At 65.8% G+C, this 81,027-nt stretch carries 86 protein-coding genes (1 of these 86 cut by a window edge); 57 read left to right on the forward strand and 29 right to left on the reverse strand.

Annotation, left to right across the window (positions count from 1 at the left end):
* Nucleotides 1-991: the 3' end of a DEAD/DEAH box helicase gene (locus RU09_RS05175; protein WP_042538205.1), read on the forward strand. 1,523 nt of this gene lie to the left of the window's left edge; 991 of the gene's 2,514 nt are visible here — the last part of the coding sequence; the start codon falls outside the window, past its left edge; its stop codon occupies nucleotides 989-991.
* Between the two features lie 89 nt (nucleotides 992-1,080).
* Here RU09_RS05175 and RU09_RS05180 read toward each other — a convergent pair whose 3' ends face one another.
* Genes RU09_RS05180 through RU09_RS05195 form a run of 4 tightly spaced genes read right to left on the reverse strand, consistent with a single transcriptional unit; the run spans nucleotide 1,081 to nucleotide 4,806 of the window.
* Nucleotides 1,081-2,115, reverse strand: coding sequence for an acyltransferase family protein (locus RU09_RS05180; RefSeq protein WP_052492862.1), 1,035 nt, complete (start codon nucleotides 2,113-2,115; stop codon nucleotides 1,081-1,083).
* Nucleotides 2,112-3,068, reverse strand: a complete 957-nt coding sequence (locus RU09_RS05185; RefSeq protein ID WP_042538207.1) for a D-alanine--D-alanine ligase family protein — start codon at nucleotides 3,066-3,068, stop codon at nucleotides 2,112-2,114. The genes RU09_RS05180 and RU09_RS05185 overlap by 4 nt, the downstream gene beginning before the upstream one ends.
* Complete coding sequence (alr, locus tag RU09_RS05190; RefSeq protein ID WP_082041039.1) at nucleotides 3,065-4,201, reverse strand: alanine racemase; 1,137 nt, start codon at nucleotides 4,199-4,201, stop codon at nucleotides 3,065-3,067. The genes RU09_RS05185 and alr overlap by 4 nt, the downstream gene beginning before the upstream one ends.
* Nucleotides 4,198-4,806, reverse strand: a complete 609-nt coding sequence (locus RU09_RS05195; protein ID WP_042538209.1) for a M15 family metallopeptidase — start codon at nucleotides 4,804-4,806, stop codon at nucleotides 4,198-4,200. Before RU09_RS05195 ends, alr begins: the two co-directional genes overlap by 4 nt.
* 102 nt (nucleotides 4,807-4,908) lie before the next feature.
* Between RU09_RS05195 and RU09_RS05200 the strand changes: the two genes are divergently transcribed.
* Together RU09_RS05200 and RU09_RS05205 are read left to right on the forward strand one after the other, a co-directional pair.
* Nucleotides 4,909-5,580 (forward strand): response regulator transcription factor, encoded by a 672-nt coding sequence (locus tag RU09_RS05200; protein WP_042538211.1) that lies wholly within the window; start codon nucleotides 4,909-4,911, stop codon nucleotides 5,578-5,580.
* A 28-nt stretch (nucleotides 5,581-5,608) separates the two neighbouring features.
* Nucleotides 5,609-6,691, forward strand: a complete 1,083-nt coding sequence (locus RU09_RS05205) for a sensor histidine kinase (RefSeq protein ID WP_042538354.1) — start codon at nucleotides 5,609-5,611, stop codon at nucleotides 6,689-6,691.
* 244 nt (nucleotides 6,692-6,935) lie between these two features.
* On the opposite strand, the gene RU09_RS05210 is transcribed toward RU09_RS05205, so the two are convergent.
* Complete coding sequence (locus RU09_RS05210) at nucleotides 6,936-7,589, reverse strand: FMN-dependent NADH-azoreductase (protein ID WP_042538213.1); 654 nt, start codon at nucleotides 7,587-7,589, stop codon at nucleotides 6,936-6,938.
* Between the two features lie 78 nt (nucleotides 7,590-7,667).
* Here RU09_RS05210 and RU09_RS05215 point away from each other — a divergent pair, with 78 nt between their 5' ends.
* A complete protein-coding gene (locus RU09_RS05215; RefSeq protein WP_042538215.1) occupies nucleotides 7,668-8,006 on the forward strand; it encodes a winged helix-turn-helix transcriptional regulator in 339 nt (112 codons plus the stop codon).
* Nucleotides 8,007-8,135: 129 nt separating this feature from the next.
* Here the strand turns inward: RU09_RS05215 and RU09_RS05220 are convergent, their stop codons facing one another.
* The 3 genes from RU09_RS05220 to RU09_RS05230 all read right to left on the reverse strand — a co-directional run bounded on the left by RU09_RS05220 (nucleotide 8,136) and on the right by RU09_RS05230 (nucleotide 12,395).
* Nucleotides 8,136-9,656, reverse strand: coding sequence for an SDR family NAD(P)-dependent oxidoreductase (locus RU09_RS05220; RefSeq protein ID WP_042538217.1), 1,521 nt, complete (start codon nucleotides 9,654-9,656; stop codon nucleotides 8,136-8,138).
* A gap of 241 nt (nucleotides 9,657-9,897) precedes the next feature.
* A complete protein-coding gene (locus RU09_RS05225) occupies nucleotides 9,898-11,103 on the reverse strand; it encodes a hypothetical protein (protein WP_042538220.1) in 1,206 nt (401 codons plus the stop codon).
* 74 nt (nucleotides 11,104-11,177) lie between these two features.
* On the reverse strand, nucleotides 11,178-12,395 hold the full coding sequence (locus RU09_RS05230; RefSeq protein WP_156145870.1) for a hypothetical protein: 1,218 nt from the start codon (nucleotides 12,393-12,395) through the stop codon (nucleotides 11,178-11,180).
* Nucleotides 12,396-12,643: 248 nt separating this feature from the next.
* Here RU09_RS05230 and RU09_RS05235 point away from each other — a divergent pair, with 248 nt between their 5' ends.
* From RU09_RS05235 to RU09_RS05250, 4 genes are all read left to right on the forward strand, one after another.
* Nucleotides 12,644-13,708, forward strand: coding sequence for a M4 family metallopeptidase (locus tag RU09_RS05235; protein ID WP_042538223.1), 1,065 nt, complete (start codon nucleotides 12,644-12,646; stop codon nucleotides 13,706-13,708).
* Nucleotides 13,683-13,988 carry a protealysin inhibitor emfourin gene (locus tag RU09_RS05240; RefSeq protein WP_042538225.1) on the forward strand — a complete coding sequence of 102 codons (306 nt, stop codon included), beginning with the start codon at nucleotides 13,683-13,685 and terminating at the stop codon, nucleotides 13,986-13,988. Before RU09_RS05235 ends, RU09_RS05240 begins: the two co-directional genes overlap by 26 nt.
* A 68-nt stretch (nucleotides 13,989-14,056) precedes the next feature.
* Nucleotides 14,057-14,386: a hypothetical protein gene (locus RU09_RS05245; RefSeq protein WP_042538227.1), complete on the forward strand. Its 330-nt coding sequence runs from the start codon at nucleotides 14,057-14,059 to the stop codon at nucleotides 14,384-14,386.
* A gap of 87 nt (nucleotides 14,387-14,473) precedes the next feature.
* Nucleotides 14,474-14,713: a hypothetical protein gene (locus tag RU09_RS05250; RefSeq protein ID WP_042538229.1), complete on the forward strand. Its 240-nt coding sequence runs from the start codon at nucleotides 14,474-14,476 to the stop codon at nucleotides 14,711-14,713.
* Between the two features lie 18 nt (nucleotides 14,714-14,731).
* Here RU09_RS05250 and RU09_RS05255 read toward each other — a convergent pair whose 3' ends face one another.
* Nucleotides 14,732-15,784, reverse strand: a complete 1,053-nt coding sequence (locus RU09_RS05255; RefSeq protein ID WP_042538231.1) for a mechanosensitive ion channel family protein — start codon at nucleotides 15,782-15,784, stop codon at nucleotides 14,732-14,734.
* Nucleotides 15,785-15,868: 84 nt separating this feature from the next.
* Between RU09_RS05255 and RU09_RS05260 the strand changes: the two genes are divergently transcribed.
* Both RU09_RS05260 and RU09_RS05265 read left to right on the forward strand, forming a co-directional pair.
* Nucleotides 15,869-16,615 (forward strand): ribonuclease H family protein, encoded by a 747-nt coding sequence (locus RU09_RS05260; protein ID WP_042538233.1) that lies wholly within the window; start codon nucleotides 15,869-15,871, stop codon nucleotides 16,613-16,615.
* Nucleotides 16,616-16,658: 43 nt separating this feature from the next.
* Nucleotides 16,659-17,075 carry a DoxX family protein gene (locus tag RU09_RS05265; protein ID WP_042538235.1) on the forward strand — a complete coding sequence of 139 codons (417 nt, stop codon included), beginning with the start codon at nucleotides 16,659-16,661 and terminating at the stop codon, nucleotides 17,073-17,075.
* Between the two features lie 103 nt (nucleotides 17,076-17,178).
* On the opposite strand, the gene RU09_RS05270 is transcribed toward RU09_RS05265, so the two are convergent.
* The 3 genes from RU09_RS05270 to RU09_RS05280 form a co-directional block, all read right to left on the reverse strand.
* Nucleotides 17,179-18,156, reverse strand: a complete 978-nt coding sequence (locus tag RU09_RS05270; protein ID WP_042538237.1) for an SRPBCC family protein — start codon at nucleotides 18,154-18,156, stop codon at nucleotides 17,179-17,181.
* 2 nt (nucleotides 18,157-18,158) lie between these two features.
* A complete protein-coding gene (locus tag RU09_RS05275; RefSeq protein WP_042538240.1) occupies nucleotides 18,159-18,563 on the reverse strand; it encodes an ArsR/SmtB family transcription factor in 405 nt (134 codons plus the stop codon).
* A gap of 520 nt (nucleotides 18,564-19,083) precedes the next feature.
* Nucleotides 19,084-19,437: a MerR family transcriptional regulator gene (locus tag RU09_RS05280; protein WP_042538356.1), complete on the reverse strand. Its 354-nt coding sequence runs from the start codon at nucleotides 19,435-19,437 to the stop codon at nucleotides 19,084-19,086.
* Nucleotides 19,438-19,629: 192 nt separating this feature from the next.
* On the opposite strand from RU09_RS05280, the gene RU09_RS05285 reads away from it, so the two are divergent.
* The 3 genes from RU09_RS05285 to RU09_RS18450 all read left to right on the forward strand — a co-directional run bounded on the left by RU09_RS05285 (nucleotide 19,630) and on the right by RU09_RS18450 (nucleotide 22,763).
* Entirely contained in the window at nucleotides 19,630-21,147 is a 1,518-nt protein-coding gene (locus RU09_RS05285) for a SulP family inorganic anion transporter (protein WP_042538242.1), read from the forward strand.
* A 273-nt stretch (nucleotides 21,148-21,420) separates the two neighbouring features.
* Nucleotides 21,421-22,002 (forward strand): hypothetical protein, encoded by a 582-nt coding sequence (locus RU09_RS05290; protein WP_042538244.1) that lies wholly within the window; start codon nucleotides 21,421-21,423, stop codon nucleotides 22,000-22,002.
* Nucleotides 22,003-22,217: 215 nt separating this feature from the next.
* The gene (locus RU09_RS18450) at nucleotides 22,218-22,763 is read left to right on the forward strand and encodes a hypothetical protein (protein WP_136057006.1); all 546 of its coding nucleotides are present in this window, start codon (nucleotides 22,218-22,220) and stop codon (nucleotides 22,761-22,763) included.
* 276 nt (nucleotides 22,764-23,039) lie between these two features.
* Here the strand turns inward: RU09_RS18450 and RU09_RS05295 are convergent, their stop codons facing one another.
* The 5 genes from RU09_RS05295 to RU09_RS05320 all read right to left on the reverse strand — a co-directional run bounded on the left by RU09_RS05295 (nucleotide 23,040) and on the right by RU09_RS05320 (nucleotide 26,700).
* A complete protein-coding gene (locus RU09_RS05295; protein WP_042538246.1) occupies nucleotides 23,040-23,405 on the reverse strand; it encodes a rhodanese-like domain-containing protein in 366 nt (121 codons plus the stop codon).
* A gap of 32 nt (nucleotides 23,406-23,437) precedes the next feature.
* Nucleotides 23,438-23,956 carry a DUF4395 domain-containing protein gene (locus RU09_RS05300; RefSeq protein ID WP_042538248.1) on the reverse strand — a complete coding sequence of 173 codons (519 nt, stop codon included), beginning with the start codon at nucleotides 23,954-23,956 and terminating at the stop codon, nucleotides 23,438-23,440.
* Nucleotides 23,957-23,976: 20 nt separating this feature from the next.
* Complete coding sequence (locus tag RU09_RS05305; protein ID WP_042538250.1) at nucleotides 23,977-24,747, reverse strand: sulfite exporter TauE/SafE family protein; 771 nt, start codon at nucleotides 24,745-24,747, stop codon at nucleotides 23,977-23,979.
* Nucleotides 24,748-24,764: 17 nt separating this feature from the next.
* Nucleotides 24,765-26,174 (reverse strand): MBL fold metallo-hydrolase, encoded by a 1,410-nt coding sequence (locus RU09_RS05310; RefSeq protein WP_042538252.1) that lies wholly within the window; start codon nucleotides 26,172-26,174, stop codon nucleotides 24,765-24,767.
* A 160-nt stretch (nucleotides 26,175-26,334) separates the two neighbouring features.
* Nucleotides 26,335-26,700: a thioredoxin family protein gene (locus RU09_RS05320; RefSeq protein ID WP_042538256.1), complete on the reverse strand. Its 366-nt coding sequence runs from the start codon at nucleotides 26,698-26,700 to the stop codon at nucleotides 26,335-26,337.
* Nucleotides 26,701-26,994: 294 nt separating this feature from the next.
* Here RU09_RS05320 and RU09_RS05325 point away from each other — a divergent pair, with 294 nt between their 5' ends.
* The 4 genes from RU09_RS05325 (at nucleotide 26,995) to RU09_RS05340 (ending at nucleotide 30,268) form a co-directional block, all read left to right on the forward strand.
* Nucleotides 26,995-27,288 carry a metal-sensitive transcriptional regulator gene (locus RU09_RS05325; RefSeq protein WP_042538258.1) on the forward strand — a complete coding sequence of 98 codons (294 nt, stop codon included), beginning with the start codon at nucleotides 26,995-26,997 and terminating at the stop codon, nucleotides 27,286-27,288.
* A 168-nt stretch (nucleotides 27,289-27,456) separates the two neighbouring features.
* Nucleotides 27,457-28,344, forward strand: coding sequence for a prolipoprotein diacylglyceryl transferase (lgt, locus tag RU09_RS05330; protein ID WP_052492873.1), 888 nt, complete (start codon nucleotides 27,457-27,459; stop codon nucleotides 28,342-28,344).
* Nucleotides 28,345-28,580: 236 nt separating this feature from the next.
* The gene (locus tag RU09_RS05335) at nucleotides 28,581-29,294 is read left to right on the forward strand and encodes a response regulator transcription factor (protein WP_228385636.1); all 714 of its coding nucleotides are present in this window, start codon (nucleotides 28,581-28,583) and stop codon (nucleotides 29,292-29,294) included.
* Complete coding sequence (locus RU09_RS05340) at nucleotides 29,291-30,268, forward strand: sensor histidine kinase (RefSeq protein WP_042538261.1); 978 nt, start codon at nucleotides 29,291-29,293, stop codon at nucleotides 30,266-30,268. Before RU09_RS05335 ends, RU09_RS05340 begins: the two co-directional genes overlap by 4 nt.
* On the opposite strand, the gene RU09_RS05345 is transcribed toward RU09_RS05340, so the two are convergent.
* The 4 genes from RU09_RS05345 to RU09_RS05360 form a co-directional block, all read right to left on the reverse strand.
* Nucleotides 30,259-31,098, reverse strand: a complete 840-nt coding sequence (locus RU09_RS05345) for an FAD:protein FMN transferase (protein ID WP_052492863.1) — start codon at nucleotides 31,096-31,098, stop codon at nucleotides 30,259-30,261. The genes RU09_RS05340 and RU09_RS05345 overlap by 10 nt on opposite strands.
* Complete coding sequence (locus tag RU09_RS05350) at nucleotides 31,098-31,577, reverse strand: FMN-binding protein (protein ID WP_042538263.1); 480 nt, start codon at nucleotides 31,575-31,577, stop codon at nucleotides 31,098-31,100. The genes RU09_RS05345 and RU09_RS05350 overlap by 1 nt, the downstream gene beginning before the upstream one ends.
* A gap of 14 nt (nucleotides 31,578-31,591) precedes the next feature.
* The gene (locus RU09_RS05355) at nucleotides 31,592-33,013 is read right to left on the reverse strand and encodes a ferredoxin reductase family protein (RefSeq protein ID WP_042538265.1); all 1,422 of its coding nucleotides are present in this window, start codon (nucleotides 33,011-33,013) and stop codon (nucleotides 31,592-31,594) included.
* A 73-nt stretch (nucleotides 33,014-33,086) separates the two neighbouring features.
* Nucleotides 33,087-33,803 (reverse strand): VIT1/CCC1 transporter family protein, encoded by a 717-nt coding sequence (locus RU09_RS05360; RefSeq protein ID WP_136042897.1) that lies wholly within the window; start codon nucleotides 33,801-33,803, stop codon nucleotides 33,087-33,089.
* 518 nt (nucleotides 33,804-34,321) lie between these two features.
* Between RU09_RS05360 and RU09_RS05365 the strand changes: the two genes are divergently transcribed.
* The 23 genes from RU09_RS05365 (at nucleotide 34,322) to RU09_RS05480 (ending at nucleotide 56,629) form a co-directional block, all read left to right on the forward strand.
* On the forward strand, nucleotides 34,322-35,290 hold the full coding sequence (locus RU09_RS05365) for an alpha/beta fold hydrolase (protein ID WP_231567471.1): 969 nt from the start codon (nucleotides 34,322-34,324) through the stop codon (nucleotides 35,288-35,290).
* 142 nt (nucleotides 35,291-35,432) lie between these two features.
* The gene (locus RU09_RS05370) at nucleotides 35,433-35,798 is read left to right on the forward strand and encodes an ArsR/SmtB family transcription factor (RefSeq protein WP_042538269.1); all 366 of its coding nucleotides are present in this window, start codon (nucleotides 35,433-35,435) and stop codon (nucleotides 35,796-35,798) included.
* Entirely contained in the window at nucleotides 35,795-36,820 is a 1,026-nt protein-coding gene (locus RU09_RS05375; RefSeq protein ID WP_042538271.1) for a cation diffusion facilitator family transporter, read from the forward strand. The genes RU09_RS05370 and RU09_RS05375 overlap by 4 nt, the downstream gene beginning before the upstream one ends.
* 108 nt (nucleotides 36,821-36,928) lie before the next feature.
* Nucleotides 36,929-37,210 (forward strand): metal-sensitive transcriptional regulator, encoded by a 282-nt coding sequence (locus RU09_RS05380; RefSeq protein ID WP_042538273.1) that lies wholly within the window; start codon nucleotides 36,929-36,931, stop codon nucleotides 37,208-37,210.
* Between the two features lie 32 nt (nucleotides 37,211-37,242).
* Nucleotides 37,243-37,569 (forward strand): heavy-metal-associated domain-containing protein, encoded by a 327-nt coding sequence (locus RU09_RS05385; protein ID WP_042538275.1) that lies wholly within the window; start codon nucleotides 37,243-37,245, stop codon nucleotides 37,567-37,569.
* A 55-nt stretch (nucleotides 37,570-37,624) separates the two neighbouring features.
* Nucleotides 37,625-39,745, forward strand: coding sequence for a heavy metal translocating P-type ATPase (locus tag RU09_RS05395; protein ID WP_442922279.1), 2,121 nt, complete (start codon nucleotides 37,625-37,627; stop codon nucleotides 39,743-39,745).
* Between the two features lie 576 nt (nucleotides 39,746-40,321).
* Nucleotides 40,322-40,918, forward strand: coding sequence for a DUF305 domain-containing protein (locus tag RU09_RS05405; protein WP_042538281.1), 597 nt, complete (start codon nucleotides 40,322-40,324; stop codon nucleotides 40,916-40,918).
* A gap of 147 nt (nucleotides 40,919-41,065) precedes the next feature.
* Entirely contained in the window at nucleotides 41,066-41,911 is an 846-nt protein-coding gene (locus RU09_RS05410; RefSeq protein ID WP_042538283.1) for a F510_1955 family glycosylhydrolase, read from the forward strand.
* 271 nt (nucleotides 41,912-42,182) lie between these two features.
* Nucleotides 42,183-42,518, forward strand: coding sequence for a Cd(II)/Pb(II)-sensing metalloregulatory transcriptional regulator CmtR (gene cmtR, locus RU09_RS18225; RefSeq protein ID WP_074731945.1), 336 nt, complete (start codon nucleotides 42,183-42,185; stop codon nucleotides 42,516-42,518).
* 206 nt (nucleotides 42,519-42,724) lie between these two features.
* Nucleotides 42,725-44,605, forward strand: coding sequence for a heavy metal translocating P-type ATPase (locus RU09_RS05415; RefSeq protein ID WP_052492874.1), 1,881 nt, complete (start codon nucleotides 42,725-42,727; stop codon nucleotides 44,603-44,605).
* A 182-nt stretch (nucleotides 44,606-44,787) separates the two neighbouring features.
* The gene (locus RU09_RS18455) at nucleotides 44,788-45,261 is read left to right on the forward strand and encodes a hypothetical protein (RefSeq protein ID WP_139305307.1); all 474 of its coding nucleotides are present in this window, start codon (nucleotides 44,788-44,790) and stop codon (nucleotides 45,259-45,261) included.
* Nucleotides 45,262-45,331: 70 nt separating this feature from the next.
* Nucleotides 45,332-45,997, forward strand: a complete 666-nt coding sequence (locus RU09_RS05420; protein ID WP_136041016.1) for a DsbA family protein — start codon at nucleotides 45,332-45,334, stop codon at nucleotides 45,995-45,997.
* The gene (locus RU09_RS05425; protein WP_042538369.1) at nucleotides 45,997-46,983 is read left to right on the forward strand and encodes a flavin-containing monooxygenase; all 987 of its coding nucleotides are present in this window, start codon (nucleotides 45,997-45,999) and stop codon (nucleotides 46,981-46,983) included. The genes RU09_RS05420 and RU09_RS05425 overlap by 1 nt, the downstream gene beginning before the upstream one ends.
* A gap of 9 nt (nucleotides 46,984-46,992) precedes the next feature.
* Nucleotides 46,993-47,907: a cation diffusion facilitator family transporter gene (locus tag RU09_RS05430; RefSeq protein ID WP_042538288.1), complete on the forward strand. Its 915-nt coding sequence runs from the start codon at nucleotides 46,993-46,995 to the stop codon at nucleotides 47,905-47,907.
* The gene (locus RU09_RS18030; RefSeq protein WP_052492864.1) at nucleotides 47,900-48,577 is read left to right on the forward strand and encodes a copper resistance CopC family protein; all 678 of its coding nucleotides are present in this window, start codon (nucleotides 47,900-47,902) and stop codon (nucleotides 48,575-48,577) included. Before RU09_RS05430 ends, RU09_RS18030 begins: the two co-directional genes overlap by 8 nt.
* Nucleotides 48,570-49,109: a signal peptidase II gene (gene lspA, locus RU09_RS05440; protein ID WP_052492865.1), complete on the forward strand. Its 540-nt coding sequence runs from the start codon at nucleotides 48,570-48,572 to the stop codon at nucleotides 49,107-49,109. Before RU09_RS18030 ends, lspA begins: the two co-directional genes overlap by 8 nt.
* A complete protein-coding gene (locus RU09_RS05445) occupies nucleotides 49,106-49,441 on the forward strand; it encodes a DUF6804 family protein (RefSeq protein WP_042538290.1) in 336 nt (111 codons plus the stop codon). Before lspA ends, RU09_RS05445 begins: the two co-directional genes overlap by 4 nt.
* A gap of 25 nt (nucleotides 49,442-49,466) precedes the next feature.
* Entirely contained in the window at nucleotides 49,467-50,417 is a 951-nt protein-coding gene (locus RU09_RS05450) for a cytochrome c oxidase assembly protein (RefSeq protein ID WP_042538291.1), read from the forward strand.
* Complete coding sequence (gene lnt / locus RU09_RS05455) at nucleotides 50,401-52,005, forward strand: apolipoprotein N-acyltransferase (RefSeq protein WP_079112071.1); 1,605 nt, start codon at nucleotides 50,401-50,403, stop codon at nucleotides 52,003-52,005. Before RU09_RS05450 ends, lnt begins: the two co-directional genes overlap by 17 nt.
* Nucleotides 51,990-52,505 (forward strand): DUF3515 family protein, encoded by a 516-nt coding sequence (locus tag RU09_RS05460; protein WP_042538292.1) that lies wholly within the window; start codon nucleotides 51,990-51,992, stop codon nucleotides 52,503-52,505. Before lnt ends, RU09_RS05460 begins: the two co-directional genes overlap by 16 nt.
* A 125-nt stretch (nucleotides 52,506-52,630) precedes the next feature.
* The gene (locus RU09_RS05465) at nucleotides 52,631-54,400 is read left to right on the forward strand and encodes a cytochrome c oxidase assembly protein (protein WP_052492866.1); all 1,770 of its coding nucleotides are present in this window, start codon (nucleotides 52,631-52,633) and stop codon (nucleotides 54,398-54,400) included.
* Nucleotides 54,397-55,080: a copper resistance CopC family protein gene (locus RU09_RS18035; RefSeq protein WP_052492867.1), complete on the forward strand. Its 684-nt coding sequence runs from the start codon at nucleotides 54,397-54,399 to the stop codon at nucleotides 55,078-55,080. Before RU09_RS05465 ends, RU09_RS18035 begins: the two co-directional genes overlap by 4 nt.
* A 193-nt stretch (nucleotides 55,081-55,273) precedes the next feature.
* On the forward strand, nucleotides 55,274-56,629 hold the full coding sequence (locus RU09_RS05480) for a peptidoglycan DD-metalloendopeptidase family protein (protein ID WP_029264090.1): 1,356 nt from the start codon (nucleotides 55,274-55,276) through the stop codon (nucleotides 56,627-56,629).
* Nucleotides 56,630-56,726: 97 nt separating this feature from the next.
* On the opposite strand, the gene RU09_RS05485 is transcribed toward RU09_RS05480, so the two are convergent.
* Nucleotides 56,727-57,488: a cytochrome c biogenesis CcdA family protein gene (locus RU09_RS05485; RefSeq protein WP_029264089.1), complete on the reverse strand. Its 762-nt coding sequence runs from the start codon at nucleotides 57,486-57,488 to the stop codon at nucleotides 56,727-56,729.
* A complete protein-coding gene (locus tag RU09_RS05490) occupies nucleotides 57,485-58,051 on the reverse strand; it encodes a TlpA family protein disulfide reductase (protein WP_029273828.1) in 567 nt (188 codons plus the stop codon). The genes RU09_RS05485 and RU09_RS05490 overlap by 4 nt, the downstream gene beginning before the upstream one ends.
* A 161-nt stretch (nucleotides 58,052-58,212) precedes the next feature.
* Here RU09_RS05490 and RU09_RS05495 point away from each other — a divergent pair, with 161 nt between their 5' ends.
* The 13 genes from RU09_RS05495 to RU09_RS18235 all read left to right on the forward strand — a co-directional run bounded on the left by RU09_RS05495 (nucleotide 58,213) and on the right by RU09_RS18235 (nucleotide 72,345).
* Complete coding sequence (locus RU09_RS05495) at nucleotides 58,213-58,494, forward strand: metal-sensitive transcriptional regulator (RefSeq protein ID WP_026049679.1); 282 nt, start codon at nucleotides 58,213-58,215, stop codon at nucleotides 58,492-58,494.
* A 32-nt stretch (nucleotides 58,495-58,526) separates the two neighbouring features.
* On the forward strand, nucleotides 58,527-58,850 hold the full coding sequence (locus tag RU09_RS05500) for a heavy-metal-associated domain-containing protein (RefSeq protein WP_017201932.1): 324 nt from the start codon (nucleotides 58,527-58,529) through the stop codon (nucleotides 58,848-58,850).
* Between the two features lie 55 nt (nucleotides 58,851-58,905).
* Nucleotides 58,906-61,026, forward strand: a complete 2,121-nt coding sequence (locus tag RU09_RS05510) for a heavy metal translocating P-type ATPase (protein ID WP_372984532.1) — start codon at nucleotides 58,906-58,908, stop codon at nucleotides 61,024-61,026.
* 50 nt (nucleotides 61,027-61,076) lie between these two features.
* Nucleotides 61,077-61,514 (forward strand): DUF6153 family protein, encoded by a 438-nt coding sequence (locus RU09_RS05515; protein WP_151460103.1) that lies wholly within the window; start codon nucleotides 61,077-61,079, stop codon nucleotides 61,512-61,514.
* An 86-nt stretch (nucleotides 61,515-61,600) separates the two neighbouring features.
* Nucleotides 61,601-62,197 (forward strand): DUF305 domain-containing protein, encoded by a 597-nt coding sequence (locus RU09_RS05520; protein ID WP_026049681.1) that lies wholly within the window; start codon nucleotides 61,601-61,603, stop codon nucleotides 62,195-62,197.
* A gap of 143 nt (nucleotides 62,198-62,340) precedes the next feature.
* The gene (locus tag RU09_RS05525) at nucleotides 62,341-63,186 is read left to right on the forward strand and encodes a F510_1955 family glycosylhydrolase (RefSeq protein ID WP_029264085.1); all 846 of its coding nucleotides are present in this window, start codon (nucleotides 62,341-62,343) and stop codon (nucleotides 63,184-63,186) included.
* A 420-nt stretch (nucleotides 63,187-63,606) separates the two neighbouring features.
* Complete coding sequence (locus tag RU09_RS18230; RefSeq protein WP_081859903.1) at nucleotides 63,607-63,861, forward strand: hypothetical protein; 255 nt, start codon at nucleotides 63,607-63,609, stop codon at nucleotides 63,859-63,861.
* A gap of 324 nt (nucleotides 63,862-64,185) precedes the next feature.
* Complete coding sequence (locus tag RU09_RS05535; RefSeq protein WP_042538300.1) at nucleotides 64,186-64,995, forward strand: RNA polymerase sigma factor; 810 nt, start codon at nucleotides 64,186-64,188, stop codon at nucleotides 64,993-64,995.
* A gap of 350 nt (nucleotides 64,996-65,345) precedes the next feature.
* Nucleotides 65,346-65,552: a hypothetical protein gene (locus RU09_RS05540; RefSeq protein WP_017201940.1), complete on the forward strand. Its 207-nt coding sequence runs from the start codon at nucleotides 65,346-65,348 to the stop codon at nucleotides 65,550-65,552.
* A 575-nt stretch (nucleotides 65,553-66,127) separates the two neighbouring features.
* Entirely contained in the window at nucleotides 66,128-66,955 is an 828-nt protein-coding gene (locus RU09_RS18040; RefSeq protein WP_197065969.1) for a TnsA-like heteromeric transposase endonuclease subunit, read from the forward strand.
* On the forward strand, nucleotides 66,945-68,981 hold the full coding sequence (locus tag RU09_RS05550) for a Mu transposase C-terminal domain-containing protein (RefSeq protein WP_029264081.1): 2,037 nt from the start codon (nucleotides 66,945-66,947) through the stop codon (nucleotides 68,979-68,981). The genes RU09_RS18040 and RU09_RS05550 overlap by 11 nt, the downstream gene beginning before the upstream one ends.
* Nucleotides 68,978-70,021, forward strand: a complete 1,044-nt coding sequence (locus tag RU09_RS05555) for a TniB family NTP-binding protein (protein ID WP_017201943.1) — start codon at nucleotides 68,978-68,980, stop codon at nucleotides 70,019-70,021. The genes RU09_RS05550 and RU09_RS05555 overlap by 4 nt, the downstream gene beginning before the upstream one ends.
* Nucleotides 70,018-72,345: a zinc-ribbon domain-containing protein gene (locus tag RU09_RS18235; protein ID WP_082041043.1), complete on the forward strand. Its 2,328-nt coding sequence runs from the start codon at nucleotides 70,018-70,020 to the stop codon at nucleotides 72,343-72,345. Before RU09_RS05555 ends, RU09_RS18235 begins: the two co-directional genes overlap by 4 nt.
* A 185-nt stretch (nucleotides 72,346-72,530) precedes the next feature.
* Here RU09_RS18235 and RU09_RS05565 read toward each other — a convergent pair whose 3' ends face one another.
* From RU09_RS05565 to trxB, 5 genes are read right to left on the reverse strand one after another with little or no spacing between them, the layout of a single operon-like run.
* Nucleotides 72,531-72,938: an arsenate reductase ArsC gene (locus RU09_RS05565; RefSeq protein WP_029264080.1), complete on the reverse strand. Its 408-nt coding sequence runs from the start codon at nucleotides 72,936-72,938 to the stop codon at nucleotides 72,531-72,533.
* 25 nt (nucleotides 72,939-72,963) lie between these two features.
* Entirely contained in the window at nucleotides 72,964-73,956 is a 993-nt protein-coding gene (locus tag RU09_RS05570; RefSeq protein WP_029264079.1) for a metalloregulator ArsR/SmtB family transcription factor, read from the reverse strand.
* A gap of 2 nt (nucleotides 73,957-73,958) precedes the next feature.
* A complete protein-coding gene (gene arsB, locus RU09_RS05575; protein WP_042538305.1) occupies nucleotides 73,959-75,053 on the reverse strand; it encodes an ACR3 family arsenite efflux transporter in 1,095 nt (364 codons plus the stop codon).
* Nucleotides 75,050-75,376, reverse strand: a complete 327-nt coding sequence (gene trxA / locus RU09_RS05580; protein WP_029264077.1) for a thioredoxin — start codon at nucleotides 75,374-75,376, stop codon at nucleotides 75,050-75,052. Before trxA ends, arsB begins: the two co-directional genes overlap by 4 nt.
* Nucleotides 75,373-76,350, reverse strand: coding sequence for a thioredoxin-disulfide reductase (gene trxB, locus RU09_RS05585; protein WP_042538308.1), 978 nt, complete (start codon nucleotides 76,348-76,350; stop codon nucleotides 75,373-75,375). The genes trxA and trxB overlap by 4 nt, the downstream gene beginning before the upstream one ends.
* Before the next feature lie 126 nt (nucleotides 76,351-76,476).
* Between trxB and RU09_RS05590 the strand changes: the two genes are divergently transcribed.
* Nucleotides 76,477-76,878 carry an arsenate-mycothiol transferase ArsC gene (locus tag RU09_RS05590; RefSeq protein ID WP_029264075.1) on the forward strand — a complete coding sequence of 134 codons (402 nt, stop codon included), beginning with the start codon at nucleotides 76,477-76,479 and terminating at the stop codon, nucleotides 76,876-76,878.
* A 51-nt stretch (nucleotides 76,879-76,929) separates the two neighbouring features.
* Here RU09_RS05590 and RU09_RS05595 read toward each other — a convergent pair whose 3' ends face one another.
* The gene (locus RU09_RS05595; RefSeq protein ID WP_042538309.1) at nucleotides 76,930-78,231 is read right to left on the reverse strand and encodes an NAD(P)-binding domain-containing protein; all 1,302 of its coding nucleotides are present in this window, start codon (nucleotides 78,229-78,231) and stop codon (nucleotides 76,930-76,932) included.
* A gap of 29 nt (nucleotides 78,232-78,260) precedes the next feature.
* Here RU09_RS05595 and RU09_RS05600 point away from each other — a divergent pair, with 29 nt between their 5' ends.
* The 3 genes from RU09_RS05600 to RU09_RS05610 all read left to right on the forward strand — a co-directional run bounded on the left by RU09_RS05600 (nucleotide 78,261) and on the right by RU09_RS05610 (nucleotide 80,951).
* Nucleotides 78,261-78,656 carry an ArsR/SmtB family transcription factor gene (locus RU09_RS05600; protein ID WP_174521422.1) on the forward strand — a complete coding sequence of 132 codons (396 nt, stop codon included), beginning with the start codon at nucleotides 78,261-78,263 and terminating at the stop codon, nucleotides 78,654-78,656.
* A gap of 53 nt (nucleotides 78,657-78,709) precedes the next feature.
* Nucleotides 78,710-79,828, forward strand: a complete 1,119-nt coding sequence (locus RU09_RS05605) for an MFS transporter (RefSeq protein ID WP_052492869.1) — start codon at nucleotides 78,710-78,712, stop codon at nucleotides 79,826-79,828.
* 160 nt (nucleotides 79,829-79,988) lie between these two features.
* The gene (locus tag RU09_RS05610) at nucleotides 79,989-80,951 is read left to right on the forward strand and encodes a PstS family phosphate ABC transporter substrate-binding protein (RefSeq protein WP_231481738.1); all 963 of its coding nucleotides are present in this window, start codon (nucleotides 79,989-79,991) and stop codon (nucleotides 80,949-80,951) included.
* The last annotated feature ends 76 nt before the right edge of the window (nucleotides 80,952-81,027 follow it).

An 81,027-nucleotide genomic window follows, 5' to 3' on the forward strand; every position in this document is an offset into this window, starting at 1 on the left:
GAACCAGCCGCTGTCGCCGTTCGCCCTCGCGGCCTTCGACCTGCTCGACCGCGATCCGGCTGCGGGCACGGGAACCGGCTCCTACGCCCTCGACATGATCTCGATCGTCGAATCGACGCTCGACGACCCTCGGGCGATCCTCGGGCAGCAGGAGTTCCTTGCCCGCGGAGAGGCCGTCGCCGCCATGAAGCGCGAGGGCATCGAATACGACGAGCGCATGGAGCTGCTCGAGGAGATCACCTACCCGAAGCCCCTCGATGAGCTGCTCACGGCCGCGTTCGAGACGTTCGGCGCCGCGCAGCCGTGGATCCGCGACTTCGAACTGCACCCGAAGTCGGTCGTGCGCGACATGTACGAGCGGGCCATGTCGTTCGGGGAATACGTCGCGTACTACAAGATCGCCCGCTCCGAGGGCGTGGTGCTGCGCTATCTGTCCGACGCCTACAGGGCAGCATCCCAGACGATTCCCGAAGAGGGTAAAGACGAGGACCTCCGCGACCTGATCGAGTGGCTCGGCGAGCTAGTCCGTCAGGTCGACTCGAGCCTGCTCGACGAATGGGAAGAGCTCGTCAACGGCGTGCTGCACGGCCCGGATGACGAGCCGATCGTGCCGCCCGCTCCGAAGCGCCTGACGTCGAACACCCGCGCTTTCCGCACCCTCGTGCGCAACGAGCTGTTCCGACGGGTGCAGCTCGCGGCACGTGAAGACGTCTCCGCTCTCGCGGACCTCGACCCGTCGTTCGGTGCGGACGCCTGGTCGGACGCACTCGACGGCTACTTCGCCGACCACAACGAGATCCTCACCGGAGCGAACGCGCGCAGCGCACAGCTGCTGCTCATCACCGAGGGCACGACCGAGTGGACCGTCCGCCAGATCCTCGACGATCCGGCGGGCGATCACGACTGGGGCATCTCCGCGACCGTCGACCTCGCCGCCTCCGACGAGGAGGGCGCTGCGGTGCTCACCGTGACGGGCGTCGACCGGCTCTGAGCGCGGTCGGACGCCTGATCCTTCCCCGGCGGCCTGACCGCACACGCCTCCTCCGTCAGCAGTCCGGGGCTCAGTCAGCCCTCCGAGGCTCAGTCAGCAATCCGTGCCTGAGTCATCCGGTCGATCGGTCGCAGCGGATCGAAGAGCACCCCGAGCCCCACTCGCACGAGGCCGGCACGCACCGCGAGGCAGACGGTGATCACCACCGCGGTGAGGACGATCGGCCAGACGGCCTCGACCGCCGGCGTCGCGACCCATCCCGATCCGCGCAGCGCAACGTCGATCAGGGCGAGCGGAATCATGTGGATCACGTAGATCGGCAGCGTGCGCTGTCCCACCCACCGCAGCGGCCGTGCGATGACGCTCGCACGTCGGTCGATCGTCACGCACGCCATGACCCCGAATGCCACCGCGACGACCGCGAGAAGCGGCCACACTCCCGGCCATCGACGCATGCCGAGCACTCCGACCGCACCGACGGCCGCGACATATGCCCCTCCGAGCATGAGCATCCGCAGCGGCGTCGCACCCGCGGCGAATCGCTCGATCACCCTACGCAGCCGCAGCCCCGCGAGGAAGAAGAACAGGTTCTGCACGAGCTGCCACAGGTTGCCCAGGTCGGGGATCACCCCCGCCGACGCGACCGCAGCGATCACGAACGCGACCGGCAGCACCACGGCGGTCGGCACGTGCCTCACGAGGCGCGCGACGAGCAGGTACACCGCCAGGGCGAGCAGATACCAGAGGTTGGTCGGGCTGATCGTGAGCTGCGCGAGCAGCTGCCATCCGTTCTCCGCCCTGGCCGTGTCGAAGTCCGGAGTGAGGGCGAGCACGAACGTCTGGATCACGACCCAGATGACATAGACCGCCGCGAGGCGGCCGGCGCGACGTCGCCAGGGGGTGCCCGCGGGCGCGTTCACGGCGCGCGCTGCGAACATCCCCGAGATCAGGAAGAACAGCGGCATCCGCAGCGGTAGCAGCTGCGCGTTGAGCGTCGCCCAGGCATCGGTGACGGGCCCGGCACCTGAGACCGCGATCGCGTGCTTGGTGACGACGTGCCAGAGCACCACGAGGATGATGCACACGCCCTTCGCGACATCGGGCCAGCCGACGCGCGCGGTCACCGCCCCGGCACCTCGGCGGCGCGCACGAGGCGCGACACCAGCTCGACGTACGACACGTCGGCCGCCGCGAACATCCGCGGCACCTGGGATGCCGCAGTCAACCCCGGCATCGTGTTGACCTCGTTCAGCACCGGCCCCTCGGCGGTGAGAAAGAAGTCCATGCGGGCGACCCCGGCACACCCGAGGGCGTCGAACATGGTCAGCGCGGCGCGCGTGAGCGAGGTCGCCTCAGCCCCCGAGAGCTGCGCCGGCACCGTGAACCGCGCACTGCCGTCGTACTTCGTGGCGGTGTCGAACAGCCCGGCCGCGTGGATCTCGAGCGACGGCGCCGCCCAGCGGACCCCTCCGGCCTCCTTGATCACGGCGACGTCGATCTCCCTCCCGTGCACGACCTCCTCGACGAGGATGCGTCGATCGAACCGCGCCGCCTCCCGCAGCGCCGCACCGAGTTCGGCCTCCTCACGCACGAGCGAAACGCCGTAGCTCGACCCGGCCGACACGGGCTTCACGACCACAGGGCCATCGAACTCGGAATCTCCGCAGTCGGCTACATCGATCAGTCGACCCCGCGCGGTGCGCAGCCCCGCCGCGTCGGCGACGAGCTTCGTCGCCCACTTGTCCATGCCGATCGCCCCGGCGCGCGGCCCTGAGCCGACCACTCGCACGCCCGCGAGAGCGCACAGAGAAGCGAGCGCTCCGTCTTCACCCAGCGCTCCATGCACCGCAGGGAATACGACATCGGCTGCGGCTATGAGCGGCATCGCGAGAACGAGAGACTCGGCGGCGGTGGCATCCTCCGAGACGCCGGCCACCTCCCAGACACCCTCTCGTGAGATGGTTACCGTGCTGACGTCGTATCCGCCGACACGCAGCGCGTCGGCGACCGCGGCCGCCGACGCGAGCGAGACCTCGTGCTCGGCGTTCTGGCCTCCTCCGATGACCAGCACTCTCACGCGATCGCCCTCTCGACCCGGCGACCGATTCCCGTGACGATCGTGTGCGGGATGCTCCCCGCCCACCGGGCCCACTCCTGCACGGTCGGCACCGCCTCGCCCTCCGGGCCGAACACCACAGCTGTGGTGCCTCTTGGCGGGGTCACATCACCCGTGTCGACGACGATCTGGTCCATCGACACCCGCCCGACGATCGGGCATCGGATGCCGTCGATCGCGACCGCTGCCCCCACGGCGAGCTCCCGCGGGATGCCGTCGGCGTAACCGACGCCGATCACGCTCAACCGGGTCGCCCGCTCGGTCACATATGCGCCGCCGTAGCCAACCGGGGTCCCTGCCGGCACGACGCTGCTGTGCACGACGGATGCCGTCAGCCGCGCCGCACCCTGCAGCGCCACGCTCTCCGACGGGTCTATGCCGACGAGTCCGGCGCCGACGCGCACCATGTCGAAGTGCGTCGCCGGATCCGTCAGCGTGCCGGACGTCGCCGCGAGGTGCACGATCAGCGGACCGAAGCCGGCGCGCAGCACGGCATCCCTCGCCTGCCTCATCCGCAGCACCGCCGGCGCGTTGATCGCGGGGTCAGCGGCGTCGGCGTCGGGAAGATGCCCCATCACCCCCACCACCTCGACGCGACCGCGTCCGGAGCGCGCGACCCGCAGCAGCTCGGCCCAGTCCTCGAGCGGCACCCCACCCCGCGACATCCCCGTGTCCATGTGCAGATGCACGCGCACGCGTCCGTCAGGCAGCGACGACGCATCGGTGATCAACTGGCGCAGCTCGTCGACAGAGCCGACCGCGATGTCGACGCGATCCGCGACGACCTGAGTGACGTCGACCCCCGCCGGATTCAGCCACGCGAGGATCGGCACCTCGATGCCCGCATCACGCAGCTCGGCGGCGTCCCCCGCGTCGGTCACGCCCAGCCATTCGGCTCCGGCGTCGATCGCGGCGCGAGCGACGGCGACGGCGCCGAGACCGTAGCCGTCGGCCTTCACCACCGCCATGATGCGGGACTCGGTGGCCGTCCGCATCCGCCCGACGTTCGCCGCGACCGCGTCGCGAAGGGTGTGCAGGGTCGGTGCGTGCATGCGCGAGAGTGCGAGGTGCGGGGTCGTGAGAGCGGTGGTCATCGCTGGGTCCTCGGGTCGGCAGTCGGGTCGTCGTACATCAGTGGGCAGCCGTTCGCCACGGCTGCCGGACGCAGCTCGAAGTGCCACCGCTCGTTCGCATAGATCTGGCACAGACCGAACTCATCACCGTGCTGCGCCAGCCAGTCCTGCGCGATGAGCGGACCGAGGTCGATCGCATCCCCCGACACGTGCTCCGAGTTCTCGGGCGTCGCGACCCAGCGCGCGGCCTCTTCCTCGGATCCGTATTCGGCGACCGCATCCTGCCGCAGCACCTGCTGGTACTCGGCCGACCTCCATCCGCTGTTCACGTGCATGCGCACGCCGTCCTGCTCCGCCGCCGTGGCCGCAGCGCGCACCGCGGCCAGCAGATCGGAGTCGAGGTTCGTCACGGCGGGAGTCTCGTCGAACACCGACACGGTGCCCTCGTCGCGGATCACCCCGTCGGCCTCGGAGAGAGAGACAGGAGAGACGGTCGGTGCGACGGATGCCGACGCCAGAGACTGCTGGCCGATCAGCACGACCGAGCCCGTGATGGCCGCGGCGAGCAGGGCGACACCGATGATCGCGGTGAGGCGTCGCTGTCTGAGGGAAGAGCGTGTGTTCATGTCCTCAGTAAAGAAGGGGGTCTGTTGCGACGGCGTATGCGCTTTTGCATATGCTCCCGATATGTGGGGGTGCGTAAGCTCTGAGCACATGGGAGCTGTGTCGTGAGGGTGCTGATCGTCGAAGACGAGCCCTACCTCGCAGAGGCCGTGCGCGACGGACTGCGGCTCGAGGCGATCGCCGCCGACATCGCCGGCGACGGAGACACCGCACTCGAGCTGCTCAGCATCAACTCCTACGACCTCGCCGTGCTCGACCGTGACATCCCCGGCCCCTCGGGCGATGACGTCGCCCGCTCGATCGTGGCGTCGGGCAGCGGCATCCCGATCCTCATGCTCACCGCGGCCGACCGCCTCGACGACAAGGAGACGGGTTTCGAGATCGGCGCCGACGACTACCTGACCAAGCCGTTCGAGCTGCGCGAGCTCGTGCTGCGCCTGCGTGCCCTCGATCGCCGACGGCAGCGCGTGCGGCCACCCGTGCTCGAGGTGGCGGGGCTGCGGCTCGACCCGTTCCGCCGCGAGGTCTTCCGTGACGGCAGGTACGTCGCGCTCACGCGCAAGCAGTTCGCCGTGCTCGAGGTGCTGATCGACGCGGGCGGCGGGGTCGTCAGCGCCGAGCAGCTGCTCGAGCGTGCGTGGGATGAGAATGCCGACCCGTTCACGAACGCCGTGCGCATCACGGTCTCGTCGCTGCGCAAGAGACTGGGTGAGCCCTGGCTGATCCTCACGGTGCCGGGCGTCGGCTATCGCATCGGGACGGATGCCGATGGCTGACCAGGTCCGCACACCGAGGCGCCGCGGCATGAGCGCGCGATGGAAGCTCACCCTGAGCTACGCGGGCGTCGTCGTCGTGTCGGGCATCGGGCTGCTCGCGGCGGTCGCCTTCTACCTGCTGCGGTACGTGCCCGACGTGAACATTCCCAACGATCTCGACCTGTTCGTGCCGAATCGCTCCGACCTGATCCGCGCCTTCATCCCTGCGGCCGTCGCGATGATGCTCGTCCTGCTCGCTATCGGGCTGGGCGGCGGCTGGATCATCGCCGGTCGGATGCTGGCTCCCCTCGACCGCATCGGGCGCGCTGCCCGGCTCGCGGCTCAGGGGTCGCTGTCGCATCGGGTGGCCCTCGAAGGGCCGCGCGACGAGTTCCGCGACCTGGCCGACGTCTTCGACTCGATGCTCGAGCAGCTCGAGGCGCACGTCGCCGAGCAGCAGCGGTTCGCCGCCAACGCCTCGCACGAGCTGCGCACCCCGCTCGCGATCTCGCAGACCATGCTCGAAGTCGCCCGAAACGACCCCGATCGAGACGTCGACGCGCTGATCGACCGGCTGCACGAGGTCAACACGCGGGCGATCGAATTGACCGAAGCGCTGCTGATGCTCAGTCGCGCCGAGCGCCGCTCATTCACGCGCGAGCCGATCGACCTCTCACTGCTGGCCGAGGAATCCGCCGAGACGCTGCTTCCGCTCGCCGAACGCCGCGGCGTGACGATCGACGTCGGCGGCGACACCGCGAACGTGCTCGGTTCTCCGGCCCTGCTCCAGCAGCTGATCACCAACCTCGTGCACAACGCGATCGTGCACAATCGCCCCGTCGACGGCACCGTCGTCGTCCGAACGCACACCCTGCCGCATGCCGTCGCGCTCGTGGTCGAGAACACCGGCGACGTGCTGCCTGCCCATCTCGTGGCGACGCTCGCCGAGCCCTTCCAACGCGGTGCCGACCGCACCCGCAGCGACGATCACGGGGGCGTCGGCCTGGGCCTCGCGATCGTGCAGCGCATCGCTCAGGCGCACGAGGGGTCGCTCGTGCTCACGGCTCGCCAGGGGGGCGGGTTGAACGTGACGGTGTGGCTGCCGCATCCGTTCCCGGGGCCCCTCGCCTGACGGTGTCCGTCTGAAACCGGGCATCTCAAGCCGGGGCGCCGCCGGTCCGGGGTTGAAGCCGCGTGCCGGACGTCCAGGACTGATGCCGACCGCCGACGGTCAAGGTCGGATGCCGTCTGCAGGACCGAAGCACGGATGCAGGACCGGAAACGTCGTTCAGCCCCGCATCCGTGCTGTGATCCTGCAGACGGGCCGCTGCGGGGGCGGGGCCGCCCCGATGGGACGGGGCCCTCCGGATGCCGGGTCAGGCGACCTCGCCCCGGAGTGCAGCGAGCTCGCGGCCGTAGGTGCGCGCCGACTGCTCGGCGTTCTCCTTGAGCTCGCGGGCGGTGTCGGCGAAGGCGTCGAGTGCCGGGTTCACACCCACGAGCGTGAAGGGCCGCTCGACGACGCGCAGGTCGAGACCCCAGACGTCCTCGAGCACGCGGCGCAGCCATCCGGTGGAGTGGTCCCAACCCTCCTTGGGGGTTCCCGGTGCGTAGTTGCCGCCGAGCACGGTGACGAGGGTCGCGGGCTTGCCGCGGAGCGCAGTGCCCTGGGGGTCGATGCGCGGATCGGTGTACGCCAGGTCGAACCAGGTCTTGAAGTGCTGCGAGACGCCGTAGTTGTAGAGCGGCACGGCGAACAGCAGCGCGTCGGCGGCGATCAGCTCGTCGGCGAAGGTCGTGGCGAGAGCGCGGGCCGCACGCTGGGCGTCGGTGCGCTGCGCCTCGTCGACGAAGCCGCCGGTCACGGCATCCGCCCATGCCGTCGCGGGCACGGGGTCGGCGGCGAGGTCGCGGCGGGTCACGGTGGAGTCGGGGTGGGATGCCGTCCACTCTGCTTCGACGAGGTCGGCGAGCGAACGGCTGGCGGACGACGCAGGAAGGATGCTGGCGTCGAGGCGGAACAGGGACATGGAGGGTGCCTTTCGTTTGCGTAGTCGCTCTGTTTTTCTTAGCGACTCGCGTTAACGTGGCACAGGTATGATGGGGCCATGGCCGAGATCGACGAAGAGCGTCACGTGTGCGACGCCGCCGTCACACTGGCCTTCAGCGTGCTCGGCAAGCGCTGGAACGGCATGATCGTCTCGTCGCTCGGCGGGGGCTCTTCGACCTTCGTCTCATTGCGCCGCGCGGTCTCGGGAATCAGTGACACCGTGCTCTCCGACCGTCTCGCCGAACTCGCCGAGGCAGGACTCGTCGCCCGCGCGGTCGACGCGGGCCCGCCGGTCACGGTCTCGTACTCGCTGACCGACAGCGGCCGAGGGCTGCTGCCCATCCTCGACCAGCTCGGCACCTGGGCCTCCGCGAACCTCGAGCTCCGCGCTCGATGACGCCGGCCGAGTGGCCGCCTCCTGCACGACACCCAGCTGACCGATTCTCGTCGGGCTGACCGGGGCGATCCGCTCACCCAGCCATCCGCGCACTCATCAGTTAGACGACCGGGTGCGCGGCCGCCCGAGTCACCAGGGGCTGGGCTCGTAGTCCTTCAGGAAGACGCCGTGGATGTCTTCGCCGGCCTCGCCGCGCACGATCGGGTCGTACACTCGGGCGGCTCCGTCGACGAGGTCGAGCGGGGCGTGGAAGCCCTCCTCGGCCAGACGCACCTTCGTGTAGTGCGGGCGCTCGTCGGTGATCCAGCCGGTGTCGACGGCGGTCATCAGGATGCCGTCGGTCTCGAGCATCTCGCCGGCGCTCGTGCGGGTCAGCATGTTCAGCGCGGCCTTCGCCATGTTCGTGTGCGGGTGACCCGGGCCCTTGTAGCGGCGCGAGAACTGCCCCTCCATGGCCGAGACGTTGACCACGTACTTGCGGGTCGACGACGATGCGGCCATCGAAGCACGCAGGCGGCTGATCAGCAGGAACGGCGCGGTGGTGTTGGCGAGCTGCACCTCGAGCATCTCGAGCGGATCGACCTGGTCGATCGACTGCACCCAGCTGTTCGAGGTGTTCACGTCCGGCACGAGACCGCCCGCGTCGATCGCGGTGCCGTCTGCGTGCTTCTCGAGCGACGACGACCCGGGGGCCATCGCGAGACGCGCGAGGTCTTCGGCCGTCAGCGCCTGGCCGCCCTGCTCGGCCACGGTTCCGCCGAGGGCCGCGACCGACAGCAGCGGGTGCGAGTCGACCGAGGCCTGCAGCGCCTGCGGATGCGGGTCGACAGTGTGGCCGAAGGTCTCCATCTCGGGCAGCGGACCGTCGGGAAGCGGCTGCAGCTCGGCATCCGCCAGCAGTGAATACGAGCCCGGCGAGCGGCGCACGGTCTGCGCCGCGTTGTTGATCAGGATGTCGAGCGGACCCTGCGCGGCGACCGAGTCGGCGAGCCCGATCACCTGGGCGGGGTCGCGCAGGTCGATGCCGACCACACGCAGGCGGTGCAGCCAGTCGCCCGAGTCGGGCAGCGCCGAGAAGCGGCGAACCGCATCGCGGGGGAAGCGCGTCGTGATCGTCGTGTGGGCGCCGTCGCGCAGCAGCCGCAGCGCGATGTGCATGCCGATCTTGGCGCGGCCTCCGGTGAGCAGCGCGCGCTTGCCGGTGAGGTCGGTGCGGGCGTTGCGCTTGCCGTGACTGAAGCGCGCGCAGTCGGGGCAGAGCTGGTGATAGAACGCGTCGACCAGCGTGTACGGCTGCTTGCAGATGTAGCAGTTGCGGGGCTTGAGCAGCTCGCCCGCGATGGGGGCGTCGACGACGCTGGTCGCGAGGTCGTGGCCACGGGTCTCGTCGTCGATGCGGTCGGGCGCACCGGTGGCGGTGCGGGCGACGACGGCCCTGTCGGCGTCGGCGATCGCATCGCGGATCTCCTTGCGACGCACGCGCTTGACGGCCTTGAACATCGCGGCGGTCGCGTGGCGCACGGCGACGAAGTCGGGGTGCTCGTTGTCGATCTGGTGCAGTTCGGACAGAACCCGCAGCGTGGTGGCCAGATCTTCGGGGTCGATGCCGGGTCCGAGGTCGGGTGCAGCGTCGGAGGGGGCATCGGTCATTGTGCCGATTTTACGCGAGATCGCGCGGTGCTTTCCTGGGAAGGCTGGACCGCGGACCGCCGGTCGGCGTTCACAACTCAGCAGGAATCGGCGTCGTCGACGAGAGGCGGGCCGAAACAGCGGGAAAAACGGCTTCCCGAGTCGCTGTCTGTGCTGAATTGTGAACGCCTCACTGCTGAGGGGCGGGACCGCGCACGGCCCCGCCCCTCAGCATCCGATGGCTCCGGTGGCTCTGACCGGGTCAGTGTCCGGCGGCGCCGACCACCACGAACTCGCCGGGCACGACGTCGAGCGTCGCCTCGGCCGAGATCTCGCCGGTGTGCAGGTCGACGGCCAGGATGCGGTTCTCCGCGGGCTCCGTCACGTACGCGATGTCTCCGACGACGCGCAGGCCCGGGTGCGGCTGCTGCCACTCTTCGGGGCTCTCCCACGGCTCGATGACATCCCACGAATCGACGACAGCGCCGGCCTCGTCGAGCACGTTGAGCGTGCCGTCGGATGCCAGCACGATGATGTTGTCGTGGCCGTCACGGCCGACCCCGCGCCAGGTGTACTCCACACCCTCGGGCAGGGCGACGACGGACAGGGTCGGCGCATCGGTGTCCACGAGCGCGAGCTGCGAGAGCAGGTAGCCCTCCTGATCGGGGTCCGACTTGTAGTCGAGCGCTGCGATCGCGCTGGTGTCAGTCACGTAGGCATTTCCCGAGCGACCGAACGCGTCGGGCGCGTCGAGCTTCGTGAAGGCGCCGTCTGCGAACACGAGCACGCCGTCTTCGCAGCCGAACACGATGGTCTCACCCTTCAGGGCGCCTTCGCCGTGCACCCCGGGGCACTGCTCGTCGCGGGCGAGCTCCGAGCCGTCGTCGGCGAGCAGACGCACGCCGCTGCGCGACTCCGACGTGCCGATGGTCGACAACAGCGTGCCGTCCGACAGCTCGATGGCGACGCCGTGGTGAGCCGCTTCCGACTCGACGGTCTGCGACTCCGGCAGGGTTCCGGTGCCGACGGCATCGGTGTCGAAGAGGGTCACGTCGCCGGTGCCGTCGTCGAACAGCGCGGTGCGCCCGGCATGCGGGGTGGCGTGGCCGGGGGTGACGGCGTCGAACACCTCGCCCGTGAACTCGACGGTGTCGGATGCGAGACCGGTGTCGAGCACGTGGAAGCCGTCGGCCGCGGTGACGAAGACGTGTCCGTCATGGTCGCCGGCGGGATTGACGCGCAGGAATCCGTCGAGCTCGGCGGAGTCGACGGTCTCGAGGGTCTCGCCGTCGAGCACGACGATGCCGCCGTCGTAGGCGACGGCGACCCTCGTGTCGCCCTCGTGCGCCGATGAGGATTCGGGTTCTCCGGACGCGGACGGCGCTGCGGTCGCGCATCCGGCGAGTGCGACCACGGCGAGCGCGGCGATCGCGCCGGCCGCGAGGCGGCTGCGGGCAGGTCGATGCATGGGGTTCTCCTTCTTCTGGGTGGGTGCGCAGGCTGCGCGTGACGACGGATGCCGTCGATGAGTTCGGGTGCGGCTCAGCCGACGAGCTGGATCTGATGGGGATCGAGGCCGCCGAGGGTGCGGGTCACGGCACCGTCGGCGTGGTCGATCTCGAACACGGCTCCGGTCGCCGGGTCGGAGACATAGGCATGGCGGGCGTCGACCAGGAGCTGCACCCGATCGCGCAGGGAGGGGTCGGAGGCGGATGCCGCGAGAAGCGGCTCTGTCCTGGCGAGCTCGGTGCCGTCCGGAGCGAGCACGCGCACAGTGCCGTCGGTCGCGATCACGACCGTGCGGCTCTCGTCGTCGCCGATCGCCGCGGCTCGGAGCAGCGGGGTGTCTGTGGCGAGCAGCATCCATTCGCGGGCTCTGACGTCGAGCAACCAGGCGCCCTGGTCGGCGGCGATGCCCGCGAGGTCGGGGCGGTCGGCGCGTCCGGCGAGGTCGGAGGCCGGCGCGGATCCCGCCGGATACGGGATCAGCTCAGCGGCGAGCGCTCCCCCGACCTGTCGGGTGACGAGCACCGCTCCGGCGTCGCAGGCGAAGACGGCGCCCACGCGGGTGAGGTCGGCATCGGTCGAGCTCGTGCAGGGCGCGCCGACGCCGGTCGCGGTGCCCTCGGCGTCGACGATGTGGATCATCTCGCCTGCGGCCGCGAGGAGGTGTCCCGAGAACGGGACGACGGGGCCGGTCGGATCGACGGGGAGAGTGACGCGTGGGGCGTCCTCGATGTCGGCGAGCTTCTCGTGATCGACGAGGGCGACCTCTCTGCCGAAGCGGACGGCGGTGGCGGTGTCGCCGACCCGGATGTCCGCGGGGCCGGTTCCGTCGATCGACCCGATGATGCCGGCATCGCCGAGGAAAGAGTGCGTGTGGTCGCCGTGCGGCACCGTCCACCGGCCCGAGTCGATGATGTCGACACGGGTGCCGTCTCCGTCGACATGGATCAGGTGGGCGAAACGGCCGACGCCGAGCACGGCATCCGCATCCGCATCCGCATCCGCGAGCGTCGAGCGTTCTGCGGTCTCGAGGTCGAGCAGGGTGAGCTCGCCGTCCGCGTCGGCGATGACGAGTGCGAGCGCCGGCGATGCGACCTCGGCGGCTCCCCCGCCGTCGACCCCGTCGTTCGGCGCGACCGCCGCGCTCGAGGCGGGTGCAGGAGCATCGGATGCTCCGCACGAGGTCACGGTCAGACCGGCGGCGAGCAGCGAAGCGAGAACGAGTGTGCGGCCGGCGCGGGGAGAGGGGGTCACGAGACTCCACACTATTGAGAACGATTCTCAATCTCAAGTCGAGGTGCTGTGCGTGGGAGTTCGGGCAGGTCGGACGACACGGCGAAGTACGCGTGCATGAGGGGAGTCCGTGGGCGTGTGCGCCGTCTGGATGCGGAGAACGGGGACTTCTGGGGCGCTCTTCACCGTGACGGGCGTACACGCTCCGTCCACGTCCGACGCGCGCCGGCCCTTGCCGGAACGTCGGACCCTCGGCGTAGGGTCTGAACATGAGCAGCCACACCGAAACCCCAGGAGTCGTCCCGTCCTACCTGCTCGCGCGTCTCGCCGAGTCGGGCCGCTACCCTCGCGCCGCCGCGGCCGCGCGGCAGACGCTCACGGCGGGCAGACCGCCGTTCCGCGCACGGCTCGACCTCTCGATCGACGAGAACGGCGACCTCGTCGCTCAGCTTACCGATGCCCCCAACCGCACGATCAGCGACGCGGGCAACACGCAGACCCTCCCCGGTGCGATCGTGCGCAGTGAAGACGACGAGCCGGTCGCCGACACGTCCGTCAACGAGGCGTTCGACGGCCTCGGGGCCACGTTCGAGATGCTGCTCTCCGCCTTCGGCCGCAACTCGCTCAACGACGCCGGCGCGCCGCTCGATGCGACCGTGCACTACGGCATCGACTACGACAACGCCTTCTGGGACGGCGAGCGCATGGTGTTCGGCGACGGCGACGGCGAGGTCTTCGTCGGTTTCACCTCGTCGACCACCGTCATCGGTCACGAGCTGGCACACGGCGTCGTGCAGTACACCGCCAACCTGGAGTACCAGGGGCAGCCTGGTGCGCTCAACGAGTCGATCGCCGACGTGTTCGGCGCTCTCACCGAACAGCACCTCCTCGGCCAGAGCGCAGCAGATGCGACCTGGCTCATCGGTGCCGAGATCTTCACGGATGCCGTGCAGGGCAGCGCACTGCGCTCCATGATCGAGCCGGGCACCGCCTACGACGACGACGAGCTCGGCAAGGATCCGCAGCCGGCGCACATGAGCGGTTTCGTCCGCACGACCGAAGACAACGGCGGCGTGCACATCAACTCCGGCATCCCCAATCGCGCCTTCGCCCTCTTCGCGATCGACCTCGGCGGCAACGCGTGGGAGACCGCAGGAACCGTCTGGTATCGCGCGCTCACCGGCGGGTTGTCGAGCACCGCGAGCTTCACCGAGTTCGCCGACGCGACCGTCGCCGCGGCATCCGCCATCGACGACGCCACGGCCGCAGCCGCTCGACGTGCGTGGGCGACCGTGGGAGTCTATGAAGATGAGCGAGTCTCCCGCACCGACTGACCCGCAGGTCGTCATCGCGGTGGTGCGCACGGGCGGCATCGCCGGCATCCGTCGCAAATGGCAGGTCGAACCCGATCCCGCCGAGACGCACCACTGGATCGCGATGGTCGACAGCTGCCCGTGGGATGCCGACAGCGACACCGATTCGGGCGCAGACCGCTTCGTCTGGCTGATCAGAGTGCGCACGCCGTCAGAGGAGCGCGAGCGGGAGCTTCCCGACTCCGCACTGGACGGCCCGTGGCGAGAACTCGTCGACGCCGTCCGCGAGGCATCCGCCTGACGCCCCGCACCGAGCGAGACGACCGCGACGAACCACCATCGCTGAGGAATGACGACAAGGGGGACATCATGCCGACGAGCGAAGAGGCCACGCGCCTGCTGCAGCTGTCACGCGACGCCTACGACCGCGGCGATGCGCTGCTGCACCTGCAGGCCGAGGTCAGCCGACTGACCGGCCAGCCCTCGTCGTGGGGTTCCGCGGAGAACGACTTCGTGAGCGACGACCACGTCGGCTACTTCCTCAGCGAGGTCGAGCGAATCGGGTGGCGTCTCGAGCACACCGGCTACACGTTCGTGGAATCCGGCGCGACGACCTCGGCGCGCATGCTGAGCACCGGCACCGGCGTCGTCAACCACGGCCATGTCGCGGGGTACTTCACGTTCCGTCGCGTCGGTTGACGGCATCCGTCTGCACCGACCGTCCGAAGCGACCAATCCGGTGTGAATCCGGCCTCCCTGCCGCGGGGCAGGTCGAGAATGGGACCCATGGGACTTTTCCAGCAGCGCACCGACGAAGAAGAGAACCAGTGGACTCTGCCCTCCGAGCCGCTCGAACGCACGGAGTCTGAGGTGCTCGACGAGGTGCCGGCCGTCGACCCGCTGTCGATCGGCCTGGGGCTCGGTCCCGGTGAGTCGGTCAGTTCGGTCGCGTTCCCCGTCGCGCCGCCCGCGCCCGAGTCGTCCTCGACCGAGAACGGCGAACCCGACCCCGAACCCGAGGACTGACGTCGGCCTCGCTGCGCCTCAGTCCGCGAGCTGCGGGGCCAGGTCGACCCGTGTTCGCGGAAGCGCGTCGGGGTGCTCTCGCTGCAGCCAGACGATGATCTTCTCCCGCACCTCGCAGCGCAACGTCCACTGATCGCCCGAGTCCTTGGCCGACATCACCAGGCGCACGGTGACGAAACCACCCTGGGCATCCGTGACGGCCGCGTCCCACGACCGCCCGTCCCACGCCGGCGACGCTTCGACGATGCGCTGGAACTCCTGGCGCAGCTCGTCCATCGGCACCCGCCAGTCGAGATCCAGATAGACCGTGCCGAGGATCTTGTCGGACTTCCTGGTCCAGGTCTCGATCGGCGTGGTCGTGAAGTAACTGCACGGCACGACGAGTCGCCGCTCATCCCAGACGTAGATGACCACGTACGAGAGGTTGATCTCACCGACCCGCCCCCACTCCCCCTGGATGACCACGACATCGCCGACCTTGATCGCATCGGTGAACGCGACCTGCACGCCTGCGATCAGGTTGCCGAGGATCGATTGCGCGGCAAGGCCCGCGATGATGCTGACGATTCCGGCGGAGGCGAGAAGGCTCGTGCCGACTGCACGCATCTCGGGGAACGTGAACAGCACGGTGCCCAATGCGAGCACGGCGATCGTGACCAGCACGAGGCGGTGGATGACGAGCAGCTGCGTGCGCCGACGGCGCGCCTCCGGACCGACGAGCACGGCCTCTTCACGGTCGATGAGCCTCTCGAAGCCGAATGAGACCGATGCGGCGAGAAGCCACGACCCGGTCAGGATGGTGGCGATCAAGAAGATCCTCGACACCGATGGCCACCAGGACTGCTCCGCGGGTTCGGTGACGGACGCGGCGATCCAGATCGCGACCACCGCCGCTGCCACGATCATCGCGTTGCGCACCCGACGGGCGAGATCACGCACCCACGGCACCCGCCGGCTGATCAGGTTGGCGACCAGAGCGAGCAGCGCGAGTGCGGCTGCGGCGACGACGATCGCGGTGCCGATCGCCACCGCGCTGCCGATCCAGGAATTCCATGTGAAGTCGGAAGGCATCACTCCACACTATGCCGCGGGCGGGCAGCACGCGAAAGACGCCGGCCAGCGTGCGGTGTCGCCGCGCGCGGCTACGGTTGAGGGATGACGATCACCGCCGCCGCAGACGGCTCCGCCCTGGGCAACCCCGGCCCCAACGGCTGGGCCTGGTACATCGACGACGACAACTGGGCCGCGGGCGGTTCGCCGCACGGCACGAACAACCAGGGCGAGCTGCGGGCCGTGCTCGAGCTGCTGCAGGCGACAGCAGGCATCTCTGAGAAGCTGATGATCGAGTGCGACAGCCGCTACGTGATCGACTCGGTGACCAAGTGGATGCCGGGCTGGAAGCGCAAGGGCTGGCGCAAGTCAGACGGCGGGCCGGTGCTCAACCGCGATCTGCTCGAAGGCATCGACGAGGCCATCCGCGGGCGCGACGTCGAATTCTCGTGGGTCAAGGGCCACGCCGGTCACCCCTTGAACGAGGCGGCGGACGAGCGTGCGAACGCCGCCGCCAAGGCCTACCAGGCGAAGCAGGAGCCGCGCCGCGGACCCGGCTTCACCATGTCGACGGGTGCCGGGGCCGCCGTCGCCGCATCCGCACCGATCGCCGCGGCCGCTCCGGCATCCGCTTCCCCTCCTGTCTCGACTGCTGCCACCACGAGCGCGCAGACGGCGATCGCCGAGCCGCTGTGGGCCGAGGCATCCGATCTGCTCGACGGCCTCGATGCCCCCGTCGACGACCCGATCGTGGTGCAGTTGGCGCTGTCGTCCGATGAGCACGCCCGCCTGCGAGACAGCGCTGAGGCGCAGGGCATCTCGCTTGAGGAGGCGCTCCGCCGCCTGATCTGAGGCGCGCGGGGCTTCAGCCGCACAGCCCGCGTACACTCGCACCATGCCCAAGAAGAGTGTCGCGCGTACCGTCGGTCGGATCTTCCTCGGCTCCTTCCTCCTCTTCGCCGGCGTCTCGCATCTGACCTTCGCGCGAGACGAGTTCCAGGCGCAGGTGCCGGACTGGGTGCCGCTCGATCCGGACGTGACGGTGCTCGCCTCGGGCGTCGTCGAGGTCGGTCTGGGTGCGGCCCTGCTCGTCGCACGCAAGCGTCGGGGGCTGGTCGGCGTGATCACCGCGCTGTTCTTCGTCGCCGTCTTCCCCGGCAACATCGCGCAGTGGGTCGAGCACCGCGACGCCTTCGGCCTCGACACCGACATGAAGCGCTTCGTGCGGCTGTTCTTCCAGCCCGTGCTCATCGCACTCGCGATCTGGTCGACGCGCACCCCGCGCCGCGCCGATCGCATGGCCGCGCTCTGACCTCGTCGCCGCTGCTCGTTCACCATTCAGCATGAAAGCCGGTAAGCCAGCAGAGAGGAGGCGGTTTTCGTGAGAACCGCCTCCTCCTGCTGAATTGTGAACGTCAGACCGCGAGCAGCTCCCGCTCGAGGCGTGCGTACGAGGTCTCCATGCCGTCGGCCATGCCGGTGGCGAGGATCATGTCGCGCGTCTCCTTGTCGGGGTACTCGATGTAGAGCGTGATCAGCGTCGCACCGTCCTCTTCATAGAGGTTCAGGTCGTTCAGCGTCTCGACCGGCATCCCGACCATCCGTTCGGTCTGCACCGAACGCCGGGGCGCGTCGATGAGCAGCGCCTCGCCCTCGAATCCGAACGCCTGCCCCTCGGTGTCACCCACGGGCGCCCACGAGTTGCGGTAGGTCTGACCCACCTCGGTCGCGACGACGCACTCGGTCATCTCCCACCCGTCGGGGCCCAGCAGCCACTGCTTCATGAGTTCGGGATCGTTGTGCGCACGCCACACCAGCTCGCGCGGCCCCTCGACGAGACGCGTGATGCGCACGTGGGTGTCGTCAAGCAGCTCGACCTGCGTGCCCTTGCCCTGCGCGTAGTCGCGGAGGTCCTGCAGAACCGCGTCGAGCTGGCTCATCGCGAGCTTCGTGCCCTCGACCGCGCCCATCGACACGACCTGCTCGAGTGCATCGGCCGAGCTGAAGTAGCTCGTGGTGACCATCCGCGTGCCGTCTGCCGTGGGCTCGAACGTGAACACCATGCGCATGGAAGGCAGGTCGGGGTCGGGCGTGCCCTCTTCGTCGGCGAACGCGTCGAGCACCTCGAAGCCGTGCGGGGCATCGATGCGCAGGAACTCCCACGTGCCCGAGGCCTTCTCGCCGCGGGGGCCGTTCATGGTGTAGTTGGCCTTGCCGCCCACCGTGTGGTCCCACTTCGTGAACGAGGCCGGCCATCCGGGAGGGCCCCAGAAGCGCTCGAGCTGACGCGGGTCGCTGTAGGCGTCCCAGACCCGCTCGACAGGGGCGGCGAAATCTGCGAGAACCGTCATGGTTAGGTTCTCGGCATCAGTGGTGACATCGGTGACAGGCATTGTCAGTCTCCTTCTTCGGTTCGTGGTTCATCGGTGGTGTCGTCGTCGGACCGATCGGTCCCCGAGCGTGCCGGCGTCTCGGCCAGCAACTCGTCGAGCCGGGCGATGCGCGACCGCCACAGCTCTTCGTATCGGGCGAGGAGCGCCCTGGCGCGGGCGATCATCTCGGGGTTCGCGCGGACGAGCCGCTCGCGTCCCTCGGCGCGCTTGACGATGAGGTCCGCCGCTTCGAGCACGGCCACGTGCTTCTGCACCGCGGCGAACGACATCTCATATTCGGAGGCGAGGGTCGAGACCGACTGCTCCCGCTCGATCGTCCGGCGCAGGATGTCACGCCGGGTCGACGTCGCCAGCGCGTGGAACACACGGTCGACCTCCGCTTCGCTCAGTTCTCTTTGTGCAACCATTTGGTTGTACGTTAGACCCGGGCGGATCGGATGTCAACAGGTTCGATGTGAGTTACGTCTTTAGATCGGACTAACCGCTTTACATCGGATTACCCGCCGCTCGATCGGACTTAGTCCGGGCTAAAGCAAGTGTCGGGAGATTGACAGCGGTGTGCGGCGCTGATCCTGCGGGCAAGCCACAACGCGTGACGAACCTGACGCTCCGCCCTCGGGATGGCAATGCAGCCAGCTGAGGTCACGCAGACGAGTCAGATCTTCAGACTGGCCCATGAGCGACGACGGTTTGACGAGTGAACCTCTAGACCTCGATTACGGGTGCTTTCTTGCTGACAGAGCCTGCGCCGAAACCCACACATCACCTGTTTCGGTGCCCTACGGTTTCGGCAGGGGGTTACGGCGGAGCGAGGCACGGCGTGTCGCGCTTCCCACCAGCACCGAGGATCCCCGGCCGCAAACGATCGTTTTCGGCAGACCGATCGACTATGGGCCGAGGCCTCCAACGCGGTGCATCCGTCTCTCTTTAGAGCTGACCGAGCAGTTGCACGAACTCGTCGGCCATGGCGAGCTGCTCCGTGAGTTTCTGGCGACGCTGGTCGGCGCCGTCGCGGATGTCATCGATCCGGGCGCGCAACGCCACGTCGCTCGGGTCGACGGTGAGGGCGTCGACGACGTCGAGGAGTTCGCGCATCTCGTCGAGGGTGTATCCCAACGGTTTCATTCTGCGGATGATGAGGATGCGATCGACATCTTTCTCGGTGTAAAGCCGGAACCCGCCCTCCGTGCGCGCGGACGGCTGCACGAGCCCCACGTCGTCCCAGTGTCGAAGCGAGCGGAACGAGAGCGCCGTGCGCTCGGCCACTTCGCCGATCCGCATCGTCTCGACGGTCCTGTGTTCGTCTTCCACTGATTTCCCCACAACACTCACGTTACGTTAGAGTCTAGATCGGCGCGGCTCTCGCGCCCGCTCCCCTTATCTTTCCGTGTCGGCCTGACCGACGCCTGCGCACCGCTGCGCTCCCATTCGTTTCCCGCGCTCTCACGAGAGAGCCCAGCACCCGGAGGGCACATGACTGCCGTCACCCCCACCCGCGACTCCGCGTCGCGTTACCGCATCGAACCCACCGTCATGCAGGCGCTGCGCAGCCCGCGCCTTTTGACCCGTGAAGTCCTCGCGGGCCTCGTCGTCGCCCTTGCCCTGATCCCGGAGGCGATCGCGTTCTCGATCATCGCGGGCGTCGACCCCCGAGTCGGCCTGTTCTCGTCCTTCATCATGGCCGTCGCGATCGCGTTCCTCGGCGGACGCCCTGCCATGATCACCGCGGCCACCGGAGCAATCGCGCTCGTCATCGCGCCCGTCGCTCGTGAGTACGGCATGGACTACTTCATCGCCACGGTCCTGCTCGGTGGACTCATCCAGATCGTCCTCGCGTTGCTCGGGGTCGCCAAGCTGATGCGGTTCATCCCGCGCTCGGTGATGGTCGGGTTCGTGAACGCTCTGGCGATCTTGATCTTCACTTCGCAGTTTCCGCAGCTCATCGGCGTTCCCTGGCTGGTCTACCCGCTCGTCGCGGTCGGCCTGCTGGTGATGTATCTCATGCCGCGGATCACGAAGGTGATCCCGGCGCCACTCGTCGCGATCGTGCTGCTCACCGCGGCAGTCGTGGTCTTCGCGTGGAACGTGCCGAACGTGGGCGATCAGGGAGAACTTCCCGAGAGCTTGCCGGCGCTGTTCATTCCGAATGTGCCGCTCACCTTCGAGACGCTGCAGATCATCGCTCCCTACGCGCTGGCTATGGCCGTGGTCGGCCTGCTCGAGTCGCTCATGACCGCGAAGCTCGTTGACGACATCACCGACACCCACTCCCGCAAGACCCGCGAGGCACTTGGACAGGGCGCCGCGAACGTTCTCTCCGGCGCGTTCGGCGGCATGGGTGGCTGCGCGATGATCGGCCAGACCATGATCAACGTCAAAGCCTCCGGCGCACGCACCCGGATCTCGACCTTCCTCGCCGGCGTCTTCCTGCTGGTCCTCGTGCTCGCGCTCGGCGACGTGGTGGCGATCATTCCCATGGCAGCGCTCGTCGCCGTCATGATCCTCGTCTCGATTGCGACTTTCGACTGGCACAGCATCCGCCTGAGCACGCTCAAGCGCATGCCGAAGAGCGAGACCGCCGTCATGCTCATCACCGTCATCGCCACCGTCTGGACCCACAACCTCGCCGTTGGCGTCATCCTCGGAGTCGTGGCCGCGATGATCATGTTCGCCCGACGCGTCGCACACTTCGTCAGCGTCACCCGCACCCTCAGTGACGACGGCGACACAGCGCATTACGCCGTCGATGGAGAACTCTTCTTCGCCTCCAGCAACGACCTCACCACCCAGTTCGAGTACGGCGACGACCCCGACACGGTAGTCATCGACATGAGTCACTCCCACGTCTGGGACGCTTCCACCGTGGCCGCCCTCGACGCCATCGTCACCAAGTACGAAAACCACGGGAAGACCGTCACCATCCAAGGCCTGAACGACACCGCAGCAGCGTTCCACGGCCGCCTCACCGGAAACCTCGGCGCCGGGCACTGAGTCACGATTCACGCAAGAAGAAGGGGCGGCCTCGGGTCGCCCCTTCTTCGTCATCCACCGACGCCGCCGCTCCTCGACCCTCAAGCTCGGCATCGAGCGCGAGGCTCGGCCCTCCAGCGCGCCGAAATAGTCTGCCGAAACCGGCTTCCGGTGCACGTTTGCGGCACCCCTCGCAGAGCAGAATACGAAATCACGCCGTAAACGATCGTTTTCGGCACTCCACAACTACGGAGTATGCCCTTCGTCAGATGAGACCCACCGTAGGCTCAGAGGATGAGCACGGGTCAGGTGTTGCGCATCCCGTTCGAGTCGAAGGGGTTTGCAGGCGTCGTCACTGTAGACACGGTGACGAGCACGAACATTTCGCAGACTGGGCTGAACGCCCTTCTGAACGATGTGCCACACGAACGGCTCATCGGCTACCCGATCATGACGGCAACCGTTGAGCATGCCGGCTCCGGCTACAACGCTGTGTTCGCCTGGGTTCAGTTCGTGGAGATGACCCCCGCAGATGAATCGCCCTCGACAGCGTTCTTGGACAATATGCCGAGCCTGAACCAGCAGGGTCCTTTCAGTTCGCTTGGGTTTCTGCCGACGCTGTTTGACGCCCCCGCGAATCCCAACGCGCCAGACCTTCAATGGCGCGCCCATTCATATCTTGTCCGGTTCTCTGTTTACGAACCGCGAGTGATCACGCCGATTGCAGCGTTCCAATGGGGGTACGACCTATGCGCGGGAAAGCCCAGCGTCGTACATGCGACCCCTCTTCCCTGGCAAGACATGCTGCGCTGGACGAGCTCGCTGCCTGACTCGTTAGGCGGTTGGGACGTTAACGTAGCTCCCGACGCTGACTAGTGGCGAGCTCCTAGCGTCGCTGTCACCCGCACGCTCAGCCGAAAACCTCTGCCGCTTGGTGGTTACGCCGCGCGTTTTCGGCAGGCCTTCCGTTGCACACGCCAGGATCGCGCCGTAAACGATCGATTTCGGCTGCGATCGCGGCTATTCTCCGGGGGATCCCGTTGAACCACATCTCCGACATTTCTCGAGCTTCGGAGTGAGAGAGTGAGAGCGTGGAGATGAGGCGGAAGGGCAGAGCGGGCGCGATGTTCCTCTGCGCAATCGTGGCGACGACAACATTCACAGGATGCGCTGTCGAATACCATGGCTATCCCAGCGGAATAGATGGTGTGCTCTGGCGACAAGTCGCATCCTTCGAAGATCCTCTATCCCAGCGTCTCTACAGTCCCCCAGTTGATGGTCCGACGGCTTACCTCGACACCCTTCCTGGCGCACGGTGGGATGGCGACGCCCTCTCAGCGGCTGAGTTCGAGATCGAGCAGGGTGGCATCGTCCTCTACAACATCTCTTCGACGGATGCCTTCGCTCACGTCTCGGTGTTCATCGCCTCAGGACCACGACCGGCCATCCCGACCGATGATGGCTATGCCTACAACGGGCCAAGCGAGGTTTACACCTGCTACGACGTGAGGGCCGATTTTCGCTCGCAGCCAATGCCGTCAGCAGAACGAGACATCCTCACGAAGTGTCCAACACCCCTCGTGGAACTCTTAGCCGAGGATGCCGCATTTGCTAGTGGTGAGGTGTTCGACGGGTAGGCATCGACTTTTTCCGTCCGCCGGCGATCAACGGGAGCTGCCGAAAGCGCCTGCCGAAACGCGCTTCCGGCGAACGTTAGTGGCACCCTCGAAAGCGCACGACACCTGACCTCACCGTAAACGATCGTTTTCGGTGGGCTAAGGCGAGCAGGTTTGAACAGTCGGGGCGGGCATCTGGCGACCCCGCCCCGACTGTGCATCGCGAGGCAGTGCTCGAGCGATGCGGTGGCGTGCTGTGCACGCAGGTACGTGCTCGTGGGGGCGAGCACGTACGTCTCAGGGCTGCACGACGGGGAGGCCTGTCGTGGCGGCGGCGTCTTCCAGGGAGCCGAGGTTGAGGAGGTCGGTGAAGCCGGCCTGCTTCATCAGGTCGATGGCGACTCCTGCCCGGTTACCTGAACGGCAGTAGACGAGGTAGGTGGCTTCGGGGTCAAGGTCCGGCAGCGCAGCTTGGAGGTCGCCGCCCGTGACGTCGAGCAGGAGGGCGCCGTCGAGGTGGCCGGTGGCGCGCTCGGCGGGGGTGCGCACGTCGATGATGACCGCGTCGGGGCCGAGGTCAGCCTGTGGTGTGGGTGTGCTGGCGCAGGAGGTGAGCGTGAGTGCGGTGATGACGGCGAGGGTGGTGAGGGTTAGGCGGCCCATGTGCGTCCTTTCGTTGTGAGGGAGCGAGAGTGTCAGCGGTCGCAGGCGCCGTTGGCGCAGTGGCGGGTGGGCTGCCTACTGAAGCGTTGGTGCAGGGCACATCCCGCGCACCACCCGAGGGTGGCTTCTAGGAGCAGGACTGTGAAGCAGACTCCGCAGAGCCCGAGAGTCACGGGTAGCGGGACCATTCCAGCGCTCATCGTCACGCACGAGATAGCAGCGAGACCGAGGGCGAGCCACCAGGCGAAGACCTTCTGCGGCGCGCCCACCCAGTGCCGACGGCGGCGGCGTGTCAGAGCACGGCCGAGGGCGAGAGTGAGGGACAGCCGGTCGCTGATGAGTACGCGCGTCGTCATGTCGAGGAGGAAGAACATGCCGAACATCTGCAGCGGCCTGATGCTGTCGGAGGCGAGCGTGATGGTAAGGGCGGTGATGCCTATGGCGAGGAGGATGCCGGCGGCGATGCGGACGGCGTGCTCGTCGAGGACGGGCACCTCGTATCCGTCGACGTGTTCCCCGGTGCGGGGCGCGGTGTCGGTCGCGTGAGGCATGGGCTTCTTTCTGGTGGTGGTCAGGCGGAGAGCGTCTGAATGATGAGGGTGGCGAGCATGGTCAGCCCCACGGCCAGCACCAGAACCCCGAACCCGGTGCGGATGCCGGCAGCCGGGAGGCGATGCGACAGTGCCAGACCGATGAAGGATCCGGCGACGGCGAGCGCGGTGAAGGTGAGGACGATGGGCCAGTGGATGGCCACGGTCGTGATCTGGGTGAGGAAGCCGGCGGACGAGTTCACGGCGATGACTAGTAGCGATGTCCCCACTGCAGCGGCGATGGGCTGGCCGAGGAAGGTGAGGGCGGGGACGATGAGGAACCCGCCGCCTGCTCCCAGTGCCCCTGTGAGGACTCCCACGCCGAGTCCCGTACCTGTCGTTCGGATTCCACGGACGACCGGCCGCGTCGGAGGGCGCGCCGCGCGTTCTCGTCGCGGCCGCATCATGGCGATCGCTGTGACGATCATGATCGCCGCGAACAGAACGGTGAGCACGGTTTCTGGTAGCAGCTGACCAACCATCCCGCCACCGATTCCCCCGATCAAGCCGGTCGCCGCGAAGACGCCGGCGACTTTCCAGCGCACCTCGCGTCGGCGCACACGGAAGGCGGCGGAGACGGCGCTGGTGATAGCGACGACGAAGAGAGAGGAGACGATCGTCTCCCTCGTTCCGATGCCCAGGACGAGGGAGAAGATGGGGAAAGTGAGGATGGAGCCCCCGCCGCCGAGGAGCCCGAGTGCGACACCGACAAGGGCCGCGAGAGTCATCGCGAGGATGATGGAGGTGTCCACTCGAGCTCCTCGGCCGCTCAGGCGGCCGTCGGCCGAGACGGCGTCGCGGCGAGCCAGGCGTTGTAGCTGCCTTCGATCTCGATGACGTCGAGGCCGGCCCGGCGCAGGGCGCTGGCGGCGACGCTGTTGCGGACGCCGCTCTGGCAGTAGGTGAGGATCTTGCCGGCGGGCAGTTCGTCGGTGTGCCAGAGGGCCCGACCACCGGAGAGCTGCGCGGCGCCGGGGATGTGCCCGGCGTTGTACTCGGTACGGTTTCGCACGTCGAGGAGGAGCGCCGCGTCGACCTGGTCCAGGTCGGTGGGGGCGATCGTCTTGGGCTGCACCGTGGGGAGGCCATCGAGTGTGGTGATGAACCCGTCGACCTGATCGATGCCGACCCGCAGCAGATGATCCCGGAACCGGGCCGCGGCGTCCCCCGAGTCGATGATGAGGACGAGCGGCCGCGTCTCGGTGTCGGGGTCGTAGACCCAGGCGCCGTAGCTGGCTGCTTTCGCGACTCCGGGCACGTTCAGCGCGCCCTGAACAGTGCCCTCGTGCACGAGGGAGTGGTGGCGGGTGTCGACCATGATGACCCGGTCGGCGTCGATGTCGGCGTCAAGATCGAAGACGCTGCGCTCGAGGAGCGGAGGAAGTTCGCCCAGCACGGCCGGTCCGACGCGGTTCTGCCGCTTCATTCGTGCGAAGTAGGCGTGTGCGTCGGGCTGATCGTTCAACAGCGTGTCGATGAATCCCTGCTCATCGCCGGCCTCGAGGTAGGGAGCCCACCAGGCGAAACGCCGCTCGTATCCGACTGTCGAGCTTGGGACGGCGCCGAGCGCCTTGCCGCAGGCGGACCCCGACCCGTGCGCGGGGAGCACCTGCACGTAGTCGGGCAGGGTGAGGAAGTGGTCGCGGAGGCTCGCGAATAGATCCCGTGCGCCGTCGAAGCGGGTGTCGATGCCGCCTGCGGCCTCGTCCAGCAGGTCCGGGCGTCCGACGTCCCCGACGAACACGAAGTCACCGGTGAGGACATAGCCCGGCTCGGAGGTCGTGGCGCCGTCGATGACGAGGAAGGACAGGTGCTCGGGGGTGTGCCCGGGAGTGTGGACCGCCTCGACCGTGATGTTGCCGACCGTGATGCGGTGACCGTGCATTATCCGGGTGGCGTCTTGGAACCCGACACCGTACTGCCAGTCCGGGCCGCCCTCGCCGGAGACATACATCGTCGCCCCGGTACGGGCTGCGAGCTCGCGGGTGCCGGAGAGGTAGTCGGCGTGGATGTGGGTCTCGGTGACCGCGGTGATGGTCATGCTGTTCTTCGCGGCGAGGTCGAGGTAGACCTGGATGTCGCGGCGCGGGTCGACGACGATCGCTTCACCGGTGCGCTGGCAGCCGATGATGTAGCTGGCGTGGGCGAGGTCGTCGTCGTAGAGGCGTTCGAGGAGCATAAGGGTCTCCGTCGCTTTCTTCTGGGTCAGTGCGTGCAAGTGCAGCGCTGGGATACGGGGACGCCCGCGAGGGCTTGTTCGATGTGCTGGCCGCAGCCGTCCCAGGTGGGCTTGCCGCAGGAGGAGCAGGTGATTCGTGCGCACATGGTGCCAGGTCCTTTCAGGGGGTAGCGGTGTTGGCGAGCTGGCGGCGGACGTCGTCCATGTCCAGTTCGCGGGCCTTCTCGATGAGCAGCTCGAGCTGCGGTTCGGCAAGAGCTCCCGGCTGCCGGTAGACCAGGACGCCGTCGCGGACGACCATCAGGGTCGGAATCGAGGTGATGCGGTGGGCGGAGGCCAGAGCGGTCTCGGCCTCGGTGTCGACCTTCCCGAAGAGGATGTCGGGGTGCCTGTCGGATGCTGCATCGAATACCGGGGCGAAGGCCCGGCAGGGTCCACACCACTCAGCCCAGAAGTCGATCAGCGCGATGCCCTCGGCGTGGGTGAGCTGTTCGAAGTTCCCGGTGGTCAGTTCAACAGTTGCCATCGCCGATCACCGTCCGAACAGGCGGGCGAAGAAGCCACCCCGCTGAGACTGGGCGGCCTGGACTTCGGCACGGGTATGGCTGCCATTGCACCAGTCGGATGCGGGCACGGATTTCCGCACGGATGCGACGTGCTGACCGCACCCGGTCCAGGTCGTCTTTCCACAGGTGTGGCACTTCGTTGCTCTGCACATACGCTGATCTCCTTGCTCGGCGATACCCCGGGGAGTATCAGTTCATGTGAATACGATACCCCAGGGGGTATAGTGGTTGTCAACTCGACGGAAGGACCACCCATGACCGACACCCTCGTCACCGGCGACCCGCTCGTCCACGACCCCGAAGCCAAGCGCAAAGTCGTCAACCGCCTCAAGCGAGCTCAGGGCCAGCTGGCGGCGGTCATTACGGCCGTCGAGGACGACGCGCACTGCCGCGACGTCGTGCAGCAGCTCTCCGCCGTCTCGAAGGCCCTCGACCGGGCCGGATTCCTCGTGATCTCGACCGCGCTGCGGGAATGCCTCACCGATCCGGACGCCGACGACGTCACCTCCCCCGCCGAGTTGGAGAAGCTCTTCCTCTCCCTGGCCTGAACCGGTCAGGCCCGCTCCTCGGGGCCCTCGCCTGGTGACCTGGGAGGAGTTCGACGATTCCCGTGTCGAACACCGTTAGTCTTCCCAGGGCGCTGTTCGCATGGGACCGGCGCTGAACAATGATGTGTTGAAGCATTCACAGTGATGCCAGATGAGGAGCGGTGCTTCGTGCTTTTGACGAGTCTTCCCAGCCCCCCACCGTCGTGGGCACAGTTCACCCTCGGGCCGCTCACAATCCACACCTACGCGCTGTGCATCATCGCCGGGATCATCGCCGCCGTGATCATCACCCAACGACGCCTGTCGGCACGAGGCGCGGAGGACGGCGTGGTTGTCGACATCGTCATCTGGGCTGTCCCGATCGGCATCATCGGAGCCCGGTTCTATCACGTGTTCACCCACGTCGGGGACTACTTCTATCCGGGCGCGAACCTCGGGAACATCTTCGCCATCTGGGACGGCGGCAACGCCCTCTACGGGTCCCTCCTGGGCGGCGCTGTCGGTGCGTACATCGGCTGCCGACGAACCGGTATCCGGCTGTGGTCCTTCGCCGACGCTCTCGCGCCCGCGATGCTCATCGCGCAGTCCATGGGTCGGATCGGCAACTACTTCAACCACGAACTCTTCGGGCTGCCCACCACGCTGCCGTGGGGGCTCGAGATCCTGCCGACGGACACCATGTTCCCGGACGGCCTCCCGGCCGGAACGCTGTTCCACCCGCTGTTCCTGTACGAGATCATCTGGAACCTGATCGGCGTGGCGATCATCCTCCTCCTCGAGCGCAGATACCGGTTCCGGTGGGGACGAACCTTCGCCCTCTATATGATCTGGTACGGCCTCGGACGCAGCTGGCTCGAGGCCATCAGGATCGACCCCACCAGCGACGCCCTGTTCGGCATCCCCGCGAACGTCTGGGCATCCGTCGTCGTCGTCGCCCTCGGCATCGCGCTATTCGTCGTCCAGGGGCGACGACACCCCGAACCCGAACCCTCCGTGTACCAAGAAGGACGCGCGCCAGCGGTGGAACATCAGCCCAGCAGCGCAGACGAGAGCTGAACGCCACCCACACCTCCAGCTGTCAGCTAGTTCTGTCTAAGCGATCACGGACACAACGCCTCTTGACGTGGTGCGCCGAAAATCCCTGCCGAGAGGGGTTTCCGAAGATCGTTTGTGGCGCCTCATAAGGAGCCACCGGGCCAGTGACGCCAAAACGATCGTTTCTGGTGTGACGGACGACGGCATGCGGAAGATCATCCGGGTTACCCGACCCGGTTTGCGCCGGGCGTACGCTGATGGTCTCGATCGCGGAAGACGGGACGACGACCATGGGCGACTCGGCACAGGGGCCACGCGGTTCGCTGCTCTATGTTGAAGATGATGCGGAGATCGCTGCGCTGACCGTCGAAGTGCTGGAAGAGGTGTACGACGTCGAGCATGCCGCGGACGGCGAGACCGCGCTCCGGCTCGCGCTGAGCAGGCGATACGACGCCATGGTGGTCGATCGACGCCTCCCCGGCATGGACGGCGTCGATTTCATCTGTGCCGTGCGTACCGCGCACATCACGACGCCGGTCCTGATGCTGACCGCGCTCGGCACCGTGGACGATCGTGTCACCGGTCTCGACGGCGGAGCGAACGACTACCTGGTGAAGCCGTTCGATTACGACGAGCTGCTGGCGCGCCTTCGGGCGCTGCGACGCGCGTTCAGGGCTGATGGGGTACGTCGACGCCTCGGCGAGTGGGTGTTCACGCCGGACGCCCAGGCCGCGTACGATCCATCTGGAATCCGAGTGGCGCTGACGGCGACGGAGAGCGCGCTCCTGGAGCTGTTGAGCACCAGCCCCGAGCACGTGTTCAGTCGGGACGAGATCCTCCGCGCCGTGTTCCATGAAGGAGATACGACGAGTTCGGTGGACACGTACGTGCACTATGTGCGGCGCAAGACGTCCCCCGACATGATCGAGACCGTCCGCGCACGCGGCTACCGCGCGGGAACACCGTCATGAGCGACGCCGATAATCGACGCGTGCGTCGCGCAGCGCTATCCATCGGACTCTGGGTCGGAGTCTCGTCGGGTGTGATCGTCGCGATCGGCATCGGCGTGCTGATCGCGGTGGTGCTCTCAACGTCGCGCCGCGAAGGCGAGGAGCACGGCGGCGGCTGGTTCGGCGGTCCCGCCGGAACGCGGGACGACTTCATCGTCGACATCGACGTGATCGTTCCGGCCGTGATCATCATCGGAGTGATCGGCGTGGTGCTGCTCGGGGTTGTCGCCGCGGTCGCCGCTCGACGATCGGTCCGCCCGCTCGGGGAGGCGCTGCGTCGGCAGCGAAACTTCGTGGCCGACGCGAGCCACGAACTGCGTACGCCGCTGACGGCGCTGACGAGCCGTATCCAGGTGTTGCAACGCCGTCATGACCGAGGCGAGGACCTCGGAGCGGGTCTCACCAACCTCCGGCGCGATGCGGACATGATGGCCGACGTGCTCAACGACCTGCTCATCGCCGCGGAAGGAGAATCGTTCGCCGACGGGAACGCGGACGTCGCGACAGCGGCGGCGACAGCGGTCGCAGCGATGACGACGAGCGAGAAGCGCTCCGAGGTCTCGCTCGCGATCACCGTGGATCAGGAGGTGAAGGCGCAGCTGCCGGAAGTCACGCTCGTCCGCATCCTGGTCGCGCTGCTCGACAACGCCGTGCAGCACTCCCCGGCGCGAGGTACCGTCTCGATCCGCATCGCGCGGGACGCCCGCAACGTGACGGTGCGCGTCATCGACGAGGGCTCCGGGATCGAAGGCATCTCGCCCGAGCAGGTCTTCGAGCGCTTCGCGCGTCCGCGCGAGAGTGGGCGCCCTCGCAGCTTCGGTCTCGGACTCTCACTCGTGCGAGATGTCGCTCGCCGTGCCGGAGGGTCCATCGAGGTCGAACGGTCGACAGCATCCGGCACGACTTTCCTGCTCACACTGCCGGCTCATCCCTGAACGAGTGCGTCTCCTCCGATCGGATGCGAACCGACCGTCGTCGTCTGCACGTCCACCATCGTCGTGCCGAGCCAGCGGGTCACGCGACGATCAGCATCGACGACGATGCCGGTGCGCGACCCCGCAGCCGCGATCCACGAGCGGTTCGCCGGGCCGGCCACCACGGCAGCGGTCGCCCAGACGTCCGCTTGCGTGAGACCGTCGGTCACGATCGTGGCCGACGCGGTGCCTGTCGCGGGCCTACCGGTGCGCGGATCGAGGATATGATGCCCGCGCTCCGCCGTCCCTGAGGTCGCCACCGCACCGTTCACCACGTCGACCACCGCGATCAACTGACCGCGGTCGTGCGGGTCGGCGATTCCCACCGGCCATCGCCAGTCGGCTCCCTCGGCTGTGAACAGCTGCAGGTCTCCTCCGGCGTTGATGCCGACCGCGGTCGCGGCAGCCAGCAGCGGCTCGAGGTGCCGACGGCCCGCAGCTTCCACCGCCCAGCCCTTGACGTATCCCGTCGGGTCGAACCTTCCCCGCCACCGGGCGGAGACCAGGCCGCCAGTCTCCTCTTCGGCGCGTTCGCAGGCATCCGCGACCAGCGCCACCCTGCTGTCAGCGTCGGCGATGGAGAGTTCACCGCGACGGATGCGGCTGATGTCGGAATCAGTGCGATATGTCGAGAAGACCCGGTCGATGTCACGCAGTTCGTCGAAGCATGCTCGCACTGCCCGGTCGGCGCCCTCGTCGGTCATTTCCCCCGGAGCAATCAGATGGATGCTCATCGGAATGCCCATGATCTCCTCGACCCAGACCCGCGTCACCTCATTCGCGGTACGCATCAGCTCTGCGCCTGGTCGATCGCGCTCTGCAGCGACGAGAGGTAGCCACCGCTCGTGTATGTGGCACCGGACACCATCTGGATCTTCGAGCTCTGCGCCTGGATCGTCTCCGAGACGAGCCTCGGGATCGCGGTGCCGTTGATCTGCCGGTCCCGACCGTTGCTGTTCGGGTAATCGACCGCCTGTGCGTCCGTGATCTGTCCACCGGAGACGGTTATCTGCACCTGCACCGGCCCGTAGCGGGTCTGCGATGATGCGCCGGTGTAGGTTCCGTCGGCGAGGCCGGTGCCAGACATGGTTCCCGAGTTCGTCGATGTGGTTCCCGAGCCGCTCGCGCCGGTCTCGGCGGTCGTCAATGAACTGCCCGCTGTCGCCGCACTGGCGTCGGTCGGGGTGACCGCCTCCAGAGACGTTCGGTAGCTGAACAGCAGCACGAGTCCGCTGACGGTCGCGAGCAGCGTGTAGAGGATCTTCTTCATGGCCGTCTCCCTGCTCAGATCGTGAACGATTCGGAATGGATGCGATGGGCGGGGAACCCGGCGCCAACCAGGTCGCGCCTGAGGTCTTTCATCCAGGCCTCACCGCCACAGATGAACACGTCGTGGTCCTTCGGCTCCGGCACGAGATGGCGGAGGAGATCTGCGCCCGACCACGCCTCGTGCGTGGCAGGGATCCAGCTCGACGCGCCGGAAGATCGCGGGCCGATGAACGGCAGGTAGCTCAGGCCACGGGTACTGATGAGGTGAGCGATGGCCTCCTGCCGAAGAGCGTCCTCGGCCGCGGACTCCCGGGTGATAAGCATCGCTTCTCCCGGTCCGTAGCCTTCCGTCTCGAGCAGCGAGACGAGCGGTGCGACCCCGGCGCCTGCGCCGATCATAAGCAGCTTCGTCCCGGTCCTGCGCTCACCGGTCATCTCCCCGTATGGTCCTTCCACGATGACCCTGGTGCCAGGGAGCAGCGCGGTGAGGCGTCGCGTGCCGTCGCCCAGCACACGGGCAGTCAACGTCAGCTCGCTTCCCGGCGCAGCGGAGAGCGAGAACGGGTGCGCGCGAGTCCAGCCTGGTCCATCGAGGAACCGCCAGACGAAGAACTGACCAGCCCTGGCACCGAGCGTCGCGAGGTCGCGACCGGTGACCCGGATGGTGACGCCCCGAGCACCGTCCGCCTCGACCCCCGCCACCCGCAGGGCCCGACGAGTGGACCGCAGCAGCGGCATCCCGATGCGGAAGAGCAGTACCGATCCTGCGGAGAGCGCCCAGATCGACCACCAGTAGACGGTCGCGATCGGTGAGGACAGGAAGTCGGCGCCCGTCCACAGCTGGTGCGGCAGCGCGAGCCCGACGCCCAGGTACGCGTACAGGTGCAGGAGGTGCCAGGACTCGTACCGCAGGTGCCGACGAGCACGCCGGATCGAGGTGACGACCACGAGCAGGATCAGCAGAGTGCCGGCAGTCGCCAGGAGCATGCCGGGGTATTCCCAGATGAAGCTCCACAGCTGGACGAGCGGGTTGATGCCGGCAGCCATCGCGTAGCCCACCGCGAGCAGTGCGATGTGCGCGCCCATCAACCAGAACGACCAGAATCCGACGAAGCGATGCAGCCGCGTGATCCCGTCGCGACCGAATCCGCGCTCGAACAGCGGGACGCGCGCCATCAGCAGCACCTGATAGAGCAGCAGATTCGCCGCGACCAACCCGGTGAGGCGTCCGAGCGTCGTGACGGTCTCGGCGTTGACTCCCAGGACTGCGGTCACTCCACCACAGGCGATCCACAAAGCGACGACGAACAGGCTGGTCGCCCAGATCACCGTGATCGCCGCTGCACGCCAGACCCGCGCGCGGCCATGGGCTGCCCGCCGTGGCTCAGGGGAAGCGGCGGGGACGGAAGCACGCGGTCTCGTCGTCAGAGTGGTCATAGGGGAATCGTGCTGCGCCGACTCTGAGACAGGTCTAAGGAACGGCTCCCGATAGGCAACTCATATCTGTCTCTCAGGCAACGCCACTCGTCCCGAGCAGCGTACCGATCGCGAACGTGACCACCAGCGCGATCGCCCCACCGAGCACCACCCTGATCGTGGGCCTCAGCGCGGGGTTCCCGCCGATCCTCGCGCTCAGGAATCCGGTCAGCGCGAGCGCCAGCAGCACCACCGCGAAAGCGACCGGCACCCGGATCTCGGGAGGCGGGAGCAGTATCGCCAAGAGCGGAAGCAGCGCTCCGAGTGCGAAGGCAAGTGCGGAGGCCCCCGCCGCCGCCCACGGACTGACCACCTGATTCTCCGTGATGCCTAGTTCCGCTTCGAGGTGCGCGGTCAGCGGGTCGTGCGCGGTGAGCTCCTCCGCAACGAGGCGTGCGGTCGCCGGGCTAAGACCTTTCGCCTGATAGATGCCCGCCAGCTCCTCGAGCTCGGTCGCAGGATTATCGGCCAGCTCTCCTCGTTCCTTCTCGATCAGAGCCCGTTGGCTGTCTCGCTGGCTGCTCACCGACACGTACTCCCCGAGCGCCATCGAGATCGCACCGCCGACGAGACCGGCGACACCCGCGGCGAGCAGCGTCGCGGAATCGGTCGTCGCCCCCGCGACACCGACGACGAGCGACGCGACCGACACGATGCCGTCGTTCGCGCCGAGCACTCCGGCTCTGAGCCAGTTGAGCCGCCCAGCGAGATCGCCGCGGTGGGGTTCACCCGGATGCGTCGCCAACATCATCGCCCCGTTCTTTCTCCCGGCGCGGCTATGGAAGGCACATCCCGACGTAGGTCGAGCTCTGCGTGCGCGGAATGCCACTTCGTGAGAGGTCGAGTCATCGGACAAGAGTACGCCCGCCACAAACGCGCCCTCCGCAGCTCGACCGCTAGCAAGTCCGGTCGCGGCACCAACCGAAGGCCCATGCCAGAACGGGGTTCCGGCTCCCGTTAGCGGCGACCGCCCCGGCAACCAAGTGATACCGCGCCGGAAACGATCGTTTTCGGTGGGTTGAACAGAGGCAGTAGCCGTACCAGTCAACAGGCGCTTCCGGCACACCCACCAGACCTCCGCAAAGCGATCTTCAGGTAGGTCCGACCGCCCCTGCCATCGGCGTCGTCGACGGGCTTGCCTGGGACGTTTGACACCCGTTCGAGTTCGAGACCATCATGAACCACAACCCGCCCGCCCCTCGGCTTAGCCGAAATGTCGCTATCCATTCAGTAGACCTTCCGCGTCCGATCGATAGAGAGGTAAATGGGATGGCATCGAGATCGAAGACGACGGCAGCACGGTGCGTTGTCGGGACCGCTCTGGGCGCAGCGGTCGCATTGTGGGGAGGGACTCACCTGCTCTCCCGCCGACGGGCGCGCTGGCGTCCCGGCGCGGGAGTGGTGTCGCGGCACGGTCCACTCAGCATCCGAACATTCGGCGACGGTGACCCGATCGTGGTCTTGCTGCCCGGAATCGCCGCAAGCGGATCGTTCTACGGTGCCGCCTTCGATCAGCTCGGTGACATCGCCACCGTCCTCGTGATCGACCCGCTCGGGTTCGGCCAATCGATGGTCGAACCCGACGGCGATGCTCTATTCGGAATCTCCGATCATCAGAACGCGATCATCGATGTGCTGTCTTCTTCCCCTTTAGCATCTCGCCCGGTGACCCTGGTCGGCCACTCGATGGGCGCCTCCCTCGCGATCATCACCGCCGCCGCCGCCGCCGACACCGCGATCACCATTGCAGGGGTGATCGCCTTCGACGCCCCCCTGTTCGTGTCAGAGCAGGAAGCCCGGCAACGAATCTCGGGCATGGGCTGGTTCGAAACCCTGCTGGCCAGCGGTCCGATCGCCCATCTGGTCTGCTCATGGATGTGCCGCCATCGGCGATTCGCCTCCTATGCCGCCATCGCGGTGAACCCATCACTGCCCATAACCGTGGCCAGAGACGGTGTCAGGCACACATGGCTGTCGTACTCCGGCGCCCTGAACTCGATCGTGATGTCGGATGACTGGTTACCCGCACTGGAGGCCCTGGGGCGGCGCAACATCGCCGTCCTCCTTGTCAACGGCACCGATGACCCCGTGCCGGTGCCCGGACTGGCCGATCGGCTCGCACGCTCCTATCCGAACCTCACCGTCTCGACTCATCGGGGTGGACACCAGCTTCCACTGAGTGATCCCGACTGGTGCGCCGAGACCGTGGCAAGGGCGATCAACGGCGACCCGTCCTGAAAAGCAAGCGTATTGAGGGATGTGCGAGAGACATCCTGCCTGACGGGCATCGGACAAGCCGCGGGCCACATCGAGAATCGGTCCCCGAAGGCGATCTCGAGCTGCTGCCAGCGCTGATGCAGAGATGTCGTAGTATCTGCGTATGAGTGCAGATACGCAAGGATGTGGGTATCGGCCGGATAGTTCCTTCGTTGAGCTGGCGGTGGAAGTGTTTGGGATGCTCGCGGATGCAACACGGGTGCGGATCATTCTCGCTCTTCAGGAAGCCTCGGAACTGTCGGTGAACAGCCTCGCCGACGCGGTTGGCAAGTCACCAGCCGCGGTATCGCAGCACCTGGCGAAACTTCGTCTGGCTCGCATCGTCTCCACCCGTCAGGACGGGCAAAGGGTCTTCTACCGGCTAGACAACGAGCACGCATCCCGACTGGTCGCGGACGCCATCTTCCAAGCCGAACACTCCCTGGGTGGCACACCCCGACACCATCATGCGGATCGGGCGAGCGAATGAGTCCGACCCACGATCACTCGCACGGCGGGCACCACGACCACGGCGCCCCGCACGCACACCATGACCACCCGACCGGCATCAAGGGGTTCTTCTACGGACTCTTCGTGCCCCACTCCCATGACGCGGCAGATTCCATCGATGATGCGTTGGAGGCGAACCGGTCAGGCATCCGTGCTCTGAAGATCAGCCTTCTGATCCTGCTGGTCACAACCGTCCTTCAGGCTGTCGTGGTCATCTTCAGCGGTTCCGTCGCGCTCTTGGCTGATACCGTCCATAATTTCTCCGACGCGCTCACCGCTGTTCCTTTGTGGGTTGCCTTCATCCTCGGCCGGCGTGCAGCCTCGCGCCGCTACACCTACGGGCTCGGCCGTGCCGAAGATCTCGCGGGGCTGTTCATCGTTTTCGTGGTCGCCCTCTCCGCAATCGCCGCCGCCTGGCAATCCATCCACCGCATCCTGAACCCGCAGCCCCTCACAAACATCGGCTGGGTCATCGCCGCGGGCATCATCGGATTCCTCGGCAACGAGATCGTCGCCGTCTACCGCATCCGAGTCGGGCAGCGAATCGGCTCCGCCGCCCTTGTTGCCGACGGCATCCATGCCCGCACAGACGGATTCACCTCACTCGCCGTCGTGGCCGGCGGGATCGGCGTGCTCCTCGGCTTCCCTCTGGCAGATCCCATCGTCGGCCTGGTCATCTCGGTCGCGATCTTCGTCCTCCTCATCGGAACGGTCCGCAGCGTCGGACGGCGCCTGCTGGACGGCGTCGAACCAGAACTCGTCGACAAGGTTGCGCACGCCCTCGATCATGTCGACGGCATCACCGCTGTCGACCGCATCAGACTCCGCTGGAACGGACATCGCCTGGAAGGCGACGCGATCCTCGCTGTCGACGCGCACGCCACCCGTGAACGGGTAGATGAAGTCACTGAGCGCGCACGCCGAAGTGTCCACTCCCACCTCCCCAACCTGGATGAGTTTCTTGTCAGCACCCGCAGCTCGATGGCCACAAGCAACACCTGATCCAGAGTCCGCACAGGGGTGACGAAGCTCACGCCTGAGGTCGGTCCGACCCGCGGGAATGATCTGCGTGCCATTGTGTTGGATACCCCCAGGGGGTATCTTGGAAGTATGAACGGCTACGAGAACAACAAGGCTGATCTGCGTAAGCGGTTGAACCGTGTCGAGGGTCAGGTGCGGGGTATCGCGCGGATGGTCGACGACGACAAGTGCTGCATCGACATCCTCACGCAGGTCTCTGCGGCGACGAAGGCTCTCGAAACGGTCGCATTGTCGCTCTTGGGGGACCATCTCAGTCATTGCGTCGCCCAGGCGAGTACCGAGGGCGGCGAGGTTGCGGCAGAGAAGGTCCGCGAGGCCAACGAAGCAATCGCCCGTCTTGTCCGTTCATGACCACCACGTCTGCTGAATTGAAGGAGCGCACCATGACTGATCGCATCGAACTCGGACTCAAGGACGCATCCGCCGACGGTTGCGCCTGCTGCGCTGTCCCATCGACCACCGAGGTATCCGTTTCGGGTGTGTCTCTGGTGTCGGAGGAGATTCTGGTTGCCGGGATGACGTGCTCGCATTGCGTATCCAGCGTCAGCGACGAGCTGAGCACTGTCGACGGTGTCGAATCCGTCACCATCGACCTGAACGCTGGCGCCACCTCCCGGGTGACCATCCACAGTGCCGCACCCGTCGATCACGCCGCCGTGAAGGCTGCGGTCGAAGAGGCCGGCTACACGCTCGCGACCGGCCAGGCCTGAGCGGCTATCTGTCTGCGCCCGGCTTGACCCGGGCGCATCCGAGCAAGGAGTTCCGATGAGCCAGCACGACGAGCACACCAATCAGGCCGCGCACCCCAATCACGGCGGGTTCCCTACCACGGAGCACGACCACGCGGCGATGAGCCACGAGCACGGTGCTTCTCAAGAGCACGCCGGTCAGGAGGGCCACGGTGGGCACGCTGGCCATGCCGATCATGTGGGCCAGTTCCGGCGGTTGTTCTGGATCATGCTGGTCCTCGCGGTCCCGGTTGTCGGGTTCTCGATGATGTTCTCGATGCTGCTCGGATACCCGCTGCCAGACGCCCCGTGGGTCGGGTGGGTGTCTCCGGTTCTCGGAACGGTCATGTATGTGTGGGGTGGGGCGCCGTTCCTCACCGGCGCGGTGAGTGAACTCCGTGCGCGTAAGCCCGGGATGATGCTGCTGATCGCGCTCGCGATCACGGTGGCATTCTTGGCGTCGTGGGGTGCGAGCCTGGGTGTGCTGCATCACGAGCTCGACTTCTGGTGGGAACTCGCGCTGCTCATCGTGATCATGCTGCTCGGTCACTGGATCGAGATGCGCTCCCTCGCCCAGACGACGTCAGCGTTGGATTCTTTGGCCGCGCTGCTCCCCGACGAGGCGGAGAAGGTGGAAGGCGACACGACGGTCACGGTCGCCCCGGCCGACCTGTTGGTGGGGGATGTTGTGGTGGTTCGCCCCGGCGGCCGGGTCCCCGCGGACGGGCGGATCGTGCAGGGCTCGGCCAGCATGGACGAGTCGATGATCACCGGAGAGTCCCGGCCCGTGCGCCGCAGCGACGGCGACCAGGTCATCGCCGGCACGGTCGCGACCGATTCTGGTGTGCGGGTGGAGATCACCGCGATCGGTGAGGACACTGCTCTCGCGGGAATCCAGAAACTCGTCACCGAAGCGCAGAGTTCGTCGTCGCGCGCGCAGCGGCTCGCGGATAAGGCTGCGGGGTGGTTGTTCTGGTTCGCACTGGGCGCTGCCGCGATCACCGCCGTTGTCTGGACGATCGTCGGTCAGCCTGACGCGGCCGTCATCCGCACGATCACCGTGCTGGTGATCGCCTGCCCGCATGCTCTGGGCCTGGCGATCCCACTCGTCGTGTCGATCGCAACCGAGCGGGCCGCTCGCGGTGGCGTCCTGATCAAGGATCGTCTCGCGCTGGAGAGCATGCGCACGGTCGACACCGTCCTGTTCGACAAGACCGGCACCCTCACCAAGGGCACCCCCGCCGTTACTGCAATCGATCCTGTCCTGGAGACTGACCCTGACCAGCTGCTGGCATGGGCCGCCGCGGCAGAGGCGGATTCCGAGCACCCCCTCGCTCGCGCGATCGTAAACGCGGCGAAGGACAAGACTCTCCGTGTCCCGTCCTCGTCGGACTTCGAGTCGTCCCCGGCGGTCGGGGTGCGTGCGCGTGTCGATGGACCCGTCGTGCAGGTCGGTGGCCCGTATATGCTCGAGCAGGAGAACGCCCATGAGCTGCCTGTTGCCGACGAGTGGCGTCACGAGGGTGCGATCATCCTCCACGTGCTCGTCGACGGGCAGGTCGCGGGCGCACTGCGCCTCGCGGATGAGATCCGGTCGGAGTCGCGTCACGCGGTCGATGCTCTCCATGAGCGTGGTGTGCAGGTGGTCATGATCACCGGTGACGCTGACGCGGTCGCCGCATCGGTGGCGGGCGATCTGGGTATCGACCGGTACTTCGCGGGAGTGCGGCCGGAGGACAAGGCCTCGAAGGTGAAAGAGCTGCAGAGCGAAGGCCGCAAGGTCGCAATGGTCGGTGACGGCGTGAACGACGCCCCTGCGCTCGCGCAGGCGGATGTCGGGATTGCGATCGGTGCGGGTACGGACGTCGCGATCGCTTCGGCGGGCGTGATCCTCGCCAGCGACGACCCCCGGTCCGTGATCTCCGTAATCGAGCTGTCGCGGGCCAGCTACCAGAAGATGAAGCAGAACCTCTGGTGGGCCGCCGGGTACAACCTCCTCTCCGTCCCGCTCGCGGCTGGCGTGCTCGCACCCATCGGGTTTGTGCTTCCGATGTCCGTGGGGGCGGTGTTGATGTCGCTGTCCACGATCGTTGTCGCTTTGAACGCGCAGCTGCTGCGCCGGCTGAACCTGAGCCCGGACGCCGTCGTCAACGAGTAGGCGCATGGGCGGCGGCGACGTACCCTGGAGGAAAGAGAGGTGGGACGGTGTTGATCACGATTGCACGGCGCGTGCATGACCAGCGCACGCTCACCCGCACTCTCCTCACCGTCGTCGCCGTCGCTCTCTCCGTCATCTTCGGACTCTTAGCGATGCATTCGATGAACACGCACTCGATGCCCTCCGGGCACAGTGAGACCATCACCGTCACGCCCGCTTCTGCCGACGTTCACCCTGCACCCATGCCTGGGGAAGACGCAGCGATCGACGGGGCGGGATGTGCCACGTGTTCTGACGATCCAGGTATGGCGTGGATGGCCTGCGTACTCGCGCTCCTCATCGCCGTCGTGCTGCTTGCGCGACCGTCCGCCTGGTCGCGAGCCCTTGGACGCTCCCCGGGAGCGCCCGTATCGCTCCTGAGCCTCCGAGATTCGTTGCATCCACTGCGGCCCCCATCCCTCACCGTTCTCTGCATCAGTCGCACGTGATGGACGCGCTACCCGCATTCTGCGGGTAACGCCCTTCGCCCAGCCTGTCTCGCTGGGTGCCATCATCGACTCTTGGAGAGAACTCATCATGAAGACCCGTTTTGCGGCGACTGCCGCGCTCACCCTCGTTGCGTTGCTTGGACTCGCCGGCTGCGCCGGAACCACGTCCGGCGGCGGCGATATGCCCGGCATGGACCACGAGAGCAGCAGCTCCGCCCCGGCATCCGCGGACGCCAACGATGCCGACATCATGTTCGCCAGCATGATGAAAGAACACCACGCTCAGGCCATCGACATGTCTGACATGCTCCTCAGCAAGAACGGCGTCGACGCACGTGTCGTCGCTCTCGCTGAAGAGATCAAGGCCGCGCAGGAACCCGAGATCCAGAAGATGGATCAGTGGCTCGAAGAGTGGGGCGCTGACACCGCCGACATGGAGGGCATGGATCACAGCGGCGGCATGATGTCCGACGAGGACATGCAGGCTCTCGAAGATGCCACCGGTGCGGACGCCAGCCGCCTGTTCCTCGAGCAGATGATCCAGCACCACGAGGGTGCCGTCGAGATGGCCCAGGAAGAGGTCGACAACGGTCAGAACAGCGACGCGGTCGCTCTGGCCGAAACGATCATCGAGGCGCAGACCACGGAGATCGCCACGATGGAAGACCTCCTCGCCACGCTCTGATTCACGCCTGGGGTGCGGGATTCCTCCCGCACCCCTCGGCTGGCTCTTCCCCGCAGCTCTCGCCATCACACCGGTGACGCCACGCTGCGTGTCTCATTCGCGCACCCCGGGTGCGTACCCGCACGCACTTCTTCAAGTCGGAGCCATATGAACCGCTACTCACCCCTACCCGCTTTTGCGATCGCTCTTATAGCCGTCACCGCCACCGGATGCGCCGCACCACAAACCTCCGGCACCGATGCGGTTCCCCCCGTCATCGAACACATTCACGGTGTCGCCGCTGACCCAAACAGTGAGAACCTCTTCGTAGCCACCCACGGGGGAATCTTCACCCTCACACCCGAAGGTGCGCTCGCCGGTCCCATCGGAGGCTACGACTTCGATGCGATGGGATTCACCGTCCTCGACGATGCCCTCTTAGCATCCGGACACCCGGGCACGCAGACACCCGCAGAGCTCGGCTCCCCAAACCTGGGCGTCATTCGCAGTGACGACTTCGGCGAAACCTGGTCACCGATCGCTCTCACCGGCACTACGGACTTCCATACCCTCACCGCTGGACCGGACGGCACTCTCTACGGGATCGCTTCTGACGGGGTCGACCTGCTCATCAGCACTGACAACGGTCGCGAATGGAACCGCGGCGCCACACTTGCCGCGGCAGACCTCGCAGCCACCAACGACGGTCTCTACGCGGCGGCAGAAGAAGGACTACTTCTCAGCACCGATAACGGCGCCAGCTTCGCCCCCGTCGCGGACGCCCCACTGCTCTACGCCCTCGACGTCCGACCCGACGGCACGCTCGCAGGAGTCGGAACGGACGGCGCCCTCTGGTCTCAGAACACCGAAGGAACATGGCAGCGCCTCGACCCCCTCCAAGGGGCCGCCCAGGCCTTCACCGCGATCGGTGACGACAGCTTCGTTGTGGTCGATGACCGCGGCATCGTCCAGATCGCACCCGATGACACGACCGTCCTCGCCCCCGTCCGGTAGGTGGCTCACACCAGAACGGTCGCCATGATCAGCGCTGCAACCTCTCCGGACGCATGCCGGTCTTCATCGCCTGCGCCACGGTCCTCGCCATATCGAGCTTCCACCTCATCGGAGCTTTCACGGCACTCCCGGGGGGGGTATCAACCGCACTATGGGTGAGTCTATTCTCGACCGGCAAGCGCTAGAAAGTTCACAGACGCGAAGCAGAGGCGGTTCCCCGACGGTCAGCCCAGGCCGCATGATTGGTCAGCTTGGCCTGTATAGTCATCGTGTGCTGACTATTGCTTCTCGTCTTGATGTGATGAACCGTCTCGGTCGCGCGATGGCAGACCCGTCGCGCTCGCGGATCCTTCTTGCGCTCTTGAATGTGCCTGGCTATCCAGCTGAGCTCGCTCGCGAACTGGATCTCACACGTACGAATGTCTCCAATCATCTGACGTGCCTGCGCGGGTGCGGTCTGGTTGTTGCGACCCCGGAAGGCCGGCGCACGCGTTACGAGATCGCGGACCCGCATCTCGCAGTGGGCCTACGACACATGCTGGAAGCGGTCGTCGCCGTTGACGAGGGTTTTCCGTGCACGGACGAGAAGTGTGAGTGCTGCGCATGAGTGAAGAGTGCTGCGGCCCAGACGAGCCCCGGAAGGCTCGCACGATTCAGCGCGTTGAGTTGACGCGTTCCCACAGGACGGGAGACGCATGTTGCGAGCCCGACCCGGTGCGAAATGCCACGTCCTCCGAGGCCCATGAGGAAGGCGATGCTTGCTGCGGACCGGCGCTGCCGTCCAAGGCAGGCGTGGATGACGATGAGATCGAGGTGCGTCCGCCGTGGTGGCGCGACATCGCGCTACTGCCGTCCGCGCTGTCGGGCCTTTTCCTGGTCGCCGGGTACGCGTTCGAGTGGGCGGGTATCGAAATCCCCGCGCTTGTGCTGCAATGGGCTGCTCTGCTGACCGGCGCCTACACCTTCGTTCCTGGTGCGATCCGCCGGTTGATCCGGGGTCGACTTGGCGTCGGGCTGCTGATGACGATTGCCGCGATCGGTGCGGTTCTGCTCGGCCATGTCGGTGAGGCTGCGACCTTGGCGTTCCTGTTTTCGCTGGCGGAGGCTCTCGAGGACCGTGCGATGGATCGGGCGAAAGAGGGTCTGCGTGCCCTGCTGTCCCTGATCCCGGAGACCGTGCGTGTCTCTCGTCTCGCCGGCGACACGACGATCCCGGCCGCGGATGTCCGTGAGCTCGATATCCTCATCGTTGGAGCAGGCGAGCGTGTTGCCACCGATGGTGTTGTTGTCGAAGGGCGTTCGAGCCTGGACACATCCGCGATCACCGGTGAGTCCATCCCGGTCGACGTGCATCCCGGCACTGCGGTCGCGGCGGGCTCGGTGAACGGTGCATCGACGCTGCGGATCGAGGCGACCGCGGACGGGCGCGACAACTCGCTCACCCAGATCGTGTCCCTCGTGGAGCAGGCCCACGCCCGCAAGGGCGACCGCGCGCGGCTTGCTGACCGGATCGCCCGCCCCCTCGTCCCCGTGGTGCTGATCGCCGCGGCCCTTGTCGCCGTGTTCGGATTCATCGTCGGAGATCCGTCGACCTGGATCGAGCGTGCACTCGTCGTCCTCGTCGCCGCGTCTCCTTGTGCTCTTGCGATCGCGGTGCCGGTCACGGTGATCAGCGCCATCGGGTCCGCGTCGAAGTTCGGCGTCGTGATCAAGTCCGGGGAAGCGTTCGAGCAGCTCGGCACCATCCAGGCGGTGGCGCTGGACAAGACCGGTACCCTCACCCGCAACGAGCCGGCCGTCGTCGACGTGCGCCCCGCAGCCGGCATCTCACGGGACGAGCTGTTGACCTGGGCGGGAGCAGTCGAAGAGACAAGCAGCCACCCGCTCGCCGCCGCGATCACCACGGCCGCCCCCGGCGCAGCTGGAGCCGTGGACGTCGTCGAAGACGCCGGCCACGGCATCACCGGCCGCGTCAACGGCACCCTGGTCCGCGTCGGCAACGTCCGGTGGCTCGCCCCCGGAGTCCTCCACTCGGCCGCTGATGAGATGGCCGAAGACGGCATGACCGTGGTCGTCGTTGAAGCCGAGGGCGAGATTGCCGGGCTCATCGGCATCCGCGACGAGCTGCGCCCTGAATCCGCCGCAACCGTGCGACTGCTGCAGGATGCCGGTATCGGGATCACGATGCTCACCGGGGACAACGAACGCACCGCCCGCGCGATTGCGGCACAGGCGGGCATCACCGACGTCCGCGCAGAGCAGCTCCCTGCGGACAAGGCCACGGTCATCGAACAACTCGCCGCCGCGCGCCCGACAGCCATGGTCGGTGACGGCATCAACGACGCCCCCGCCCTCGCGACCGCCACCGTCGGTATCGCCATGGGGCTGAAGGGCTCGGCTGCTGCCATCGAGTCTGCCGACGTCGCCTTTACCGGGAACGATCTCCGATTGATCCCCGGCGCGCTCGCGCACGCTCGTCGCGGTCGCCGGATCATGACCGCCAACATCGTGCTCGCCTTGGCGATCATCCTCGTGTTGTTCCCGCTCGCCCTCTTCGGCGTGCTCGGGCTTGCCGGTGTAGTTCTCGTGCACGAGATCGCGGAAGTGTTCGTCATCCTCAACGGGGTGCGCGCGGCGCGGCGCCCTGCTGCCCTGCGGTCACCTGCCGCAACCTCCGTACCCGCCCAGGTCTGAACCATCCCGCTTCGACGGCACTACCCCGCTCCCACGGAGCCACTTTCGAAGGCCCCGAAATCAACTGGGTTGCTCGGTTGTGGGACGCGGACGCTGACAGTAACTTCAGTTTGACCTTCGGGCGCGTGGCTCTCGGGTTCGCAACAGATCTTGATTGGTGGGGCTGGTACCATCCTGAGGTCATGGTCGTCCAAGGTCGCATTCGCAATAGCGACAGCCGCGCCGACGAGTTCATGATAACGAAGATCATTACGGCCCTCGGATTGGCACTTCTTCTCATCGTCGGAGCGTGGCCGGGCGGCCATCGTGACGCGACGGATGCGACTGCGTATCTGAGCACGACATCCTCGTCGTCACTAGGTACGTCTTCTGCTGGCCCTGTCGCGGCGGGTTCGGGTGAAAGCGGTGTCGGCGCAACTGCGGAACATGTCGTGGCTGGGGATACTGCGAACGACATCATGATCGGCGTCGCCGGGTGCCTCTTGGGTATCCTCTGCTGCTTCTTGGTGCTCATCGTCACGCGGATCTTCCGCCGTCACGTCCCCTCTTCTCGCGTTCGTGAACGTTTGCCGCGCGCACCATCACTGGCGGCCATGACGGGGCGCCTGTTCGTATTGCCTCCTTCTCTCACACAGCTTTCTCTGTCGCGAACCTGATCTGGCGGCGCCATCTCTTCGATGGCGCTCCCCTGGTCGTCCTCGTTCGTTGTGTGTGTCTGGAGTGTCTATGAAATCTTCTATGAAAGCGGTACTTGTCACCGTGGCTCTCGCCGTGGTGTTGCTGATCGTTGCGCTGGTGTTCGTCCTTGTCAATCAGAGTCGAGCTGCCGCACCCGAGACGGGGGCCGCTGATGGTCCACAGGTCGTCCGTGAGAACTCGCATGTCCTCGATGACGGAGGAGATGGGGCGGTGACGGTGGTCGAGTTCCTCGATTTCGAGTGCGAGGCCTGCGGTGCTTTTTATCCCCTCGTCGAGGATCTCCGTGGCAAGTTCGATGGCGAGATCACGTACGTGATCCGCTACTTCCCGTTGCCGGGTCATCTCAACTCGAAGAATGCCGCGATCGCTGCCGAAGCCGCAGCGCAGCAGGGACGGCTGGAAGAGATGTATCACCGCCTGTTCGAGACGCAGTCTCAATGGGGTGAGGCTCAAGAGTCTCGTGCGGACCTGTTCCGGGGATTTGCGGAGGAACTCGGATTGGATATGGCCGCGTTCGATGATGCGGTCGCTGATCCGGCGACTGCAGAACGGGTCCAGTTCGATCTAGACGAGGGTGAGCAGCTCGGTGTCAGCAGTACCCCCTCGTTCTTCATCGATGGGGAGCCTGTCGTGCTGGAGACGTGGAATGACCTGGAGGACACCATTGAAGCCGCGGTGAACGGTGCTGAATGATGGCGCGTTCGCTATCGCACCGTCGCGTCATCATCGTCGGCGCCGGGCACTCCGGGTTGGCGACAGCCGCCGCACTCAGGTCCTCCGGGCTTGAGCCGCAGAAGGACTTCGTGATCATCGATTCTGCACCTCCCGGTCGACGAAGCTGGGCCACACGGTGGCAGTCGATGAAGCTACGCAGCGCGGCCCGCCACAGTGTCGTCCGCGGGTTTCCTTTCCCGGGCGATGGAGACCGTTATCCGAGTAAGGATGAGATGTCCGATTACCTGTCTTCGGTGGAGAACGCCCTCGGTGTGAAGACCGTGTGGGGCACTCGTGCTCTTGGAATCACCCGGTTGGGCGACGGATCCACACTGCATCTGTCGACCTCCGCCGGGGAAGTGCAAACCCGAAATGTGGTCTGTGCAACGGGAGCTGCCGCGGTGCCGCGCGTGCCGGGCTGGCGCCTGGAACTGGCAGTACCCGGTGTTGTGCTGCATTCCAGCCAGTACCTCTATCCCGCCCAGATACCTCCCGGCCGCGTGTTGATCGTTGGCGGTGGATTCAGCGGAGTGGAGATTGCAGAAGAGCTCGCTTCCTCCCACGACGTCACCCTCTCCACTCGAGCGGAATCCTCAGAGGTGTCGGAGCGGCCCATCTGGTCGAGGCTGCGACGTCGGGGTCCGATGTCTGAGTCACGCCCCCGCGTAGCTTCGACAGACGTCACTCATGCCGCCGCCGTGACGGAGGTACACGGAGACACCGTGATGTTCGCCGATGGGGCGTCCGTGAAGCCGCATTCCGTGATCCTTGCGACCGGGTACAGGCCGGCGGACGCATGGCTGCCCGATTCGGAGCCGCCCGGGCAGCCTTTGCACGTCAATGCACGCATCCCGGGACTGTTCACTGTTGGCATGCCGCGTTACTCCCGGGCAGATGCGGGCACCCTCGCTGGGGCGGGTCGTGATGCGGCGATCGTCGCCCGGCACATCGTTGGACGGCCGTAAAGGAGCACCATGACAGACACAGGGCACAGTCACGGTATCGGTGACGCCACTCCCCGCAATCGCCTGGTCATCGCGTTCGCGATCACCTCTTCGGTCTTCATCGTCGAAGTGATCGGCGCAATCATCACAGGCAGCCTCGCACTGCTTGTTGATGCGGCGCACATGCTCACCGATGTCGTCGGGTTGGCGATGGCCGTCACCGCTGCGCATCTGATGAATCGTCCCCCGACTCCCAAGTACACCTTCGGTCTTCGACGCACGGAGGTTCTCGGTGCGCTCGCTCAAGCAACTTTGCTGCTCGGGGTGGGCATCTTCGCGCTCGTGGAAGGCGTACGGCGGCTGTTCGAGCCCCCTGAGATCGCATCGGGGAGTCTGCTGTTCTTCGGCATCGTCGGTCTCGTCGCCAACATCGCCTCCATGCTCGTATTGTTCAGCGGCCGCGGACGCAATCTCAACATGCGCGCCGCGTTCCTCGAGGTCGTCAACGATGCCCTCGGTTCCGTCGGCGTCATCGCCAGCGCCATCCTCATCGCCGTTTTCGGTTGGTATCAGGCGGACGCCGTCGCGGGCGTCTTGATCGCGCTGCTCATCATTCCCCGCACTCTTATCCTGTTGCGAGCATCCGGTCGGGTGCTGTTGGAGTCCACACCCGCCGGCCTCGACCTCGAGGATGTCCGCCGCCACATCCTTGCCCTTCCGCACGTGGTCGCGGTGCACGACCTTCACGCGACCCAAGTCTCGACCGACCTCCCCACGCTCACCGCCCATGTCGTGGTCGATGACACCGTCACGATGGAAGCTTCCGCCGCATTGCTGACATCACTTCAGCAATGCGTCAACGAGCACTTCGCCGTGAGCATCGAACACTCCACCTTCCAGATCGAACCCGAATCCCACCCCGGAGAGCACGACACCCATGCATAAACGCCTCTCGGCACGTATCACAGCCCTCGCCGCCGCCGCCCTGATGGTGTCGGCATCCGTCGTGCTGGGGACCACAGCCCCGGCCGCCGCTCACGACGAGTTCGTCTCGGCGTACCCCGACGCCGACTCGGCCGTCGACGGCTCTCCCGACGAGATCTCTCTGATGTTCACCGGGCTGCTTCCGGATGGTGACGGCGCAACAGTCATCGACGTGGTCGATGAAACCGGAGCAAACGTCGCAGTCGACGCCCCCCAGGCGACCGATGACGTTATCACGCAGCACCTCTCCCCGGACGCCGCGACCGGTGTCTTCACTGTCCGATGGAAGACCGTCTCCGCCGATGGGCATCCGATCAGCGGAGAGTACGTGTACACCGTCAGACCCGCGACGGACACGGGATCCGGCACAACCACCGCAAGCCCCACCCCTGAAGCCTCACCACAGAGCAGCGAAGAAACGGAAACCGCATCGCCGGCACAAACGTACGGCGGCACACCATCCGGAGGCGGTGCCTTCGAAATGCTGCCCCTATTCTTCCTCTCCGGTTTGGCTATCATCCTGGGGGTCGGGGTTGTGGGCGTGATGATGGCCGGGCGCCGCCGTCACCAGCGGGATCGCGCCGAAGTTGCTGAGGATGCCGCGGCCGCGGGGGAAGACGCCGATGCGTGATCGAGTCCGCCGGTCGGCCGTGGTGCTCATCGTCGCCGCCATCGTTATCCTGATCGATCAAGGCACCAAGACTCTTGCTCTGAACACGTTGCGACAGGATGCGCGTATACCGCTGATCGGTGACTGGCTCGGTCTTCAACTGGCCTTCAACCCCGGGGCGATCTTCTCGCTCGGGGAAGGCTCCACATGGGTCATCACCGTCGTCGGGCTCGCTGTCACCGCGGCCCTCATCGGTGCCGCTACCCGAGCCCGCAACGTGTGGTCGGCGGTTGGTTTCGGTTTCATCGTGGGCGGTGCGATCGGGAACCTCATCGATCGCTTATTCTCGCCGCCCGCGTTCGGGATCGGGCACGTCACCGATTTCCTTGCCTACGGGAACCTGTTCATCGGCAACCTCGCCGATGTCGCTCTCGGCATCGGTGCCGTGTTCCTCATCGTCGCGGGTCTGCGCATAAGCCGTCGCCGGCCAGACCCCTCGTCCCGCCCCGATCCCGTCGCCCCTGTACCCGCCGAAGAAACGGTTCACCCATGAGTCCCAAAGAACGTGTCCCCTCCACTTACCAGCGGAACGCCCTGGCCCCCAGCCTCGTCGCCGCCGCGATCCTGTTCCTCGCCCCGGCGCTCTTCCAGGCGAATTGGGCGCCCCTCGTCCTCTTCATCGCCTCAATTTTCGGGCTGATCGTCGCGTGGTTTGCGCTGCAGGCACGCCACTGGTGGTGGATCCCGGTCTTCCTCGCGATCGCCGTGCTCTGGAACCCGGTAATGCCCTTCCCCTTCTCCGGTGTCGTGTGGACCACAGCACAGCCCATCGCGGCCGTGGCGTTCCTGGCAGCGGGGGCGACGATCAAGGTGATCCGGAAGTGAACAGCGCGATCTTCTTGTCACGACCATGCGTGTGAGCGGCCAGATCCTCGAAAGTCCCCCGTCTTTGCAGGCGTTCCTCGCACCGGCGGACATCCCGCTTCCGGTGTTACCGATAGTCGCGGGGATCCTCGCTGTGCTGTATCTGGTCGGAGCGATCCGGTTGTGGACGCGCGGGCGTCGGTGGCCCGTGTGGCGAACGGTCAGCTTCCTTCTCGGGTGTGTTCTCCTCGCGGCGGTCACTGGTCTAGGCGTTGAAACCTACGGCCAGGCGCTGGTGTCCGTTTTCATGTTCCAGCAGCTCACTCTGATGATGATGGTGCCGCCGCTCCTCGTCCTGGGCTCTCCCGGCACCCTTCTTCTGCGAGCGACACCGCATCATGGAGCGGGACGGTTAGTCCTCACAGCGGCCCACGGTGCTCTTCGAAGCCCGGCCGCGAAATGGATACTCAGTCCGTGGGCCACTGTCCCGCTCTACCTGTTCGCGTTCTACGGCATCTACCTTGCGGGTGCTGCCGATGCCATCCTCGCTCTCCCCGGGGGTCACGTCGCACTCGAGGTCGGATTCCTCCTCGCCGGCGTGCTCTTCACCATCCCCATCCTGTCCTCCGATCCGCTGCCGGTCAGGTTGGGTCATGGTGCCCGTGCACTGGACGTCTTTGCCGAAGCCGCGCTCCACGCATTCTTCGGGGTGTTTCTCATGATGGCCAGTACGATCCTGGTCGGCTCGTTCGTCGCGCCCACCGAAGCACTGGGCATCGATCCCCTCGCCGATCAGCAGCTAGCCGGCGCTCTGGCATGGTCCTACGGTGAAGCCCCGACCGTACTGATGTTGATCTACGTGATGCATCGTTGGTTCCGAAGCGACACCGCTCGTGCTGCCGCGGCGGATCGGTATGCCGACGTGCACGGGAACGCCGACCTCGACTCGTACAACGCTTACCTGAAAAACCTGGGCACTCATGACCGTGACCGCTGACCCGTTGGTGGGACACGCCCTCTCCGTTCGACCACGGCGCGGCAACGCCAGTGCGCACGATGCGCTCCTGGCAGCTGCGGTGCCATTTCCCGTAGCGATCGTCGCGTCCGCCATCGCAGGAGGCATGCTGGATCTCGCCTACCCCGCGTCCGGGTGGTGGCCCGCGACGTTCGTGAGCGCAACCATCGGGCTGTGGACGCTTCGCGGACGCTCTGTTCCCGGGGCGTTCCTGATCTCCCTCGTCTACGGGACGGCCTTCTACTTCACTCACTTGGTATGGGTGACCCGGTTTCTGGGGCCCATCCCATGGGTCGCGCTGGCTGGCTTGGAATCCCTGCTGTTCGGTGCCGGCGGTGCGCTGATCGCACTCGCCTATCGTGTCGCCACCACGCGGGCGGGATTCGGGTATCACGCGATCACTCCTGTGCTCGTCGCCGGGGTGTGGGTGCTGCGGGAAACGCTGATGGGGAATGCGCCGTACACCGGGTTCCCGTGGGCGCGAATCGGCTTCACTCTTGCCGAGAGCCCGCTCGCGGAAGCCGCTTCCTGGGTGGGGACAACCGGGCTGACCTTCCTGACAATCCTCGTCTGCGCAAGCGTCGTGGAAGCCCTCACCCTCCGCCGGTGGGAGCCGGGAGCAGCAGCGGCGGTCATCGTCGTTGCCGCGATGGCCGTCCCTCTGTTCCCGACTGAGCAAGCGGGAATGATGCGCGTCGGATGGGTGCAGGGCAACGGTCCCAGCGGCTACTTCGACACCAGGACAACAGGTGACATCCTGCGCGCACAGGAAGAAGCGACCGCTCCGCTCCTGGGGCGTGAAATGGACCTTCTCGTCTGGCCAGAAGGGGCCGTCGACGCCGATCCCCTGCGCGATGCCGCCGTCGCAGGCCGCCTTGATCGACTCGTGCAGGGTGCTGGCGCTCCGGCACTGGTGAATGCGGCAACCACCCGCGGAGCTGACACGTTCAACACCTCGATGCTGTGGACCAGCGCCGGGCCGCAGCAGCTCCACGACAAGGCCAACCCCGTCCCTTTCGGCGAATACGTGCCGGACCGTTGGTTCTACGAAGCCATCGCCCCCGATCTCATCGGGTTGATACAACGCGAGTACACGCCCGGCTCCAACACGCCCCTCATGAACGTTGGCGATGTGCCCATCGGTCTGGCGATCTGTTTCGACGTCATCTACGACGACGTCATCCACCAGAGCGCGTCCTCTGGCGCGCAGATGTTCGTGTTTCAAACCAACAATGCGGATTTCAGAGGCACGGACGAGAACCTCCAACAGCTGACCATCGCCCGCATACGCGCGCTCGAAACAGGGAGAACTGCGGTGAACGTCTCCACCACCGGGACCAGTCAAGTCATCGGCCGCGATGGAAAAGTGTTGGCTCAGGTTGCGGTGGACACGACCGCGGCGAAGATCACCGAGGTCCCCCTCCGCGCCGGCACGACTCTCGCTGTCGTGCTGATGCCGTGGCTCGGCTGGATGCTCAGTATCGGAACGGTACTAGCGCTGCTCGTCATGTCGATCCGACAGCGACGGACGCATGCTGACTCCCAGGAAGACGGATGGATGACGTTGTGAAGCTCAAGATTCTGACCTCTGGCGCGGCGCTGTGCGCACTGCTTGTGCTCACCAGCTGCGCACCCACCGTCCACCTCGAGCCCGCAGCGAACGCGAATGACCCGCTGTGCGCAGAGGTCACCGTACGATTACCGGACTCGATTGGCGACCAGGCTCGCGTCTGGACGGACGCTCAGGCCACCGCAGGATGGGGCACCCCCAGTAGCGTGCTCCTCACCTGCGGGTTGGAGCCCCCGGCCCCCACCACGCTGCAATGTGTCAGCTTGGGGGGCGTCGATTGGATCGTCGACGAGGAGGAGACCCCGAATCTGCGGCTCACAACCTACGGCCGAGATCCAGCTGCCCAGGTGTACGTGGACACGACCACCCTGTCGGCGGACGCGGTTCTCGAATCTCTTGCCGGGGCGATCCAGCAGCTCCCCAAGACCGGTGAATGCACGGCACCTGTGACGGAAGACCCGGACGCTGCTGGCGCTCAGACAGGGGATACCACTCCATGAATCCCGTTGTTCTCCGGATCGTTGGACCGACGATTCTCGTTGCCGCCGCACTCATCGCTGTGGTCATCGGGCTCGTGATTGGTGGAGGAGCTGCACCAAGACTCGCGAGTGACCCTGGAGCGCTCGTGCGATGGGGACTCCCGGCCGCGAAACTGTTCGTCAATCTGTCCGGTGCGGCGATGCTCGGGCCCCTGGTGCTGGCGGTGTTCGCTCTCCCCTCGGCAGGGAAGCCCTTCACCGTCGCGCTCGATATTGCCTCCGCCGGCGCCGCGACCCTCACCCTCACAAGCGGGGTGGTGGCTTACCTCACCTTCCTGTCCTCATTCAATCCGCAAGTTAACCTGAGTGCCGAGTTCGGCACGCAGCTCGGTCGCTTCCTCCTCGACACGGAGCTGGGACGATCATGGCTCATCACCGCGATCCTCGCTTCGGTCGTGACAGTCCTCGCATTCGCTGTTCGCAGCTATGGTGCGGTCATGATCACAACCGTGCTTGCGATCATCAGTCTGATTCCCATGGCCACCCAAGGTCATTCGGGTGAGCTCGCCAATCACGATCCCGCTGTCATGTCCCTCGTCCTGCATGTCATTTCAGCAGCAGTATGGCTCGGGGGGCTCATCCTGCTCGTCGTCGCGCGACCGATCAGCTCGCCGCGCGAACTCGAGAACCTGCTCCGCCGGTACTCGACGGTGGCGCTCATCGCGTTCATCGGCGTCGCCGTCTCGGGATACGCGCGGACGCTCACAGCCCTCGGCCGGTGGGAGGATTTGGCCTCACCGTACGGCATCCTCCTTCTCACAAAGATCGGCGCGCTTTTGGTCATGGGCGTCCTGGGTGCCGCCTACCGCCGCCGACTCATCGCAAAGACCAGCGAGGGCCGTGGCGCCTTCTGGATGATCGTGTGCGTCGAACTCGGTTTCATGGGTGTCGCGAGCGGGGTCGCCGCCGCCCTCGCCCGCACCGCCGCCCCCGCCGATGCGATCACCCTGCCGCAGACCACCGCCGCGGAGATCCTCACCGACGCACCCGTCCCGGTCGCACTCACCCTGCAGAGATGGTTCACGGCGTGGAGTCCCGACCTCCTTTGGGTGCTCGTCGCGGGTTTCGGAATCGTCTTCTACCTCGTCGGCGTCCGACGCGCACGGCGCCGCGGGTATCCGTGGCCAGCCAGGCGCACGATCAGCTGGATTGCGGGGATGGGGGCGCTTCTGTGGACGACCAGTGGGCCGATCGCAGCCTATGACGATTCGCTCATCAGTATGCGATTCCTCGCCTTCGCTCTCCTCAGTCTCGCGATCCCCTTGCTCCTTGTCTTCGCGGCGCCGATCACCCTCGCAACCTTGGTCATCCACCCACGGGACGATGGAAGCCGAGGACCGCGCGAATGGCTTCTCTGGGCCGCCCACAGCCCCCTGGCCCGGTTTACTCGTCGCCCCGTCGTCGCCGCGTCCCTGTTCGCCACGTCGCTGTGGTTGTTCCACTACTCCGACCTGTTCCGATGGTCGCTCTACGACCAGCTCGGAGCGGAATGGATGATCAGCCAGCTCCTCGTCACCGGGTGCCTCTTCGTACGATCGCTTTCCCCGAACGCGTCCACGACTCCCGAGGGGCGGTGGCGTGTGGCCTCACTCACTGCGCTCACAGGCGTGGCCACTTTCTTCGGCATCGCCACTATCGCTCGCTCCGACCTCATCGTCGCGGAGTGGTTTGGCGCCATGGGGCGGACGTGGGGACCCACCCCCCTGCAGGACCAGGCCCTCGCCGGAGCCGCCACCTTGATGATCGCGGGAATGCTCGCAATCCTCACCGGCTTCTCCGTCCTCCACACGAAACGCAACAACAGACCTACCGACAGCACCCCCGTGCCCGCCGGACGAAAGGACCCACGCCCGTGACCTCCACCCACCGCACCCGCTGGCTCGCCAGCACACTTCTTGCCCTCATCGCACTGGGAATCGTGGCCGCACCGGCCCCCGCAGCTCTCGCGCACGACAATCTCCTGGACACCGTGCCGGGGGCAGACGAAACCGTCACCCGACTTGACGATGTCGCTCTCACATTCAGCGGGGAACTCATTGACTTCAGCCAAGCCAGCTTCGCCCAAGTGCAAGGACCCGACGGCCTCTTCTACGAATCCAGCTGCTCCACCATCGATCGCAACATCCTCACCACCCCAGTCGCACTCGGAGAAGCGGGCCTCTACACCGTGCTATGGAACGCCGTCTCCAGCGACGGTCACCCCATATCCGAGAGCTTCGCGTTCACATACGCTCCCAGCGGGAGCGAGCCAGGGCTGGGATGGGACAAACCAGCATGCGGGAACGAACAATCACGGATCCAACCGGCAAAGGCGTCGCCCTCCGCCGCGCCAACCACCGAATCTCCAGCAGCGGACACCCCTCCCCCGGCGGCATCCGCAGGCGAGAACGAGGTGGCTTCGATCGCGATCCCGCTCATCATCGCCGTGGCTGTCACAGGTGCCGCGGTGATCACGGCCACCGTTGTCGTACGGCAAGTGAAGAAGAAAAAGCACAACAGGTTGAGCGCCGACGTCCATACGGATACGAAAGCGTGAGCTTCGTGTCAGGGCAGGCGAACTCAAGTTCGATGCGTCAGATATGGGCCACAGATCAGAGATCACGGGCGAGTCGGCGCGACTTCGACCCCCACGAACGGACGATAGACCAGACGACGGGCAACGCGAGCATGGCCAATCTGCGCGCCCATGGCAGCAGAATCCACGAAACCGAGCTCAAGGAGAGGGCACAGTGAACGAACGAAGCTTCTCTGCGGCCACGGAAGCGACTGAAGAATGCGGGTGTGCACCCACGCCCGCCGAACGTGACTCGTTCTGGAAGCTGAGTGTTACTCGACGTGGCGCTTTCGGGCTCGGCGCCCTCGGCGTCGCCGCATTCGCTGCTTTCGGTATCGGCTCCGGCGTCTCAGCCGCGTACGCTGCGTCCTACCCGAGCTGGGACGATGTGCAACGCGCCAAGAACAACGAAGCCGCCAAAGCGTCCGAGATCACTCGGATCGAAGGGCTGATCCAATCTCTGACGCAAAAGGTCGCCGAGACTCAGGCTGCCGCCGATACAGCCTCCGACGCGTTCTATGCGGCGCAGCAGGAATACTTCGCTGCGATCACGGAAGCGGACAGCCTGCAGGCGCAGGCGGACGAACAATCAGCGATTGCCGAAACCTCTGCGCGCAGGGCCGGTCAAGTTGCGGCACAGCTGTACCGCAACGGTGGAGACGATTCAGCACTTCAACTGTTCTTCTCCGGTTCCGCGGCCAACGCCGATGAGCTCCTGTCCCGCCTGGGCACCATGGACAAGCTGCTCGAGTACAACCGATCGGTCTACGATGACGCAATCTCGGCGCGCAATACCGCCCAATCGCTGACCGATCAGGCGAAGGTCGCCCGCGACGAACGGGACCGACTGCAGCAGGTCGCAGAGCAGAAGATGATTGCCGCACAAGAAGCGGCCGACGCCGCACAGGCCGCGCTCGACGAGCAAGCCGCGAACCTCGAGACGATGCAGGCGCAGCTCGCCGCGCTGAAAGACACCACCACGCAGACGGTCGCCGGCTATCAGGCGGGTGTGGCCGCCCGCGAGGCAGAAGAGAGAGCCCGTCGCGAACGCGAAGCCGCCGAAGCCGCAGCCAACGGAGGCGGCAATGGTGGCGGCGGAGGCTCCGCCGGAAGTGGCGGTTGGGTCCGGCCCCACGGAGGCGGCCGCAGCTCAAGCTACGGTCCTCGGACCCCGATCTGTGGCTCGCAGGGCTGCTCCTCGAGCTACCACTACGGCGCGGACATGGCCAACGGCTGCGGTGCCGCGATCTACGCCGCCAACTCCGGAACCGTGGACTACGCCGGCGCCAACGGTAACTACGGCAACTACGTCCGAATCCAACACGGCGGAGGCGTCAGCACCGGCTACGCCCACATCAAACCAGGAGGCATCGTCGTCGGTCGAGGCCAATGGGTCAACTCCGGCCAGGTCATCGCTTACGCAGGTGACACTGGACGCTCCTTCGGCTGCCATCTGCATTTCGAGGTCTACATCAATGGTGGTTACACCAACCCCGTCCGATTCATGGAAGACCGCGGCGTCTATATCTAAAGCTCCGACACGGGATTACGAAGTGGTGCCGTCGACACGAGCAGTCGGGTAGAGAGGGCTGCTCCAGTCGTCACTCGCGACATCCTTGCTAGGGATCTCAAAGAGGGAGGATGACGCTGCCCATCACCGCCGTCAGCCGCGACATGATGTCGGTCCACAGCCCTGTCACCATCAGGAGGCCGAGGACGATCAGCAGTATGCCGCCGCAGACGTTCACCACTCGGATGTGACGACGGAGGAACTCGGCTGTCTTCGCCGCCCAACCGAACCCGAATGCGACCAACAGGAACGGGATGCCGAGGCCGAGCGAATACGCGAGGCCGAGGAAGCCGGCCCGGACAGGGTCGCCAGCATTGAACGAAAGCGCGATGATCGCGGCAAGCGTCGGACCCATGCACGGTGCCCAGCCGATACCGAGTGCCACTCCAAGTAGCGGCGCCCCTGCGATTCCGGCCCGGGAGCCGACGTGGAAGCGAACCTCCCGCTGGGCGAAACTGAACAACCCGAGAAAGACGAGCCCCATCAGGATGATGACGACTCCGAGGATGCGTGTGACTAGGTCGCCCCAGCGTAGGAAGAACACGCCGGCCGTGCCGCCCAGCGCGGTGATGAGAACGAAGACGACGCTGAATCCGAGGATGAACAGCAGTACGCCGACTACGAGCTGACGGCGCTGGGGCGCGACTGCATTCGTCGCGCCACCCTTCGAGCCCGGCGCGACCGCCCCACCAAGGAAGCCGAGGTAGCCGGGGACCAGCGGGAGTACGCAGGGCGACAGGAACGACACGAGACCGGCGAGCATCGCGACGGGGACTGCGAGCCAGAGCGCACCGGACCCGATGATGGTGTCGGCGTTCATGGTGTCTCCGCCAGAGCGTCCTTGACGAGCGTCGAGAGGATCGAGGTGCCGTCGATGGGTCCGATGATGCGGGCGGCGACGCGTCCCTGTTTGTCGAGCACGAGAGTCGTTGGTGTCGCCTGGATCGGCACCACCTCGGAGAAAGCGAGTTTCGCCTCGGCCGTGTTCACGTCGATCAGGCTCGGGTAGGTGATGCCAAACTCGTCGGAGAAAGCCTGGGCAGTGTCAGCCTGGTCGCGGGTATTGATGCCGATGAAAGCTACATCCTCGCCGCCGTACTCGCGCCAGACGCTCTCGAGATCCTTCGCCTCCACGCGGCACGGCGCGCACCCCGCGTACCAGAAGTTGACCACCGTGACCTTGCCGGCGTTGTCGGCACTGTCGAAATCATCGCCAGTTTCAGTAACGCCGCTGAAGACGACTGGTTCGCTCCGCTCGGCCACCGGGATCTCGACAATCGCGCCGTCGGCGGCCACATACCCGGTGTTCTCACCCTTAAGGAAGGAATCGCTGACCGGATCCGGCGCGCACCCGGTCAGCCCGATCACGGACACAGCGAGCATGGCCCCGACCGCGCCACGAACGGCACGAAAGCGGGGTCTTCGACGCATATTTCGAACCTTACACAGATCACCTATGCGTCACCTTTGCCTCGGACACTTCCCGACCGGGAATAGACTCGCATGCATTGTGTTATATACCCCTAGGGGGTATCTTTTTGGGAGTGAACGGCTACGAGAGCAACAAGGCTGATCTGCGTAAGCGGTTGAGCCGGGTAGAGGGTCAGGTGCGAGGTATCGCACGAATGGTTGATGAGGACAAGTACTGCATCGATATCTTGACGCAGGTGTCTGCGGCGACGAAGGCCCTCGAGACGGTGGCGTTGTCGCTACTCAGTGACCATCTCGCTCATTGTGTCGCTCAGGCAAGTGCTGAGGGAGGCGAGGTGGCTGCGGCGAAGGTCCGCGAGGCCAACGAAGCGATCGCTCGTCTCGTCCGTTCATAACTACTACGTCTGTCTACTCGAAGGAGCACATCATGACTGATCGCATCGAACTCGGCTTGAAGGACGCGAATGCGGGGTGCGCATGCTGCGCTGCCCCTTCATCCGTTGACGCATCCGCGCCTGTCGCGGCCCCGGTCTCGGCCGAGATCTTGGTTGCGGGGATGACATGCTCGCATTGCGCCTCCAGCGTCAGCGATGAGCTGAACGCCATCGATGGTGTCGACGGTGTCACGGTCGACCTGAATGCCGGCGGGGCATCCCGCGTGATTGTCCACAGCGCCGCCCCTATCGATCCCACGGCTGTACGGGCTGCGGTTGAAGAGGCCGGCTACACCCTCGCGACGTCCCCGATCTGAGTCGCTATCCGTTTGCGCCCGGCTGATCCGGGTGCATCCGAGCAAGGAGTTTCCGATGAGCCAGCATGACCAGCACCACGAACACACTGCGCATCAGGATCACGGCAGCGTGCCGACAACGGAGCATGACCACACGGCGATGAGCCACGACCACGGTGCTCCCCCAGAGCACGCTGGTCACACGAGCCGCGGCGGTCACGGCGGTCACGGCGATCATGTCGGTCAGTTCCGGCGGTTGTTCTGGATCATGCTGGTCCTCGCGGCCCCTGTGGTTGGGTTCTCGATGATGTTCTCGATGCTGCTCGGGTACCCATTGCCCGACGCCGCGTGGGTGGGTTGGGTGTCCCCGGTTCTCGGGACCGTGATGTATGTGTGGGGCGGGGCCCCGTTCCTCACGGGTGCCGTGAGCGAGCTCCGTGCACGCAAGCCCGGGATGATGCTGCTGATCGCCCTTGCGATCACCGTGGCATTCCTGGCGTCCTGGGGTGCGAGCCTCGGCATGCTGCACCACGAGTTGGATTTCTGGTGGGAGCTGGCGCTGCTGATCGTGATCATGCTGCTTGGTCACTGGATCGAGATGCGCTCGCTCGCGCAGACGACATCGGCCTTGGATTCCTTAGCGGCGTTGCTGCCTGACGAGGCAGAAAAGGTCGACGGCGATACGACCGTAACGGTCGCGCCCTCGGACTTGCAGGTAGGCGATGTCGTGGTCGTGCGTCCGGGCGGGCGGGTCCCCGCCGATGGGCGCATCGTTCAGGGATCGGCCAGCATGGACGAGTCGATGATCACCGGAGAATCCCGGCCGGTGCGCCGCAGCGATGGCGACCCGGTCATTGCCGGTACCGTCGCCACGGATTCCGGAGTGCGGGTGGAGATCACGGCCATCGGTGAGGACACCGCTCTCGCGGGGATTCAGAAGCTGGTCACCGAGGCGCAGAGTTCGTCGTCTCGGGCGCAGCGGCTCGCGGACAAGGCCGCAGGGTGGCTGTTCTGGTTCGCGCTCGGCGCCGCAGCGATCACCGCGATCGTCTGGACGGTTGTTGGCCTACCCGACGCCGCCGTCATCCGCACCATCACGGTGCTGGTGATCGCCTGCCCGCACGCGCTGGGCCTGGCGATCCCGCTGGTCGTGTCGATCGCGACCGAGCGCGCCGCCCGCGGGGGCGTGCTCATCAAGGATCGTCTCGCGCTGGAGAGCATGCGCACCGTCGACACTGTTCTGTTCGACAAGACGGGCACGCTCACCAAGGGCACCCCCGCGGTGACCGCCATCAACCCCGTCACGGGGACCGACGCCGATCAGCTGTTGGCGTGGGCGGCCGCGGCGGAAGCAGACTCCGAGCACCCCCTCGCCCGCGCGATCGTCAACGCGGCAAAAGAGAAGACGCTCACCGTTCCACGCTCAACCGACTTCGAGTCATCCCCCGCTGTCGGGGTGCGTGCCCGCGTTGACGGACGTGTCGTGCAGGTCGGTGGCCCGTACATGCTCGAGCAGGAGAATGCGCAGGAGCTGCCCGTTGCTGACGAGTGGCGGAACGAGGGTGCGATCATCCTTCACGTGCTCGTCCACGGTCAGGTTGTGGGCGCGCTGCGTCTGGCGGATGAGATCCGCTCGGAGTCGCGCCATGCGGTCGACGCGCTCCATGAGCGCAGTGTGCAGGTGGTCATGATCACCGGTGATGCGGACGCGGTCGCCGCCTCCGTGGCGGGCGAACTCGGCATCGACCGGTACTTCGCCGGGGTACGCCCCGAGGACAAAGCGTCGAAGGTGAAAGAGCTTCAGGGCGAAGGTCGAAAGGTCGCCATGGTTGGTGACGGGGTGAACGATGCCCCCGCGCTGGCGCAGGCGGACGTCGGTATTGCGATCGGGGCGGGAACCGATGTCGCAATCGCGTCTGCGGGGGTCATCCTCGCCAGCGACGACCCCCGGTCGGTGATCTCCGTGATTGAGCTGTCGCGGGCCAGTTACCGGAAGATGAAACAGAACCTCTGGTGGGCCGCCGGGTACAACCTTCTCTCGGTGCCGTTGGCTGCCGGTGCGCTCGCCCCCGTCGGGTTCGTGTTGCCGATGTCGGTCGGTGCAGTGTTGATGTCACTATCCACGATCGTTGTCGCGCTGAATGCGCAGTTGCTGCGACGGCTGAACCTCAGCCCGGACGCCGTCGTCGACAAGTAGGCGCATGGGCGGCGGCGACGTACCCTGGAAGAAAGGGAGGTGGGACAGTGTTGACGACGATCGCACGGCGCGTGCATGACCAGCGCACCCTCACCCGCACCCTCCTGACCGTCGTCGCCGTCGCCTTTTCCGTGATCTTCGGGCTTCTGGCGATGCACTCGATGAACACGCACACCATGCCCTCCGGGCACAGCGAAACCATCGCGGTCGCACCCGCGCATGCCGACGCTCACCCCGCACACGCCTCAGGCGAAGCTGCAGCGATGGATGAGACGGGCTGTGCGACGTGCTCTGACGATCACGGCATGTCGTGGATGGCCTGCGTTCTCGCGCTCCTCATCGCCGTAGTGCTGGTCACCCGGCCGCCCGCCTGGTGGCGCTCACTCACCGAAACCCCTGGTCCGCTCCTTTCACGTTTTGCGCTTCGCGGCGCGCTGTACCCGCTGCGGCCGCCGTCTCTCACCGTTCTCTGCATCAGTCGCACCTGATGGCTGGCATGCCCGTTCTATGGGCAACGCCCCCTCGCCCAGCCTGTCTCGCTGGGCACCATCATCGACTCTTGGAGAGAACCATCATGAAGACCCGTTTTGCGGCGACCGCCGCACTCACTCTCACTGCTGTGCTCGCCCTTGCCGGCTGCGCTGGAAACACCTCCGGCGGAGGCGATATGCCCGGCATGAATCACGAGAGCAGCAGCTCCGCCCCGGCGTCGGCGGACGCCAATGACGCCGACATCATGTTCGCCAGCATGATGAAGGAGCACCACGCTCAGGCCATCGAGATGTCTGACATGCTCCTCAGCAAGGACGGCGTCAACGAGCGCGTCGCCGCCCTCGCGGAAGAGATCAAGGCAGCGCAGGGCCCCGAAATCCAGAAGATGGAGCAGTGGCTCGAAGAGTGGGGCGCTGATACCTCCAACATGGAAGGCATGGACCACGGCGGCGGCATGATGTCCGACGACGACATGCAGGCCCTCGAAGATGCCACCGGGGCGGACGCCAGCCGTCTGTTCCTCGAGCAGATGATCGAGCACCACCAGGGTGCCGTCGAAATGGCCCAAGACGAAGTCGACAACGGCCAGAACAGTGACGCGGTCGCCCTGGCCGAGACGATCATCGAGGCACAGACCACGGAGATCGCCACGATGAAAGACCTCCTCGACACACTCTGATCTACCTTCGGGGGTGCGGCGCTCGCCCGCACCCCCGAACTGGCCTTCTCGCAGTAACCCACGCCACCGCGCTGGTGCCATGTCGCGACTCTCATTCGCGTACCGCTCGCGCACCTGCATGCATTTCTTCACGTCGGAGTCTCATGAACCGCCACTCGCCCCTACCCGCTTTCGCGATCGCTCTCGCAGCCGTCGCCCTCACCGGCTGCGCCGTGCCGCAGGCCTCCGGCACCAACGCGGTCCCCCCCGTTATCCAACACATTCACGGTGTTGCCGCTGACCCCCGCGGTGAGGACCTCTTCATAGCCACCCACGGAGGACTCTTCACCCTCACTCCTGAAGGTGCGATCGCCGGTCCCATCGGAGGCCACGATTTCGATGCGATGGGCTTTACCGTCCTCGACGACGCCCTCTTCGCATCCGGTCACCCGGGCACACAGACACCCGCAGAGCTCGGCTCCCCGAACCTAGGTGTCATTCGTAGTGACGACTTCGGCGAATCGTGGTCACCGATCGCCCTCACTGGCAGTACGGACTTCCATGTCCTCACCGCCGGACCAGACGGCACTCTCTACGGGATCGCCTCCGATGGCGTCGATCTGCTCATCAGCACTGACGACGGTCTCGAATGGACCCGCGGCGCAACACTTGCCGCGGCAGACCTCGCCGCCACCGGCGACGGTCTCTACGCCGCCGCGGAAGAAGGACTGCTCCTCAGCACCGACAACGGCGCCACCTTCACCCCCGTCGCCGACGCCCCGCTGCTCTACACACTCGACGCCAAACCCAATGGCTCGCTCGCAGGAGTCGGAACCGACGGTGCCCTCTGGTCACAGAACACCGAAGGAACATGGCAACGCCTCGACCCGCTTCAAGGGGCCGCTCAGGCCTTCACCGCGATCGATGACGAACGCTTCATCGTTGTCGACGACCGCGGCATCGTCCAGATCACAGCCGACGACACAACCATCCTCGCCCCCGCCCGGTAGAGAACGCCACCACCAGAACGGCCACCCATGGTCCCCCGCCGCAATCCCTTCCGACGCATATCCGTCTTCATCGCGTGCGCCACAGTCCTCGCCCTGCTTCTCGCCCTTGCGAGCTTCTACCTCATCGGAGCCATATTCAGATGACCCGCCACCTGCACCCAGCTCGGCACCGTCCACGAGCACACGTTCCCACGCGCACCAGCCACATGTCCCCACAGCGGCGTCACGATCGCCTCGTACGTATCGGGGCCTTCCTTCTCCTGGCCGCCGTCGCACTGATCGCAACTCATCTCCTCATCGACACAACCGTTCCAGACCAACGGTCACTCTGGGCATACACGCTCGGAAGCTACGAAACAGCGTTCATCCTCGCGATCGTCGGACTGGCGCTCGTGCTGCGTGAACCCCCGGGAGGCGCGGATGAATCTCAATGACTACTGGACCAACGCCTTTTGGTCCGTCATCCCCACGATCGCCGTCGTCGCAGCATTCTGGTTCGTCCTGCGGTCCATCATCAGAGCCGACCGCAACGAACGAAAAGCACACGCCAAGATCGAGCAACAACTCCGCGCGGAACGAAACCATCCTCGCCAACTCGCATCGGCGGACGACGAGCGAGACCCGCTACCTGAACGCCGGAAACGTCTGCCGAAAGCAGATACCGGCGAACGTTAACGGCGGGCGCACGATGACGGGCGACGCGAACTCGCCGGAAACGATCGTTTTCGGCGGGTCGTCTGCTGCACGCTCCCTCCTGCTGTGCTCACTCGCGTCTTCAGCGGGAGATTTTGGAAAGCGGAGATGGGTCCGAGGCCTCGCTTGCGGCACCACCAGTAGAACCGAATGCGAAACCACGCCGCAAACGATCGTGTACGGCGGGCGGCACCGAACCGTGAGGTTGCTCAACATTTTCTTGCGAGAGGCGAGGGGAAGTCTGCAATGTCGGACATATGAGGGATCGTGGTGACTATGAGCTGACCAGGATCGTGAGGGAACGCTATGACCGGTAGCGACGAGCCCGAAGGGCATTCGTCCCCCGATGGCGTTCCTACTCTCATCGCGTGGGCAACGGATCAGGCCTGGCTGGCCGAGGCAGACCGCGATCGCGCCGAGGAACGTTTCGACCGGCTCGCTGGAGACCGCGAACTCGCGACCGCACTCCAGGCCAGCGGATACCGTGGCCGGAACTACGATCTGTTCGCGAATGAGATCGCGAAGTACGGGTGGGCTGTCATCCGCGGGTGGATCTACAAAGGGCAGATTCGTGGCGAGGTGAAGCGAAAAGGCTTCGGCGCACTGGAGCCTGAGCCCCGCCCGGGCTCGATGATCGAAGAGGCCGAGAGCCTGGCGGATGAGACGATCGTGCTCGCCCTCACCGCGTTCCGAGACAAGGTGCTCGTCCCGGGCAAGTGGGACCCCGCCAAGGGAGCTTCCCTGCGCACGTTCTTCGTGGGCCAGTGCCTTCTGCAGTTCAGCAACGTCTACAAGCGTTGGCGTCGAGAAGAGCTGCGTTCATATGCGGAGCCGCAGGCTCCGCCGCCCGCAGCGGCCTGGGCCGACGACTTCGAGGAGGGTCCGTCGACGTCGGCTGCTCCCGACGCGAGCGAGGCGGCGCACATCAAGGACGAGCTGCGTCGTGCATTCGGGAGCATCAAGGACGAGCGTGTCCGCTCAGCCTTTTATCTGAACGTGACGCATGGCTTCACGCACGCGGAGATCGGCGAGAAGCTTGGCATGACCGCGAAAGCGGTGGAGTCGGCGATCGCGCGCGCACGTCAGCAAGTACGACAGAACCGGGAGTCCGCATGAGCAGTGAATTTCGAGGCAAGATCGAGCGCTCGTCCTTCGGGACCCAGAACGCGAAGGCGGCACGCCGAACCGTTTCCGCCAACAAAGCGCAGTCGCTCGTCTCGCGATCGATGACGGGCAAGACTCAATCGAAGCAGTTGAGAGGCCGCGAGGGGAAGTGACCAGCGGCGGACATATACCGAGATGTCGGGATCACAACGGAAAAGAGCCGCCCCGCGGTAACGGGACGGCTCACAAGCCCTGAGAAGGTCAGGTCTCATCCAGAGCACTGACTGTACCGGAGTTGGCAGCCGCAGACTAGCGGCGCTCCATCTCATGGCACCCCGGCACCAATCAGTGAAGGAGTTCCCATGGGAACCGTTCGTCGCTCTGCATCCACCGGTCGTTTCGTCTCCAAGGCCGCTGCGGCCCGCTGGCCCGGAAAGACCACCACCGAACGTGTCGGTTCCGGCACGAGCAACTCGACCACGGTGCACCGCTCCGCGTCGTCGGGCCGGTTCGTCACCGAATCGACCGCCAACCGCAACCCGGGCGGCACGATCAGCCAGCGCGTCTAATCGAACCTGAGGGCCTGCACGTGCACACGTGCAGGCCCTCGTTGTGTAAGTCGAGGGCCTCCAGAACCCCGTCGGTGGCGGTCAGTAGTTCACCTTGTCGATGACGAGGTTCCCGTCGAGCATCTCGTGCGGGACGGGTCCTGCACTGGGGGAGCGGGATGGTCAGTCTCACGAGGTCGGGGTCCGCAACGGTCTCCGCGGACGCCAAGGCGTGAGCGCCCGGGACGGCAACGCCGACCGGCATCTCAATGTCTGCCGCAGCGCCGGAGCCGGCAATGTTCACCGGAAGCCGGCGGCGAGTACTGTTCACCCGAAGGCTAGTGGGGGAGCTTTCCCCTCGTTCGTTCAAGTCTGGCCTTGCGTTGCCTAGACCTTGCGACGGAAGCCGGTGGAGTCCCGAGTGACATCGGGCGACCAACGATGCGGTTCTCGCTTCACGTCGGGCCACTCGAGATCAGATCGAACGATATCCGGTCCGCGCCGGTGTGTCGGAAGCCCGTCGAAGCCGACCGGGCTGATCCTGGGCGCAGGCGACGAAGATGTGCCTACCGGCACTCCGCCTCCCTCCGGGAGTGATGATGAAGCCAGCTGAGATCGCACGGATGATCGCTCGTCGACGGTTCTCGAAAGAGTCGGAGCTGCACTGGGTGCCGCGTGATCATCGTTCGGAGACTGGCTATGCGAACAACACCTCGTTCGCACCGGTCGACCGAAGTCTCGGCCGTTTGGATTGGTCTGTCATCGACCCCATGAAGGTTCGAGTATCGAAGGGCGCCAGCCACTTCTTCACAGGATCTGAGTACTTCTGGAGTCGCACCCGCAGCCACGTGTGGTGTGAGTCTCAGTTCGAGCGCGACGAGTTGATGTGGCTCGATTTTGCCGGACAGGTCGAAAGGGTGTGGTCGCAGCCGTTTGGCGTGGTGTTCGGCGTCCGCTCACCGATGGCCGGTCATTGGCACGTGCCGGATTTCTTGTTGCAGATGTCGGACGGCTCCTACGCCGTCCGAGATGTGAAGCCGAAGGAACGCATCGACGAGTCCGTGCAACTGCAGTTCGATGAAACCGCACGGCTGTCGGCAACGCTCGGCTGGCACTACGAGGTGCTCTCCGGTCACAGCGTCCATGCGACTCGCGGGGTCGAATGGTTGTCGGCGTCGCGTCATGACCGTTGCAGGCCGTCGGCGGACATCGAGGACAAGATCCTCGACGCAGCTACTCAGGGCAAAACACGCCGGGAGTTGTGTGAGCTGGCGTCTCCAGATTGCCCGCTTCTAGCGTGCGCATGGGTTGACAACCTCGCCTGGCGCAGACTTCTCGCGCTCGACTTGTCGTCCGTATTCAATAGCAACACGCTACTGACTACCGCACATCGGGAGAGAACGGACGCGATCAGTGTCCGATGAACGCAAACTGAAGCTCGGAGACTCTTTCGAGATTGACGGCGAGAGCTGGGTCTGGGTCCACATCATTCCTGGCCTGGAGGTGAAGCTCCGCTCTGAACACGCGCCCGATCGACACCTGATCATGTCCGTAGACGAGTTCCTGCTCCAGGCCGGAACAGCCCAACGGGATCGCAGCGTATCTCTTCGACCGGACGGGGATGCATGGCCGACCGACGTATGCGATATGGAAGCCCATCTCCTTGAGGCGTTCACGGGCAGGCCGATGGATCCGTTGGCCTCCGCTTCTCGGGCACAATACGACCCTGCGCTGACAACTCAGAACGCACGCGTTGACGCGAAGCTGCTCGAGCTAAAAGGCACGTCACTTGGGCGAGCGCGCAGCACCTTTCACCTCCTGTGGAAGACGTACCAGCAAGACGGTGCAGCCGGGCTGAATGCCCGCATGCATCGCAAGGGCGAGCAGCGACTCTCCATCAGCCGGGCAGATGCACGGCTGGTGACGATCATCGATCGATTCCTCGATCGCCAAACGGACAAGTCGACGAGCAGCAAACGCCGGTGCGCTGTCTTGGTGAGGCGAGAGCTCGAGACCACTTACCCGGGCGATCCTCTATGCGAGATCAAGGCTCGCACCCTCCAGGGCTACATCAACGAGCGGGCGGCCGGCCGTTACAGCTTCGACAAAGCGACCACCCGGCGAAACACCGATAACAGCCCCAAGCGTCAGTACTACTCCGGGGCTGCCTATCAACTTGGGGAGCGATGCGAGATCGATTCAACGAAACTCGACGTTCTCGTCTGGGATGAGAACAGTGAGTTCCGGCCGACACTCACCGTGCTTCTCGATGTCGCAAGCCGGGTACCGCTCGCTTGGGCGATTCACGCGGACAGCCCTGGCGGATTCGACCATGCACTCCTGCTCGCCCGGGCTGTCATCGGGCGCAAAGCCGTACCTGGTTCGGGAGCAGCCACCCTCGCGGGATCAGCCACGTTGCCTTCTGACCTGATGAAGCAGGTGAACCCCTACCTCACTGACGATTCTCTGGCCCTCCCGTGGATCTTCCCGCGATCGATCACTATCGACGGCGGAGCAGATTTTCGGTCCCGCACGTTCAGAGATGCCTGCAGCGCGTACGGAATCCACAGGGAACTTGCCCCCTCCAGAACGCCGACGGTAAAGCCACACGTAGAGCGCAACTTCGGCACCCTCTCGACAGACTTCGCCGCATGGCTGGCCGGTTTCGTGGGGAACTCCGTCGCCCATCGGGCCGCCAAAGACGACCCCACCCTCACCCTGGATTCGCTTCGCCTCATCCTCGACAGCTGGATAACGAACATCTACCTGAACAGGCCTCACCGTGGCTTGAAGTCGACGAGCTCCCCAGGGCGCATCTTCACCCCGAATCAGATGTACACCGAACTGTTCGCTGTAGGACCCGGCGTCCCGGTGCCTTTCGGAGTTGAGGAGTACCTCGCGCTCTTGCCCACGGAACGGCGCATGATCGGTCGTGCAGGGATCGAACTCCACAATCGCCGCTACGACTCATCCCACCTGGAAGATCTCCGCAATCGCTCCCTCACGGGCGCTGAACCGGGATCCGCGAAAGCCAGGAAATTCCCAGTGAGCTTCGACCCCTACAACGCCAATGCCGTCTGGGTGCGTCACCCAGAAACCGGTGTGTGGATCGAGTGCTGGGACATCGCTCTGCGGGAGAAGACAGCACCGATGGTCGCCGAGATCGACATGAAACTCCTTGCCCGATACCCCGACGCCGCAATCGACGATCCCGACCGCCGCCGCGAGTGGATCGACCACGTCGAAAGTCGCGAACGAGGAGACAAACGGAAGCGCACCCAGCACAAACGGGAGCAACAGCGCCTCAAGGTCGAAGCGCAACGTGAACCAGGCCCCTCGACAACGACACCGATCCCACTACGGCAATGGGCCAAACCCGTCGACATCAGCACCATCGATTGGACATCCCCCGACATAGATCTCGCGCAAGCAGAGGAGCTTGATTCATGAAGATCACCCCACTCGTCCTCCACCATGACCGCAAGACCAGCCTTGCAGGGCTTCGAGAAGCATTCGACGCCGAGCCCGCATCCCCGCCGAAGATCACCTTCCGTCAGTACAGAGATCTGGACAGTGAAGCTCGAGAGCTATACGACCAAGCTCGCGAAGACTTTCTCCGGCTGACGCTGAGGGTGAAGACACGCGAGCAAGCGGTCTGCGCTCGCATTCTGGAGGACCTCATCCGGATCAACCCTCGGCTGAAGAACTCGCGGCGCGGGCTGATGATATCCGCGCCGATGTTCTCCGGCAAGACAGAGCTCGCTCTCCTGTTGGCTCGATCCGTAGAACGCAGACACGCAGCCCAACACCCCGACTACCTCAGAGACGGAGACGCACCGGTCGTCTGGGTGGAGATGACCGAACACTCGACCGGAAAAGCTCTCCTTGCCCAGATCGTGGAGTTTCTCGCCCCCACCATCGTTCTCCCCAAACAGATCGCCACCGACAGGCTGAGGAAGCTTGCCGTCGAGGCCCTCCACCGTCACGGCACGAAGCTGCTCGTGATTGACGAAGCGCACAAGCTCGGCGGGACTGAACCCTCCAGTGTCATCAAAGCCCTCCAGAACGAGTCTTGTGCGACCGTCGTCCTGGTTGGAATCAATCTCGACCAAGCATTCAAGACGGGCGACGGCCTGCAAGTCAGCGCACGATGTGACTTCGTCACACTCGACAAGATCGACCCCGCCGTCCAAGAGGACTTCGAACAATGGATCAAATGGGTCGCCACCTTCGACAGCTTCCTACCACTATGCGGGCACGCCCACGGCCTTCTCACCCGCAACGCCGGCACGCTAGTCCACGCCGCCGACGGGAAACTCGCCGTTCTCGCGATGATCGTGGACCGCCTAGTCGCGTCCATCTTGCGCGACGAATCGCGCACCTCGGAGACCGTAACCCGCGAGCGACTCTTCGGGGTTCTCGACACTCTCCGGCGCACCACGCTCAACACACACAACGTCACCCTTGACGACTTGGTGGACGCCGCATGATCAGCACGCAGGCGTGGGCGAAACGACCCAAGTGGCATCATCTTGAGACGCCACGCTCCTACGCGCAGCGGCAATGCCACGCCGCAGGAGTGCCGTTCGATTTCGCCGAGAGGGCGCTGACCAGCCGAGCGCAACCGAACATCCACCGCGTCTGGATCGACGATGAAGCGGCCGCTCGGACGGTCGAGGCGACGGCAGGGCGCCCGGCCGGTCATTACCTCCGCATGAAACGTCTAGCGCAACCGGACTCCACACGGGCCTATCCGCAGCGCTTCCTGTGCCGCCTATGCAGTGCCGGGGAGACGATCGAGCAGATTCCCCACGATCGGGAAAACTTCTGTCTCCGACACCCGGGGCAGATGGTGTGGGTCGGTCCCGGAACGGAACTCGATACCCAGGTGATCGTTCCCTTCGATCCCACGCTTCGGAACGCGGAACTCTCCGTCCGTCGACTCGTCGCTACTGGTCGAGTCACCACGCAACTGCACAGTCAAGTGTGGGCCATGGTGCGCGACAACGACATACTCTCCGCCCAGAACGGAGAGACCGGGCAGGATCCGTCCTTGATGAGCGCGGTACGCGAGATCGATCGCCGCGCACATCTGTACCGCGCGACGGTGCGCGTTCTGCAGATCTTGTCCAATCGTTCGCACTGCGCACGATGGCGCACTCAGCCGGCGGCAGATCTACGACTCGACATCAACGCAACGTTGGGCATCGCCAACAGCGACATCCTCGTCGAACGGGTGGTTCTCTGGCTCCGACCCCTCCGCCGCCACACCATCCCCACGAAGTTCCGCCCCCTGGAACCCGCCCTCGACACCGTCGACGTCCCCCGCATCCTCGACGCCACCGCCAACTACCCGCTATGGATCCTCCGACACCCGAAAGCCATCTCCGAATGGGACTGGGATCGCAACCCGCCCACCCGAGACCCCTGGTCGGGAGTAGATGTCTCCCACAAAGCCTGGTGGTTGTGCGAAGAGGGGCACTCCTGGGAAGCAAGCCCCCACGTGCGAGGCTTTGCCGAAACGAACTGCTCATACTGCATCGGCATGGACTTCTGGCCTGGACATACCGACCTCGGCACCCTGCGGCCAGACATCGCCGCGGAATGGGACACCACCCCAGGAGTCAACCGCGGGGGCCCCCATCACGTCAGCGTCACCTCCGCACGGAAAATTAACTGGCGGTGTGCGGCTCGACAGCACACCTGGCCTGCCCAGGTGCGCTCCCGCACCACGCTAAAAAGCGGCTGCCCCTATTGCGCCGGCAGCCGGGCGATACCGGGTGAAACAGACTTAGTCACTCTTCACCCCGGCCTCGCAGCAGAGTGGGACTACCAACGCAACGACAGTTCCATCACACCGGAGACAGTCACCCCCGGATCAGACCGTGTGGTCTGGTGGCGCGGCCCCTGCGACCATAGCTGGGACGCGGCTGTCGGCGACCGTTGCTCAGGACACGGGTGTCCGTACTGCTCCAACCAACGCACCCTCGCTGGTTTCAACGACCTCGCCACCACCCACCCTCAACTCGCCGAACAGTGGGACCACGTGAACTCCAAGACTCCTTGCGAGGTCACCGCGGGTTCGGATTTCCCCGCAGTATGGCGTTGCGCGCTGGGTCACAGGTGGGAACTCCCCGTCTGGGGCCGTACGAAGGACAAGACGGGCTGCCCCGTGTGCGCGAATCGCGTCGTCTTGGCAGGATTCAATGACTTGGGAACTCTCGACCCTCACTTGGCTTCGGAATGGGACCACAAAGCAGGCGCGAACGACCGGACACCGTCCGAAGTGACCGTCAGCAGCCAATACGAAGCCCGATGGCGCTGCGTGAAGGGTCACACCTGGCCAGCGACAGTCGCCAACCGACACGCTGGCTCAGGTTGCCCCTCATGCTCCGGCCGCGTTGCCATCCCTGGTACAACCGACCTCGCAACGCTTCGGCCAGACATCGCCGCTCAATGGGATCCCAGCAACGACTGCTCACCGAATCAGGTCACAGTCTCATCCCACGTGAAGGTGTCATGGAACTGCCATCGCAACCACTCGTGGCCGGCGACAGTCAAGAATCGGACGTGCGGCCACGGCTGCCCCTACTGCGCAGGAAAGCTGCCCATCCCTGGCGAGAACGACCTTGCGACTCTGCGCCCCGACCTCGCCAAGCAATGGGACCCAGCGAACGCCCTCTCTCCTACCGAGGTCACCGTCGGGTCGGGTCGAAAAGTCATGTGGATCTGTGCGTGCGGATACTCGTGGCCGTCCACGATTCAGACCAGAACCCGCAGACCTCACGCCCACTGCCCCGAATGTCGCAAGTAGTAACAGGACCCGATGCGAACCTCGTCTGGGGTTTTACTCGTGGCGCTGAGTCCTCCTCGCATCCAGCGCTAGCTCTCTGTTTGGCGCTGACGCTGACACGAGCGAATCGGGAGTGATCGAGAGACTCGAGCTCCCGATTCGATCACTGACGAAAGCATCCCGGATCGGCGAGCACATTCCCCTCGTTAGACGAGTTCGCTCACCAGCTGCTCGATTCGCGCCTTGATGTCGTCACGGATGGGACGCACGGCGTCGATGCCCTGGCCGGCCGGGTCGTCGAGCTTCCAGTCCTCGTAGCGCTTGCCGGGGAAGAACGGGCAGGCGTCACCGCATCCCATCGTGATGACGACATCGGATGCCTGCACGGCCTCGGTCGTCAGGATCTTGGGCTGCTCGGCGGTGATGTCGATCCCGAGTTCATTCATCGCTTCGACGGCAGTCGGGTTGATCTGGTCGGCGGGCATGGAGCCGGCGGAGCGGACCTCAATGCGGTCGCCGGCGATGTCGCGGAGGAATCCGGCGGCCATCTGCGAGCGTCCGGCGTTGTGGACGCAGACGAAGAGAACGGAGGGCTTGGTGGTCGTGTCAGTCATGGTTGCTCCTGGTGCGAGGGGTTGGTCAAGGGAGAAGGTCTTCGACGAGCGCGCGCACGCGGCCGGCGATGTCGTCACGGATGGCTTCGACACCGTCACGCGATGCGAGAGCAGGATCGCCGACTGCCCAGTCGTCGTAACGGACGCCGGGGATGATCGGGCAGACATCTCCGCAGCCCATCGTGATGACGACGTCCGCCGCACGGACGGCATCATCGGTGAGCGGCTTCGGAAAGCGCTCGACGGCAGCGTCACCTTCGATCTCGGCGAGAATCGACCGGACGTGAGGATGGATGACGTCGGCAGGAGCCGATCCTGCCGAGCGAGCCACGACCTTGCCGCCCGCCATCTTGTTGACGAGCGCGGCGGCGAGCTGCGAACGCCCCGCGTTGGCGACACAGACGAAGAGCACCTGGGGCACAGCAGAGTCGCGGTCCCGTGTGAGGTCGGCGAGTCGCTGACGTGCGAAGCGTTCGGTCAGTGGCACGAGTGCTGAGGTGACTCGCGCGGTGCGGGCGAGGGCGGTGTAGGACTCGCGGACGATGGTGAGCACGACATTGGGGTCGAGCTCGGGGACTTCTGCTGCGAGTTCATCTGCGAGATGGGTCACCCGCGCGTCGAAGTCGGGCCGCGGCTCATCGCGGCCGTCAGAGACACTCCACGGTGCGAGCGTCGCGGGCGCGAAGGATTCCAGCAGGGCCGTGACGGCGCTGCGCAGGTTCGGGTTGATCCGATACCAGACCCAGGTTCCACGCCGCTCCGAGGTGAGGACATCGACGTCCTTGAGCACCTTCAGATGGTGAGAGACCGTCGGCTGGGAAACCTCGGCGAGCTCGGCGAGATCGCAGACGCACGACTCCCCTCGAGGGTCGGATGCGATGGCAGACAGCATCCGAAGACGGAGCGGATCCGACAGCGCCTTCAGAGTAGAGGCGACCGAGGTGGCCGCATCGACGCCGATTGCGTGGCTGGCGACGGGACTGCAGGTGTCACCCTGGGTGGTCAGCACGGCGTTCATGTCTACATCCTTTCAGCGGTGAATGGATCGGTGTGGAACCAGCGTCGGGCTGCCCAGAGAGAGACATAGACGAGTCCGACGAGAACAGGAACTTCGATGAGCGGGCCGACGACCCCGGCAAGGGCCTGGCCGGAGGTCGCGCCGAAGGTGCCGATGGCGACGGCGATGGCGAGCTCGAAGTTGTTGCCCGCTGCGGTGAATGCCAGCGTCGACGAGCGTGCGTATCCGAGCCCCAGCGCCTTGCCGGTGAAGAGGCCGATAAACCACATGATCCCGAAGTACGCCAGCAACGGGAGTGCGATCCGAGCGACGTCCCAGGGGCGGCTGGTGACCTGTTCGCCCTGGAGCGCGAACAGCAGCACGATGGTGAAGAGGAGACCGTAGAGGGCCCAGGGGCCGATCTTCGGGAGGAAGCGGTCTTCGTACCAGTCGCGTCCCTTCGTCCGCTCCCCGATGAAGCGGGAGGCGAATCCGGCGACGAGGGGTATGCCGAGGAAGATCAGCACGTTCAGCGCGATCTGCCAGACCGAGATCTCGAGGCCTTGGGAGTCGAGCCCGAGCCAGCCGGGGAGAACCGTCAAGTAGAACCAGCCGAGCAGCGAGAAGGCGATGACCTGGAACACCGAGTTGATGGCGACGAGCACTGCCGCGGCTTCCCGGTCACCGCACGCGAGGTCATTCCAGATGACGACCATGGCGATGCAGCGGGCGAGGCCGACGATGATGAGCCCGGTGCGGTACTCAGGTAGGTCCGGGAGGAGAGCCCAGGCGAGAACGAACATGAGCGCCGGTCCGACGAGCCAGTTGAGCACCAGGGAGGAGATGAGCAGCTTCTTGTCTCCGGTGACCGCGGCGACCTTGTCGTAGCGGACCTTGGCGAGAACCGGGTACATCATCACCAGTAGGCCGAGGGCGATGGGAATCGAGATTCCACCGACCTCGAGGTCGGCTAGGAGACCGGAGACTCCGGGGATGAAGCGACCGATGACGATGCCGCCGACCATGGCGAGACCGATCCAGAGCGGCAACCAGCGGTCGAGGGTCGACAGACGACGCGTTGTGGTCGGGACGGTAGTGGGTGCGGTGGCGGTGCTCATGCGAGGAGAGCCTCCATCTTCGTGGCGATGATGGGCTTCGGGTGGGCGCCGATGAGTGTGTCGACCCGCGTGCCTCCCGTGTAGAACCCGAGTGTGGGAATGGACGTGACACCGACTGCGGCTACCGTCTCAGGGTTCTGGTCGGCGTCGAGCTTGACGATCTTCACACGGCCGTCATACTCGGCGGCGAGCTGATCCAAGAGGGGTGCGACCTGCTTGCACGGCCCGCACCAGGTGGCCCAGATGTCGACGACGACGGGGATCTCGGAGTCGATGACCTCGGCCTGGAAAGTGGCATCGGTCACAGTGATGGGCGCGCTCATGCGAAGACCTCCTCGGTCTCGGTGGGTACTGATACGGTCTCGTCCCGCGCCGCGAGGTAGTGCTGGGCGTCTTGTGCTGCGGCGCACCCGGTGCCTGCAGCGGTGATCGCCTGACGGTACGTGTGGTCGACCAGGTCGCCGGCGGCGAAGACGCCCGCGAGGTTCGTGCGGGTGGAGGGGTGCTCGACGAGCACGTAGCCGTCGGCATCCGTGTCTACGAGGCCGGTGACGATCTCGGAGCGCGGGTCGTGGCCGATGGCGACGAAGACTCCGGTGGCCGAGATCGTCCGCTCGGCGCCTGTGACGGTGTCGCGTAGCGTGACGGCTTCGACCTTCTCGGCGCCGACGAGGCCGGCGACCTCGCTGTTCCATGCGACCTCGATCTTCGGATGGTCGAGCACACGCTGCGCCATGATCTTCGAGGCCCGGAACTCGTCACGGCGGTGCAGGACGGTGACCTTCGACGCGAAGCGGGTGAGGAACAGTGCCTCCTCCATCGCGGAGTCTCCGCCGCCGACGACGACGATCTCCTGCTCACGGAAGAAGAAGCCGTCACAGGTGGCGCACCAGGAGACGCCGTGACCGGTGAGTCGATCCTCATCCGGCAACCCGAGCTTGCGATAGGCGGAGCCCATGGTGAGGATGACGGCGCGGGCGAGGAAGGTCTCTCCAGCGCCGGTCTCGACCGTCTTGATAGGCCCGTCGAGGTCGACCCGGATGGCGTCGTCGAGGAGGATGCGGGCACCGAAGCGCTCGGCCTGAGCGCGCATCGACTCCATCAGTTCGGGTCCCTGCACGCCGTCGACGAAACCGGGGAAGTTCTCGACCTCGGTCGTGGTCATCAGCGCGCCGCCCGCGGTCGAGGAACCGGCGAGGACCACGGGGGCAAGGCCTGCACGCGCGGCATAGACCGCGGCGGTGTAGCCCGCAGGCCCGGACCCGATGATGACCAGCTCAACCTCTTGAATCGACATGTGTCTATATTGACATTCATCGATACCGAGTGCAACTGTTGGTGACGGAGTTCACCTTCTCTTCACCTGGCGCACAGATCGTGCAGGTGGAGCAATCGAGACAGTCAGGAAGCCAGAGGACCCCAGATGACCCAGCCCAAGACAGTTCTGTTCATATGCAAGCACAATGCGGGGCGCTCCCAACTCGGCGCCCATCTTCTGACACACATCGGCGATGAGCGACTTGTCGCGACGAGTGCGGGAATCACCCCAGCCGCAACGATCAACCCAGCCGTCGCGTCAACGCTGCACGAGCTCGGAATCGACACGTCAGCGGCCACGCCCCGGGCCGTGACAGTGGATGATCTCAACGCGGCCGATGTCGTGGTCTTGATGAAACCGGGCCTCCCGCTGCCTGGCGCGGTGCACGGAGAGCTGGTCGAGTGGTCATTCCCGGACCCCTCGAACTGGGAGGCCGACGGGGTGCGCGAGCTCCGCGACGCCATCGACGCGAAGGTGCGTGGTCTGGCGGCTCGGCTCGTCAGCTAAGTACTGAGAGGTGGGGCTCGGTTCGGGAGCCCCACCCCTCATGAGTTGCAATCAGCCGACAGTGACAGGCCGCGCGCCGATCTGCAGGGTCTGGGGAGCCGCGCAGCAGCTTCCCGCATTGTCATCGAAGTCACCGGATCCACCGCACACACCAGTGTCAGGGAGAGAGAGTTCGTTGCGTGCGGCCGCCTCGTGGTCGCCAGCGAGGTGAGCTGCGACACTACGGACCTGCTCGAAGCCAGTCAACGCGAGGAACGTTGGGGCTCGCCCGTAGGACTTCACTCCGACGATGAAGAACCCTTGCTCCGGCTGCGCCAGTTCTCTCGCGCCCGTCGCGGACACCGATCCGCAGGAGTGAATATTCGGGTCGATCTCGGAAGCGATGCCTGCGACCGCCTCGAGAGTGGGATCGAGGTCGATCCTGAGCTCTCGCAGCATCCCGGTGTCAGGGCGGAAGCCCGTGAGTGCGAATACTCGCCCGACATTCGTCACCTCGCGCCCATCTTCGGCGACGAGCGTCAGACCATCGACTCCGTGCTGGAACTCGGCGACACGGAAACCTGTCACCAGATCGACGACCCCCTCGTCGATCACCTTGCGGGCGCGGGAACCGAGCGCGGCACGCTCCGGCAGCTCGTCCCCGATTCCGCCGCCGAAGACGTTGGCGGCGCTCCCTCGGCGTAGCAGCCAGGTCACGCGCGTTCCCGGCGACCGGCGGGCCAACTCACTCAGACGCAGCACGGCATGCGTGGCTGAGTGCCCCGCACCGACCACCACGACGTGCGAACCGGCGAGGTCCGACACATCGGATGGGATGCGGTACGAAATCAGATCGGACGCCGCGGCTTCGCCGGGGGCCGGGAACCCATCCGCCCCGGCGGGATTCGGCAGGCCCCAGGTGCCACTGGCATCGATGACCGCGCGGGCGAGGAGGCGAGATTCGTTGCCCGCGGCATGTACAGTGTGGACGACGAACGGCTGGCTCCGGCGGCCTGCGTCGACGACTTTGTCGCGGCCCTGGCGGGCGACTCCGGTGACAGTCGTCGCGTAGCGGATCCGCTCGCCCAGGACATCCGCGAGTGGCATCAGGTAGTCGCTGACCCACTGCGCGCCGGTCGGATACCCCGAGTCGGGTGCGCTCCACCCCGTGGGCTCGAGCAGGCGGCGCGCAGCGGCGTCCGTGAGTTCTGGCCACGCTGAGAACAAGCGCACGTGTCCCCACTCGGAGACTGCAGCTGCTGGGCCGTGCCCGCGCTCGACGACGAGGACATTCTCGTCGCGTTCGACCAAGTGTGCCGCTGCGGCGAGGCCCTGCGGCCCTGCTCCGATGACGACGACGGGAAGCTCAGACATCGCATCTCCTCAAATCGAAAAACTTCAATATGAAGACTGTCGCCTATCTATCGAAGATTGTCAATACGTGCCAGACTAGTCGCGTGAGCTTGCCAACGACAATCGAATCGACCAGTTGCTGCGTCCCGCCAATCACCCCCTCCATGACCGTCGCGGATGCCGAGCGGGTTGCACGCCTGTTCAAGGCGCTCGGCGATCCAACGCGGGTGAGGCTCCTGTCTCTCATCGCCGCCGGGGCTGGCGGCGAGGCGTGCATTTGCGATCTGACCGAGCCCGTGGGGCTTTCGCAGGGCACGGTGTCGCACCATATGAAGCTCCTCGCCGACGCCGGCCTCGTCACGCGTGAACAGCGCGGCAAGTGGGCGTACTTCGCTCTCAACGGCGACGCGATGGATGCCGCTGCCGACTCTCTCCGCGCGGTGTGACCTCAGCGAGTGCCCCTTCGCCACACCTGGGCGGCCGGCTAGCCGCGCTGTCGGTGGGGCAGGTCATCAGTTGGGGAATCCTGTTCTATGCACTGATCGTCGCCTCTCCCGCGGTCGCGGATGACACCGGGTGGCCGGTGGCCCTGGTCACGCTGTCGTTCTCGTCGGGCCTGGTCGCCTCCGCTGTCGCTGGCGTTTTCGTCGGGAAATGGCTCGACGAGCGGGGGCCGCGCCTCATCATGACTGTTGGCAGCGTCGTCGGCCCGCTCGGCGTCGTGCTCGTCGCTCTCGCACCGACCCTTGCAGTCTTCACAGTGGGGTGGGTCATCGCAGGACTCGCACAATCGGCAGTGCTCTACCAGGCGGCGTTCACTGTCATCGCTCGCCGGTACGACGCTCGACGCCGCGGGGCGATGACGATCTTGACGTTGGCCGGCGGGCTCGCCTCCACCATCTTCGCCCCGATTGTCGCCGGACTCCTGGCGATAACCGACTGGCGGACCATGTTCCTGATACTCGCCGGTTTCCTGCTTCTCACCACCGCGCCGCTGCACTGGTTCAGCCTGGAGCGCACCTGGTCACCCGTTCGCCACGACGCCGCCGCAGAGGTTCACACGGTGAGCACGGTCGTGCGCACGCGACGATTCTGGATGCTCGAGCTCTCCATGTTCGCTCTCGCTGCTGCGCTGTTCAGCGTGACCCTCGCGCTCATCCCGCTCTTCATGGAGAAGGGCATGAGCTACGAGCTCGCCGCCTGGGCTCTCGGACTCCTCGGCGCCGGTCAGGTGATCGGGCGACTCCTCTACGTCGCCGTCCCGCACACTGCCCCACCATGGGCCCCCCTCACGGTGACCGCCGGCCTCAGTGTCATCTCTCTCACCTTGCTGGCCCTGATTCCCGGGCCTCCGTGGCTGCTGATCTCCATAGGTATCGCTGCGGGTGCGGTGCGAGGCGCTCAGACGCTTGTTCAGGGTTCCGCCGTCGCGGATCGCTGGGGCACCCAGAACTACGGCGCCATCAACGGGATCTTCGCTGCTCCGATCACGCTCGTCGGAGCGTTCGGCCCGGCACTCGGTCCGCTGCTCGCAGTGGCCACCGGTTCGTACTCCGCCATGGCCCTCATCGCCGTCGGGCTCGCTGCGATCTCGCTCGCGTTCGCTCGGTTCTCCTAGCGGTCAGCCGAGTGCTTGCCGGCGATGCGCGGGAGTTCTTCCGAGTCCGTTAACCTCACGTTCACATAGATGACCTTCTATCAATACGTCGAATAGATCACCATCTATTCGAGGCGGTCTATCGGCCGCCTGTCACGAGTCTGAGATGAAGGAAGCAATCGTGCGAAAGACCACAGCAAAGATCTTCGCCTCCACAGCATTGGTCATCGGCGTTCTCGCGCTGAGCGCCTGTGGTGGGCAGCCGAGCGCAGGCGAATCCGCCGGCTCCGGCGAAGGATCGGGCGGGCTGACCGGCTCGGTGAACACCGACGGGTCGTCGACAGTCGCCCCTCTCACGGAAGCCGCAGCCGACCTGTTCCGCGATGAGGAGTCCGGAGTGAACGTCTCCGTCGCTACCTCGGGCACCGGTGGAGGCTTCAAGACCTTCTGCGCGGGCGAGACGGACATCTCCAACGCCTCCCGCGCCATCAAGGACGAGGAAGCCGCCGAGTGCGAGGCTGCCGGCATCGAGTACACCGAGATCATCGCGGCCAACGACGGCCTGTCCGTCGTCGTCAATCCCGAGAACGACTGGGCTGAAGACCTCACCGTCGAGCAGCTGAACAAGATCTGGGGTCCCGAGGCCGAGGGCGAGATCACGAACTGGAACCAGGTCGACTCGAGCTTCCCCGACCAGGCGATCACGCTCTTCGGTGCAGGCACCGACTCGGGAACGTTCGACTACTTCACCGACGCCATCAACGGCGAAGAGGGTGCGATTCGCACCGACTACAGCCCCTCGGAAGACGACAACATCACCATCCAGGGTGTCGCAGGTGACGTCGGTGCCATCGGGTTCCTCGGGCTCAGCTACGTCGAAGAGAACGAGGGCGTCATCAAGGCTGTCGCGGTCGACGGCGTGATGCCGAGCACCGAGACCGTCCAGGACGGCACCTACACTCCGCTCGGGCGCCCGCTGTTCATCTACGTGAACAACGCCTCGTACGTCGACAAGGAGCCGGTGAAGTCGTTCATCGACTTCTACGTCGCCAACTCGCTCGACATCGCCGAGCGCGCACTCTTCGTGCCCCTCACCGAAGAGCAGGTCACCACGGCGGCTGACGAGCTCGCCTCGCTCGGCTAAGCCTCCGGCTCAGGACGATTCCCATGACCACCGTCACTGAGCGGCCCGGGGGCCCGGCTACCGGCCGGGCCCCCGC

Source organism: Microbacterium sp. MEJ108Y, from assembly GCF_000834175.1.
Taxonomy (GTDB): Bacteria; Actinomycetota; Actinomycetes; order Actinomycetales; family Microbacteriaceae; genus Microbacterium; species Microbacterium forte.

What these genes read in the sequence shown, in the direction of transcription:
- alr (WP_082041039.1), bottom strand. Translation starts at nt 4,201, where the DNA reads ATGACCACCGCTCTCACGACCCCGCACCTCGCACTCTCGCGCATGCAC.
- RU09_RS05195 (WP_042538209.1), bottom strand. Translation starts at nt 4,806, where the DNA reads ATGAACACACGCTCTTCCCTCAGACAGCGACGCCTCACCGCGATCATC.
- RU09_RS05205 (WP_042538354.1), top strand. Translation starts at nt 5,609, where the DNA reads ATGAGCGCGCGATGGAAGCTCACCCTGAGCTACGCGGGCGTCGTCGTC.
- RU09_RS05210 (WP_042538213.1), bottom strand. Translation starts at nt 7,589, where the DNA reads ATGTCCCTGTTCCGCCTCGACGCCAGCATCCTTCCTGCGTCGTCCGCC.
- RU09_RS05215 (WP_042538215.1), top strand. Translation starts at nt 7,668, where the DNA reads ATGGCCGAGATCGACGAAGAGCGTCACGTGTGCGACGCCGCCGTCACA.
- RU09_RS05220 (WP_042538217.1), bottom strand. Translation starts at nt 9,656, where the DNA reads ATGACCGATGCCCCCTCCGACGCTGCACCCGACCTCGGACCCGGCATC.
- RU09_RS05225 (WP_042538220.1), bottom strand. Translation starts at nt 11,103, where the DNA reads ATGCATCGACCTGCCCGCAGCCGCCTCGCGGCCGGCGCGATCGCCGCG.
- RU09_RS05235 (WP_042538223.1), top strand. Translation starts at nt 12,644, where the DNA reads ATGAGCAGCCACACCGAAACCCCAGGAGTCGTCCCGTCCTACCTGCTC.
- RU09_RS05240 (WP_042538225.1), top strand. Translation starts at nt 13,683, where the DNA reads ATGAGCGAGTCTCCCGCACCGACTGACCCGCAGGTCGTCATCGCGGTG.
- RU09_RS05245 (WP_042538227.1), top strand. Translation starts at nt 14,057, where the DNA reads ATGCCGACGAGCGAAGAGGCCACGCGCCTGCTGCAGCTGTCACGCGAC.
- RU09_RS05250 (WP_042538229.1), top strand. Translation starts at nt 14,474, where the DNA reads ATGGGACTTTTCCAGCAGCGCACCGACGAAGAAGAGAACCAGTGGACT.
- RU09_RS05255 (WP_042538231.1), bottom strand. Translation starts at nt 15,784, where the DNA reads ATGCCTTCCGACTTCACATGGAATTCCTGGATCGGCAGCGCGGTGGCG.
- RU09_RS05260 (WP_042538233.1), top strand. Translation starts at nt 15,869, where the DNA reads ATGACGATCACCGCCGCCGCAGACGGCTCCGCCCTGGGCAACCCCGGC.
- RU09_RS05265 (WP_042538235.1), top strand. Translation starts at nt 16,659, where the DNA reads ATGCCCAAGAAGAGTGTCGCGCGTACCGTCGGTCGGATCTTCCTCGGC.
- RU09_RS05270 (WP_042538237.1), bottom strand. Translation starts at nt 18,156, where the DNA reads ATGCCTGTCACCGATGTCACCACTGATGCCGAGAACCTAACCATGACG.
- RU09_RS05275 (WP_042538240.1), bottom strand. Translation starts at nt 18,563, where the DNA reads ATGGTTGCACAAAGAGAACTGAGCGAAGCGGAGGTCGACCGTGTGTTC.
- RU09_RS05280 (WP_042538356.1), bottom strand. Translation starts at nt 19,437, where the DNA reads ATGCGGATCGGCGAAGTGGCCGAGCGCACGGCGCTCTCGTTCCGCTCG.
- RU09_RS05285 (WP_042538242.1), top strand. Translation starts at nt 19,630, where the DNA reads ATGACTGCCGTCACCCCCACCCGCGACTCCGCGTCGCGTTACCGCATC.
- RU09_RS05290 (WP_042538244.1), top strand. Translation starts at nt 21,421, where the DNA reads ATGAGCACGGGTCAGGTGTTGCGCATCCCGTTCGAGTCGAAGGGGTTT.
- RU09_RS05295 (WP_042538246.1), bottom strand. Translation starts at nt 23,405, where the DNA reads ATGGGCCGCCTAACCCTCACCACCCTCGCCGTCATCACCGCACTCACG.
- RU09_RS05300 (WP_042538248.1), bottom strand. Translation starts at nt 23,956, where the DNA reads ATGCCTCACGCGACCGACACCGCGCCCCGCACCGGGGAACACGTCGAC.
- RU09_RS05310 (WP_042538252.1), bottom strand. Translation starts at nt 26,174, where the DNA reads ATGCTCCTCGAACGCCTCTACGACGACGACCTCGCCCACGCCAGCTAC.
- RU09_RS05320 (WP_042538256.1), bottom strand. Translation starts at nt 26,700, where the DNA reads ATGGCAACTGTTGAACTGACCACCGGGAACTTCGAACAGCTCACCCAC.
- RU09_RS05325 (WP_042538258.1), top strand. Translation starts at nt 26,995, where the DNA reads ATGACCGACACCCTCGTCACCGGCGACCCGCTCGTCCACGACCCCGAA.
- RU09_RS05335 (WP_228385636.1), top strand. Translation starts at nt 28,581, where the DNA reads ATGGTCTCGATCGCGGAAGACGGGACGACGACCATGGGCGACTCGGCA.
- RU09_RS05340 (WP_042538261.1), top strand. Translation starts at nt 29,291, where the DNA reads ATGAGCGACGCCGATAATCGACGCGTGCGTCGCGCAGCGCTATCCATC.
- RU09_RS05345 (WP_052492863.1), bottom strand. Translation starts at nt 31,098, where the DNA reads ATGCGTACCGCGAATGAGGTGACGCGGGTCTGGGTCGAGGAGATCATG.
- RU09_RS05350 (WP_042538263.1), bottom strand. Translation starts at nt 31,577, where the DNA reads ATGAAGAAGATCCTCTACACGCTGCTCGCGACCGTCAGCGGACTCGTG.
- RU09_RS05355 (WP_042538265.1), bottom strand. Translation starts at nt 33,013, where the DNA reads ATGACCACTCTGACGACGAGACCGCGTGCTTCCGTCCCCGCCGCTTCC.
- RU09_RS05360 (WP_136042897.1), bottom strand. Translation starts at nt 33,803, where the DNA reads ATGATGTTGGCGACGCATCCGGGTGAACCCCACCGCGGCGATCTCGCT.
- RU09_RS05365 (WP_231567471.1), top strand. Translation starts at nt 34,322, where the DNA reads ATGGCATCGAGATCGAAGACGACGGCAGCACGGTGCGTTGTCGGGACC.
- RU09_RS05370 (WP_042538269.1), top strand. Translation starts at nt 35,433, where the DNA reads ATGAGTGCAGATACGCAAGGATGTGGGTATCGGCCGGATAGTTCCTTC.
- RU09_RS05375 (WP_042538271.1), top strand. Translation starts at nt 35,795, where the DNA reads ATGAGTCCGACCCACGATCACTCGCACGGCGGGCACCACGACCACGGC.
- RU09_RS05380 (WP_042538273.1), top strand. Translation starts at nt 36,929, where the DNA reads ATGAACGGCTACGAGAACAACAAGGCTGATCTGCGTAAGCGGTTGAAC.
- RU09_RS05385 (WP_042538275.1), top strand. Translation starts at nt 37,243, where the DNA reads ATGACTGATCGCATCGAACTCGGACTCAAGGACGCATCCGCCGACGGT.
- RU09_RS05395 (WP_442922279.1), top strand. Translation starts at nt 37,625, where the DNA reads ATGAGCCAGCACGACGAGCACACCAATCAGGCCGCGCACCCCAATCAC.
- RU09_RS05405 (WP_042538281.1), top strand. Translation starts at nt 40,322, where the DNA reads ATGAAGACCCGTTTTGCGGCGACTGCCGCGCTCACCCTCGTTGCGTTG.
- RU09_RS05410 (WP_042538283.1), top strand. Translation starts at nt 41,066, where the DNA reads ATGAACCGCTACTCACCCCTACCCGCTTTTGCGATCGCTCTTATAGCC.
- RU09_RS18455 (WP_139305307.1), top strand. Translation starts at nt 44,788, where the DNA reads ATGGTCGTCCAAGGTCGCATTCGCAATAGCGACAGCCGCGCCGACGAG.
- RU09_RS05420 (WP_136041016.1), top strand. Translation starts at nt 45,332, where the DNA reads ATGAAATCTTCTATGAAAGCGGTACTTGTCACCGTGGCTCTCGCCGTG.
- RU09_RS05425 (WP_042538369.1), top strand. Translation starts at nt 45,997, where the DNA reads ATGGCGCGTTCGCTATCGCACCGTCGCGTCATCATCGTCGGCGCCGGG.
- RU09_RS05430 (WP_042538288.1), top strand. Translation starts at nt 46,993, where the DNA reads ATGACAGACACAGGGCACAGTCACGGTATCGGTGACGCCACTCCCCGC.
- RU09_RS18030 (WP_052492864.1), top strand. Translation starts at nt 47,900, where the DNA reads ATGCATAAACGCCTCTCGGCACGTATCACAGCCCTCGCCGCCGCCGCC.
- lspA (WP_052492865.1), top strand. Translation starts at nt 48,570, where the DNA reads ATGCGTGATCGAGTCCGCCGGTCGGCCGTGGTGCTCATCGTCGCCGCC.
- RU09_RS05445 (WP_042538290.1), top strand. Translation starts at nt 49,106, where the DNA reads ATGAGTCCCAAAGAACGTGTCCCCTCCACTTACCAGCGGAACGCCCTG.
- RU09_RS05450 (WP_042538291.1), top strand. Translation starts at nt 49,467, where the DNA reads ATGCGTGTGAGCGGCCAGATCCTCGAAAGTCCCCCGTCTTTGCAGGCG.
- lnt (WP_079112071.1), top strand. Translation starts at nt 50,401, where the DNA reads ATGACCGTGACCGCTGACCCGTTGGTGGGACACGCCCTCTCCGTTCGA.
- RU09_RS05460 (WP_042538292.1), top strand. Translation starts at nt 51,990, where the DNA reads ATGGATGACGTTGTGAAGCTCAAGATTCTGACCTCTGGCGCGGCGCTG.
- RU09_RS05485 (WP_029264089.1), bottom strand. Translation starts at nt 57,488, where the DNA reads ATGAACGCCGACACCATCATCGGGTCCGGTGCGCTCTGGCTCGCAGTC.
- RU09_RS05490 (WP_029273828.1), bottom strand. Translation starts at nt 58,051, where the DNA reads ATGCTCGCTGTGTCCGTGATCGGGCTGACCGGGTGCGCGCCGGATCCG.
- RU09_RS05500 (WP_017201932.1), top strand. Translation starts at nt 58,527, where the DNA reads ATGACTGATCGCATCGAACTCGGCTTGAAGGACGCGAATGCGGGGTGC.
- RU09_RS05510 (WP_372984532.1), top strand. Translation starts at nt 58,906, where the DNA reads ATGAGCCAGCATGACCAGCACCACGAACACACTGCGCATCAGGATCAC.
- RU09_RS05520 (WP_026049681.1), top strand. Translation starts at nt 61,601, where the DNA reads ATGAAGACCCGTTTTGCGGCGACCGCCGCACTCACTCTCACTGCTGTG.
- RU09_RS05525 (WP_029264085.1), top strand. Translation starts at nt 62,341, where the DNA reads ATGAACCGCCACTCGCCCCTACCCGCTTTCGCGATCGCTCTCGCAGCC.
- RU09_RS18230 (WP_081859903.1), top strand. Translation starts at nt 63,607, where the DNA reads ATGAATCTCAATGACTACTGGACCAACGCCTTTTGGTCCGTCATCCCC.
- RU09_RS05535 (WP_042538300.1), top strand. Translation starts at nt 64,186, where the DNA reads ATGACCGGTAGCGACGAGCCCGAAGGGCATTCGTCCCCCGATGGCGTT.
- RU09_RS05540 (WP_017201940.1), top strand. Translation starts at nt 65,346, where the DNA reads ATGGGAACCGTTCGTCGCTCTGCATCCACCGGTCGTTTCGTCTCCAAG.
- RU09_RS18040 (WP_197065969.1), top strand. Translation starts at nt 66,128, where the DNA reads ATGATGAAGCCAGCTGAGATCGCACGGATGATCGCTCGTCGACGGTTC.
- RU09_RS05555 (WP_017201943.1), top strand. Translation starts at nt 68,978, where the DNA reads ATGAAGATCACCCCACTCGTCCTCCACCATGACCGCAAGACCAGCCTT.
- RU09_RS18235 (WP_082041043.1), top strand. Translation starts at nt 70,018, where the DNA reads ATGATCAGCACGCAGGCGTGGGCGAAACGACCCAAGTGGCATCATCTT.
- RU09_RS05565 (WP_029264080.1), bottom strand. Translation starts at nt 72,938, where the DNA reads ATGACTGACACGACCACCAAGCCCTCCGTTCTCTTCGTCTGCGTCCAC.
- RU09_RS05570 (WP_029264079.1), bottom strand. Translation starts at nt 73,956, where the DNA reads ATGAACGCCGTGCTGACCACCCAGGGTGACACCTGCAGTCCCGTCGCC.
- arsB (WP_042538305.1), bottom strand. Translation starts at nt 75,053, where the DNA reads ATGAGCACCGCCACCGCACCCACTACCGTCCCGACCACAACGCGTCGT.
- trxA (WP_029264077.1), bottom strand. Translation starts at nt 75,376, where the DNA reads ATGAGCGCGCCCATCACTGTGACCGATGCCACTTTCCAGGCCGAGGTC.
- trxB (WP_042538308.1), bottom strand. Translation starts at nt 76,350, where the DNA reads ATGTCGATTCAAGAGGTTGAGCTGGTCATCATCGGGTCCGGGCCTGCG.
- RU09_RS05590 (WP_029264075.1), top strand. Translation starts at nt 76,477, where the DNA reads ATGACCCAGCCCAAGACAGTTCTGTTCATATGCAAGCACAATGCGGGG.
- RU09_RS05595 (WP_042538309.1), bottom strand. Translation starts at nt 78,231, where the DNA reads ATGTCTGAGCTTCCCGTCGTCGTCATCGGAGCAGGGCCGCAGGGCCTC.
- RU09_RS05600 (WP_174521422.1), top strand. Translation starts at nt 78,261, where the DNA reads ATGAAGACTGTCGCCTATCTATCGAAGATTGTCAATACGTGCCAGACT.